The organism is Nitrosomonas mobilis, from assembly GCF_900103035.1.
Classification (GTDB): Bacteria; Pseudomonadota; Gammaproteobacteria; order Burkholderiales; family Nitrosomonadaceae; genus Nitrosomonas; species Nitrosomonas mobilis.
The window spans coordinates 1-115,343 of sequence record NZ_FMWO01000056.1 but is presented as its reverse complement, the minus strand read 5'-3'; the positions used below and the strand labels follow the sequence as shown (position 1 = coordinate 115,343).

Genomic DNA, 115,343 nt, shown 5'->3' with positions numbered 1-115,343 from the left:
TTAAGGAGATTCATCAGCGTATTCCTAATACACATTTGGTTATGCACGGTTCAAGCTCGGTTCCTCAGGAATGGCTGGAAATTATCCGTGAGTATGGCGGAGAGATGAAAGAAACCTATGGTGTGCCGGTCGAAGAAATCCAGGAAGGTATCAAATATGGCGTCCGTAAGGTGAATATCGATACCGATATCCGCTTGGCAATGACGGGTGCAGTCCGCCGCCATCTGGCCAAAAATAAGAGCGAATTTGATCCGCGTAAATTCCTAAAAGATGCGACAGCAGCTGCCAAAGATATCTGTAAGGCGCGTTTTGAAGCATTTGGATGCGCAGGACAGGCGAGTAAGATCAAGCCTATTATGCTGGAAGAGATGGCTAATCGCTACCTGCGTGGAGAATTAAAAGCCATTATTAAATAATCGCTAATTTACGCAGATAAAATCTGTATTCCTGATTTGGAAATACCGGGATATGTTTCAAGATGGTATCCGGTATTTCCAAATAAGCTAAACTCCGCTACACGACAGACACGTCGCTACGTCATTTTTTCCCAGAAAGACTTTAGAAAAATAAATTGGTTTCAGCAGATCGCCTGATTTGAGTTCGATTTCGATGATTATCTCTTGCACCGGCCAGCGATAATTTTGTCATGATCCAGGCAAAACTCAATGGTGCATCTTTGACTGGCCGCAATAATTGTATTTGGCGCGTGAACTGAGTAACAAATACAGGTTGCAGCATGGTACGCAGATCAGAGTTTCTGAATAAATCAGAATGAGCATGTTTCAGTAGAATTTCCCATTCGTCATGCTGATGCAGTTCGACCGTGATCTACCCGCCGCTTTTGATTGTCTACAACCTGCTTCAGGCAGTGACGGCGCAGCACAAACTTCAGCTCCAGTTCCTGCGCCATCCGTTTATTTTATAGAGACTCCTGCTTGACTGCCGCCAGCTTTTCCAGCAAGGCATCCTGAGCGCTAAATTGGCGGTTACGCCTTGAGATTTTACGTTTGTAGTAGCCCTCCCCATTCATTTCCCATGCTTGAGTATTATCTCGCAAGTAGGGTTTCAAACCTTCCGTGATGACTCGTTTTTTCAGACGCGGATCGAGTATTGGGAAGCAGACTTCTACCCGGCGAAAGAAATTGCGGTCCATCCAGTCAGCACTGGCAAGATAAATGTGATGCCGGTTGATATTCAGGAAGTAAAAAATACGGGAGTGTTCCAGAAAACGACCAATAATCGAACGCACGCGTATATTGTCGGACAAGCCAGGAACATTGGGACGTAGTGCGCAGGCACCACGCACGATCAGATTGATTTTGACGCCGGCGCCGGATGCGGCATACAGTGCTTGAATGACTGCCGGTTCCAGCAATGCATTCATTTTAGCGATGATGGCAGCAGGTTTTCCATTGCGCGCATTTTCCGCTTCTTGGTTGATGTGATGAAGAATTTGATTATGTAGGCTGAAAGGAGATTGCCAGAGATGTTTCAACTTGCTCGCTTTCCCCAATCCGGTCAGTTGGAGAAAAACCTCATTAATATCCGCACAGATTTCTTCGTGACTCGTTAGCAACCCAAAGTCAGTATAAAGGCGGGCGGTGCCGGGGTGATAATTGCCGGTACCAAGATGTGCATAGCGTTTCAGCTGACCGGATTCACGCCGGATAACCATGGCCATCTTGCAGTGAGTCTTATAACCAACAATGCCATAGACGACATGAGCTCCGGCTTCTTCGAGTCGTCCAGCCCAGTTGATGTTGGCTTCTTCATCGAATCGTGCTAATAGTTCTACTATTACGGTGACTTCCTTGCCGACGCTGGCAGCGGAGATCAAAGCTTCCATCAGCGTGGAATCGGGACCGGTGCGATATACGGTCTGCTTGATTGCCACAACGTCTGGGTCAATCGATGCCTGCTTGATGAATTCAATAACGGGTTGAAAGCTCTGAAAGGGGTGATGCAGCAGAATATCGCTCTTGCGTACCATCTGCAAAAAATCGAGGTTCTTTTTTTTCTGGGTCGAGAAAGGAAGTCCGGGAATGAAGCGGGGGAATTTCAGATTAGGACGATCGATGATATCGAAAATCTGAGTAAGCCGCACTAAGTTGACCGGACCATGCACCTGATATAGATCTTCCTTTTTCAGGCAGAACTGGTTGAGCAGAAATTCTGTCATGGCTGGCGAGCAATTATCTGCGATTTCCAGTCTTACCGCGTTACCGAGATGGCGTTGTGGAAGCTCGCCTTGCAACGCAATGCGCAAATTCTTGATTTCTTCTTCATCGACAAACAGATTGCTGTTGCGGGTTACTCGAAATTGATAGCAGCCGACCACTTGCATGCCAGAAAAAAGTTCATCTACATGCGCATGGATAATGGATGACAGAAATACAAAGCTGTATTCGTCTCGTCCAATTTCTTTAGGCAACCGGATGACACGAGGTAAAATACGAGGCGCCTGCACAATTGCCGTCCCCGAATTACGGCCAAAGGCATCCTTGCCCTCCAATGCCACAGCAAAATTCAGACTCTTATTTAAGATACGCGGAAAGGGATGAGATGGATCCAAGCCGATAGGAGTCAGCATCGGCATCAGCTCTCGCTGAAAAAACTGTTTGATCCATTCGCGCTGGTTTTCATTCCAGGTGGTGCGGCGAAGAAAATGGATGCCATGGCTGGCCAGCTCCGGCAGAATGGCCTTATTGAGAATTTTGTATTGATGTGCGACCACTTCTCTCGCACGCGCAGCAGCATGTTCAAGAGCTTGCCGAGGAGGGAGGCCATCCGGGCCGAATCCTGGTGTGTCGAGCTTGATCTGCTCTTTCAGTCCTGCGATCCGAACTTCAAAGAATTCATCAAAATTGCTGCTGATGATACAGATAAAGCGTAAGCGTTCCAGTAACGGTACATGGCTGCCTTCTGCCTGAGCGAGAACGCGGCGATTGAATTCCACCTGGCTCAGCTCTCGGTTTAAAAATAGATTGTCCGCACAAAGAGTGGGTGTGCCAGCACTGATTACACTGGATTCATTCTCGGTCATAGCGTGTTAGTTTGGCTCAAGATAGACCGATATTATTAAATTCAAATACAGCTTTATGAATTTGGTGGAACGTAACCTGTGAGTTGATCCCCCCCTTCGCCAAAAAAGTAGGCTTCCATCTGTTCGGCGAGATATTTTCGTGCCTTGATGTCCGCCAGGCTCAAATGCATTTCATTGACCAGCATGGTTTGATGCTTTATCCATTGGCTCCAAGCCTGCTTTGAGACATTATCATAAATCCGTTTGCCCAGCTCGCCCGGATAGGTCGGAAAATCCAGTCCCTCTGCTTCAATTCCTAGTTTGATACATTTAACCAGTCTGGCCATCGTGAATTCCTGAAAAAGTAGATTATTTGAGAAGGATCGGCTGAGTGCCGATTGAATCGAGTAGCACGGATGCAATTTGCCTGGCAGATTTCTCATCGGTGAAAGGACCGATTAATACCCTGTATAACCCGTTGGTTTCACGAATACGTGATAAACGGGCAATGTCCTGAAATTCCGCCTGTAATTGAGACTGAAACCGGTCGAAATAATTCTGAGCATTTTCTGATGCGCTGAATGCTGCAACCTGTAGATAAGTTGTTTCGTTATCGTCAGAATGCATTACAGTAGATGCGGGTAGCGTCTGTGGTGGGGTGACACGATTAGCGGAAGATTGGTGAGGAAGAATAATTTCAACTTCAACCGGTGCGCTGCCATCTGCCAGCATATCGAGTTTATGCGCGGCAACATAAGATAAATCGATCAATCGATTATCTATAAATGGTCCGCGATCATTAACACGTACGATGATGGATTTTCCGTTCTGTAAATGGGTAACCCTTACATAGCTTGGTATGGGCAAAGTAGGGTGAGCGGCTGTCATGGCGTACATATTGTAAATTTCTCCTGAAGCTGTATTTTTACCGTGAAAGCGCTTGCCATACCAGGATGCGGTACCACGTGTCCGGTATGGTACCAGCTTCGTCATGGGAACATAGGTTTTGCCCAAAGCGCTATAGCGTTTCATATTGGCGCTGCGCAATGGTTCTGCCTTGGGAATCGCATTGACAACTGCATCAAGATGGATGGGCGGATTGGTTTCCGGGCCATCATCAAGATAATACCCTCCTCCTCGCTTGTTGGTGTGCGATGGTTGGCTTGTGGAGGCGCCCGGCTGTTTGGAGGATTTCCCGACGATCGTGCCAGTGTTGCTGCAGCCAGTTAGATAGAAAGCGATCAGCCACAGGATAAACCAGGATGAAACAAGTCGTGGGTTATTTGAGTAAATTTTTGCGGTAGCCATATTTTCTCCTAAGTTCTAACCAGTTTGGGGTGCGTGTGAATACTCATCAAAATACCAAATCCAAACAGGATGGTGACCATTGATGTGCCTCCATAACTGATGAGTGGCAGCGGCACGCCCACTACAGGAAGAATGCCGCTAACCATACCAATATTGACAAAAATATAAGTAAAGAAGGTAAGTGTGATCGATCCTGCAACTAGACGGGTAAAGCGGGTAGGTGCTTTGGCTGTGATGACAAAACAACGCCCGATAACTACTAAGTAGAGTAATAATAACAGACCGTTACCAATCAACCCAAATTCCTCTGAAAATACCGAGAATATGAAATCTGTGCTCGGCTCTGGCAGGAAATCCAGTTGTGACTGAGTTCCTTTTTGCCATCCCTTGCCGGAAATTCCACCCGAACCGATGGCTATGCTGGACTGAATCGTGTGATAGCCCGCGCCGAGCGCATCTTGTGAGGGATCGAGCAACGTCAGTACTCTTTTTTGCTGGTAGTCATGCATGCCGAACGTCCAAAGCAAGGGCAGGCTTATGGCCAGCGTGACTGCGAGTGTCGCCATAATCCGCCAGGAAATGCCTGCCAGGAACAAGATATAGAAACCACTTGCGAGAATGAGTATGGATGTTCCCAAGTCTGGTTGACGGGCAATCAACAGTACCGGCAGCAGTAGAATGAGTGTGGCTACACCGTGATTGCGCCAGCGCAGAATCAGGCCTGTTTTATCCAGATACCATGCCATCATTAGCGGTACCGCTATTTTCAGTAGCTCTGAAGGTTGAATACGCGTGATACCCAGGTTTAGCCAGCGACGCGCACCATTATGGATTTCACCAAACAGGGCGACGCTGATTAGCAGGGCGATGCCGAGCAGATATAATGGCAGCGCAATCCGCAGGATGGTCTGTAGTGGAATATTGGCAACCATCCACATGACGGTGAGTGCGACCGCCATATTGACCAGTTGACTGGTCATCTTGGTTGTGTCGCCACCCGTTGCGCTATGGAGCACAATTAGACCGGTCAGCATCAGTAGAAAAATACCCGCCAGCAGAAAATCATCGATATAGCGGGTCAGGAAACGCCATATTTTGGATAGGTCAAAAGTAATCATGTCGTGATGTGACAGGAGGGCAATCGTTTATCTTCATTTGGCCAAAATTTCCATCGGTTCCGGCGAGATGCCGAGAAAGAAATAATCCAACACCTTGCGCGCAATGGGCGCGGCAGTGGATCCGCCGGATCCGCCGTTCTCAACCAGCACAGTCAGAACGATGCGAGGGTCTTCAGCAGGAGCGTAGGCAGTGAAAAGCGCATGGTCGCGATGGCGTTCATCCAGTTTACTGGCGACATAGCGTTCACCCTGTTTGATATTGACTACCTGAGAAGTACCAGTCTTGCCTGCAAAGCTGTAGGTGGCGCCGGCAGCCGCACGAGCACCGGTGCCGCCGGGTAGCGTCACATCCCGTAATGCCTGCTTGACAATATCCAGATACGCTTGTTTGATATTCAATTGATACCGGGTATCGACAAAATTATCCTTAATCTGGTTGTGCTGATGATCTTTGATCTGTTTGACAAAATGCGGCCGAAATGCCTTGCCATCATTGGTGATCAGCATTGTTGCAAACGTCAGTTGCAGTGGAGTGGCCAGATTGAATCCCTGGCCAATGCCGACCGAAATGGTGTCACCGGGAAACCAGCTCTGATTGAAACGTCTTCTTTTCCATTCAATGGAAGGTAATAATCCGCCAAGTTCTCCAGGAATATCGATACCGGTCAGCTGGCCAAATCCGAACTGTTTGACGAATTCGTGTATGGCAGTGATACCCAGATCGTTTGCTAGCATGTAATAGTAAGTGTCACAGGAAACAACTAACGATTTGTGCAGATCAACGTAACCATGCCCCCCGGGTTTCCAGTCACGAAAACGGTGAGAGCTACCGGGCAGGTTGAAAAATCCCTGATCCCGTATTGCGTAGCTTGGGGTGCGTTTGCCAAGCTCCAGCCCCGCCAGTGCCATGAAAGGCTTGAAAGTAGAGCCAGGTGGATATACTCCACGTAAGGCACGGTTGATCAGAGGTTTGTCAATTGATTCATTGAGCAGGCGCCAGTTGTGATGATCGATGCCATCGGTGAACAGATTGGGATCAAACCCCGGTTTACTGACAAATGCGAGTACTTCGCCATTGGTTGGATCCATGGCGATTAATGCGCCACGAAAATCTCCAAATGCCTGGATGGCAGCTTGCTGCAGACCGAGGTCGATTGTGAGAGTAAGGTCGCTGCCGGCAATAGGGGGAATACGCGACAAGGTACGAACCGGACGGCCAACGGCATCGGTTTCAACCTGCTCCACCCCGGTCATACCATGCAAGTCATTCTCATAGCTTTTCTCGATACCGGTACGTCCGATATGTAACGTTCCTCGATAGTTGTCCAGCCGACTGTTTTCACTCAGCTGTTTTAAATCCGTATCATTGATGCGGTTAATGTAACCAATGAAATGAGAGACAGATTCCCCTTTAGGATAATGTCTCAACAGGCGTGCCTTGACTTCGACACCAGAAAAACGAAAACGGTTTTCTGCAAAGCGGGCAACTTCGATATCAGTTAAACGGGATCGTATCGGGATACTCTTGAAACGGGTATTTTCCCGTCTAAGCTTTTTGAAGCGACTGTAGTCTTCCGGAGTGATGTCGATCAACGTGGCGAGCTGGCTGATGGTCGCTTCAAGGTTCTCGACCTGATCAGGAACAATCTCCAGCGTGTAGGCCGTGTAGTTTTGCGCCAATACAACGCCATTACGATCGAATATCAGCCCGCGATTTGGCGTGATTGGCGAGATACTGATGCGGTTGGCTTCGGCAAGGGTGGTGTAATGTTCACTGCGCACAACTTGCAAATAGTAGAAGCGTCCAAATAGTATGCTAAATAGCAGCAACACGAAAAACACACAGATAGCTAATCTGACATAGAAATTTCGTAACTCATGCAAACGGTTATGTAATTCAACCGGTTCATTCATAACTCATCCGGATCGATTTCCTGCTTTCTGAGACTGGTCAGCATGATGGCAACGAAAGACCATAACAACCCTCCGGACACACTTGTAAGTAGGATGCGCCAATCCGGTGAATAGGTGCCCGTCAGTGTGCCAATAAGTAGCTGTATTATTTGTGCCAGCAACAATATCCACAAGATAGCTGGAATTTGCCTGAATACGCTAAACATGCGTAGCCGTCGATAAAATAGTAGTGCAAAAAAAGTGATCAAGCAGTAGACAAGCGCATGTTGCCCCATGATACTGGTATTCACGGCGTCCATAATGATTCCGCTAACGAATGCGAGGCTCATGCCGGACTGGCGCGGTTGGTGAATGCTCCAGTAAAGTATCGTCAGCGCAACAAAATCCGGGCGGACCAGTAGGATGATATTGTCCGATACCATCAGGTTCAGCATCAGTGCTGCAACCAGACTCAGATAAATCAGTGGTCTGCTGGCAGAAAGCTGTAGTTCCTGCTCGAGCAAATCACCGTGATGGAATGTTTTGTTGCTGGTTGGTTTGATTGGCATGTGAGTCAGATATTTCAGCGGGCTGAGTAATCCCTGGCGGTAAGTCTACCAGTACCAACACATATCTATGACGGTCTACTCCCGCAACTGGTGTACAAATGATATGCGCAAATTGCATGGATTTATCATGTTCGATAAGCGTGACCCGCCCAACGGGCAGTCCAGAAGGATAAACCCCACCAATACCCGATGTTACCAGCAGATCTCCCAGTTGAATATCCGTGTTGACCGAAAAGAACTGTAATTCCAGTTCATTGTTGCGTCCGGCCCCGCTGATCACTGTGTTGATGGCATTGCGCGCAATTCGCACCGGGACCGTGTGGCCTTTGTCAGTAATTAGTGTGACTTCGGCTGTCAGGGGATAAACCTTGGTGACCTGTCCGATCACGCCGAGATTGTCAATAACGATATGTCCCTCGCGAATATCACTGGAACTACCCTTGTTCAAGATGATTTTGCGGTTGAACGGGTTGCGGGGTGTGGACATGATTTCAGCCAGGACCGTCCTGAACTGAGACTGTTCAGTGGCGCCCAGTAATGCGTGGAGATGCTGGTTCTCGACTGTCAGGGCATGCAATTGATAAAGTTTGTAACGGTTTCTGAGATGCGTCTGTCTGAGCTGTGCTATTTCTTCAATGAGACTAAGGTTTGCGAAATATTGTTCCAGTTCGTCATAAAGCTGAAAGGGAGCATAAGCTAATTTCTGTAACGGGGAAACAACCAGGCCAATAACACGTCTGAGCTCGGATACGTGATCGGTGTGCTTGTCTGCAATCATCAAAAAAACAGATAGCAGCGCATAAAGAAAGAGCCGCGCGAGCGGGCTTGGGCCGGACGCAAAAAACCGTGGCGAAGTAGACATGCAGCTAAAGCGGACTAATCATTGCTAAGGGCGTCTCTAAAGAATCGGAGTTCCAGGCAACACAGCGTTGCGACGAATATGGGTTTTTAGAGGTAACCTTAATAAGCAAATAGCCTGACCAATAGGGCGATTAATAATCCCTGGCAAATATTCCAATAGAACGATCCATGTTTTCCAAAGCAATCCCCGCACCGCGTACTACGCAGGTGAGCGGGTCATCAGCGACAATTACCGATAATCCGGTTTCTTCCATCAACAGCCGATCAATATCACGTAACAGGGCGCCGCCACCGGTCATGACCATCCCCATTTGAGCAATATCCGAGCCAAGTTCTGGCGGGGTCTGTTCGAGCGCAGTCTTGACCGCATCAACAATATTATTTAACGGTTCAGCCAATGCTTCTAGAATTTCATTGCTGGAGATCGTGAAACTTCTGGGGATTCCCTCAGCCAGATTACGCCCGTTGACCTCGATTTCTCGAACCTCGGAGCCAGGATAGGCCGAACCAATGCTTGCCTTGATGGTTTCCGCAGTGACTTCACCGATCATCATGCCGTAGTTGCGTCGGATGTAATTAACGATTGCCTCATCAAACTTGTCTCCTCCCATACGCACGGAACTGGAATAGACGATTCCTCCCAAGGATATGACCGCAACTTCAGTCGTACCGCCACCAATATCCACCACCATTGACCCGGTAGGAGATTCCACTGGCAATTCGGCGCCCAGGGCTGCGGCCATGGGTTCCTCGATCAGCTCAACCTTGCGCGCACCTGCACCATAGGCTGCTTCACGGATCGCACGCCGCTCCACCTGAGTGGAACCACAGGGTACCGAAATGACAATACGCGGATTAGCAGAAAACAGGCGCTGTGGGCGTGCCTTGCGAATGAACTGCTTGAGCATCTGCTCGGTTACGGTAAAATCAGCAATCACACCGTCTTTCATTGGCCTGATCGCTGTGATATTGCCCGGCGTCCGCCCCAGCATCTGTTTCGCAGCCAGTCCTACCTGTTGGATCATGCGCTTGCCACCTGGGCCGCCTTCCTGGCGGATGGCCACGACGGATGGCTCATTGAGCACAATGCCATGGCCGCGCAAATGAATCAGCGTGTTGGCTGTTCCAAGATCGATGGCCATATCAGCCGAAAAATAATTACCCAGGAAATTGTTATTTAGGAAATTAAGCATGGTGGCAGTATTTAAGAATAGAGCTATTTAGAATAACTTCTGGACCTTAGCTATTTTGCGCGGATAAACTGAAAAGAACATGGACTGGTCAATGTCGAAGACAGGAGTGATTGATATTTGAATTAATTATAGCACTTTGCCATATGAAGCTGGGAAGATGCTGAGTTGCCGTTGCTCGTTTTCCCCTGAAAATACACATCATGGTGATAATGATCGCGGCCTGCAATATCAGATCCGTATCCTCGTCGCAAACAGCTACAAAGCCAGTGCCCCCAGCAACGGAAAAAGGGAAGGAGACGAAAAGGGGGCACTACTCTTTCTTATTGGATTTAGTTGCAATCCATGAATGCCAAGACTAAGCGGAACTGTATTTGCTAGGAGCCAATAGGGGGGGGTCAGGTCGCGAACGAAGAAAGCAAGTGTATGCTGCAAGCAAGTAGTGCCAGTGCCCGGTTAACGCTCATTAGGGTGCACTGATAATGTGTCAGTGCTATTTTGGATGATTTGCTGTCAGTGTTTTCTGAAATACTTTGGAACGTCGCTGATAGTTATAAAGCTGTTGTCTGGGATGCGGAAGCTGATCGAGTGCGGCAGGATAAAATCCACGTTCCAGAAACCAGTGAGCAGTACGGGTCGTCAGAACGAATAACCGGTTAAACCCCTGTTGCCTGGCATGCTGTTCAAGGTAATCGATCAACGTGCGTCCGATGCCAGCTTCGCGTTGATCGGGGTGTACCGCCAGACAGGCGAGTTCGCAGGCGGATTCATCAGGAAAAGGGTAAAGTGCGGCGCAGGCAATAATCATCTGATCATGCTCCAGCACCATGAAGTGGCCAATTTCCATTTCTAGTAATTCACGACTACGCCTTACCAGAATGCCGCTATTTTCCAGTGGTTCGATCAGTTGCAGAATAGCGCCGATGTCTTCAATTTTTGCCTGCCGGATAACTTGTAGTGGATCGCGCGTGATCATGCTGCCTACGCCTTCGTGGCTGAAAAGTTCGAGCAGCAGGGCGCCATCGATATGATGGCTGATGAGGTGTGCGCGTGCCACACCACGTTCACAGGCTTGTAACGCCCAAGGTAGATAGAGCAACGTATCTTCATCCGGATAACCGGATTCTGTTGCATGTTTTAGCCAGGTCTTACCCTGCTTGACGGTCAATTCACGTAGCAGGGTTTCTTCCGCTTTCAATAATTGACAGACACCTGGTTTGCTCATCAAAAAGACAAGTTTGTTTGCCTGCAAGGCAATAGCAACTTCTGCGGCGATATTTTCCAAGGTTAGATTGAAAGTCTCGCCAGTCGGTGAATAGCCAAGCGACGAGAGCAGTACCACATTGCCCTGCGCCAACTGCTCATGGATTGCACTGGCATTGATGCGACGAACCTCGCCGGTATATTGCAAATCGATGCCGTCAACTACCCCGATAGGACGAGCAGTGACAAAATTTCCGCTGACCACTTTGATGGCAGCATTAGCCATTGGGGAGTTGGGCAGGCCCATGGACAGCCGCGCTTCGATCTCGCTACGCACACGGCCAACTGCTTCCTTGACGTACTGAAGTGCATTTGCATCGGTGACGCGCATCCCCTGCACATAAGAAATTTCGTGTGCATCAGCCTGCAGACGGGATTCAATCTGGGGGCGTGCGCCGTGCACCAGCACGAGGCGGATGCCAAGGCTGGCGAGCAAATTGAAATCATGCACCAGTGACACAAATTTTTCATCAGCCACGACATCGCCGCCAAAGGCGATCACAAAGATCTTGTTCCGGAAGAGTTGGATGTAAGGTGTGACGGCGCGAAACCAAGTAATGAAGTTCGTATCCGGTTGCATGTCAGTTATTATGAAGTTTGATCAATAATCGCCCCAGTGGGATTGCATGGCAGCAATGGTGGCCAGAGCTGCGGTTTCGGTGCGCAGAATTCTTTTACCAAGCTGAATGGCGAAAAATTTGGCAAGGCTTGCCGCTTCACTTTCTTCGGCGGTAAATCCGCCTTCCGGGCCGACCAAGATTGCTGTGTATTCGCCGTCTTTGGGAGCAGGTAGCTGCGCCAGGCGCAAGCTGGCGCCAGGAGACAAAATCAAGTCATGGCTATCTGATGGCTTTGGTTCTTTGATTTTTTTTTCCAGCCATCCGGTCAGCGTTAGCAAGGGGAATAGCTGCGGAACAGTGTTGCGGCCGCATTGCTCACAGGCCGAAATAATAACGCGTTTCCAGTGTTGCTGCCGTTTCTCCGCACGCTCACCGCTTAAACGTACGACGCTACGTTGAGTCAGTAGCGGTTGAATCTGCGTGACACCCAGTTCAACCGCTTTCTGGATAATCCAGTCCATCTTTTCATTGGCACATACTGCCTGTGCCAGTTGAATTGACAGGGATGACTCGCGTTCTATATTGTGAAAACAGCTGATCTGTACCTGACACTGCGATTTTCTGATTTGCGTAAGCTTGCCTGAAAATTCGCCGCCCGCACCATTGAACAACGTAACCTGATCTCCGGTTTTCAGACGTAATACCTGAGCGGCATGATGGCTGTTGCCATGATCAAGCACAACTGTTTCGCCAACCGATATGAATTCTTGATGATAGAAGCGCGCTAGCAAGGGTAACAACTGCTTTTTGTCGTGCGGGCCAAAAAGATCGGTAACATTTTCATGCTACCATTATATATAGGGCGCAAGGTTTTTTTGGTGATCTGCTTGAGTTTTGTGCATATCGAAAATTGCATGCCGGCTTCGATGAAGCTTAAACTGGCAGCATTTAACGAAAAAGGAGCAATAAATAAGATGGCAAGTCTGGAAACGCCGATTTGTGATTTTGGCTGGAAGGCAGTGGATTTTGATCTTCCTGGTGTTGATGGCAAACGTTATAGCTTGGCATCAGCGCAAGGAAAAAATGGATTGCTGGTGATGTTCATCTGCAATCATTGTCCTTATGTGAAGGCCATCCGTGACCGGATTATTCGTGATACCAAGGAGTTGGCGGAACACGGGATTGGCAGTATAGCGATCATGTCCAATGACCCCGCCGACTATCCGGAAGACTCATTCGACAACATGACTAGAATCGCCAGAGAACACGCCTATCCGTTTCCTTATGTTTGGGACGAGACGCAAGCCACCGCCAAGGCATATGGTGCCGTATGTACTCCCGATTTTTTTGGATTCAATAATCAGCAGGAGCTGCAATATCGCGGTCGCCTGGACGCCTCCCGCAAGGAAGCTGGACCGGCAGACCTGCGTCGCGATTTGTTCGAGGCAATGGTGCAGGTTGCCCAAACGGGTCATGGACCACAGGACCAGATACCCAGCATTGGCTGCTCTATCAAGTGGCGGGCTGATTGAACTTGCTGGAGCAAGTGATCGCTGCCGTAAAAATGGTGGCGCATGAGGAAATCATGCCGCGCTATTTACAGGTGGAGCGTATCTATAAAAGTGACGGCAGCTTCTATACTGCTGCAGATATGGCAGCACAGAACAGTCTGGTAGGAAAGTTGCGTACGATTTCTCCCGCTGCGGTAATGGGAGAGGAAATGACTGATGCCGAGCAGCTTGAGCAATGGGAGAAAGGCCATTCAGGATTGTGGTGTATCGATCCGATCGATGGAACATCCAATTTTATGAATGGCTTGCCTTATTTTGCGGTTTCTGTTGCGCTCATGCGTAATGGCAGAAGTGTGCTTGGCGTGGTGTATAACCCAGCGACCAATGAGTGTTTCTATGCCGAGCAGGGTAAAGGTGCGTATCTTAATGGCCAGCTCTTGCCTTTATCCAGACGCGAGACTTCACTGCAACGTGCAATTGCCAATGTCGATCTCAAACGATTAAAGCGACAACTGGCCGGTGCAATTGCTGCTTCCCCACCATACGCCTCACAACGTAATTATGGCGCTTGCACGCTGGAGTGGTGCTATACCGCTGCAGGCTATTTGGATTTATACCTACATGGCGGTCAGAAGCCCTGGGACTATGCTGCCGGTTGCCTGATTCTCGAAGAAGCCGGTGGTCAACGGTGTACACTAGAAAATGACGATTACTGGTCCGAGCCTCCCTGGCGTCGTTCCGTCATTGCTGCACTGGATGAGACGTTATTTGAGCAATGGCGCGATTGGGTAAGATCACATACCAGTTGATTTCGCTGGTGCTTCTTTTTTCGGTTTCTTTGGTTCCTTGTTTTTGCGTTGTTGCCCTTTAGCCATGATCGTTCTCCTTGTGTAAAGGCGCACCTTATCATAATCCCCTGAGTGAAAAGTAAGACTCTTTGGGTTTGGTGCGGCATAGTGTGTGGAGTTAGTGGGCGTTAACTAGCAAGCTACTGGAAACATGAAAAAAATATACACGGCCAACGATTTGATCGAGGCCCATATCGTTCTGGATTTACTGGAAAATGCCTATATTCCGGCGAGGTTGTTCAATGTTTACGCACAAGGTGGTGCTGGTGAAATTCCTTTCACCCAAACTTACCCGGAAGTCTGGGTTATCCGTGATCTGGATTTTGAGCGTGGCCAAAAACTTATTACGGCTTATGAGCAGACACCAGTGGAAACTGCCACTTGTATCTGCCCAAACTGCCACGAAGAAAATCCATATCACTTCCAGTTATGTTGGCAGTGTAACCATGGGTTGGAAGTCGTCAAGGAAAACTTGTAACGTGAACCATTATTCTTTATCCGCATGGCAGGCAGGCTTTTCAGAAGTAAATTTTTACGTATTTCTGGATCTGTTAGAATCTGAAATTGAACTAATTCACTAAAAAGTTTTCTTATCATTTCAGAATTTAATTAAGGGGGCGATCCGGCTTCGACGTGGGTTACGAAGCAGTGCAGGGCATACCGAGGGTCAGTAACCTCGTAAAACAACTGAAAAAAAATAGTCGCAAACGACGAAAACTACGCTTTAGCCGCTTAATCCGGCTAAACTCCACACCGGTGGGCCTCAACGCCGGGTCTGGTAACAGACAGTGGAGTCATTAACGAGGATCGTATTTTGCAGGGTTACTTTGCAGAATATTAAACGATAGGTAACTCGCTTGCCACCAGCCTGCCGGTTGGCGTGTGACAAGTCAAACTAAATAATCAGGCTAAGTATGTAGAACTGTCTGTAGAGGACTTGCGGACGCGGGTTCAATTCCCGCCGCCTCCACCAATAACAAAACCCCAACCGTTCTCGGTCGGGGTTTTTTTTGCCTGTTCCCCTGTGTTGGCGCGGGTTTTCGGGCCATCGGTTTGCTTCTTCGCTTGCTCTAGCGGGCGCGACCGAGACAGCGAAAGACGCAAAAAAACCGCCTTGCGGCGGCGTGTCAGCGCGAGCCTGCCACCAGTGCCTCGCGTTGCGCCAGCCAGGACGTCGACAACTTGCCGCGTAGCAACTGGCCGACACCTACCTCGAGGCATCCCAGGGCGATGCTCTCGATCAGGTCGGGAGCCAGTTGCGCCAGTCGGCTCATCTTGCTGGCTTGGCCGAGATCGATGCTTTCGGCCGCCGCGATCTCGGTCATGGAACTGAACCGTCCCTCGTCCAGCAGACGCTGCCAGTGGTGCGCGAGGCCGAGTGCCCGCATCAAGAGAGTGTCCTGCGCCATCTCGCGCACCTGCCGCTCACGGCGTGCCTCGTCCAGGAACTCCTGCGGCGCGTCGAACGGCGTGATGACCTGCTTCTTCAGACCCCGGCGCACCAGCGTCCAGGGCAGGAAGGTCTCCATCTGCACACCGCCAGCAGGCAGCGGCGTCTGATATGTCACTGGGTCACCCTTGGCGTGGCCACGTTCGTGAGCGAAGTGCCGAAAACGGCCATCGAGCTGGCCAAGCGCTTCGAGGGGTTCCATCGCGTGCCGAAGACCGATCCTGGACACGCGCATCCCTACATCTGCCCAGCGGGCTACTGGACGATTGGCTACGGCCATCTGTGCGAGCCGACGCACACGCCGATCACGGAGACCGAAGCCGAGGCCTATCTGGCGCACGACCTGCAAACGGCGCTCGCGACAACGCTGCGCTACTGCCCGGTGCTTGCCGCCGAACCCGACGGGCGACTATCGGCCATCGTGGACTTCACGTTCAACCTTGGGGCTGGGCGGCTACAGACGTCAACGCTGCGGCGGCGAGTCAATCAACGCGACTGGGTTGCGGCCGGGCAGGAATTGCGCCGATGGGTCTATGGCGGCGGCAAGGTGCTGCCGGGACTCGTCACAAGGCGGGTTGCCGAGGCCGCTTGGCTGCTTCGCAACGCCTGATCCCGAACCGCGCGGAAGAGCTTGGCTTTGCCGCCGAACAGCGCGTTCATGTCACCCATATCAACACGGAGCAGGAGCAATGAGCAATCGATTCAAAAAGGCAGTCATCGACGACGTCTTGCAGGCGAGTCTGTTGGATTTATTCGAATCCGCCATGAAAACGGTGGCCACGACGCTGGTGCGCGAGGCCAAATTCGACACCACCGACTTTGCTACCGCCAAGGGGCGTGGCTGCGAGGGATTTGCGCTGCTGGTGAGCCGCACCCGCGCCGACTCACTCGACGGCTGGTTCGGCGCGTTTCAGCGTGGCGACGAACGCCTCGACGTCATCGGCCACCTGGAATAGCCCATCAGGCGTCCACCTCGGGAACATCCCAGTCCGCCGCGCGCGCCTCGCCGGTCTGGTAGAACTGCTTCACCAGCTTCACGTACTCCAGAAAATCCCGGTTCTCCGTAGCCAGCCGGTTGGCCATGTCCCAATCGATCTCGTCGCGCTCGCGTGCCGGAATCAGCACTTGACTGTCGGCAGGGTTGTCCACGTCCAGCTTGATGAAGCCGATGCCGTGGGCCGCGAACAGGATCCGCAGTTCCTTCAGGGTGTCGGTACCGCCGATTTCCGCCGCGACTAGATAGCCGAAGTTGGCCCACGACGAATTCGATACCGCCTGAAAAAAGCACTCGCGCACATTCGAGCGGTTGATCAGCAGCTTGGCCTCGAACGACCACAGCTTGGTGCGCTTGTCGGAATACTGCGTCACGCAATCACGCACTTCGCGGTGCCATTCCTTGCTCAAGTCCTCCATGCCGACCACGTCCGGGTACAGCCAGCGGTTGCCGTTCGGGCCGCGCTTGTTCGATGAGCGCTTCTCGTCGACGCGCTTGGAGAACACGCCGAACTCCTCCCACAGATAGTGCGACAGCAACGGGTACAGCGCGTGCTCGTCCATCTTCGATGCGTTCGCATCCGCCGACGCCGCCGCTCCTTCGCTTTCGACCGCTGCCACCTCGGCGCTGTCCGAGCGCTCCGAGTAGTAGTACTTGCGCGGCCGTCCTTCAGTCGTTTTGAGTTCTGGATGCTTCGTTTGCATGCGCGGGCGCTGCGAGCTGATTTCTGCGACGAGCTGCTGCACCAAATCCGCATCAGACTTGATGTAATCGCCGCGGCTATTGGCCCGCTTTTCCTGGCATTCATCCGGATAAGTGGCGAACACCCACTCGGCAATCTGCCGTGCGCTGAATTTTTCTTCGGGCCGATCTTTCAGATAGCCGATGACGACCTTTGCCAGATTCAGTGCCATATCACTCCTTCCAGACCTCTGCAGCCAGCGGCAATTCGTTGAGCTCAGCGCGGGCCTCACGCCAGCTGGGGTAATGCTCTTCAAGGATGGCGATGAAGCGATCACTGTGCGTGGGCTCAATCAAATGAGCCATTTCATGCACGACGACGTACTCCAGCAAATCCTTAGGCTTTTTCACCAGCTCCGTATTGAGGCGGATGTTTCCCTCTGCGTGATTGCAACTACCCCACTTGGTTTTCATCCGTTGCAGGAAATAGCCTGAGACTCTCACCTTGAGCTTTTGCTCCCACTTTTGGATCAGTGGCGGTACAACCTCGTGCAGCAACGACTTGTGCCATTCATGCATCACCTCCGCGCGTTTTTCTGCGCAGCTGCCCGGACGAACAATCAGGGTGATCCGTTTGTTGCTGAGGACAACACTGGGCTTTACATCCTGGTAGTCCACCGTCATTAGGTAGCGCCGCCCCCAAACGTGGTGGCTCTCACGCTCAACGAACTGGCGTGGTGTTTCCCGTGCCTGACACTCCAGTTTTCTCTGCTGGTCACGAATCCAGACCAACTTGGAGATCGCGTAGGCACGCGCTACTTCTAGGCGAGTGTTGGTTGGGGCGGCGAGAGTCACACGTCCATCAGGCGGATGAACGGTGAGGTGGACATTCTTGATGTCCTTCCTGGTCACCGCTATTGAAATCTCGCCCAGTTGGATCGTCTCGTTCATCAGTACCCCGATTGGTTCTTGATGATTTCAAAAATAGCCTGCGTTGCCACCCGATCCCGCGACATGATGGGAAACAGAGCATTGAGCACCTGCTTCTCACGGGTGTCATCCCCTTTCCAGCCTGCCGGTGCCTGCTCTCGCATAGCCTGATCGAGTTCGAGTTCGAGCGCGAGCGTCGCCTTGCCATCGTCGTCAGTCGGACAAACGAAAGTTGCGGCCGGAATGCTGGCCAGATTGTTGAAAAGAGCGATCGCTTCCGGGTGACCGTTGAGCACGTGCGGATGGCTGCCCGTATTCTTTGCCGCCATCTTTTTTACCAACTCTTCAGCCTTCTGGAGGAATTTCTCGTAGGCAGCGGTGTCGTCGCGCTTTTGCTTGATGAGGTCTTCGAGGAGCATGGAGATCTCGTCGTAAAACTTCGGATCAGTCAGTTGATCCCGAATGATCGTCTTGCGGACGTTGTTGATGATGCCTTCAGCAATCGCATTTCTCGACAGCTTACCCTTCTGGTTGAGCTTCTTGGCAATGGCGTCGTGAATGCCGGTTTCGATGATCAGATCGGTCAGTGAGAGCGAGCTGAGATTTCCCAAATCTTCAGCTGGGTCTGCTTGGATGTAGGTGTTGATGAGGTGGCGCATATCCGCCTCATAAGGCTTAATGTCCAGCTCTTCGCCTGAATGCTTCTTGATCGCTGTGCGAGTATCGCTGTAGAACTCGATCTCCTTTTCGAGTGCAGCAATATCAGCCGCTGAATACCCTGCGTCCTCAAGGTTCTGGGCAATTGCCGCATAGGCTCGCAGGAATGCGGCTGCTGACTTGTAGAACGAGATGCGCAGCGGCTCGGTGTTCAACAACGCTTCTGGATCGTTGGCATCACCGCAGAAGTAGTGGAGGTACTGCTCCATCTCGCGGGGCATTGCCACCGGCTCACACAAGTAACGCAGTGCTTCCCGGGCAGCATCGAGCTGCGCCTTGCCTTCCTTCAGCCAGTTCTTCACGGTGACGTTGCCGTCATCGCCACCTTCGTCGATGTCCAGCTCGTCCGAGGTGTAAACGGCGATGGAGTCCTGCACTTTCTCGAACAGCTCTTTGTAGTCGACGATATGGCCGTAGTCCTTGTCGTCTCCGTCGAGCCGGTTTGTGCGGCAGATAGCCTGGAACAGGTTGTGATCGCGCAGCTCGTTGTCAAGGTAGATGTAGGTGCAGGAAGGCGCATCGAAACCGGTCAGCAGTTTGCTCACCACGATTAGCAGCTTCAGATTGGCAGGCTCGTCGATGAAGCGCTGCTTGGTCTTGTCCTCGTAGTCCTTGGTGGTCTGATCTTTCTGCAGGACGTGCTGGGTGTAGGTGTCAAACTTATAGCGCTCGTCGCTGTCCTTGGGCTCGCGTGAAATCGCGTTGTGGTTGGGCTCGTAGGACGTAATGATTCCGCAGTACTTGCCAAACGACGTGTTCTGGAACAAACGAAAGTAGTGGCAGGCGTCGTAGATGGAGGCTGCCACCAGAATGGCCGTGCCCCGGTCATTGTTCAGACGCGGCTGGACTCCGAAATCGTGGATGATGTCGGTGATGATGCGCTGCTTGCGCTCACCGGCACTCATCAGCTCTTCCATCGTCGCCCAGCGCTTACGCAGAACCGAACGCTGAAAGTTGTTCAGCCCCTTGGTTTTCTGATCAAACCACGCATCGATAGCTTTTTTTGAAGTCAGGCGCTGAGGCACATCGCGCGCTTCGTACTTCAGGTCAAGCACAACCTTGTCGGCCACCGCTTCATCAAACTTGTAGGTGTGGATGTAGGTGCCGAAAACCTCGCGGGTGGTCTGCTTGTCTTTGCGCAGCAGAGGCGTGCCGGTGAAACCGATGAAGATGGCGTTCTCCAGCCACCGCTTCATCTGCTTGTTCATGTCGCCGCCTTGCGTGCGATGACATTCATCGACGAAGACGTAAACACTGCCCACCACCCTCGGAGGCTCGCCTTTCAGGTCGGTCGTATCAAACTTGTGGATCAGCGCACACATCAGGCGTGGCGTGGCTGCCCCTAGCTTTTCAACCAATTCCGCGCGAGAGGTGATGCGCGGCGATGCCGCATCCTCGCCAATCACGCCAGCATTCTTCATCACACCCACGATCTGCTTGTCCAATTCATCGCGGTCGGTGATGACCAGGATGCGGGCGTGCGGGTCAAACTCCAGCAGCCACTTGGCAATCAGCACCATCAGAATACTCTTGCCGCTGCCTTGGGTGTGCCAGATCACACCGCCTTCTTGCTGCTTTACCCGCTCCTGGGCCGCTTTCACACCGTGGTATTGATGGACGCGAGGTACCTTCTTTTGCCCGCCATCGAAGATGATGAAGTTGCGGATCAGATCCAGCAGGCGCACCTTGTCAAACATCTGCGCCAATGGAATATCCAGCAGCGCACCCTCTGCGAGTGGCTCTGATGTGGTCGCGCCTTTATCCTTGCGCTCCTTCCACTCGACGAAAAACTTCTCCGGGGTGCCCGTGGTGCCGTAGCGCAAACCCTGCGAGTCGCTTCCCGCCAGCAACAACTGCACCGTGCTGAAAAATCCCTTGTTGAAAATCTCTTCCTGGTTGGTGATGAGCTGACGAACACCGCCATGAATGCACCGAAGGTCATGCCAACGGCCCGCTCGTCGATAAGAGCGGACTTGCCAATCAGATCGCGACTGCCGTTTTGCACGCAGACAAGAATGTCTCCCGGCCTGACCATGATGCGGTCAGGAATATCGGCGTCGACAAAGACGTTGTCGTCAAAGCAAAGCGTCCCGTTTTGGACGTTGGATGAGCGCAGCACCAGCGTTCCATACTTGCGAACTTCGGAAGGGCGATAGGTCAATCCAATGAGGCTGTCGCCAATCTCGCCCAGCGGCTTGGCATCCCAGTCGTCCGGGATCACGCCGACATCGCTGCGCTTGTAGCCAGGCATCAGTTCCATACCGCCCCCATCTTTTTCAGGTGCTCATCCACCCGCGCTGAGAGTGTGGCGAGCTCTTTGGTCAGTGTCGGCAGCGGCGTGGCATAGCGTTCCGCAAGCTGGCGGATGCGACTGGTGAGGGTTTGAGAAACCCGATCCAGCTCGCCTTGCACGGCATCGGCCAAGGTCGCCAACCATTTGTCGTCCACTACAAGCTGCTTGATCTCTTCCTCGGTCAGCTTGGGGTACTTGGCATCCAGCTTGGCCTCAAGGTCATCCTGCGCCGCTTTCAGCTTGCCTTTGATATCGGTCTGCTTGTCGAGCAAGGCGGCGTAGTCCTGCAGCGCCTTGCGCTCGTCGGCGTAGTCAGGATCTTTGCCGATCTCCTTCAGGCGGGCTTTGACAGCCTTAGCCGTGATCTTCTGCTTGTCGCCTTCGCCTTCAATGACCTCGGCCAGCAGCCCCTCTTCGCCGCTGTTCTCTTCCATCATCTCCTGAAGTTGCTGCTCGACATCTGCCAGCTTGCCCTCAAACGCTTCAATGGCGTCGCGCTCCGCGACGAAGTAACGGGCTATCAGAATTGGCGCAGGAATCAGATCGGATTTGAAGCGCCGCTTGCCTTTCTTGTAGTCATGCGCTTCGGGCCACGCCAGCTTGCCGTCCTTGTTCTTGACTTGAAGAATTTCACGCGGCTGCGCTCCAGCCTGCCAGCCTGCGTCTGATATCAGGTAGCAGTCGTCTTGCATCGTCTCGGCCCAGTAGTCCATGAGGTGTTGGTACACGTCATAGGCATTGGCGAGCGGCGTCGGCTTGAATCGGGCAAGCAAATCCTCGGACAGTGCCTCGATCAGTTGCTTTGGGTGGCCGTTTTTCGCAAAGCCCTTCAGTAGCGGGGTGTGGGCCTGCTTCCAATCAGCAAAGACCTTGGTGGCCGCCTGATTGAATGCAGTGAATTCAGGATGCGCAAAGATGGTGGTCTTCACCTCGGCGATGGGCAGTTTCAACTGTGCATAACCAGCGCGCCCGGCTGACTCGAACAGGGTATTGCGCACACCGGGGATCACCTTCCAATAGTCGCTCAACGCATCCAGGTCACGCTCTGGAATCCCGCCACGCAAGTGGCCATCGATGTCCTGGATGTCTTCAGGTTCGGTGCTGTCGATGTAGCGTGGCAGGTTGAGGTTGTAGTCGTTCTTGGGATCTGCGATCTCGGTCAGCGGCACCATGCGCGAGTAGCGTGGCAACTCTGCCAACTTGGTGAAGGCATCGACGATCTTGTGAATGTCCTGCTCACGCAGGCGGTTCTTGGCACCGTCCTTGATGAAGCCCTTGGAGGCGTCGATCATGAAGATGCCTTTGCGTGCAGAAGCGTTTTCCTTGTCCAGCACCAGGATGCAGGCGGGGATGCCCGTGCCGTAGAACAGGTTGCCCGGCAGGCCAATGATCCCTTTGAGGATGCCCGACCGCACCAGCTTCTCGCGGATGACAGCCTCGGCATTGCCCCGGAAAAGAACACCGTGAGGGAGAATGCAGGCGCCTTTGGCGGTGCTCTTCATTGAGCGAATGATGTGCAGCAGGTAAGCGTAGTCGCCTTGCTTTTTCGGCGGTTCGCCCCAAGCAAAACGCTGGTGCGCATCGCTGGCAGGGGTCAGGCCGGTGCTCCAGGTCTTGTCTGAAAACGGCGGATTGGCGACGACGTAGTCATAGGTACGCAGCACTTCTGTTCCGTCTTTTTGGCCATCCTTGAACTTCGGCGAGGCCAGCGTGTTGCCCTGCAGGATGTTGGCGGTTGGAAAGTCGTGCAGGATCATGTTCATACGGGCGAGACCAGCAGTGGTCACGTCCATTTCCTGCCCTTCCAATGTGATGTGCTTGCCAGCCTCGGCGGCCACCTTGAGCAGCAAGGAGCCAGAACCGCAGGTGGGGTCATACGCGGTGGTCGAGGCCACTGCATTGGCAGGGGAGATGCCCACGACCTTGGCCATGATGCGACTGACTTCGGATGGCGTATAGAACTGGCCTTTGCTCTTGCCGCTCTGCGAGGCAAAGTGCCGCATCAGGTATTCGTAGGCGTCACCCAGGATGTCGTCGTTCTCGGCTCGGTTCTTCGAGAAATCCAACTCGGGCTTTTGGAAGATGCCGATCAGGTTGCTGAGGCGATCCACCATCGCCTGACCCTCACCGAGCTTGTTCGGGTCGTTGAAATCAGGAAAGTCACTGCGTGCCAGGCGGTTGTTGGCTTCGATCAGGGGCTGAATGACCTGTGTGTTGATCTTGTCGCCGATATCGCTTTTGCCCTTGAGGGCAACCATGTCCTTGAAGCTGGCTCCGGGCGGGATAGTGACTGGCGGGGCAAAGTCATCAGAGTCACCGTATTTGTCCGAGACGTACTTGATGAACAGCATGAACAGGACGTAGTCCTTGTATTGGCTGGCATCCATGCCGCCGCGCAGTTCATCGCAAGACGCCCAGAGGGATGAGTAAAGGTCTGATTTTTTGATGGCCATTTGTGATCCTATTTCCGTGTTGTGCTTGTCGCCGGGGCGCGGTAGCCGGGCGCGAGCTTTGCGTTTTCGACGCCATACAAGGCCAGCGGATCGCTGAGCCAAAGGCGGTACTGTTCTTCTGTGAGGCTGTGATTTGGTGAAGCATCCACGCTCCAGCGCAGCAGCATGTAGCCCGCCACCGCCGCGCGAACGCGCATCCGGATCGAGCCGTTAGTCATCCCGTAGTCCATCTTGATGATCTCGGGGCGGGCGAGACGCGGGTGCGGCACCAAGTCCAACTCCACGATCCGCGTCCACTGGATGTCGTTGTCCGGCCGTTCGTTGGCCTGTGGCTCCTCGTCGAGCAGCGTCGGCGCTTCGATGCGGGTGACGACGAAGTCGCGGAATTCGCCGGACTTGCGGTCAAACGCCCGAACGTGCCAGCGCAGGCCGGTGTCCACCAAGGCAAAGGGCACGATGACGCGCTCGGACTCGCCGCTGCTCATCGAGTGGTAGCGGATCGCCACCGGGCGCTTGGCGCGGATTGCGCGGCAAATCGGGGCCAGCACATCCATCTTCGGACTGCTTAAGACGGATGGCGATTCGCAGGGCAGCAACGGCAGCGTCGCGCCGTTCACACCATCACCGAAGCCCAGAGCAAGCGCCGACAGCACGCGCTGCGGGGCGTGCTCGAACAGCGGAGCAAACGCCTGCCCGATGCGGTAAATCTTGTGGCTGCCGTCGAAGGTGATGTTCTGCGGCGCGGTCTCGCGGTACAGCGCCAAGTCGCGCGTCGCCCCCGCCGGAGCCACGCCGAAGCGCTCGATCAGGTCGGGGCGGCCGATCTCGCCGAAGAAGAAGAGCCGGAAGTCGACGTAGGCCAGCCGCTCGCGCTGGGCGTGGCTCAGGCTCTCGACGCGCTGGGGTTGAGTCACCGACGGCTCCTCATCCAAGACGGACGACCGAAAGACTGTGATTGGTTTTATGTTTGTTCATTGCTAGGCGATTCACATCATCAAACTGATGACATTATGCGCGACAAACTGGCATCCAACAACACAAACGTGCCCCTGCCGCTGGAGGTTAGTGCGATTCCGTGTTTGGGGATTGAACCGGCGTCCGCAAAGGTGGGCGGACGCGGCAGCGAGGATCAAAAGGCGGCGATCAGCGTAAAATCACCGCTCAAAGGTGCTCGTTGCAACCCATTGCATCCTTGATAGGCCGCGTGGCGTCGCCTCAGCACCACCAATACCCAAAATCTCAACCCTCATCGGTTGGGATTTTTTTTTGCCCATTCCCCAGTGTTGGCGCGGTTTCGTGCCTTGATCTCTTGAGTACGTACCTCCCGAAGTCGTCATTCCGGGCGCGCGTTTCTCCGTTTTTCTCTCTCTGTTCTCTGTTGTCCTCTTGAGCATTCAAGGCCAGAAGTCGGGATCGGCGCGGGTTTGCAGGCTATCGGTTTGCTTCTTCGCTTGGTTGGGCGCGTGCGAAAGAAATACCGCAGCCCAAAATTGATCAGGCGTTGATTAATCGGCTCAAGGGGATCCTTCAGCCTAACCGCCGCAATGCGTACCAGGAAGTTCAGATTCTTCCGCGCATGGACGAACTCAAATTAAGTGGGCCTCGCGTCTTAATCGTGATTAAGCCAGATGATAAAGTACCGCGCAGCATCACTTTGTTTGACCTTGCGGTGGACCCGCCACGGCTGTGGTCGAAGCAGCGGTCAAACTCTATTTGATTCGAAAGTCCTCGTGTAAATTACTCCAATGGTCCTTCAGTTTCTGCTTGTGCGCCTCATTCATTGGGAGATCTTTGATTGCCTCTCGCCAAAGATTTCGAGCCTTGTCCATAACATCATCCAGGTGAGGTTTAATTACGCTCCATGGAATCTCGGCATGATCAGCCCATGACTGAAAATTTGCCAAAGAGACGTCATACCACTCTTTAGTCTTTCCTAAATTAAGCGCGAAATACCGTTCACCGTCGATATATACGCTCGTGGTAAGAATATCGTATGCTGGTGAAAGCCTTGGCGTGATTTTATCTGAATAAATCAAACTCCAATTCTTTAGATGCGCATCACCATTGGCGAGAAGAATGTTAACTAGCAATCTCCTGGCGAATTGTTGTGCATCGGCCAAACCATTACCAGAATAACCGTAAATAATACGGCCGATTTGCTTGTAGCTTGCCGAGTTGTATTTTTCATGGGCATACTTAACCAGTACCTGGGCAAAGTCTTCCATATGGATACGCACATCATCATTGCGATCAAAGCGTTTGATTGCGAAGGCTAGCTTTTCATCGGGCAAGTTTATCTGAGGAAGATTGTCGAGTTTATTCAACTCAACCAGCTTAATTTCTGGAATCTCGACTCCAACTAATTCCGCAAGTTTCATTGCGGTGTATTCGTTTACCGGCACATCTTTATGCTTGGTGGAAGGGGTTTTTACAATCCAATCGCCCAAGACATCACCTTTAGAAAGATTGTAGCGTCCGTCCTTTTCCTTCATAGAAAATTTCATCTGAACGCCGGCCAACGAAAATTTGTTTTCCGGTGATACTTTGTCAAACTTTATTGCTCGAGCTTTGCCGTGAGTATTAAGAACACTATCTGGAACATCGTCTGGTTCCATCGGCTCAACCACCAAGGCGCCAGGTAGGTCAGCACCTAAATATGAGAGAATATGGAACTCGTTGTCGACATGAACTTTAAGCCCTTGCGCAATCAACTCCCGCAAGGATCCCTCCGGAAGTAAATTGGACAATGCAGGGTGCAATCTCTGGTTTCTTGCCCACGGTTCCGCCATTATTTTTTTAGAACGAGGGAATGCTGGGTGAGTAATCAAACTAAAGGTAGGGCGGCTTGCATCACTCTTAAATTCCTCGGCAAAGTTCAGCACATTTCTACCGCCTTGATAGCCAGCCAAATAGCCGACCAGCCTGTCGTGCAGGCTCAACTTGAGTACGTTTATTTCATCGACACGGTTATCGCTCATGATTCATCCCCCAGCAAACCCTGCCATGGATCATCTGAGAGACTTTTCTTTGTATCTTCCTTTGAAGGTTTTTTCGCCTGAGACACATGAATCGTGCCTGGCTCGGAACTCTCCTGTTCAAGCAGCGCCATAACAGCGCCAAGCTTTTCCTTTGGTATGAGCATAAGTTCGCTATTCAAGCCCTTCGCGATCAACTCCAAGGTGCCTAGCCTGGGGTTTCCTTTGGATTCCAGGCGCTGATATTGCTGACGAGATACGCCTACACGCAACATCATGTCGTTCTGCTTGAGGCCGAGTGTCAGTCGCCGCTGTTTTATCTGGTGGAGTAAAGAATTCATCATAGTAAACATATATGTTGCTTTTACAGTTTAAAGCAATATATTAGTTTCTTTTATTTCCAGAGGCAACTTATTAGTTGCTTTTAAGGGGTTCGCCACACCGTAAGTATAAAAAGCAACGTATATGTTGCCTTTGTTGACTGCTTAGCTCTCTTTGTTGATCAGTCAATCAACCAGCGAAGCCTTGCTGCCTAGCCCCGGTGCGCCCCTACACGGAGGACACAGAACCGGATCTGCCGCTGGCCTTCGGGGCTGCTGGTAGACTGCCTGAGACAGCGTTCCTCAAAGGCTTCAATGACGACTTGACGATACAGTACTCGGCCGCGAAGTTTCAGGAATTGAGGGCCAACACCCTCAGACCGCCAGCGCTCGAGGCAAGCCTCACTGGCTCCTTATCGGTTGGCCAGCTGCCGCTGGTTCATATGCAATACTTCCATTTCGTTGTTGTTTGTGGGAGGCCATGAACGCTCGTCATTGGAATTGTTGCAAGCTATTTAGGACGTTTTCGAGCAAGGGTTTGGCGCGGGTTTCCGGCTGTTTATTCGCCAGGAAAACTGCCTTTACTCAGGCGACCCGCCCTTGAAGCGGGCTACCCGTTCACGATGAGCCGGACATCCCGGGTGAGTGGCATCTCGGGTCTGCAGGATTGCCGCAAGTTTTGGGAAATCCCGGTCGAAGGCAATGTCGGTATGGATCAAGACCCCGGCAAGCCTTTCAGTGGCGACAGCATCCTGGTCAAAGGTGTTGTGCGTGTCTGCCTCATGAACGACATGGAGCTCGACATTGGCGCTGGTATCGACGATAGCTACTACGACCTTGACGAAGCCGAAGCGTAACGCGTTCGATTCAGAGCAAACCAGAAAATCACCCATTAACACCCATTCCAGGGCCACTCGGCTTCAAAATGGGTGTTAATGGGTGTAGTATTGGTTGCATGCTACGTTCAGACACCCTCCAGATCACACCCGAGATCCTGAGCCTGATTGCCAGGATCGACGAATTCAAAGGCGCATGGCGGGCCTTGGGAACGCTCGCGCCTGAGCGTCTTTCGGCGCTGAGGCGGATGGCGACCATCGAAAGCATCGGCTCGTCCACCCGCATCGAGGGCAGCAAGCTGACTGACCGCGAGGTGGAGCGCCTGCTCTCCAACCTTGCCATCCAGTCCTTCGACACCCGCGACGAGCAGGAAGTGGCCGGTTACGCTGGGCTGATGGATCTGGTGTTCAGCTTGTGGCAGGACATCCCGTTCAGCGAGAACTACATCAAGCAACTGCACCAGATCCTGCTGCGCCACAGCGAAAAGGACGCGCGCCACCGGGGACAGTACAAGACTAATTCAAACAACGTCGCCGCCTTCGATGAAAGCGGGACTCAGATCGGCATCGTCTTTGAGACCGCCACGCCGTTTGACACGCCACGGCTGATGACCGAATTGGCGTCGTGGGTGAACGATGAGCGAGAGAAGGGGCACCTGCACCCCTTGTTGATCATCGCGATCTTCGTCGTGGTGTTTCTGGAAATTCACCCCTTTCAGGATGGCAACGGGCGTTTGAGCCGGGCTCTGACGACCTTACTGCTGATCCAGGCCGGTTACGCCTATGTGCCGTACAGCTCGCTGGAAAGTGTGATCGAGCTGAACAAGGAAGCCTATTACCTGGCCCTGCGTCAGACGCAAGGCACCATCCGCACGGAGGCGCCCAACTGGCAGCCATGGCTGGTGTTCTTCTTGCGCTCGCTGGCCGAGCAGGTTCGACGTCTGGAGAAGAAGGTCGAACGTGAAAAGATCGTGCTGGCCGCGCTGCCGGAATTGTCACTGCAGATCGTGGAATTCGCACGAGAGCACGGGCGCGTCACGATGATGGATGCCATCAAACTGACCGGAGCCAGCCGCAATACCCTCAAGCAGCACTTCCGCAACCTGACCGAACGCAATCACCTGGAGCAGCACGGCAGCGGACGCGGTGTGTGGTACGGGCTGAAGTAACGTAGTCAGTTCAATTCCGGTTTTGGGAATTGAACCGGCGTCCGCACCGCGCGGCCTGAACGATCTGGAAGCCAAGCTATCGGGCTAACCGCCGTCAAGAATGAGGTGGTGAAGCCAGCACTTACTCTGATCACCCTGCTGCGCGAAGGCCGTTTCGTTCAATTTCGATCAGGCAATCCCGGGTATTTCAAGGTGGCTGCAGATGCGGCCGTCTGGTAGACTGATGACGACTTAAAACGATTTTGAGACCTCCTTGAGCGCCAATGCCATGAGTGCCGAACCTTGGGTTACTGCAATCGATGTCGCCCGGCATCTGGGTGTCGTGAAGGACACCGTTTACCGCTGGCGCGAACGCAAGGGCCTGCCCGCGCACAAGATCGGTCGGCTATGGAAATTTCAGTTGTCTGAGGTCGATGAATGGGTGCGCGCGGGCGGTGCCGATGAAGAACAACGTAGCGATGGCCAGACGCCATCGCACAAAGCTTGAGGGGATGGGCGTCAATGCCAACACTGAACTGGATCGGCAAAGAAGCCGTCGTCAAGCACCACAAGGAAGTGCCGTTCCGCCTGCTGGAGCCGGTGCCGGAGCTGTCCTGCGGCCCGGCGCAAGGCAAGGACAGCGGCAACCTCATCGTGCAGGGCGACAACCTGCACGCGCTCAAGGCGCTGCTGCCGCGCTATGCGGGCCAGGTGAAGTGCATCTACATTGACCCGCCCTACAACACCGGCAACGAGGGCTGGGTCTACAACGACAACGTCAACAGCCCGGAGATTCGCCGCTGGCTGGGCGAGGTGGTCGGCAAGGAAGGCGAGACGCTGGACCGGCACGACCGCTGGCTGTCGATGATGTACCCGCGCCTGGTACTGCTGAAGCAGTTTCTGCGCGAGGATGGCGCGATCTTCGTTTCCATCGACGACAACGAAGTAGCGACGTTACGGTTGCTGATGGACGAGATATTTGGGGTGAAGAATTTCGTGGCGACCGTGCTGTGGCAGAAGATTTTCTCGCCGAAGAACTCAGCGCGTCATCTCTCCGAGGACCACGATTACGTAGTGGTTTACGCGTCGAACGCAGATAAGTGGAAGCCAAATCTCTTGCCAAGGGGGGACGATGCGAAGGCGCGTTACAAAAACGACGATAACGATCCGCGCGGCCCATGGACCTCGGGGGACTTACAGGCGCGCAATTACTACTCTGAAGGGACCTACCCCGTTACATGTCCGTCTGGGCGAGTCATACCCGGCCCAGGAAAAGGAATGTACTGGCGAGTATCAAAAGCCAATTTCGACCGACTGAATCAAGAGGGGCGCATTCGGTGGGGTGAGTCTGGGAACAATATGCCTCGCCTCAAACGCTATCTTTCGGACGTGAAGGATGGTGTGGTGCCGCAGACGATGTGGTTCTACAAAGATGTCGGGCACACTCAGGAGGCGAAAAAAGAACTGCTCGAGTTGGTCGACTTTGATACCTCCGACGACGTTTTTATCACGCCGAAGCCTACCCGTCTCATTCAGCGCATCCTGCAGATTGCTACCGACAAGGATTCCATCGTCCTCGACAGCTTTGCCGGTTCGGGCACGACCGGGCATGCCGTGCTCAAGCAGAACATCGAGGATGGCGGCAATCGCCGGTTCATCCAGGTCGAAATGATCCCCGAAGTGGCAAGCGCCATCACGGCGGGACGCGCCAAGCGCGCCATTACCGGCTACATCAACGCTAAAGGGCAAACTGTCGAAGGCCTTGGCGGCAGCTTCCAGTTCTGCCGTCTGTCTGCTGAGCCGCTGTTTACAGCCAAGGGACAGATTCGCTCTGATGTCACATTTGCTCAACTGGCCGAGTTCGTCTGGTTTGCCGAAACCGGTACGGGCTTTACCGGTACGACCGACTCTCCCCTGCTGGGCATCCACGAAGGCCGCGCTATCTACCTGCTCTACAACGGCATCCTCAAGGACAAGTCCGTGGGTGGTGGCAATGTGCTCACCGGCCCGGTGTTCGATGTGCTGCCCAAGTTCGCTGGCCCGAAAGTGATTTACGCCGCTGCCAACCGCATGGGCGCCCGCGCCGCACGCGAGGGCATCACCTTCAAGCAAACGCCTTACGCGCTGGAGGTGTGAGTGAAGAACTCTTTTGAGCTTTGCCGTGACAAAGATTTGCGTGGTTCGTGGAATGCACTGGTGTGGCTGACCGAAGGGCGCGTAGTTTGTTGGCGACTGCGTGTAGTAATAATCTGGAGTTGATTGATAAAAGAGGTGCACAAATGGATACAAAGACACTGATTGATTCGGCTATGGAGCTAGACCCTGCCGAACGATTTGAGCTGATTGACGAGCTTTTGCATAGTCTCGACCGTCCGGATCCGGAGCTTGACCGCGTCTGGATCGAGGAGGCAGAGCGACGACTTGCGGCCTATCGCACTGGCCGAATGCAGGGTATTCCGGCCAGCGACGTGGTCGGCGAATTGTAATGCGCGAGGTGATGCGCATCGATTTTTCCCCGCAGGCCAAGGCGGAATTCGAGGACGGCGAAGCGTATTACGAAAGGCAGGTTCCCGGCTTGGGGGCACGTTTTCGCACGGAAGTACGCCAGGCCTTGCAGCGCATGCGCCACTGGCCGTTAGCGGCACCGGTCGAGCGCGGGGATATCCGGCGCATGATTCTGAGCCGATTTCCGTACAAGCTGCTGTATTCGGTTGAGCCGGATTGTCTTTTCATTATTGCCGTGGCCCACATGCACCGCGCCCCGGATTACTGGATTGATCGGGAACCATCGTGACGAGCTTCACCCCCAAAACCTACCAGTCGCAAGTGCTCGACAGTGTGGAAGTCTACTTCAAGGCTTGCCACGAACTGCCATCACCTTCGATTGCCTTCACCGCCACCACGGAACGTCTGTGGGGGCGCGGCAACCCGTACAACCCGCTGTCGAGCTTCCCGGCCGATATGCCGTACTTTTGCCTGCGCGTGCCCACCGGCGGTGGCAAGACCTGGCTGGCGGCAAAAAGCATCCAGCTCGCCAACACCTACCTGCTGCGATGCGAACACAGCGTGATTCTGTGGCTGGTGCCGAGCAAGCCAATCCGTGAGCAGACGATGAAGGCGCTGAAGGATCGCAGCCACCCCTACCACGCCGCACTGCGCGAGTCGGGCCCCATCACGGTGTTGGATCTTGAAGAAGCCAAGAGTGTGACCCGCGCCACGCTGGATACCTCGACCACGGTGATTGTCGCCACACGGCAGGCGTTCCAGGTGGAAGAGGAAGAGTGCCGCAAGGTGTATCAGTCCAGCGGCGCACTGATGCACCACTTTGACAATCTATCGCCAACGCAGCGCGACGAGTTGCTGACCGATGGTGAGGAAAGCGAGCGCACCATGCCGTATTCGCTGGCCAACGTGCTGCGCCTGCGCCGCCCGTTCGTGGTTGTCGATGAAGCGCACAACAGCCGCACCGAACTGGCCTTCGACATGCTGGCGCGTTTCCGCCCCAGCGGCGTAATGGAGCTGACCGCCACGCCCGACTTGGAGCGTACGCCGAGCAACGTGCTGCACAGCGTATCCGCCTCCGAGTTGAAGGCGGAAGAGATGATCAAGCTGCCAGTGGTGTTGCAAACTGAACCCAACTGGCAGCAGTGCTTGGCCGACGCCATTGGCCGACGCGATGCTCTGCACAAGCTGGCCGATGAGGATCGCCGGGCGGGGGCTGCGTACCTGCGTCCACTGGTGCTGATTCAGTCGGAACCGCGCCGCGCAGGCGTCGATACGCTGGACTTCGAGCGCGTAAAGAACGAGCTGATTACCAACCACGGCATTCCCGCCAGCGAAATCGTGGTGGCCACGGGCGAGGAAAAGGGGCTAGAGCAGATTGATGCCGACTACAAGCTGAGCATTGCCGACCCGGTCTGCCCGGTGAAGTTCGTCATCACCCAGAGGGCGCTGGCCGAGGGCTGGGACTGCCCGTTTGCTTACATTCTGGTCAGCATGGCCTCGTTGTCATCGGCCACGGCGGTGGAGCAGTTGCTCGGGCGTGTGTTACGGCAGCCTGGCGCCAGCCATCGCAGTGCCCGCGCATTGAATCAATCCTATGCCTTTGTGGTGTCGCGCAATTTTGCCGAAACGGCAGGCGCACTGCGGGACCGCTTAGTGGCCGGAGCCGGATTTGAGCGGCGCGAAGTCACGGAGTTCGTTACTGCCGCGCTGCCTGAGCAGGCACGGCTGGACCTCGAAGGTCACGCCGGGCGCGTGGTCGTTCGGCCCGTAGCGATTACGTTATCCGAAAAGCCCGACCTGAAGAGTGTGCCGAAACCGGTGCGTGACAAGGTCAGTTGGGATGGCAAGCTCAATACGCTGACGATCAGCACGCCGCTCACGGAAGAGGAAGCCGAAGTGCTCAAGGCATCGGTCACCTCAGAAATTGCTGCGGCGGCGATTGTGGAAGCGGCCGAAGTTAGCCGCACCACGGCGATTGAATTCTTCCAGACGCCCGCCGAACTGGGTGAGCGGTTCCGCGTGCCGCAGTTGGCATTGCGTGTGCAGGGCCAACAAGGTGACTTGGTGCTGTTTGATGACCCGGAGGTGCTGGAATATCCGTGGGACCTCTCGTCCTACGATGCCGCGCCAACGGCCGATGATCTGACGACGTTGGGTGCAGCACTTAAGGTGTCGGAGGGTGGCGAGATCGACATCGACGAGGGCGGTCACGTGGTGTCGCGCTTCCTGCCCGATCTGCAACGGGATTTGGGGCTAGTGTATCAACCGGAAAACTGGGACGAGATTCGCCTCGTCACCTGGCTGTGTCGCAACCTTCCCGAGCAGTCGTTGGCCCACGCCAGCAAACAGGCATTTGTTGCCGCGTGGCTTACCGACTTGCTGCGCCGGGAAGGATTCACGCTGGCGCGCGCCAACCTGCAGAAGTTTCTGATCCGCAATCTGGTCGAGGCACGCATTCGTGAACTGCGCAAGCAGGCGGTCGGTAAGGCGTTCCAGCAGGCGCTATTCGGTGACGATGCGGCCACGCGCGTGGCGGTGACCGATCAATACGCCTTCGAGTTTCACGCCCAGGCCTATGCGCCGAGCCGTGATTACGACGGGCGCTTCGGACACTTCGATTTCCGCAAGCACTTCTATGGGCGCATGGGCGACCTCGACAGCAACGAAGAGTTCGAATGCGCCTGCCAGTTGGATATGTGGGCGCAGCAGGGCCGCATCCAGTTCTGGGTGCGCAACCTGGTTCGGCGGGAGGGCAGTTCGTTCTTCCTGCAGAAGGCCGATGGCCGCTTCTACCCGGACTTCCTTTGCCGGTTGCCCGGTTCGGCAGGCCAGCCGGGGCCGATTCTCGCGGTTGAGTACAAGGGCGCAGATCGCTGGAGCGGAGCTGAGGATGACCGCCTGATCGGTGGCCTGTGGGCCAACCTGTCGGATGGCCGCTGCCGGTTCGTGATGGTCAAGGACAAGCGTTGGGATTGGGTTGAGGAGAAGCTGAAGTGAAACCGAATACCAGTACCCCAAAAATCCAAATTTAGAGCGTCTGATGAAATTACGCCGCCTGCATGTCCACAATTTTCGCTCGATCATTGATGCCGATATCGAGGTGCACGATTACACCATGATTGTTGGCGCCAATAACGCGGGCAAAAGCAATGTACTGGCGGCGCTGCGGTCATTTTACGAGGACGTGAAATGGTCCGCCGAGGACGCGCCCAAGGTGGGCAAGAGTTCTGACGAGACTTGGGTCGAGTTGGCATTTGTGTTGACCGATGCAGAATGGGCAAGCTTGGCAGACAAGTACAAGGAAGGCGTGACCGACCAGACCCTGATCGTGCGGCGCTACTTTGTCTCCAAGGATCGCGTCAAGGCTAATCAGAGCAATATCTACGGTCTGGTCAAAGGTGAGCCCGAAGACACCTATTTTTACGGCGCCAAGAACATCAGCACCGCCAAGGTCGGACGCGTAATCTACATCCCCGCGCAAACGACTGCTGCCGACCAAATGAAAACCTCAGGCCCGTCACCACTGCGCGACATGCTTAATTTCATGCTCAAGCGTGTGGTGTCGGAAAGCGTCGCCTACAAGGCTGTGGAGGACGCGTTCGGCAAGCTCAATGATGAAGCCCGTGGCGACGATGGTTTTCTGGCAAAAATATCTAAACCGATCAACGAAGCCATTGGCCACTGGGGTGTGCGCTTTGATATGTCGGTCAATGCAGTATCGCCGGATGACATCACCAAAAATCTGGTCAAGCACACCTTTGCCGATGCCATGTTGGGCGATGCCGCATTTGCACTTGATCGCTACGGCCATGGGTTCCAGCGCTCATTTTTGTACGAACTAATCAAACTCGCCCCCTCGTTTGCGGACATCAAGACGAGTGACAAGAAGGAGTTTGATCCTGACTTCACGCTGATTCTGTTTGAGGAGCCAGAAGCCTTTTTGCATCCAGCCCAGCAGGAAAACATGGCTTTTCACCTGCGCCGCCTAGGTGCGGGAGCTGGGCAGCAGGTTGTCATCACCAGTCACTCGCCGATTTTTGTTGGCAAGGTGGCCGATGATCTTTGCCAAATTGTTCGGGCGCGGCGCGAAGGCGGAATCACAGCCTTGGGGCAGATCGGCAAGGCAGTCGCCAAGGATGTTTTTGCGGAAGGATTGGCGTTCAAGAAGTGTCTTGAAGGCTTTGTGAATGACCCCGCAATTCGGGATGAGCAAAAGAAAGATGCTCGCTACCTCCTGAAAGCGGCGCAACCCGATGCGGAAATCGCCACGCAGGAAGAACGCTTTCGTTATCAGTTATGGTTGGATTCTGAACGCGCCGCGATGTTCTTTGCCGATCGCGTGCTGCTGGTCGAGGGAGCCACGGAAAAAGCGCTGTTCGGCTGGCTACTGGCACGGGACTGGCACGAACTCACCTGCCATCGTATTGCCGTGGTCGATGTGATGGGCAAGTTCAACTTCCATCGCTACACCGCGCTGCTAGAGCAGTTCGGCATCCCCTATGGTCTGATGCTTGACGACGATCAGGACAAACAGCACCACAAGGCGGTCAACACGATGCTGCGCAATCAGACTGGGCAGCATCGCGTTGCGCCAGCAGTGTTCATCCCGACACATATGGAGTCCTTTCTTGGTAAGGCATTGCCAGGACGCAATGACCAAAAGCCAGTGCAAGTCCTCCGTGAGCTTGAATCAGGTGGTCTGGCAGCCGACAAACTCACGGCGCTGAAGGCCAAATTCTGCGAGGCACTGGCGCTGAGCAGCAATATTGAAGCTAATGATGTGCTCGTAGGCAGTCCACTTCCCGCTTTCCTGAATCAAGGGAGGGCGGGTTGATGGTTTTCAGTGCCACTTGGTTTCTTTTAAAGGAAGAGGGGCTTCTGGCCCAAGCCTGCCAGTGCAATGGCCTGACTGCGCTGCGGCGTGCCAACCTAGGCGACAAGAAAGGGCTTTTCTATTCGGCTTTCTTCGAGTTATCGATTGGTTTCGAGCGGACGCTGAAACTGGTCTTGATCCTCGATTACATGGCGCGGAACCAACTGGCTCCACCAGACAGCAAGACCGTTGAGGATTACGGCCACAAACTCCGCGCACTCTTCGATAGCGCCAAGGCGATTTGCGCCACGCGCGGTGTGACCGCGCTGGATGCGTTTCAGCCGGATTCATTGCCAATCGCCATCCTGGAATTTCTCGATGATTTCGCACATCCGGGCGGGCGCTATTCCAACATCAACAAACTGACAGGCCACAAGCACCAGGCGATGGCTGACCCCGTCGTGAAGTGGGGCGAGATTGCCAATCGGATTATGAGCGAGCACGCCACGCCGAGTCAGCGCAAACGTGCTGAGTTGAACGGACAGCTGGTATCCGAAGCTTTCGGTAACGCCGCTGCCAGCCTGATCAGTGATATGAATCAACAGCAGATGGGTGTCGCTCGCTTGTTCACTCGCGCGTCGGAACTGGATTCGGCGGCTCGGCACGCCATCTATGCGCTGGTGACATTGGTCTCTGCACTGCGCGAAGTGATCGATTCACTGTGTGACAGTGCCTGGAAAGCTAGCCCAGCTGGCCGGTCAGGTATGCCCGATGTGCCAGATATGAAGGATTTCTTCCAGTTTGCTTGGGCTAACAAGCAATACGTCATGCGTAAGCGTAGGTGGCCCTGATATGACCAAACTCCCCATCAACCTCAACGATCTGCTACGTTAGCGCACTGTCGAAGGTGAACGCATCGAATACAAAACCGGTTGGAACCCCGATGTCATCATCCGTACCCTGTGCGCTTTCGCCAACGATTTTGAAAACCTCGGCGGCGGTTATGTGGTGATCGAGCAGGATTGCGACGTGAATGGCCAGCCCGTGTTTCCGCCCGTGGGGCTGGCTGACAACCAGTTCGACAAGATTCAACAGAAATTACTGGCCGCCTGCCAGTTGATCCGGCCGCCGTATTTCCCGGTATTGAGCCTTGAGGAAGTCGAGGGTCGCAAGCTGACCGTGCTATGGGCGCCGAATGGTCAGAACCGGCCCTACAAAGCACCGGAAGCGGTTACCGCCAACAAGAAAACGTGGCGTTACTACATCCGGCGTTACAGCAGCACGGTCGAGGCCAAGGGCGAGACCGAGCAGGAGTTACTGAGCCTGGCGGCCAGGGTGCCGTTCGATGATCGATACAACCAGTCGGCACGGATCGATGATCTATCCAAGCCGTTGATGCAGGCCTTTTTGCAGGAGGTGTACAGTGCGCTGGCGGCAGATGAATGTTGCGAGCGGCCCCACCGAATCTCCGTGGCCCAAGAACGTGGGGCTGTTTTTTTTTCAATGAAGCACCGGAGCGGTTCTTCCCGGGCATGCAGATTGATGTGGTCTGGTTTCCCGAAGGCGCGAGCGGTGATCGTTTCGAAGAAAATATTTTCAAGGGCCCGCTGGCACGGATGACGCGTGAGACCTTGAGCTACATCCAGCGCAACTACCTGCGCGAGACAGTCATTAAGCACCCGGACCGCGCCGAAGCGACGCGGGTCTGGAACTTCCCCTACGCCGCCATCGAAGAAGCCTTGGTCAACGCGGTCTATCACCGCTCCTACGAAGAGCGCGAGCCCATTGAGGTGCGCATCAGCAACGAAAAACTGGTCATCTTGAGCTTTCCCGGCCCGGATCGATCCCTCCGGCTGGAAGACCTTCAGGCTGGGCGTGCGGTCAGCCGTCGCTACCGCAACCGACGGATTGGCGAGTTCCTGAAGGAGTTGGATCTGACGGAAGGTCGTTCGACGAGCATGCCGAAAATCCACAAGGTGATGGCTGCCAACGGCTCGCCCGCGCCGTTGTTTGAATCGGATGATGACCAGCTTTCGTTCGTGATCCGCTTACCCTGCCATCTGCAGGCTGGAGGAGAAATTACACCTACCGCGCAAGTCCAACAGCTTGCTGGGCGCCTTGGTCGGGGAGATGTTACGCCAGCAGTTGTTTGACGCCATGGAAATGGTCCTTCCCGACAAGCCCAACAGCAGTAATCAGCGCTATCGTCGGACTGCCCTCGGACAACGCTGGTTGGAGACCCATCCTGGCATCAGTGCGGGTTGAAATTGTCGGAGGCTACTCTCAACCCGCAGCAATCCGCGCCAGTACTCATAAGCTCGGGAGGGCAGTTGGCACGTGGTCAACTGACCGCCACCAATATCGAAACCTCAACCGTTCCCGGTTGGAGTTTTTCTTGCCCGATCGCGCTGGTTCCCGCGAACGCCTGCAGACTTCTCCAGTCACTCAAAGTGGTCGTTCCGGGCCACGTTCCATTCTCTCTTGGCCATTCCGCGCTCTCTGAAACAGGTTCGAAGTCCGCAAGGTGCGCGATTGTACTATTACATATCAATGGGTTATGCTCGAGCGAATCAAGCGGTTGGATTGCAGCATCGGGTGGCAAAGGAAACGGCCTGCGTTGTGTTTTGTTGGTAGATATTGACAACTACCGACGTAGTGCAAGATCATGGGGCATGGAAAGTTCTCATCAAACCATTCTGGATCACGCCATGCAGGCACCGTTCGAGGTCTGGCTCGCCATCTCCAACAAAGCCCGTGCGCCGAGGATGGATTACTCGCCGCCGCGCATCGCGCGCTTCTCAGCTACCGCGCTGATCGATGGGATTGAAGCGCACCAGATTGATGGCGTGACCGTGCGAGTAACCAACGTCGCCACATACCGTGGCTGACTGCTTCAAGTGTATGAAGGATTATTTTGATCTGTGGATACTGGCGCAGTGGCAGGCGTTCCTGAGAAAGAACCGACTGGAAGCGCGCGGCTTGTTGGTCATGATTGTCACCCGGTTCTCGTCGGTAGCCTGGTGCAGATCTTGAAACGGCGCCACTACAAGCCCGGCGCGTCAGCGGCGATTGGTGACGACGGTGCGTGAAGGTGCTGACCGCGTCGAATTGGTCTTGCCTGATGGGCGAATCATCGACTACGCGATCCAGATTTCACTCAAGTCACGTTCGCTGCGTCTGAAGCTCAGTGCCCGTGACGGCATGGTGGTCGTGGTGCCCCCGAACCTGGATCGCCAGAAGTTGCTTGCCTTGGTGGCGGCGAAGGCAGATTGGATCGGAAAGCGAATTGCCGGCTTCGATGCCGTGCGCCATTTGATCACCACCGAGTCTGCCGCTCGACCCCAGGCATTCGACCTGGCGGCGCTAGCCGAATCCTGGCGAGTGGAATACAAGCCAACGCGCAGCCGTACAGTGGGTGCGCGAGTCGATCAGCCAGGCCGCATCGTTGTGGCGGGCGCGGTCGACGATGTCGACGCCTGTCACGCTGCATTGCGGCGCTGGCTGGCCAGCCACGCCACCATGACTTTGTCACCGTGGCTGGCAAATCTTGCCGAACCTGCTGGCCTGCGTTATACGGACGTTGTCATCAAAAACCAGCGCACGCGCTGGGGGAGTTGTTCGACCACAGGGCGTATCAGCCTCAATTGCAAGCTGCTGTTTCTTCCTCGTGATCTGGTGCAGTACGTGATCTGGCACGAGCTTTGCCATCTGCTTGAGCTCAATCACTCGAAGCGGTTCTGGATGCATTTGCGGCATTTCGAGCCTGCAGCAGATTCGCTGCGCGGCCGGATGCGCGATGCTGGGAAGGCCGTGCCCACTTGGGCACAACGCGGGGTAGGTTTGGTGCGGTGATTTCCGGTGACGATCATGATGGTCCGCGTCCGGAGATTGCCGCCCTCCGGGCCGAAAACGCCCGTCTGATTGCGCTGCTCGAAGCCCACAATATCGAGTGGCAGCCGCCGCAGCCAACCGTACTTGTGGCGCGAGAGCCGGAATCTTCTCGATTGTCCACCGCTGAAAAGGTGGTCCTGTTCCGGCGACTGTTTCGCGGGCGCACGGATGTTTATCCAGTCCGCTGGGAAGGCAAAACTTCGGGCAAGTCGGGTTACGCCCCAGCCTGCGCCAACGAGTGGCGTGCCGGCGTCTGCGAGAAGCCGCGCATCAAGTGCGGCGATTGCAGCAATCGTCTGCTGATCCCGCTGTCGGATGCGGTGATCTACGGCCATCTGGCCGGTGAGCACACAGTTGGCGTCTATCCGCTACTGGAGGATGATACCTGCTATTTTCTGGCTGTCGATTTTGACGAGGCCGACTGGTGTGACGACGCGCGAGCCTTCATGCAGTCCTGCGAAGAACTGGGTGTTCCGGCGGCATTGGAAATCTCTCGGTCCGGGAATGGCGCGCATGCATGGGTGTTCTTCGCCAGACGCGTTGCCGCCCGCGATGCCCGTCGCTTGGGCACGGCGATCATCAGCCATACCTGCTCGCGCACCCGGCAACTGAAGCTGGAATCCTACGACCGGCTGTTCCCGAACCAGGACACGATGTCCAAGGGCGGCTTCGGCAACCTGATCGCCTTGCCGCTGCAGAAGTGGCCGCGCGAAAGCGGCTGCAGCGTGTTCGTTGATGCTGAACTGCGACCGTATCCAGATCAGTGGGGATTCCTCGCGTCCATCCAGCCAATGGCAGCATACGATATCGAGCCGACCATCCTGCGGGCCACGGGCGGCGTGCATCCGCTGGATGTTAACTTCATTGACGATGAGGACCTGGTCACCCCCTGGAAGCGGGAGAGCACGTCGGTCAAGAAGCTGGCCGAACCTTGTCCCGAATCGCTGACCGTGACACTGGCAAACCAGATCTACTTCGAAAAGGCACAGCTACCGCAGGCTCTGGCCAACCGTCTTATTCGCCTGGCTGCCTTTCAGAACCCCGAGTTTTACAAGGCGCAGGCGATGCGGATGTCCGTTTGGGACAAGCCGCGCGTCATCGGCAATGCGGAGAACTTTCCGCAGCACATCGCCTTGCCTCGCGGTTGCCTCGATGCCGCACTGGATCTACTGCGGGACAACGACATCGCCTGTGATCTGCGCGACGAGCGCTTCGGCGGTGAACCCATCGATGCCTCCTTCGTCGGCACTTTGCGTCTGGATCAGGAGGCCGCAGTTGCCGGAATGCTGCATCACGACACCGGCGTGCTGTGCGCGCCGACGGCCTTTGGCAAAACGGTCACTGCCGCCGCAATGATCGCGCGCCGGGGAGTGAACACCCTGGTGCTGGTGCACCGCACCGAACTACTCAAGCAATGGCAGGAACGCTTGCAGGCATTTCTGAGCGTGGGCAAAGGTGTGGTCGGTACCATCGGCGGTGGCAAGGCCAAACCCACCGGCAAGATTGACGTTGCAGTGATGCAGTCCGTCTCCCGGCAGGGTGAGGTCAATCCGCTGGTCGAGAATTATGGTCAGGTGATCGTGGACGAGTGCCACCACGTTGGCGCTGTGTCGTTTGATGCCATCCTGAAGCGGACCAAGGCCAAGTATGTACTGGGCCTGACGGCTACGCCCATCCGTCGCGATGGTCAGCAGCCGATCATCTTCATGCAGTGCGGGGCGATTCGGCACACGGCAACCAAGCCTGCCGGTGCGCCTCACGATCTGGAGGTAGTACCGCGATCACGCTCCAACCGGATCGATCTGTCGACCGATGCAAGCATACAGGACGTGTTTCGGCATCTCGCCAATGATCAGGCCAGAACGCAAGCCATTGCCGCCGAGGTGTGTGACGCATTCGAGCAGGGACGCAAGGTGCTGGTCCTGACCGAACGCACGGAACACCTCGATGCAATCAAGGTGGAGCTCGACAGCTTGCGACCGGCACCGTTCGTATTGCACGGTCGAATGCCCAGGAAGCAGCGAGCGGCGCTGGTGGCTGACCTGGATACGCTGCCGCCCGATGCGCCGCGCGTCCTGCTGTCGACCGGCAAGCTGGTCGGCGAGGGTTTCGATCACCCGCCGCTCGACACGCTGGTGCTGGCCATGCCAGTTTCGTGGAAGGGCACCCTGCAGCAGTACGCCGGACGCTTGCACCGGGAACACGTCAGCAAGACCGACGTCCGGATCATCGATTTCGTGGACACCGGCCACCCGGCACTGCTTCGGATGTGGGACAGGCGGCAGCGTGGCTATCGGGCGATGGGGTACAGGGTCGGTTCCGATGGTCCTGCGAAATGACGACAAATTCTCCAGAGACCGTCTGGAGTTTCGCCATTACCCACAACAGCCCGCGCCACGCGAGGTTCCGACCTTCAGTGCTCTCGGAGTTCGTTCTGTCCTTACTTAACGCGAATTGAGCCTAAAGTTAATCGGCAATTTGTAGCGACCTGGGCGGGATTTGTTTATGTGGCTTTTATTGTCGATGTTTTTGCACGGTGTATTGTTGGCTAACGTGTCAACCGGTCATTGCATACAGATCTGGTACTCAATGCACTGGAACAGGCATTATGGGCGCGGCGGGAAAGCAACGGGTTAATCCATCACAGGCGATCATAGCAGTCAATATCCGTCGATTCGCTATACAGAACACCAGGCAGAAGCCGATATTGAAGCTTCTGTTGGCAGTATTGGCGATTCTTACGATAATGCGCTGACTGAGACAATTAATGGATTATACAAAACAGTGGTTATTTGGCATCGCGGCCCATGGCGCAGTATTAGTGAAGTGGAATTTGTTACCTTGGAGTAGGTTGGCTGGTTCAACAATTGCCGGCTACTGGAACCAGTTGGAAATATTCCGTCGCCTGAATTTGAGATGACATATTATTTCCAGCTGGAGAAGTTAGCTGATGCGGTCTGACTCAAACGAAAAAGTCTCCGGGAAAACCGGGGCGATTCAGTTTTTTGGAAGATACTAAGTAGTTCCGATACTACCTCAGCTTGCCTGTAAGCTTCCTGGCAAAGGCTGCACTACAAAGTTGAATCTGTCTATCTAAATATAATCAAGTAAATTTCCGGGGTGATTGATTATGCCATCTGCACCCCATGTATCTGGTTGGCTGTGACTGCCAGAGTAACCATAACCGGCAATAATTGGCATAATGCCTGCGGCGCGGCTTGCTTCTACATCACGTAAATCATCGCCAAGATAAAGGCAGTTTTGGGGTGAGATATTGATCTTGCGGCATGCGGTCAGAAGCGGCTCCGGGTGAGGTTTGCTGTAATTAGTATCGTCACCACTTACAATGACGGCGGCACGTTGTTTCAGCCCGAGCATTTGCAAAAGAGGCAAGGTAAATCGTGATGGTTTGTTGGTTACGATTCCCCAGCAAATTGTTCTTGCTTCCAGCTCAGATAGGATTTCTGTTATGCCGGGAAAAAGTTGTGTTTCTTTGCATAAATTTTCGGCGTAAATAGCAAGGAATTCTTCGCGCATTGTTTCATATTTTCTATCAGTATGTGTAACCCCAAAACCGAGCTTGAGTAATCCTCTTGCGCCATTTGATGCTTCAACGCGTATTTGCTCCAGTGAAATAGGCTGCTTCCCATGCAACGCAAGTTGCTGGTTTAACGCATAACCAAGATCGGGAGCTGTGTCAGCAAGGGTTCCATCCAGATCGAATAAAACGGCGTGAATCATTGATCAGGCACGAAATGCCATAATGTAGTTGACGCTGGTATCATTTTCCAAGGCATAAATTTTGGTAATAGGATTGTAGGTCATGCCAATTATTTTTGCGTCGGTCAGTCCGGCGTTGCGTGCCATGCGAGCCAACTCGGCTGGTTTGATGAATCTTGCGTATTCATGTGTGCCACGTGGCAGTAGGTTGAGGATGTATTCTGCGCCGATGATTGCGTACAGGTAAGACTTGGGGTTGCGGTTTAGCGTAGAAAAGAATACCCACCCGTTGGGTTTGGCAAGCCGTGCGCAGGATTGAATTATACTGGCCGGGTTAGGAACATGCTCCAACATTTCCATGCAGGTGACGACATCGTACTGGTGTGGATTTTCGATTGCCATCGATTCCACAGTTATTTTTCGATAATCTACATGATGACCACTTTCGAGCAAATGTAGTTCTGCTACCTTTAGTGCTTTATCGCTGAGATCGATTCCCGTTACGATGGCACCTCTGGCTGCCATCGCTTCAGACAGAATGCCGCCGCCGCATCCGACATCTATGGTTATTTTTCCTTTGATGTGCGCGATTTCGTCAATATAGTCCAAACGAAGGGGATTGATTTCATGCAGCGGTTTAAATTCGCTTTGTGGATCCCACCAGCGGTGAGCCAGCTGGCTGAATTTTTCCAATTCCATTGGATCTGCGTTAATTTCATTATTTTCTTTCATATGTTTTACTTTTCCTGAAAATTCAACTGACGAGCCGGTGTTGCCAGCGCCTGGCCTGTTGCATGATATCCGCTTCGTCGAGCGTAACAAGTTCTCCTTCATTGAGCAACAGTCGCCCATTAACCCAAACATGGCTGACCTGTTCACGTCCTGCCACATAGACGAGATGAGAGATTGGATCAAAGCAGGGGGACAGTGATGATGACGAAAAATCAACCGCAGTAATGTCAGCAGCTTTGCCAGGCGAGAGGCTGCCTGTGATCTGATCCAGGCCCATTGCCCTGGCGCCATTTAATGTCGCCATGCGTAAGGCCTGACGGGCAGGAACTGCCTCGGCGTTGTCGCTATATCCTTTCGCCAGGAGAGCAGTCAAGCGCATTTCTGCAAACATATCGAGACGATTGTTGCTAGCCGCACTATCGGTTCCAATGCCAATGTTTATTCCCTTTTGCAGTAATTTTTCAACAGGCGCGATACCACTGGCGAGCTTGAGATTGGATGTTGGGCAATGTGCTATATGCCCGCCATATTCATGGAATAGTTCTATTTCGGTGTCGGTCAGATGGATCATGTGTGCTGCGATCAAGTTGGGACTGACAAGGCCAAGTTTATGCAGTCGCATTAATGGGCGAACGCCATTTTCTGCCAGGCTATTTTTAATTTCATCCTTAGTTTCATGTAGATGTATGTGAACAGGTAGCTGCAACTGCTCTGCCAGGATCATGATTTTTGTAAGCGTCTGATCATTAACGGAATAGGGTGCATGTGGCGCTAGGCAAAAGGTGAGTAAGGGTTGTTGCAGGCAATGATCCCGAATCGCCAACCCTTTGTCTATATAGTCATCGACATCACTCGCATAAGCGCTGGGCATATCGATGACGACTACCCCGATCCCTGCCCTGATACCACATTCCAGAACAACATCAGCGGCTGCCTGTGGAAAAAAATACATATCGTTAAAACAGGTGATACCACCCTTGAGCATTTCCGCACAGGCCAACATGGTTCCATCTCGCACAAAACAAGTATCGACATGCCTGGATTCTGCTGGCCAGATATAGTTTTTGAGCCAGGCCATCAGCGGCAGATCATCTGCCACTCCACGCATGAGTGTCATGGCGGCATGGGTATGCAAGTTTATCAGGCCGGGTATGATGGCATGGTTATCGAGTTTTATATGATTAGATGAGTAATATCGAGAATTAGCCTCGCTGATCGGCAAGATAGCTTCAATCAGGCCATTATTGATTGCTATGGCATGTTCTGCCAGAGTGCCTTCTACTTCTACTGGAATGATCCAGCGCGCTTCGAGCAACGTGTCAACGTTACGTTTATCCATAAAACTATCGTACCCAAAACTAAAAAGCCCCACACAAAGGCAGGGCTCTTTAGTTTAGCTATTGAAGTATCAAATGTATTATCTGGTTCCGGCCACTTCTATTTCAACACGGCGATCAGGTGCTAAACAATTGATCAGATCACGAGTTGCACGGGTACCTTTGCAGGTGTCTCCAGTAACAGGGTTTGCCTCACCCTTTCCATCAGTAAATATTTGGTCAGGGTTGATTCCGCGCGAAACCAAGTAGCTTTTGACTGCTTCGGCACGTCTGACGGAAAGCTTTTTATTGTAGGTTTCGGAACCAATGCGGTCTGTATAACCAACCGCAATGATCAGATCGTAATTGACACCCTGGAGATTACTGGCAAAACTATCCAAGGCTTGTTGACCTTCTGATTTTAGTACTGCTTTATCAAAATCAAACAAAGCGTCGGCAGAGAAAGAGACTTTTTCTGGTTCGGTTACTGGTATTGGTGCGGGCGCTTCTACAATTTTTTCAGGCAATTTAACGAGATCTGGATCACATTCATAAATTGCCATCGCTGGCGTCCAGTAACCGGTGCGCCAGCACAACCCTGTTGAATTTCTTGCAACGGCACCATTATCATCAACGGCGTATGCCTCCGTTTTTTCAGCTTGAGCAAAACCTTGTCTGTCAGTTACGCCAATATGAGAGTGCGCCAGTGCCACACTGGAAAACAGTACTGGAATGACGGTAGCGCTGATCAGATATTTCTTTGTTAACATAATATTTTTCATGCTATTGTTCCTTTATGAATAAAAACCTTTCTTCAACCATCATATCTTCACCCTGAAGCTGGGGGTTGACATGATTCGTCCCTTAATCGTATCTGTATCTGCAAAACATTTTTATAAGCATCACTGGTGCGGATTATGGTTTGATCCATTCATTTTTGTCAAACGCAAGTGTTGTGTTTTTGGCACACTGTGGCATATTTCAGGTTGGAAAAAATTGATTGTTACATTGTGCTATTTTACGCAGATAAAAGAGTATTGATGTTGTGAAGCAGAATAATCTTAATCCAGCAGTTTCCGCAAGTAATCTGAGTTATTCATTTGGCGCGAGTGTCGCTGTCAGTGATGTTTATCTGCAATTGAACCGAGGGGACATTCTGGGTTTTCTTGGGCCAAATGGCGCAGGTAAAAGTACGGTTCTACGCATGTTAACGGGTAACCTGCTTCCGGCTAATGGGGATATACAAATTTGCGGGATAGATTTACTGGCTGATCCGCTTGCTGCAAAACAGCACATTGGTTACCTGCCAGAAATTCCACCGCTATATAAAGAACTTACTGTGGATGAATATTTGCGATTTGCTGCAGAACTGCATGGTATTCCGCAAAGGTTGCTGGCAGAGGCGGTGGAAACCTCAAAAAATAACTGCGAGTTGGCGAGCGTTGGTAAAAAAATTATTGGTGTGTTATCGAAGGGCTTTCAGCAGCGTGTCGGGATTGCGCAGGCAATTATTCACCAGCCGGAAGTGATCATTCTGGATGAGCCAACTGCGGGGCTTGATCCAAATCAGATACAGAAAATACGTCAATTGTTACTGATGCTGCAACAAAATCACGCCATCATTTTCTCAACACATGTTTTGTCGGAAGTCGAGAATATCTGTAATCGCGTACATATACTGCATCAAGGTAAAACCATGCTGGATGCCAGGATCGATAGTCTCAGGCAGCAAGATCAGAAACTTGATAGTATCTTCCAGCAATTGACGCAATCAGACACAGCCGCCACGGGGTTGTCATGATGTTAGTGATGATCCGCAAGGAATTGCGATTGTTATTGGCTTCGTCCTTGGTATGGTCGTTTCTGGCATTAACACAATTAGTGTTAGCCTGGGTTTTTCTAGGACGGCTCGATACTTTTCTTGAAATTCAGCCGCAGTTGATGCAACTTGCCAATCCGCCTGGTATCACAGAGATAATTGTCGCGCCGGTTTTTTCAGTGGCATCGATTATTCTGCTGATGGTGACGCCTATCATGAGTATGCGCTTGCTGGCTGAGGAGAAACGCAATCAGACATTGGTGATGCTGTTGAGTGCTCCGGTTTCCGGATTTGCAATCGTGATGGCCAAGTTTTTTGCGCTACTGCTGTTTCTGCTCACAATACCGCTATTGATTGTTGTTCTGTCATTTTTCCTGCTGATGGGTGGCACGCTGGATTTTGGCTTGTTATTCAGTAATGTCATTGGACTGATTTTACTGGCAGGCTGTTTCGCTTCGCTCGGCCTGTATATATCCAGCCTGACCGCACATCCCGCCATTGCAGCGCTTGGCAGTTTCGGCGTGCTGCTTTGTTTCTGGATGATTGATATCGTATCGCTTGATGCTGAAAGCGTCATCCATGATTTTTCTCCATTCCGGCATTATGAGCACTTCAACTTGGGAATTATTGATTCTTTCAGCGTCATTTTCATGATATTTTTCATGGTTATTTTTCTGACATTGACAGTATCCAGGTTGGCAAACATACGCTAACGAGCGAGTTTGATATGAAACTGGACAACAACAGGCGGCGACAATGGCGTAAGGGCTGGCAGCTGGTTTTATTGCTTGTCTTTATCGGTTTGGCCGGCTATTGGGCGACTCAGCAACGCATTCATTGGGATATTAGCCAAAATGGTCGTAATAGCCTTAGTCAAGCCAGTATCGATACCCTGCAAGCACTCGGCGGACCGGTTGAGGTCACCGTTTATGCCACTAGGCAGGATCCCAGGCTTGGAGACATTCGCAGCATCATCAGCGGATTTATCAGTAATTATCAACGTTTCAAGCCGGATATCAATGTGTCTTTCGTCGATCCGACAGAGTATCCCCAGCAAGCGCAGGCCGCGGGTGTCAAGCTGAATGGCGAGCTGGTCGTGCATTATGAGGGGCGAGAGGCGCGACTCACATCGATCAACGAACAGGCATTCACCAATCTGCTGATGCGCCTGGCTCGCCCGCAGATCAAGCAATTAAGCATGCTATCCGGTCATGGCGAGCGCAAGCTCGATGGCATTGCCAATCGTGATTTGGGTGATTTTGGCAGGAAACTTTCTGCTATCGGTTTTGCGGCAAGGCCTTATAGTCTGATGGATGACGGGTTAACGCAAGAGAATAGCGATATTCTGGTTATTGCGTCACCACAGATTGAGTTGCTTGCCGGTGAGGTCGACCAGTTGACCGATTATCTGGACAAAGGCGGAAATCTGCTGTGGTTGGTAGATGGCGGCGAAGAGTTATACGGTCTGCAGCCACTTGCCGAGGCATTGGGAATCGGTTTTGCCCCAGGCGTGATTGTCGATCCGCAGGCAAAACAGCTTAATGCCCCGCTTACATTTGCTCTTGGGGTTGGCTATCAGCCACATGCGGTGACCCGGCAGTTTGATTTTATTACCGTGTTTCCCTTTGCGCGTCCATTGATCTTGGAAGATAACTCTCAATGGCAACGTAGCGTGCTGGTCGAGGTTGCCTCAGAAGGATGGGCCGAGACCGGCATAATTACGGATGAGCCTACGTTCAATGCAGAAAAGGATGCCAAGGGGCCATTCAGTGTTGCTGTCGCCTTGAACCGCGTTGTGGATGACCGAGAGCAACGGGTAGTCGTGGTGGGCAGCGGCTATTTTTTGGCGAATACTTACCTGGGGAATGGTGGTAACCTTGATCTGGGTGTCAATATAGTTAACTGGCTGGCGGGTGATGAACGTCTGATTACTATTCAACCACGAGCCACCATTGATCATCGCCTGGTATTAAGTCAGTCTGAATTAAATTTCATTACAATCGTAGTGTTGGTCGGAGTGCCGCTGCTATTTCTGGTAAGTGGAATGCTGATCAACTGGCGACGCAAACGCCGGTAATACGGTATTTCTGAAGCATGCCCGAGTTACCTGAAGTCGAGATTACTCGACGTGGGATCGCCGCACATCTCACCGGACAACATATCAACGCGGTAACAGTACGTAATGCCGCACTGCGTTGGCCGATTGCACCTGAAATCTCATCGTCTCTGCCCGGGCAGCAAATCCAGTCAGTTACGCGGCGCGCTAAATATCTGTTACTCAATTGCAGTACCGGTACGTTGATCATTCACCTGGGCATGTCCGGCAGCTTGCGGGTTCTGTCGGTCGATCTGCCACCCCAGGTGCACGATCATTTCGAACTGCAACTTACCAACGGCAATATCCTGCGTCTGCGTGATCCACGTCGTTTTGGTGCGGTGCTATGGTGGCAGGAAGATATTTCGCAGCACCCGTTGCTCAAGCGGTTAGGTCCGGAGCCACTGAGTGATTATTTCAATACGGATGTGTTGTTCCATGGAACCCGCAAGCGCGGCATCAGCATCAAACAGGCGGTGATGAATCAGCATATTGTCGTTGGTGTCGGCAACATCTATGCCAATGAAGCCCTTTTTCAAGCTGGTGTATCCCCATTATGCGCCGCCGGTCAGCTTGACCGACAACAATGTAATCGATTGGCTGACGCCATTAAGCTGACGCTGACCAGCGCGATCACCGCTGGTGGTAGCAGTCTGCGTGATTTCACCGACAGCGCAGGCCGTCCCGGTTATTTTCAGCAATACTATCAGGTTTATGCCCGGACCAATCAACCCTGCCTGCGGTGTGGCGCAGGTATTCAAAAAATCGTACAAGGCCAGCGTGCAACCTATTTCTGTCCTGAATGTCAGCCCCAATCTGGCTGAATCGACATCCTTGGTCAATCATTTACCAGATCCGGATTGACGTCAACCATGATTCTCGCACCGGATTCATCCGCTTGCTTTGGGTATTAGCAGGGTTTCCGACAGGTACGATATAGCCTTAGGGAGTGATGTTGATGGTGATAGTGTCGGCAAAGTTACCATCAAATATTACATCTTGATTATCGTCAACCGCGAACGTTAACCTGTATTCTCCCAGCGGCAGTCCGTTTGCCAGGTTATTGAACACAGAAAAGCGGTCAAGTGAAACTAGCGATCCGCCGTAGGCACGAATCGACAGATCTGATCGAACAAATTCCAGTTGATCGTTTAGCCAATACCGTCCTACTGGCGTTTCGGCGCGTAACCAGTAATCGGCTGGAGTTTGTTCATGAACGCCTGGCAACAGCGAAATATCGATCAACAGCTGATCATTTTGCGATACCGATACGCTACCTCTGGCATTATTGGCGGTAATTGTGAGATTTGGTTGAGCATTGGATACCGTATTGAAAAACCATTTAATATTGTCATTGAAATAAATATTGGCTTTTCTGACGACAAAGTGGCCGGGCTTTGATTCGGTGGCGTTGATTTCACAAGAGGAAAAGCCAGTTGAATTGAAGCTGACGACAATATCGGCGGTATCGGTTACACCGGCAAATTCGAGTGCAAGTGTGTAATCATCATTTGTTCCAGCCTCTCTATCGAAACCGCTCATAGCCAAGCGCAGGGTCGTGGTGTCGTCCATGCTCAGCGCCCGGTGGGTTTCGCCCGCCGAGATACCTTGCTGCATGATGGCCTCTGAATTCTGGAAACCTAGCAGTCGAGCGGTTTCCAGGTTTGCATTGGCTGCAAATAAATGGCCGGGAGGCAGGTCGTGCAGATCCCGACTGTACGTGGTGCTATCTACCGTCGGCGGATTGGCGAAAGGATTGTTGCTTTCCCGATGGAACCAGAAGAGATTGACATCATCATTACGCTGATCATCATTGGATCCAATGACGCCATCGAGTCCGGGATGCAAATCAAGCATATTATTCGCACCCCGCATGGTTTTGGTGTAGTTCCGGTCGGGCCCGCTCAAGCCCGACTCTGAAGACAGAGTGGGGTGGTTAAGGCCAATGCAATGTCCTAATTCATGCAGTAACACCGATTCAAAGTCAAATTGATCATTCGGTACGTTATGGTTGGTCTTGATAATATTGCCAAGTATTGGCTTCAGGTTATTCCAGGTATTGATGGCATTGAGCGTAGGGATTGCCATTTCGGGTGAGACTACACCAACCGAGACGGAGAGCTCACCGCCTCTTCCACTGTAACCAGTCGGGTGAGTAATGATATTCGCAGACTGGTCGCTGAACATGAACACTCCAGCTTGTGCCGGAATCAAAGCTAACAGGCTTGCTGTCGCTACCAGCTTTCTTAAGAACGGTGTATGCACGCCTGTTACGGAATTTTCCTAAGCTGATTACTTCGCATGATGCTGTCAAATTGTTCACAAATCTCGTAAAGCAGCTGTATTTCCGCAACTCCTGTATAGCGCATTGCGTCGGTTCTCAGTCCGTACCAGGAGATTGTTTTTTTCTCGTCAAGCTTACCCAGTACGGACACTGGATGCACTTGCCAACGATCGGGATAAAATTCCACCACAGCGGTCACCTCGTCAGATTTACCTTGTCTCAGCGAAGGCCGTTCGTTTCTGCTGCGTTTCAGTAAACTGATTTCGCTGCGGATTTTCTGTGGATCGAATTGCAGCAGACGGGGATCCGTGAGTTCCTGCCAAAGGTTTTCCAGGCTGACTGGACTCAAGCGGGCAGCATAGATTCCCCCCTGTTTCATGTAAGAGGGGTAAAACACTCTAATATAACCATCCTGATAGATGGCCAGTGACGGATTGGTTATTCCTTCCTGCAGCCCGCTTAGTGCGTGTTCATAGCGCAGGAGTAGGGTAGATTCATCGGGCTCATTGGCTTCATTCACTGGCCATATTTCCAGCCGCGCGTCATTCGAGGCTGGAGCCGCCTGATCGGCGGCCAATACGGTTGGCGAGGGGATACTGAGAGACCATAACAGCAAACAAACCAGCCGGAAGGTAAAATACGGCAATATTTTTTTCATGGCAGGAGCATCCGTAGCCGAAGAATTGTGGATCAGATTGGACTGCGATCAATTTTCCCTGTATGAAAGACAGGCGCACCGGTGCGGCGTTCCAACAAAAAACGCTCAAGTGACGTTCGAATTACCTGAAAAGCGATCTCATTCCATGGAATATCGCGTTCTTCAAACAACTTGACTTCCAGGCTTTCGATTCCCGGAGAGAAATCCAGATCAAGCAGTTTAGCGCGAAACAGGAGATAAACCTGGCTGATGTGCGGCAGGCTATAGGCGGCATAGAGGTCGAGAATTTCCACGCGGGCGTTCGCCTCTTCCAGCGTTTCGCGCGCAGCACCTTGCGGCAGGGTTTCGTTGTTTTCCATGAAGCCCGCAGGTAGCGTCCATTTACCCCTGTGCGGTTCGATTGCGCGCCGGCACAGCAGGATGCGATCTTCCCATTCTGGTATGCAACCAACCACCATTTTGGGATTCTGGTAATGAATCAATTGACAATGTAGACAGACATAGCGGGGTAGTGTGTCGCCTTCCGGTATGCGTAGTGTGACTTCATTGCTGCAATGGCTGCAATATTTCACGGTGTCACCTCAAACAGAAATTCTGCCAGTAGGCTGTCGGATGAGTCTTGCGCAGTGACATGCCAGTTTCCCAGACGCCTGGCATTCAGCATCTTGCTGGAATAGGTTCGCCAATCATTGTTTCCGACCGGTAGCAGCACTTGTGCGACCGATCGGCCCTGAAAAAACCAGTTAACGCGGATGGTTTCACCGGTCAGATCATGCAAATGCAGGAATAAAAATATCGCTCGGCTGGGTCGGCCTGCCAGCGATATCTGTTTGATGTCGTCTACCGGCTCACGTTGGCTGATGGCAGAAGTCAGCTGCGCGCGGAAAACCGGGGTTGTGACTGGTTGTGAGCTGGATGTGCTGCTTGTCTCCGGGATTTCAGTATTGTTGGGAGAAGAGGCGGATTTTGCTGCGGGTATCGGCTGCGGTATGGGCGTGGGTGCGATGCCGGTTTCCAATGTGATCGGTGTCGCTTTCTGAGCTGGTGGTGCTATCTCAGCAACTTCAGTATCCGTTGTAGCATCGATTACATGAGTTGGCGCAGCTTCCTGCAGAGTAGTAGCCGACTCAGGCAACATAGTATCTTGTTCAATCTGCGCCAGGGTCGGCACCTCGGATAATGAGAGCAATTCCGGTGAAGATAATGGTGGTTCAATCTCGTCATCTCCCCACATAGTAGAAACAAGCCAGATCAATCCCGTGAGGATCAACAGCAATATACTCACAGCGAAGAAAAGTTTTCTTCGATCGTAAACCTGCTCATGGTCAACAGAAAGACCACTGTCAGCTTTCGATTCCGGATCAGAAGGATCTGATGCAGTTCGCTGGGTGGATGGGTCAAGCTGAATACGGATTTTAATCTGAGTATTGTTCATGGTTGATACATCCTGACGGTGTATTGACATGGGTAGGCGACAAGCAGACGATTACTTTCAGGGGCCTCTCACTAATTCAGTTTTGCGCGTGGATTGAATGCCATTTTTTGTTTCATTTCCTGATAGAAAGCCTTTGCCTGCTCACTTTCTGCCGGTGGCAGCACTATTTTCAATACGACATAGAGATCACCCGGTGTTGTTCCTGGAATACCGCGTTCCTTGAGTCTCAGCTTCTGGCCAGACTGGGAATTGGCTGGTATTTTGAGATCTACGTCGCCCTGTGGAGTAGGAACCTGAACGATTCCTCCCAGTGCAGCTTCCCACGGGGCGACGGGCAACTCCATCGAAATATCCTTGCCATCCACTTTATACAATGGGTGGGGTTTGAGCATCACTTCCAGGTAAAGATCGCCCGCCTTTCCCTGCCCTTGTCCAGCGCTTCCCTGACCGGCCAGACGAATATGTTGTCCCTGACGGATACCCTTGGGGATACGTACATTCAAGGTACGTTCCTTGATTTGCGGTCTGCCTTCCGGTCCCAGTTCAGTATGCTGCAGCATCAGACTGCGAACGGCACCCTGGAAAACATCCTCGAGATCAATGGAGATTTTGGCATGGGAATCCTGTCCCTTCAGATCAAAGCCGTGCGTTTGACCCGGGCCACCTGACTTATATCTTCTTCCAAAAAGACTCTCAAAGAAACTACTGAATTGTGAAGCGTCTGCCTGAGAAAACTGCCCGCCATGGAATTCAAATCCCTGATCCCATCCTGGTGGTGGCTGAAATTCCTGCCCATTTTTCCAGCGCTCCCCCAGCCGGTCGTAAGCAGCGCGTTTTTCCGGATCTTTGAGCACTTCATAGGCTTCGCCAATTTCCTTGAAACGTGCTTCCGCACTTGCTTCCTTGCTGACGTCCGGGTGATACTGACGCGCCAGTTTACGATAGGTCTGTTTGATCTCTGCTTGTGTGGCATTACGTGCCACACCCATGATCTGGTAATAATCCTTGTATTCCATCAGGTTCTATCCGGCAGGTTTCTGGTGATCATGAGGATGATAACGCGCTACCATCACAATAAATTTGTACTTGATCGCGTCCGGCTTTCTTGGCCTCATACAATGCCGCGTCTGCTCGCGCAATCAGATCATTGGGTATCATGTCACTATGCTGGCCTTGGGCAATACCAACGCTGAGGGTAATTTTGACCGGAGATTCTTCAAATTCCCGGCAAAGCGCGCTTGTTTGCATCCGTATCCGCTCAGCAGTTTTAATGGCGGCGCCTATATCGGTTTCCGTCAGAACGATCATGAATTCATCCCCGCCATAACGTGCAGCATAGTCAATTGCCCGTATAGATTTTAATAGTACGGTTGATACCGTTATAAGAATTTTATCCCCCATTATATGGCCAAGTTCGTCATTGATATGCTTGAAGTAATCAATATCGATCATCAACAGGCAAAATGGACGGTTATTACGTTTGAAACGCGCCAGCTGGTCAACCAGAATCGCATCAAGTTTGCTGCGGTTATATAGTCCGGTCAACCCGTCTGTTACTGATAATTTCTGCAACAACTGATTCTTTTCTCGTATATCTTCATTCACCGCCATGATTACGGCATGTTTGTGCCGTAATGCATCGGTCATTTGATTGAACATGGCAGCCAGCTGGCCAAGCTCATCACGCTGATGAACTTGCAGATGCACATCCAACTTGCCGTCAACAATACTTCGCGCGGCAGCAATCAGTTTTTCCAGCGGTGCGACTATGGCATGTCCCATGTATAGAGCAAATGCAGTTACCATGGCTATCAGAATGACAACCAAAGTCAAAAAGCGGTTACGCAGCTTGGTCCAGGCAATCTGTACGCCGGCATAATCCCGTTCTACCAGAATGAAGATAGGCAGCTTTTCATAAGCACTAACCAGGCCGATTGCAAGTGGATAAACAAGCCCATCGTAAACCAATGATCCTGCAGCCGGTTTACGCAATGCCGAAAAAATTTCCGGATCAAGAGCTGCTGTCTGATCGAGTTGCATGGCGCTGCTCAGAAAAACATGACCAGTTTTATCCAGCAGAATGATTTCCCCAAGCGAAAACTTGCGGGTTTCACGCAGTTGCCTGGCAAGAGCGTTAGAATCAAGTGCGGCAGCAAGATAACCCTTAAGTGTATTGTCATCTGACAGTACCGGAAAAATGATGTTGAATGTAGACTTAGCGTAATAGACCTCCCAGTCTGCGGGGGAGACAGGTAGATTGGCATCTGTGGGGGACATGAGCGCTGTCTGTGGCCAGTCTTGCAGGGCAGCGTCAGCCTTGGGCATCGTGACGCTACTGGCAATCATCTGCCGGTCAAGATCAAAAACAGCTAGCGCCACAATGTTATCCAGTTTGCCTATGACCGATAGCAAATAACTGGCCATGACACTTTGTGCCTGTTCAGTATCGCTGCTGTTTTTAGTCTGACCGGATATGGCCAGTCCTTCAATGACGGGATTGGCCGCTGCCAGTGCGCGGACAGCGAGAATATTCTCGTTTAACCAGGTTTCCAGTAGTTGCGAAACATTATTCGTCAATGCGTGTAACTCGCGTGTAGCTCCATCGTTGACCAGCGCTTCATTTTGCCAGAAAGTCAGCAACCCCAGTCCTGCCGAGGGTAGCAAGGTTGCAATCAATGCGAACAGGACAATTTTACTTTTTATGCTTTTCAAATACGGGCTTTCCAAGAGTAATGAGTAATTTTTCGGTAATGACTATTCCAGGCGCACCCGAGGATCAACTAGCGTATAGGACAGATCGGTCAACAGCAGACCTATGATGTACAGCAATGAACCCAAAAATACCATGGCACGCACCACAGCGAAGTCTTGCGACTGAATGGCGTCGATAGTATAGCTGCCCAGTCCCGGTATGCCAAAGAATGATTCAGTGATCAGACCACCAAGAAATAGTAGCGGTATAACCACAACCGCTCCGGTCAGAATTGGAATCATGGCATTTTTGAGGACATGCCTGAATAATACGATACGTTCCGGCAGCCCCTTGGCACGTGCCGTACGCACATATTCCCGGCTCATTTCTTCCAGGAAAATGGTGCGGTACCAGCGAGAATTGGCGCCAGCGCTGCTGACGACACCGACGAGAATCGGCAACAGTAGAAAACGCCAGGCATCGATACTGTTAGTGTAGCCGGAGATTGGCACCCAATGCCACAGCTTGCTGATCAGAAACTGGCCGCCAATGATGTAAAACAGGCTGGAAACAGACATCAGCGCGATACAAAGCACTACCCCCCAGAAATCGATATAGGTTGCCCGGAAAAAGGTCATCAGCAATGCGAACGTGATGTACGCCAACAGTCCCAGCAGAAATACCGGTAAAGCGATCGCCAGGCTTGGCCACATACGGCTCTGTATTTCTAGGGCAATGTCACGGCCATCATCAGCACGGCCAAAATCAAAGGCAAACATGGCGAGCGATTTTTCAAAAAAAATGGTATCGGTGAATTTTTGGAAGCCCGGTGCATCATCATGGTAGATCAACGGTTTGTCATAACCGCGCGCTTGCTTCCATTTGAAAATAGCCTCATCCGTGACGTGCTTGGTGCCAAGCTGCATGCGTGCCATGTCGTCTGGTGTGTTGACCACAAAAAAAAGCATGAACGTGACGAGATTCACCCCGATCAGGATCGGGATTGCATAGAGAATACGACGGATAATGTAATTCAGCATCTGTATGGATGGTTACGATCAACTGGATTGGGTAGTCAGACTGCGGCCCTGTTCACGACGGCGGTAAGCGAGCCATGCTGGTAGCAACCCACCCATCAATAAAAAAAATACTATTCCAAGCGGCCACAATACTGGCTCATTCCACTCTCGTTGCTTCTGCGCGCGCAAATTGTGATCAATACGCCAGTATTTCATGTTGTTGTTGGAGAGCCGGTTGGGTTTTACATTCTGATACCAGGCGTGATACAAGGCATAGTCCTTGGGATGATAGCCCCACAACCACGGAGCATCTTCACGCAGTATCGCCAGCATTTGATCGATGATTTGAGCACGCTGAGGGCCTGATTCCATATTGTTCATGCGCTCGAACAGGCGGTTGAATTCGGCATTATCATAATTGGCAGCGTTTTCGCCATTGTTTCCTACCTTGCGCTGCGGACCATAGAGCAGAAATAGGAAATTTTCCGGATCGGGGTAATCCGCATTCCAACCCCATTCGAAAATCTGGGCATTACCGCTACGGATTTTGTCCTGAAAGCGGTTGTAATCCGTGCTGCGCACTACCAGGTGAATGTTGATTTTGCGAAACTGCTTGCGCATCCAGTCGAGTATTGCCTTGTCGTCCGCGCTGCGTGTGGTAACGTCGAAATACAGAACTAATGGTTTGCCAGATTTCTTATCAATACCATCCGGATAGCCCGCTTCAGCTAGCAATCTTTTGGCCACTTTGATGGACCTGCGTCTAGGTCCGCCATTATGCCATTCATAAACAATGGAATTAATCCCTGCCTTGCCATCGCGATATCCTTCAATTCCGGGAGGGATGGGGCTTTGTGCCGCCAGTCCACGGCCGTTGGCGAAAATAGAAATAAATTCCTCATAATCGACCGCGATCGATATGGCCTGACGCAGCTTGCGAGCAGCCTGTTTTTCCTGCGTGGTACGCCCACCAACCACCGTATCCAGCATGTTGAAACCCATATAATAGGTCGAGGGCGCTACTGCAGTTTCCAGGCGGATACCCTGTTCCCCCATCCCTTCGGTGACGACCGTTTCACCTTGTCCGCTTATTTGCACGGCCTGGTCGAAACTGTCGGAACCAATGCCGGAGGCGTCATAGTATCCTTGCAGAAACTTATTCCAGCGCGGAATACTTTCTTTTTCCCGGCTGAAAATGATTTTGTCAATGAATGGCAGAGGCTGGTCCGCATCCTGTAACAGATTATTCTCGACATCTTCCGGCATGCCTTCCGCTGGATAATGTTCCCCTTGGAAATTTGGGTTGCGTTCCAGCACCATGACGCTGTTAGGGTCGTTCTCGGTCAACATGTAGGGGCCCGTGCCGACTGGATACCAGTCAAGCGTGATATTTTTATCCGCAAGCCCGGGCTGCGAAAAGAATCGGTCTGCTTCCCAGGGAATTGGTGCAAAAAAGGGCATCGCCAGCCAGTAAATAAACTGTGGGTATTTGCCCTTGATGCGAATACGGTAGGTATGATCGTCCACTTTTTCTACACCTGAGAGGGGAAACTGACGCAAATCCAGATAAACGTCGTCAGGATTGGCGGTTGCATGCTTACTCAGGGTTTCAGCGTATTCGCGCAATCCTACGATGTAATCCGCCATCAGTCCAAAAATTGGAGAGTGGAGTTTGGGGTGTGCTAGCCGTTTGATCTGGTACAGGTAGTCGTCAGCCAGCAGCTCGCGCGTGTCGTCATGCTCGAAATCCGCAATTTTCTGTATTTGCTTGAGATCCGATGCCGTCTGGGTATGATAAAGAAAATCACCCAGTACATCTCTAGCAAATGCTGGATGAGGTTGGTAGTGAATCTCAGGTTTGATATGTATTTCGTAAACTGAAAAGGCGACTTCTTCCGCATCGGCAGGTAAAGCCACATCATTGGCATCATAATACCGAACCGTTGGCAAGGTGGTTGCTGTTTGTGGAATAAGTTCGAATGGCCTTTTTAGGTAATGATATTGCAACGGCGGCTGATAAATCTGCGCAGTAAAAAGAATCTCGTTCGTGCTGTAGGATTGCACTGGATCGAGGTGTTTGGGTCGCTCGGCAAAAGCGTTGTAGAGAATGTTCTCGCCTGACTGCGCGGCAGGGTAAGGATTATTCCACGGTTCTGCACAGCCGGCCAGCAGTAGGAACACACAGCATCCCCAATACCGGAGGCCATGAGCGCTATGGAGTGAAGCAATGATCCCTGCCGGAATGAAACTTGACATACGTTTGATAACCTGACTGATCGGCCGCGTTGAAAGCGCAAGCATATACAAAGATTCGAAGTGTGGCCACAAGTGTGAGAAAATAAAGACCTATGACAAACTTGTGTGCTGGTTATGTCAAGACAGTTTTTGTAGGACAATTCCCGGGTTTTTTATTCTTTCCAAACAGATTTTAATTGTTGGCAGGCGCTTATCATAATGCAAAATCCTATTCCCGAACCTAACCTCTCACTGTATAGTGAGGAAGAAATTTCAAGACTGGTGCATGATTTCTATGCCAAGGCCAGAAAAGATCCAGATCTTGGCCCCATTTTCGAAGAGCATGTCATCGATTGGGATGCTCATTTTGTGCAGATGACCAATTTCTGGTCGGCTCAGTTGCGCGGTACCAGCCGTTTCCGGGGCGCGCCCATGCCCAAGCATATCGCTTTGCCTGAACTGAACGCCGATTTGTTCAGACGCTGGCTGCACCTGTTTCGCGAGACGACACAGGAAATAGGTAACCCTGGACTAAAACGCCACGCCGATACCGTTGCTGGATTTATTGCCGGCAGATTATGGATGGGTTATCAAATGAGCCATTTTCCGCAACAGCAGCCAATCGAACTCGATATCGAAACCGCATAGGCGGCGTACAAAATTGTGAGTTTAACCGCCAAATGCTTTGCCATCAATGTTAATTACAAGACGTGCTGCCAGCACTGCCAGTCAACCTCTGGCTCTGACAATCGGTAATTTTGATGGTGTGCATCTGGGGCACCAGGCGATGCTGGCACAAGTGAAGCAGGCAGCAGAACGACTGGGTTTGACTTCCTGCGCCATGACGTTTGAACCTCACCCGAGGGAGTTTCTCGCACCCGATCAGGCGCCGGTTAGATTGACCAGTCTGCGGGAGAAGCTGTCGTTACTTGCGAAGACAGGCATTGCGCGCGCGCAGCTTATTCATTTCAATTTAGCATTCGCCAGCATCCCGGCCAGTACGTTCATCTCGCGGATATTGCGTCGAGAACTTGATGTGCGCTGGCTGCTGATTGGTGATGATTTTCGTTTTGGTGCCAACCGCAGCGGTGACCGCATGTTATTACAGCAGTATGCGGCGCAAGCGGATAGCTTCGAGCTTGAAATCATGCCAAGTTTTTGCATAAACGGATTGCGTGTATCCAGCACCGCCATCCGGGAGGCGCTTGCGAGCGGCGATCTGCTATTGGCAAAAACTATGCTGGGGCGGGACTACTGCATCAGCGGACGTGTGGTTGATGGTGACAAGTTGGGCAAAAAAATCGGCTTTCCAACGGCCAACATCTGTCTGGAACATAATCATCCGCCCTTGAGTGGCATTTTCGTGGTGGAAGTTACTGATCAGGATAGCCAGCAACCGGATCGGCGTCTGCCGGGCGTGGCTAGTCTGGGAACACGCCCGACGATTCGCGACGCTGGCAAACCGGTGCTGGAAGTACATCTTTTTGATTTCGATAAGGAAATATATGGGCATCGGCTATGTGTGCATTTTCTGCATAAATTGCGTGATGAGGCAAAATTTGCCGACTTGGGTATTCTTACCCGGCAAATTGCCCAGGATGTTGTCGATGCTCAACAGTTTTTTCTGATAAAAAATATAAAGCGCAATATTCCGCTAGAGGTTTATTCTTTTCATCCATGACGATTAATTACAAAGACACGCTCAATCTACTCGATACCCCTTTTCCTATGCGCGGAGATCTGGCGAAACGCGAACCGGAGATGCTGAAAATCTGGCAGGAGAAAGAGCTTTACCGGAAAATTCGTGAGGCTTGCCAGGGGCGCCCGAAATTTGTGCTGCACGATGGCCCGCCTTATGCCAATGGTGATATTCATATAGGTCATGCCGTCAACAAGATTCTCAAGGACATCATTATCAAGGGCAAGACACTGGCCGGGTTTGATGCGCCTTATGTTCCCGGCTGGGATTGTCACGGGCTGCCGATCGAGCATCAGATCGAGAAAAAACACGGCAAACATCTGCCTGCCGATCAGCTCCGGAAATTGTGCCGGGAGTTTGCAAGTGAACAGGTGGCACGTCAGAAAGCTGATTTTATTCGCCTCGGGGTGCTTGGTGACTGGGAAAATCCTTATCTGACTATGAATTACGCCACCGAAGCTGGCATTATCCGTGCGCTCGGCAAAATTCGGCAGAATGGACATCTCTACCAAGGACAAAAGCCGGTCAACTGGTGTATCGACTGTGGCTCGGCCTTGGCGGAAGCGGAAGTCGAATACGAAAACAAACCTTCTCCCGCTATCGATGTCGGCTTTGATGTTATCGCTGCCGCAGAGGGTCAGGCACATCCATTGGCTTATGTTTTCGCGACCCCGATCTCGGCTGACGCTATCATTCAGGCTGTCATCTGGACCACCACCCCATGGACGTTGCCTGCCAACCAGGCTGTTTGCGTGCATCCTGAGCTTGACTACAGTCTGGTGAAAACCGACCAAGGTTGGTTGATTCTCGCGACCGAGCTGGTGCAAACCTGTCTTGCCCGTTACGGGCTTGCTGGCAGTGCGGTTGCTAGCTGCAAGGGGCAAGCGCTGGAACATCTTGTGCTGCAGCATCCCTTTGCATCCCGCGAAGTACCAATCATTTGTGGTAAGCACGTGACGCTGGAAGCGGGTACCGGGCTGGTGCATACCGCGCCTGCGCATGGGCTGGATGATTATTTTGTCGGGCAGCAATATGACCTGCCAGATGACAGCCCTGTGGGAGGCGATGGCAAGTTTGCCGATAGCACGCCGCTGGTTGGGGGGCAGTTTGTGTGGAAGGCCAATGATCACATCATCACGGCATTGCAAAATAGCGGTCATTTGCGTCATGTCGAAACCATCGAACATAGTTATCCGCATTGCTGGCGCCACAAAACCCCGATCATCTTTCGTGCCACACCGCAGTGGTTCATCGGTATGTGGCCAGTGGACGAATCGTCCACAAAAACACCACTACGCGAACTGGCACTGGCTGCGGTGGAGTCCACCCGCTTCTATCCTGCCTGGGGACGTGCCCGGTTGGAGGCGATGATCAGGAATCGACCGGACTGGTGTGTTTCCCGTCAGCGCAACTGGGGTGTGCCGATGCCATTTTTTGTGCATCAGCAAACCAATGTATTGCATCCATGCAGCGATGAGTTTCTGGAAAAAATCGCCCAGCTGGTCGAACAGGAGGGGATCGAAGCCTGGTTCAGCCTGGATGTAGCCAGCTTTCTCGGCGAGGATGCACGACATTATCGCAAACTGACTGATACGCTTGATGTCTGGTTCGATTCCGGCACCACGCACGCAACCGTCCTGAAAGGCAATCCACAGCTAGACTATCCAGCAGATCTCTATCTGGAAGGCTCTGACCAGCACCGCGGCTGGTTTCAGTCTTCACTGCTCACCGGCTGCGCCATCGATGGCAAGGCGCCTTACCGGGCGCTGCTGACGCATGGTTTTGTCGTCGATGGTCAAGGTTACAAGATGAGTAAATCAAAGGGTAATGTGATTGCTCCACAGAAGATTGTGGGCACCATGGGCGCCGATATCCTGCGGCTGTGGGTCGCCTCGACGGATTATTCCGGCGAGTTGTTCATCTCCGATGAAATTCTCAAGCGCACGGTTGAAACCTATCGCCGTATCCGTAATACCCTGCGTTTTCTACTGGCCAATCTGGCGGATTTCCATCCGGTTAACGATGCGCTGCCGATTGCATCCTGGCTGGAAATCGATCGTTACATGCTCGATTACACGGAAAAATTACAGAATGAACTCACTCGTCTTTATGATGCTTACGATTTTCATCAGATCGTTTCGCGGCTGCATAATTTCTGCTCGGAAGACCTGGGGGGGTTTTATCTGGATATTCTCAAGGATCGCCTTTACACCGCGGCGGCCAGCGGTATACCACGCCGCACCGCACAAAATGCGCTTCATCATATCGCGCATAGCCTGGTCAGGCTGTTTGCCCCCATTCTGAGTTTTACCGCCGAGGAAGTCTGGCAGCAGTTGTCCGGGAACAAGGATGACAGCGTGCTGCTGCATACCTGGCACTCGTTCCCGTCTTCATCCGACAATGCAGCGGCAGTTGAACAGCGCCTGTATCGCTGGCAGCAGTTACGTCAACTGCGCGCGTTGGTGCAGAAACAGCTGGAAGAAGCACGGGCACAGGGAGAAATTGGTTCCTCACTCGCTGCCATCGTAGAGATACATGCGGCAGGTGAAAATTATGCACTGCTCGATTCGTTGGGCGAAGATCTGCGCTTTGTCTTGATTACATCCGAGGTCATCCTGCATCCGGCTGCTACGATGGATTCAGAAACAATAATCGTCAGGCCGAGTCCTCACCGGAAATGTGAACGATGCTGGCATTACCGGCAGGATGTCGGCGCACATACCGATCATCCCTCACTATGCGGGCGTTGCATCAACAATCTCTCCGGTGCCGGAGAAATTCGGCACCATGCCTGATCCGATTTTTCCGGAAACCGCTACCATGAAATTACGCTACAGCCTGACACTTGCAACTCTGGTACTGCTGTTCGACTGGATGAGCAAACGCTGGGTAGAATCTATTCTGATTTTTGGTGATGTTATTGAAGTGACGGATTTTTTTAATCTTGTGCTCACTTATAACGCCGGCGCCGCTTTCAGTTTTCTGAGCGACGCCTCGGGTTGGCAGCGCTGGTTTCTCAGTGCCGTCGCACTACTGGCATCTATCCTGATTGTGTACCTGCTTTATAAACATGCCAGCAACCAACGCTTCTCCATTGCGCTCAGTCTGGTTCTGGGTGGCGCAATCGGGAATCTGCTAGACAGAATCATGCTGGGGCATGTAGTAGATTTTCTTGATTTCCACATAGCTGGCTATCACTGGCCAGCTTTTAATATCGCCGACTCCGCCATTTTTGTGGGAGCATTTTTGTTGATCGTCGATAGTTTCAAGACTGATCAGAATCAGGTGGTCGAGGAAAAACGGAAGTAAAGGGCGCTTTTAAAACCTCATATTTCATCACAATAGTTTGCTGGTGACATCACAAGACCTCGGCGTTTGCATTATCAGCCTATTCAACTACACGTATTCTATATCCGAACAGAGCGGCTGCTCATCGCAGCTACTCTGTTCATTACCCGTCTAGTCATTTCAGGTAACGACACAGTTTCTTCTACTGCACCGATCGCAATGGCTTCCCTGGGCATGCCAAAAACCACACAACTGGCCTCATCCTGCGCAAAGTTGTAAGCGCCTGCTTGACGCATTGCCAGCATGCCAGCGGCGCCGTCTTTGCCCATTCCGGTCAGAATGACACCAATTGCATTACTCCCCGCGTATTTGGCCGCAGAATGAAACAGCACGTCCACCGAGGGCCGGAAACGGTTGATGGGTTCGGCCTGGCTCAGTTCAGTTACATAGTTGGCACCATTTTTTTTCAAAAGCAGGTGAGAATGGCCTGGAGCAAGATAGGCGTGACCAGGCAGAATACGCTCGCCTCCTCGTGCTTCTGCCACACGGATTTTGCTGAGACGATCCAGACGTTCGGCAAAAGAACGCGTAAAGGCAGGCGGCATGTGTTGCGTGATTAGTATCCCTGGACAGTCAGATGGCAGCCCGATCAGAAAATCCTTGATGGCTTCTGTCCCCCCTGTCGAAGCACCGACGATAATCAGTTTCTCGGTTGATGAATTCTGTGGTTTGAATATGGTTGGCCGTGGCTGTGCGGGGTGAGCATGCCCATTGACCAGTGGTTCCAGACGGCGAACGCGTGCGGTGCTGGCCGCTCGTATCTTGTTTGTGATTTCATCTGTATAGCTTTCCATGCCATTGCGGATGTCCATTTTCGACTTGACAATATAATCCACCGCGCCAAGCTCCAGTGCACGAAGCCTGACATCTGAACCCTGATTAGTCAGGGTTGAAATCATCACTACTGGCATCGGGTGCAGCCGCATCAGTTTTTCGAGAAACGTCAATCCGTCCATTCTGGGCATTTCGATATCCAGTGTCAGTACATCCGGATTGGTGGCGCGTATCATTTCTCTCGCCGCCAGCGGATCGGAGGCAGCACCGATGACCTCCATATCCGGCTGGCTGTTAATGATCTGAGTCAGTAAATTCCGGATCAGGGCGGAATCATCTATTACAAACACACGAGTTTTTTTCATGGTTCTAAGATAACTCTTTTCAGTAACCCATTAACCGGTTCTGAAGAAAAGGCAAATCAAATCTTCGATAAAGATAGAGCGTATATCCTGGAAAATATGAGTTCTTTTGATGTACACCCAAACCACTCACGAAATCATCTGAGCGATACGAATACATCGCTACGTCGCAGGCTATTTACAATATCGCTGGCAGGCTGTGGCTTATAAAATAGATATCCCTGGTAGAAATCACAATTTTTCTCTGACAGAAAATCCAGCTGTTCCGGTGTTTCCACGCCTTCGGCAACAACCCGCATCCCAAGACCGTGCGCCATGGCGATGATGGCGATGACAATTGCCGCATCATTCTTATCAGCGCAAATATTCCTGACAAACGTCTGATCTATTTTGAGTAAATCAATCGGATAATTTTTCAACAGCGCCATGCAGGAATAACCGGTTCCAAAATCATCGACTGCTATGTGAAAACCCAGTGAAGACAGTTGATGCAATTTCTGCGCAACATCAGTCGTGTTTTCCGCGAGCATGCTCTCGGTCACTTCAAGCGTGATACAGTCTGCACGCACTCCTGTTTCCCGCAAAATAGTGATCACATCATGCACAAACTGTTTCGTACCTAATTGCTTCATCGATAAATTAACCGTTAGTCTGGGGACTTCGATTCCTTGGCGCCGCCAGGATTCTATTTGTTGACAGGCTGCCCGCAAAACCCATGCTCCGATCGGAATAATCAACCCGGATTCTTCCGCAAGTGGAATAAATTTACCTGGCGATACCAGCTCATTGCCTGCACGACGCCAGCGCAATAAAACCTCCATTGAAACAATTCTCTGGCTGGAATGATCCATAATTGGCTGAAAATAAAGCTCAAATTCATGACGATTCAGCGCTTCATGCAAAGCCACCTTCATTCGGTGTCCCTCGACCACCAGTCTATTCATTTCGCTGGAGAAAAACTGATAACTGTTGCGGCCTGCCTGCTTAACCTCGTACATAGCGAGATCACTACTGCGCAGCAAAGTATCCACCGTTTCCCCATCGTCGGGGAACATTGCAATGCCGATACTGGCGCCGATATACAGCACACTATTGTTGATAGTGAAAGGGAGCTTGATCTGTTCAACAATTTTTTGCGCCACCGTTTCAACATCACCATAGGAATTAACATTGCATATCAGCACAATAAATTCGTCCCCGCCCTGACGCGCAACGATGTCTTCCTTGCGGACGCAGGATGTCAGCTTTTTGGCCACTTCCTTCAGTAACAGATCGCCCGTTTCATGCCCGAGTGAATCGTTAATAATTTTGAAATGATCCAGATCAATAAACAAGACTGCAAAACGGCCAATGTTATGGCGGCGTTCTCCGATCAACCTGTCCAGTATGCGCTTCATATGACACCGGTTGGGTAGTTGCGTTAGTCCATCATGATTAGCCTGATAGCGCACATACTCCTCGGTTTCATTCCGCTCTAGCCACAGTGCGAAGTCTTCAGACGCAGACTGAATGACATCCTGCTCTTCCGGCAACAGAAATGGCCTTGGTTCTCGATACTGCACTTTGATCCAGCCGCGTACCTTATGCTTGGAACGAATCTCGCCCTGTAACGTGGGCAAGTGCTGTGTATCTGGCGACATTGTCGTATCTGAGCTGTAGTACTTGCCATCGATGAGCATGCTGCTGACCGCCAGATGTGAAAATTGCATGGCGCCGACCAGCTTCTCCAGAATCAGGTTGCGCAAAGTGCCTACCTGACTTGCCTGTAATATCTCGCGACGCATCTCAAACAGGCACATTCTCGCATTGAGCCGCTTTTGCAGATGGCCTTCTCTTTCCATATTTGCGGTAATGTCAACCCTCACGGATAAGTAACGATCAATTTGGCCGTCAGTATTCCTCAATGGCACAATGGTCGAATCGACCCAATAAAGTGAACCATTTTTGGAACGGTTGCATATCTCCTCGTGCCAGAGACGGCCATGCGTGATTTCATGCCACATATTGACAAAGAATGCTTTGGGATGATGCCCTGAATTCAGGACACGATGGTTTTGCCCCAAGAGCTCATCCTGCGAATAGCCGCTGACCTCGCAAAAAACTTCATTAGCGTATATGATCTTTCCACTTTTATCCGTAACAGAAACCAGGGCAACTTGCTCGATCGCCTGGATATAAGCAGTCAGCTTTGTATTGACTTGATTGATTTGTTCCCATAGCGCAGTATCACAGGCAGGTATTGGAGCCTCATTCCGTACATTCAGCGCAGCACGTCGTTTTTTTCGCTTTCGCGAAACGGGTTGGTCCATTTTTCGATTCCTGTTTTTTACTGTCTTTTTAGAGCTATATCAGAATAGCTTCTGCATAGTCTATTGGAAAACAGTATTTCTGCTTCCTCTTCACCATTCTGTGTCGCCTGTATTTTTAGGGACACCCTTGAGATGTCAACAGGATAAATTACGCTACGGTTTTCGCGGCCATTAACAGCATTCGATTGTAGCGCTGTTCACGCTGCACGATGGTATCGTTATGCAATACATATAATTTTTTCATCAGCACCTTACCACTTCTTGGAAAAAAATGAATCTTGCGTGGATTGAACCCAACCAAGTCGGCGGCAAGAATGCGGATTTGATGTCTGGCGAGGTACTCCTTGACGAACTTTGCGTTCTGGAAGCCAATATGGGTAGTGACCATTGTCCGCTGCACATTTCCACCGCCAAACACTTTGGCGACCAGATTGGCGCGGCGCGCGCCACGTTTGAGAATTTCCCGCAGCAGTATCTCCATGGCGGAATCCCCAAAACGTGCGCTCGGCAACTGTGCACCGTGGTTATCCTTACCTGCTGGCAGCATAAAGTGATTCATTCCGCCGATCCCGCTCTGGAAATCATAGATACAGGCGGAAACGCACGATCCCAGCACCGTTGACAGCACCATATCCCTGGTAGTGACGTAGTATTCTCCTGGCAACAGCTTGACTGCTTCGAGTTTGAGATACTGATCGTAGTAAAAATTGCTGGCCTGATCGGGGCCGCCAGCTTTGACGATCCGCTTACCGTTCCCGCTTTGCATCTTGCTCAACCTTTTTATAAACCGTACGGCCACACAGCCTGATCAGATCAGCCGCATGCGCAAAAATTTCCGAGTGGCCCATAAACAGTAGTCCTTCCTGACCCAAGAGTGGCGTAAATCGTTGCAGAATCCGGTATTGTGTTGGTTTATCAAAATAAATCATGACGTTACGACAAAATATTGCCTCAAATTTTCCATATAACGGCCAGTTGGTATCCAACAGATTGAGCTGTCGGAAAGTAATCATGTCACGCAATTCCTGTTTTATCTGTACAAACCCTGCCTGGCGACCATTTCCTTTGAGAAAGAAACGTTTGATCCGTGCAGGTGGCATATTTTCCAGCCGCTCGGTTGTATAAATCCCCCGTCTGGCCGTCGCCAGTACATTCGTATCTATATCGGTTGCCAGAATACGTACAGGGGGCTTGATTGAGCCAAAGGCCTCTACCATGGTCATTGCCATCGAATAAGCCTCCTCACCGGTGGAGGCCGCGCTGGACCAGAGTTTCATTGTCTGCCCGTTTCTCCTGCTCTTGATGTGCTCAGCCAGTATTGGAAAATGATGCTCTTCTCGAAAGAATGCGGTCAGATTGGTTGTCAGCGCATTGACGAATGCTTCCCATTCCTGGTCTTCAGCATTTTTATCCAGACGGTTCAAATACTCGCTAAAATCCGGTGAACCGGTTGCACGCAATCGTTTGGTCAAACGCGTATACACCATCTCCTGTCGATTACCGGCCAACGCAATGCCGGCACGCGCGTAAATCATGCGCTTGACCAATTCGAAATCACGTGGCGCAAACGCGTATTCCCGCAATGTTTTTTCAGCCAACGGTTCTGTACACATAAAGGATTGATGCCCTCGTATTATCAACCATTACCGGCGCGAGATAGTACTTTTAACTCCGCATCGCTTGTGAATCAAAACTCTTCCCACTCACCATCAGAGTCTGTTTTGGACAAGACTGCCGGGGCTGACTTTGCCGTATTTCCCTGGCTGGCCTTGCTCTGTGACAGGCGTGTGACGTTAGTTGCCCGATTGGGGCTGCGCCGTTCTGCAAACGGCTGGGCTGCTTCGGGAGCCTGTTCCAGCTTGAATGTTGCTATCGCTTGTGCCAGATGTTCCGCCTGTTCACGCATGGATTCCGAAGCGGCGGCGGCCTGTTCGACCAGTGCCGCATTTTGCTGCGTGATTTCATCCATTTGGGTGATTGCCTGGTTAACCTGCGTTATTTCGAGGCTTTGTTCCTGGGAAGCCGCCGATATTTCATTCATGATTTTGGTCACACGTTTAACCGATAGCACGATTTCCTGCATGGTTTTTCCTGCTTCATCAACCAATTGTGTACCGTCCTCGACCTTGTGCACCGAGTTGCCGATCAATTCTTTGATTTCTTTGGCGGCAGCTGCCGAGCGTTGTGCCAGTGTGCGTACCTCGGTTGCCACCACCGCGAACCCTCGTCCCTGCTCACCGGCCCGTGCTGCCTCCACGGCGGCGTTGAGTGCCAGAATATTGGTCTGGAAAGCAATGCCATCGATCACGCTGATGATGTCGACCACTTTTTTGGAGCTCTCGTTGATTGCGCTCATGGTATTGATTACCTGGCCGACCACTTCCCCTCCCTTGACTGCCACCTCCGAGGCAGAAGACGCCAGTTGATTTGCCTGGCGGGCGTTGTCCGCATTCTGCTTGACGGTAGAAGTCAGTTGTTCCATGCTGGCGGCGGTTTCTTCCAGATTGGCGGCCTGTTCCTCGGTGCGCTGCGACAGGTCGACATTGCCATCCGCGATTTCTTTTGAGGCCGCGCCGATCAATTCTGCGGCTTCCTTGATCTGTCCGATGATGTCGGTGAGTTGTGTCACGGTCTGATTGGCATCCTCCTTTAGCTGACCAAACATACCCTGATATTGTCTGGTAATAGTCTGTGTCAGGTCTCCCCTGGCAAGCGCATCCAGCGCACCTGCAAGATCATTCAATCCTTGCGTGGTGGTTTCCATCAGCCGGTTGATGTCCTCGGCCAGCTGCCTGAAAAACCCCTCCTTGCCAGCAAGCGGCAAGCGTTTGCTGAAATCGCCCGCGATAGCCGCCTGCACAATTTCGACCACTTCTTTTTCTACAGTCAGTTCCTGGGTGCGATCCAGCCACTCGACTGTCGCACCGGCACGCGAACCGTCCGCATTCATTACCGGCGTCAGTTTGAGTGAGTACACGCGCCCATTGACTTTGATGTTATCCATTTCTTGCGGCTGATCGAGGCTGGCAAGGTGGTCCTTTAGCGCTTGCCGCATGGCGGCTTCATCCTTTTCACCTGTCAATATCTCGCGTACTTTCTGATTCAAAAAAATGACCATGCCCGTCGCATCCGCGATCATGATGGCAGATGAGGCAATATCGAGTGCATTGCGGATACGCAGATTCTCGACATTCATACGCTTGGTCTCGGTAAAATCGACACCCGCGCGTATCTGCATGGATTTGAGTGCTTCGGCCAACCTGCCAATTTCATCGTGGCGCACCACATTGATCTGGCTGGTGTAATCGCCCTGCGCCATTTTTTCAAGATGACCAATCATCATGTTGACTGGTAGAGAGATATTGCGACATAGCATTGCTCCGATTGCAACCGAGAGCACGGCGCCAGCAATCACGCTGCCGTAAACCAGCCACGACTGTTGTTCCGCCAACCAGAGTGATGTCGTCACTGCAATCGAAGGTAAGGTAACGAGTAAGACGATCTGTGTCTTTAAGCACAGTTGCTGTATTTTGTGACGGATAGTGCCCAACACACCTTCACGGATAATTTCTCCGTTTACAATACGCACTTTTGCCCGCCCTTCACGCATGTCCCGGTAGAGTGCATCCGCTGTCTGTATCTGCTCACGTGATGGTTTGCTGCGTATCGACATATGCCCGATGATGCGGCCTTGTTCCTTGATCGGCGTGGCATTGGCAAACACCCAATAAAATCCGCCATCCTTGTTGCGATTCTTGATCAGCCCGCTCCACGGACGCTCTTGTTTCAGAGTTACCCAAAAATCCTCGAATGCCTCAGGTGGCATGTCCGGATGCCTGATCAGATTATGTGCTTGTCCAATCAACTCTGCTTCGGTGTAACCACTCATTGCAATAAACGGTTTATTTATATAGGAAATCACCCCTTTTGGGGTGGTCTTGGAGACGAGAAATTCTCCATCCTGCATTTCCCGTTCAATGTTGGTGACCGGCATATTGATGCGCACGTTACTTTCCCTGTTTATTAAATATTCTTAAATACCATTGTTCCGGTAAAAGCTGGAACTCGGGTGGAACCGCGAGCTGGACAACCGCTCTCGAGGATATGTTCGATTAGCTAGGCGCTTCCCTCAATGTTAATTATTTTCGACTAAAACTCTTCCCAGTCGCCATCGGTGCCTGTGTTGGCCGGGGTATACTTGGGTGAAGCTACTGTCTTTTGGGGTGTGTGGTTATCTTTGGTTAGTGAGAGACGCTTGACATTGGTCGCCCGATTGGGGCTGCGCCGTTCTGCAAACGGCTGGGCTGCTTCGGGAGCCTGTTCCAGCTTGAATGTTGCTATCGCTTGTGCCAGATGTTCCGCCTGTTCGCGCATGGATTCCGAAGTGGCGGCGGCCTGCTCGACCAGTGCCGCATTTTGCTGCGTGATTTCATCCATTTGGGTAATTGCCTGGTTAACCTGCGTTATTTCGAGGCTTTGTTCCTGGGAAGCCGCCGATATTTCATTCATGATTTTGGTCACACGTTTAACCGATAGCACGATTTCCTGCATGGTTTTTCCTGCTTCATCAACCAATTGTGTACCGTCCTCGACCTTGTGCACCGAGTTACCGATCAATTCTTTGATTTCTTTGGCGGCAGCTGCCGAGCGTTGTGCCAGTGTGCGTACCTCGGTTGCCACCACCGCGAACCCTCGTCCCTGCTCACCGGCCCGTGCTGCCTCCACGGCGGCGTTGAGTGCCAGAATATTGGTCTGGAAAGCAATGCCATCGATCACGCTGATGATGTCGACCACTTTTTTGGAGCTCTCGTTGATTGCGCTCATGGTATTGATTACCTGGCCGACCACTTCCCCTCCCTTGACTGCCACCTCCGAGGCAGAAGACGCCAGTTGATTTGCCTGGCGGGCGTTGTCCGCATTCTGCTTGACGGTAGAAGTCAGTTGTTCCATGCTGGCGGCGGTTTCTTCCAGATTGGCGGCCTGTTCCTCGGTGCGCTGCGACAGGTCGACATTGCCATCTGCGATTTCTTTTGAGGCCGCGCCGATCAATTCTGCGGCTTCCTTGATCTGTCCAATAATCTCGTTCAGTTGCGCTACAGTTATGTTCGAGTCGTCTTTCAATTGACTGAACATGCCCTGATAGTCATTGGAGATGGTTTGGGTCAAATCTCCATGAGCCAACGCACCCAATACCCGTATGGTGTCCTTCAACGCCCCTTCGCAAACCAGCATCAATTGATTGAGGTTGTCCACCATCTTGCGAAATTCGTGTTGATAATTATCCGCTTTTCCGCGACGGGAAAAATCACCTGCGGCTACTCCTTCAGCCAGATAATTGATCTCACCGCTGATTCCTTGCAGGCTTGCCTTGACTTTTCTCATTGCCTCGGTGATTTTGGCTTTCTCACCTGGCAACTTGTCCATATCCACCGACAGATCACCTTGTGCATAGCGCGAAATTGTATCCACCACCTGCATCTTGACAGCGATATGTGCGGCGATCAAATCATTGGTCATTGCCGCTATTTCGCCATAACTGCCTGGAAACTGCTCGACCGGAATACGATAAGAAATGATCCCGGCATCATGCTGCTGTTTCATTTGTCGTTGTGCATTGGCAAAGCCTGTCAGCATTTCTGTCATTTTGCGCATCGCCTGCAGCAACACGCTTATTTCATTGCGACCTGTTAACTCGGTACGCTGGTCAAAACGGCCAGCCGCAATTCCATTGGCAATATTGACCACCTGTCCAATCGAGCTGCTGATCATGCGGAGGATGATGTTACCCAGAATGACGCCGAACAATACGCCGGCAATAATGGCGGCGATGGTCATCGCCAGTGCGCTGGAGAATTCTGCTTGTGCCTGCGTGTATTTCTCTGCAGCTACCCGATTCTGCAACTGTATTAGCTCAAACAGAGTGTTGCGCACCACATCAAATTTACCACCGGCATCACGCACGGCATTTTCCAGCGCGGCGGTAAAATTGCCATTGACGGCCTGATTCAAGGTCTGATTACGCGAAGCCTGGTAAGTTTTCCACTGTTCGGCAAAGCGGCTAGCCAGTATCTGTTCTTCTGGCGTCAAAAAGGTTGCCGTGTATTTCCACCATTTATCATTGATCAACGTATCCAGCACCACAACCTGATTTGCCCGCTGCCGCGCATTTTCAACATTTTGCAGATTGGCTGCCATGACCGCGTGCAGGCGGGCCTGTTGCAGACCGTCCAGCACACTTGCCAGATCTGCCAGCGGCACAGTGCGATCCTGGTAAACCGTTTCCAGTTTCTGGTTCGCCTGATGCAGATTTATCAATCCCAGTGTACCGATACTTATTGTCAGCAGCGATAAAACTCCAATGATGAGCATCAACTGTGATTTGATTGTCATGTTCCGCAGCATGCTTATTCCTCGAAAGATAAAAAATTTTTATTTAAAAATATTGCTGCTCGAATTTATTTAACTGTCCGTTTCCAGCAGTCCCATGTCCTGACGGCTCATCAGTTTTTCGATGTCTATCAGAACCAGCATGCGATCCTCCACGGTCCCCAGCCCCATGATGTATTCGGTATCAACTGCTGCGCCAAATTCCGGGGTGGCGTGTACCTGTTCCATTTCGAGATTGATGACATCGGAGACGCTATCCACGACAATGCCCACCACCCGACCGGACAAGTTCAGAATGATGACGACTGTGAACTGATCATAGTGAACTTCGCCAAGATTGAACTTGATCCGCATGTCGACGATTGGCACAATTACTCCACGCAAATTGACCATACCTTTGATGAATTCGGGTGCGTTAGCAATCTTGGTAATGGCGTCGTAACCACGGATTTCCTGAACCTTTAAAATATCGATGCCGTATTCTTCCTTGCCGAGACGGAAGGCCAGAAATTCGCTGTTAGCGGAATCCTGAATCGAACTCAATGAATCGCTTCCCGCTGCATGGGTTTGCGTTTGCTGCATGGCACTTGCTCCTCTTTCCTTTTATAAGCATGTTTCGGAAAAGTTCTAAACGGCATATTGCCTCAGGAATTTGATCTTTTTGAGGTGTCTCTTAAAATCAGGCGGCATCAACCAGTGTTCGCTTGACCATGCTGACCAGTGCGGCTGCATCCAGTATCAACGCAACGCGGCCATCACCCATGATGGTTGCGCCAGATACGCCTTGTACCCGGCGATAGTTACTCTCCAGACTTTTGATAACAAACTGATGTTGCCCGGCCAGCGTATCGACAAGCATGGCTACTTTGCTACCCTCGGCATCAAGAATGATCAGAATGCCGTCATGAATCTGTGTCATGGCTGGCTGTAAACCCAGCACTTCATGCAGCGCAATGACAGGAAGATATTCCCCGCGCACCTGCACCACGCGGCCCAGGCCTCTGACGGTACGAATATCCGCTGCCTGTGGCTTGAGCGACTCGGTAATATAGGTGAGTGGTACGACGAATAATTGATCTCCAACAGCGACGGATAGCCCATCCAGGATCGCCAGCGTCAACGGCAGACGAATGGAAATCTTCGTACCCTGTCCGAGAGAAGAATCAATCTCAACACGCCCTCCCAAGGCATGAATATTTCGTTTGACCACATCCATGCCGACACCACGACCGGAGACATCGGTCACGATCTCTGTAGTTGAAAATCCTGCTTCAAAAATCAGCATCCATACTTCCTGATCGGACATGGTTTCGCTGACAGGCAAACCCCGTTCACATGCCTTGCTCAGGATTCTTTCCCGATTGAGCCCGGCGCCATCATCGGATACTTCAATAACGATGCTTCCACCCTGATGGGAGGCGCGCAGCGTAATCGTTCCCTGAGCAGGTTTACCTAGGGCCACTCTTTTTTCCGGTGATTCGATACCATGGTCGAGACTGTTACGGATCAGATGGGTTAACGGATCGGTAATTTTTTCGATTAAACCCTTATCCAATTCGGTGCCTTCTCCAACTGTTTTTAGTTCGACCTTCTTGCCCAGTTTGGCGGCGACATCACGCACCACCCTGGGAAAACGGCTGAAGACAAAACTGATGGGCATCATGCGGATTGACATTACGGATTTTTGCAGATCGCGGGTATTGCGCTCAAGCTGGTTCAAGCCATTCAGTAGTCTTTCATGAATGACGGGGGTAATCTGTGAGGCGGTTTGCGCCAGCATTGCCTGTGTGATGACGAGCTCACCGACGAGATTGATCATCTGGTCGACTTTCTCAATACTGACGCGAATGGAAGAAGATTCGCTGCTGGCCGCCGCCTTGGGCCTGGCTGGCTCTGGTGTCGTTTTAATTGATGAGTTTGAGTGACCATTCTTAATGGTTTCAGTAGTCGTTCCGTTTGGCGGCACATCCATCATTACAGCCGGTTTGTCAGCCGCGGGCGCGATATTGTCAGCGGGTTCTTGAGCAATTGCTTCGGCTTCGATAGCCAGAGTGACAGGGTCAACAATAAAAGCCAATGTTTCCCAGATGTCTTCCTCACTCTCCATCGTGGTAAGTTTCAGGCAGCAGCTATCCTGCTGCTGCGGGTTATTCAAATTTTCAAGACTGCCTTGACGTGCCAGGTTAGTCAGTAGTTTCGTCATTACCGCCTCGCTCAAGTCCTGGCAGGAAAAATTGATGCGATATGTGACCGGTATTTTTGTGGAAATTTCTTTGGTTGTACTGCTCCTGGTTGATGAAACCGGTTGTTCGTCTGGCGCTTTGCTCAGAACAGATCCGGCCATTCTATTCAATTCTGCTGCAGCAGATGTGGCTGCCAGCGCAGTGGGGATGGCTTCCTCCGTAGCAGTCGTGGTCATCAACTCCTTCAATTTTTGAGAAGCAAGCCTTGCCTCATCTGCATTGACCTGCCCTTTACCACTATGGTCATTCAATTGCTGTTTCAGAACATCACTCGCTTGTAAAAAAGCATCAACCATTTCGCTGCACAGCGTCAATTCACCCTTGCGTAACTTGTCCAGTAGTGATTCCAGCATGTGAGTCATCTCGGCCATGTCCGTAAAACCAAACGTGTCGGCACCGCCTTTGATGGAATGTGCTACCCTAAAAATGGCATTCAGGTTTTCTGGCTCAGGGGAGTGCATGTCCAGCTCAAGCAGACGGGTGTCCATCTCCGTCAGCAGTTCGCTGGCTTCCTCAAAAAATATCTGGTAAAACTGCTCAAGATCAGCACTCATTGTGGTTCCTTTCAGAAAATTTCTGATAAGTTACTCCATGAACCGCGCTATCGATCATATGAATAAAACCGTGATCACAACTTATTTCTTATCCACTTGAAAAAAATTGTGACAAATAGCAACACAGTCAAAGGACCTGGCATTGCATTCAAGCGAGATTCCCTTGTAATATCGGACTGTAGTTGTTCACTACAGTCCATAAATAAAAATGGAGATTCTAAAAATGAGGGTAGGCCGATATATCATCCGGCGGCAGGATCGACATGCTGCTATTACTTTTGTCGAACAGAAACTCAATCAGGAGTCTCAATGGATTGAGGGTGATAAGAAACAACAGTTGACTGCGAAACAGGAATATCTGGATAGCTTGATCGACCCGGAAGGAATGAATGCCTGGTGCGAAAAATGGCTGAATGATGTGCAATGGGAGCAGCTCAGGCAAGCGATCTCAGACGCACGTGACATGCAGGAGAAAATCCAGCAGTCACAATCGCTTAAAACGATCAGTCTAAGCTATCAGGCATGGGAAATTCTGGCGGATCTGGCTCAACAGAATAATACGACGTTATCGAATATCATCATCACGCATCTAGGCAATATGAACTTTGCTGCCTGCATCCAAACTGAAACAGATTACAATCGTAACAGTCTTAATCAGGATAGCTCCACGACGAATGCCCGAATCTGAATATATGATGATGCGTCCGACCATGCGATAAGCAGGTTCGTTTGCGATATTCAAGGGGATTTCTGGGTATCTCTAAAAATTCAGAGCTCTAAGTAAGACCAGGTGCGAATAAAAAATATTGACGTGGCATATAATTGATATGCAAGGAAATATTTTTGCAAAATAACATAGCATTGTGACGAAATGTGGATTTTTAGAGGTGCCTTTCTGTTTATTCATGTGATTGTTATCGAAAAATAAGTTTTTAAATAACTCTTGATCTGCTGTTTGAACCAGGCCAATACTCATGCGTTTTTTCCGACTGTTTAGAATCATCCTGATTGCCTTACGCTTTGGCCTGGATGAGGTAGTGCTTTGTCAATTACGTGTGCGCATACTCTGCAAAATAAGCAGATTGTTGCCATTCCGTGATGGGCTGAAATTGTCGCATGCAGTAAGATTGCGTCTGGCGCTGGAAGCGTTGGGGCCAATTTTTATCAAGTTCGGGCAAATGCTTTCCACTCGTCGGGACCTGCTTGCCACGGATTTCGCTGACGAGCTGGCTTTTCTACAGGATCGAGTTCCGCCGTTTCCGTCAGAACAGGCAGTCAACCTTCTGGAAACTGTTTACGGCCGTTCAGTTCACGAAGTTTTTCTCGAATTTAATGAAACACCGGTTGCCAGTGCATCGGTTGCGCAGGTGCATTATGCGATTTTGCAGAATGGGTCACTGGCTGCGGTCAAAATTCTTCGCCCTGGCATTGCGCCCGTGATTGCGCATGATGTTGCCCTGATGGAAACCGCTGCATGGTTGCTGGAAGCGATCTGGCCTGATGGCAAACGGTTGAAACTACGCGAAGTAGTTTCGGAATTTGCACGGCATCTGGAAGATGAGCTCGATCTGATTCGCGAGGCGGCCAATTGCAGTCAACTGCGCCGTAATTTTCTCGATTCCCCTTTGCTGCTGGTGCCCGAAGTCTACTGGGATTACTGTCATCCGGAAGTCATGGTCATGGAGCGTGTGATCGGCACGCCTATCAGTCATGTTGACCAGCTGCGCAAACAGGATATCGACATTCCTCAGCTCGCACGCATCGGTGTTGAAATATTTTTTACCCAAGTATTCCGTGATGGTTATTTTCATGCCGATATGCATCCGGGTAATATTTTTGTGGGTAGTGATGGTCGCTATATCGCAGTGGATTTCGGCATTATGGGTTCACTCAGCGATGAAGACAAAAATTATCTCGCACAGAATTTTCTGGCTTTCTTTCGCCGGGATTATCGGCGTGTTGCCCAGGCGCATGTTGATGCAGGCTGGGCGCCAAGAGATACCCGCGTAGATGATTTTGAGGCGGCGATTCGCGCTGTCTGTGAGCCAATTTTTGATCGACCACTCAAGGAAATCTATTTTGGCCGTATCCTGCTACGCTTATTTCAAGCATCGCGCCAGTTCAATGTGGAGATTCAGCCGCAACTGGTTTTGCTCCAGAAAACCTTACTTAATATTGAAGGACTGGGGCGTGATCTGGATCCGGATCTGGATCTGTGGAAAACCGCTAAACCTTTTCTCGAGAACTGGATGGCAGAGCAAGTCGGGTTTCGCGGATTGATCGGCCAGTTACAGAAAGAAGCGCCAAACTGGGCAACGATCCTGCCGCAGTTTCCACGGTTACTGCACTATAATCTGAGCCAGGAGCGCGCACAAAGCTTGGAAGATAAGCTCGGAGAACTCGTCAAGCAGGAAAAGCGGCAAAGCCGTTTACTCGCGTTACTGGTGGCACTCCTGGCAGCTCTGTTGCTTGCCAGTATTTATTTGTAGCCCGCGAAAACCTGATTTTGCTAGAATCCGCCTTTTTGATTCAGTTTGGCTATGTCGTTATTGGAACTGCGTAACCTCACCCGACGCTTTGATGACTTTGTTGCGGTCGATGATATTAGTCTGACCATCGTCAAAGGTGAGTTTTTTACCCTGCTGGGACCATCTGGTTGTGGAAAAACAACCTTGCTGCGCATGATCGCGGGGTTTGACACGCCGGATTCTGGTCAGATCCTGCTCGATGGCAACGATATCACGCAACTTGCACCTGAAAAACGTCCGATTCATACCGTTTTCCAGAGTTATGCACTGTTTCCGCACATGACCGTGGCGCAGAATATTGCATTCCCGTTGCAAATGGCCAGAGTTGCGCCAGCTGAAATAACTGGTCGAGTTAGCCGCGCCATTGAAGAGGTACGTTTATCTGCTTTTGCGCAGCGCTATCCGCATGAGTTATCCGGTGGTCAAAAGCAGCGCGTCGCACTCGCGCGCGGGCTGATCAATCGTCCTCGTCTGCTATTGCTGGATGAACCGTTAGGCGCGCTGGATGCGAAACTGCGTGAGGATTTGCAGCGTGAACTGATCAATCTGCAAAAAGAAGTCGGCATTACCTTCATTTTTGTCACGCACTCCCAGGATGAGGCGCTCGCGCTGTCGCAACGCGTCGCTGTCATGAACAAGGGGCGAGTGGAACAGCTGGATGAGCCCAGTATCATCTACAGCCGGCCAGCCAGCCGTTTTGTGGCGGATTTCATCGGCAAGATCAATCTGTTGGACGCACAGGTGACGCAACTAACCGAAGCTTCCATGAAGCTGCAGGTTGCGTCGCTTGGAATGATCACCTTGCCAGCAATAAAAGGCGTAGCAATGGGTGACCGGGGTGTGATCGCAATTCGACCTGAACAAATCAGCGTGCGCAATACAACTGAACCATTAGAAACGATTTATTCGTTTGCGGGCAAGGTGCTTGATTTTCTCTATGTGGGAGATGTTACTACTTATGTAATTGAGCTGACGAATGGTGCTCGCATGGAAGCTCTGCTGGCAAACGCAACCCCTGGTGTGGCGCGGTTCTTTGAAGTGGGCGATACGGTGACTGTCACTTGGCCGGAAGCCGCCGTACAATTTATGAAGGATTGAACATGCAGCGACGGAATATGATGAAATGGCTCATCAGTCTGCCACCAATGTTGTTTCTACTGGTGTTTTTTGCTGCGCCGAGTCTGATCATGATCGTCACGTCATTTCGCTATCCTGGAGAATTTAGCGGACTTGCTCCGCTGAGTGCTTCCGACATCGTTTCAGGAGCGCCATCGGATTTGTATGGGCTGACACTGGAAACCTACCAGTTCTTTTTCAGCGATACCCTCTACGCCGAGATATTTCTGAAATCCTTTGCTGTTGCCACTGCGAGTACCCTGATCTGCCTACTGCTTGCCTATCCGCTGGCATTGCTCATTGCCCGTAGCGACAAGCGTCATCGTAATCTGATGATTCTGCTGGTGATCCTGCCGTTTGCCAGCAACTTCCTGATTCGTATTTATGCTTGGATGATTATCCTCGGGCCGGAATCTGCGCTTAATCATGCCGTCAACAGCCTGCTGGCGTTGATGGGATTGCCACCGGTGATGCTCCTGTTTTCACCGTTCGCGGTACTGGTCGGGATGGTCTATGTTCATCTGCCCTTCATGATCCTGCCGCTTTACACCAATCTGGAAAAACATGATCCGGTGTTGCTCGATGCAGCTCAGGATCTGGGCGCTAACCGCTGGCAACGTTTCTGGCGCGTCACCTGGCCGCAATCGTTGCCCGGTGTGTTCTCAGGTACGGCGCTGGTATTCATTCCGGTGCTTGGCATGTTTGCTGTGCCAGACATTCTCGGTGGAACCAGCGATATCTTGATTGGTAATCTGATCAAGGATCAGTTTCTCGGCACGCGTGACTGGCCGTTTGGCTCAACCCTCTCTATTATGCTGATGCTGGCAGTCATCGTCACCGCCGGGCTTGCTGCATGGCTTGCCCGTCCACGTGCTGCAGCATCCTCCACATCGACATGAAACATCCGAATTTTGTGTTGTGGTTGATGGCCATACTTGTGTATGCCTTTCTCTACATTCCGCTGATCGTCGTGGTTGTCTACTCGTTCAACGATTCGCGTCTTAACGCGGAATGGGTTGGATTTACCCTCGACTGGTATGGCAAGCTGTTCCGTAATGAAGAAATGCTGATTGCCGCACGAAATTCGCTCATCATCGCCGTGAGTGCCAGCGTGCTGGCGACCACGCTTGGCACTATGGCGGGGCTGGCGATTCATCGCTACCGTCTCAAGGTCCTGCCAATTCTTGCCTTCACACCAGTTGCGATGCCGGAAATCCTGCTTGGGGTATCCCTGTTGCTGTTTTTTCTGCAGGTGCTGAATATGACGCTGGGGTTGGTTTCCGTCATCATCGCCCACACCACGTTCAGCATCGGGTTTGTCGCCATTGTTGTGCGGGCGCGACTGCAAGGCATGGATGAAAGTATTTTTGAGGCGGCGCGCGATCTTGGCGCTACGCCGTGGCAGACTTTCCGGCTGGTTACCTTGCCGCTCATTATGCCAGCTATCATTGCCGGTGCATTAATGTCATTTACACTGTCGATCGACGATTTTGTGATCACGTTCTTTACCAAGGGCGTTGGGGAACCGATCCTGCCCATTCAGATTTACACCATGATCAAGATTGCGGTCACACCGGAAGTTAATGCCGTATCCACATTGTTGATGCTGCTGACACTCGCCTTGGTTATGCTCGCTACACGTTTCGACAAAACCATCCTGCACGGGAGGTAGGTGCGTGAACCGAAGCATAATTTTGTATGGATTGATATGGCTCTTGCTCGGGTTACTTGCTGGTTGCTCACAGCAACCAGCAGCTGACAGTAACCAGATCAGCCGTGCAGACGGCGTGCTACGCCTGTTCAACTGGAACAATTACATCAATCCTAAAACGCTACGCCGTTTCGAGCAGCAATGTCGCTGTCAAGTCACCCAGGATTACTATTCCGACAATGAGGAACTGCTGGCAAAGCTTGCTGCAGGTGCTACCGGCTACGATCTGCTGGTGCCAACCGGTAATGCCATGGATACCCTGATCCGCCAGGGTGCGCTCAGACCACTGGATAAAACGCTGCTACCTAATCTGAAGAATATTAATGAATCTTACCTGAATACGGCGTTCGATCCTGGCAACCAGTATTCGGTCCCCTATGCTACTACCATCACGCTCATTGGTTTCAACCGTGAGAAGATGCAGGAGCTGGATCTGCCAACAGATAGCTGGGCGCTCATATTTGAGCCGATCCATTTGCAGAAAATCAGAGGTCGGGTAACGGTGCTCGACAGCCAGCGTGAATTGATGGCGGCCGCACTCAGCTACCTGGGTTACAGCGTCAACGATACCGATCCCTCACACTGGCAGCAGGCTAAGGAACTGATCATTCGCGCCAAACCCTACTGGGCAGCGTTCAACAATACCAGCTACATTCGTGAGCTTGCCGTTGGCAACTTGTGGGTAGCGCATGGCTACTCGAACGATATGTTCCAGGCGGCACAGGATGCGCGGAATTCCGGGCGATCGTTCATGGTGGATTTTGTGATTCCCCGGGAAGGGGCTACGCTCTCACTGGACAGTATGGTGCTGCATCACAGCGGCCGTCGTCCGGATATCGCGCACCAGTTCATCAATTTCATGCTCGAAGGGGAAAACTCGGCTGAATTGACCAATCTGATAGGCTCCGGCAATCCCAATCGAGCTGCGAAGGAGTATATTCGGGCCGATATCTCCAGTAACCCCGTCATTTTCCCGGATACTGCCGAGCTTGCCCGGCTGGAAATGCTCAAAGAGCTCGACCACAAGCAGCGGCGTCTGTTAAGCCGTACCTGGACAGAAGTTAAACTAAGGTAATCGATATGAGCTACTATCAGCACCACGTTTTTTTCTGTGTTAATCAGCGTGACAACGGTGAGCGCTGTTGCAATGATTGTGGCGCACAAGCCATGCGAGACTATGCCAAAGCAAAAATCAAGGCGCTTAAACTCAACGGCAGGGAGAAAATCAGAATCAATAACGCCGGCTGCCTGGATCGCTGCGCAGAAGGGCCCGTCATCGTCGTCTATCCGGAAGCGGTCTGGTATACCTATGTTGATGAAGAAGATATTGATGAAATTATTGAATCACACTTGCAGAATGGACATATCGTCGAGCGCTTGAGGATATGATGCTGTTGTTTTTATTGAGAAATTTAATGCGAGAAAAAGTTCTTTCTACTGACCATGGCGACTATCGCTTACCTGAACCCGCCCCTGAGCAGCTGTAGGCCAAGCATCTTGGCGCGCACGACCATGAGGGAATTATACGGATGCTCATAGAGGGGTTTCTATTTTGCGCTGACAATGTTGGCGCTATTCCTTGACAATTATGGTGGTGGCTTTATAATCTCACGACTACCAGCCGGTAACCATGAAAGAATTGGTAATTACGGAATAAAGTTTCATAAATCAGCGGGAATAGCTCAGTGGTAGAGCACAACCTTGCCAAGGTTGGGGTCGCGAGTTCGAGTCTCGTTTCCCGCTCCAGTTTGAAATGCCTTGGAAAATCGCCTGGTGGGCGCTCCTGAATTCGGCGGGGTGGCAGAGTGGTCATGCAGCGGCCTGCAAAGCCGTCTACGCCGGTTCGATTCCGACCCCCGCCTCCATATAAAATACCTCTCGATTGCCCGGGTGGTGAAATTGGTAGACACAAGGGACTTAAAATCCCTCGGACCTAAACGTCCGTGCCGGTTCGATTCCGGCTCCGGGCACCATTTCATAGTTTCAAGCAGTGTTACCCAGTACCAAATCCCAAGAATTCACTAGATTCCAGCGAGATTGACGGGTCCAGGTAATATCATGCAGAGTAAATTTTTCCTCCTGTAAATTCTTAAAGGATTAAGTAGTCGTTTATCTGGGCATACAGGATTATTTTAGGCTACGTCCAGATAAACGCTGAAACTGATTTTCTCGTCCAAAAGCGGCTGGAGTCCAGCGATTGGCGAGTTAGTTGTGCTCGCCCCGGCGTTCCAACCATCTACGCCAGCCCAGATAATTTTCCAGGTACTTGGTTGTGACTCCATGAAGCCTTCTCATCTACTGTTTGAGTCGGTTGTCACGTACTACCAGCACAGGCAAAGACAGGTGCCTGTGCCACGTTTGCGTGGTGGACGATCCAAGTGAGTTGACCTTTGCAGGAAAGGGGAAAGAAAGTTTCATCCACTTCGATGATTCCTTGCAGGCGATTGGCTGCAGTAGCCGCCGGCAAAGCCAGGAACCGGTGATGCCAACGAAAACTGGTATTTTTGTCTATTCCGTATTGTCTGGCGCCCGTTCGCATGGTCAAGCCTTCAATCAACGCCGCCCTGTAATTCAACTATTGATCCTTATACCGCAGACGAGCCAAAGGCGTTCCCGACACGGTCGTGAATGTATGCTTGCACGCGCGACAGCTAAAACGTTGCAATCCCGCTTGGTGTCCTCAACGATAAGGGCGATCTGCATGGCAGACCGGACAATGTAGTTCAAAAATTTTATGTGTACAGCATGAATGCAAGTCAATTTAAACGCGCTGTGCGAACACCCCAGGCTCAAGAATGAAGAGACGCGTTACCGGAAACAGACAGCAGCTCACTACCTGAGTGATCTACCCAAGATCTGTTATGCGATTTATTGGGTTCGTCCAATAAGCGATCCGGCCCTGTTCGTTATAGCGTTTTTCAGGGAGCGCGACTTGCTAAATGGTTTTATTCGTAGCCGTTTTCACGATTGATCCTGTTATGCGTACCATCGCAATAAGGAGCCTTATCCGTTTTTTTGCAGACGCACAACCAGGCGGATTTACTCTCATCAGTCATAAACGCTAACGGAGTAATACCAGTGTTTTTATGTGAGCCATCGCAGAAGGGTTGATTTTTGCTCAGGCCGCATCTGCACCAGTAATATTGCTTACCTGCTTCGAGCTGAACCTGGATGGGTGCGAATTTTGGGGGTTTATCGGACTCACTCATCATTTCTTCCTTATTGAATGGTTGCGATGCTATTGCGTTAATCAAATAATTTCAATGCGATCTGGCTGCCGGCGGGAATATTGTTTTCCGCCATTGCCGCTTGAAGGTCGCGTAACTGTTTTTTGCTTCTTTTAATACCATTTTCACTGAGCGGCACCCGGTTATCGTCTACCAGAATGCCATTCAGGGTCGAGGCAAACAGTCTGGCAATATGCGCCATTTGTTCAAAAACACGCTCTCCATTGGCCACCCTGGGTACATCCAGCAGAAAAGTAACGCCATGAGTTGTCAGGGTGCGCATATTAGATGGCAGAAACAGGGTGGATTCAAAATTACCGAGTGAAAACAGCACGGCATTGGTTTCGCTATCCCGGTATCTGAACACTCCTTCCGATTCAAGCACGAATCCTGAAGCTTCAGCCAATGCGCGGATCTTGGTGCCGATAAATGCGCCACCATCTTTGCTGATGATATTGATTCCCATGATGACATCAACATTTGCACAGAATTTGTCCAGTTCGAGTGCAATCGCATAGGCATTTGCAATATCAGGGCAATCCGTTTCCGCTGCGATTTGAATGGCAAATTCGTCTACCATGTCACGAAATCGCGACAGATTGATTTCACTGACCGGGCCGGATCGATCTGCCAATTGCAAACAACCTCTGAGCCGCACATGGCTTTTTCCGGCATGTGCAGTTTCCAGTGTGATTTCTTCCCATGACGATTCCTCTACGCCCATACCGTACCAGCGTACTGGTTTCCCGAAATCAAATTTTTGCTGCAACAGATCCCTCAACCGCTCATGTGGAATTTTTGAGTGAGAGTGAATCTCTGCAATGTAGTTGATTACACTTTCGAAATCGGCAGTTTCGTGCTTTTCGGTTGAATCAAGCGAATTCTGATCGGCCGGTGGTTGCTGCTCAACCGCCGTCGGCGGATAGGATTGTTCGTCGGGAGTCGGAAATAACACATCCTCACCAAATCCAGGTTCGACTCGTGCTGCTGGTGGCGTCGATTTTTTCCAGCCAAACAGGGCATCGTCGTGCTCATGTTTAAATGTTTCACCTGCTCTACGGCGATAACGAGCCTCCTGCAAATAGTTGAACAACAAGACTCCGGCTATTATTATGATTCCAATTACAATAAGACTAAGTTGCAGATCACTCATAAAATTTTCTCCCTTCCGACGGAATTATAATCTTTCTGGGCAGCTATATTAAATAACCTTTTGTGCTAATGGTCTGGTCTGTCAAACAGGGACAGCATCATTTTCAGCCAATATCATTTTTTCTATGTCCACGGTCACTACACGGGAAACACCTTGTTCATGCATGGTCACACCGATCAACTGCTGCGCCATTTGCATAGTGGTCTTGTTATGACTGATAAATAAGAATTGTGTGTCCTGCGCCATGCGCTTGACCAGCTCGCAGAATCGGGTTGCATTGCTGTCATCCAGCGGCGCATCAACTTCATCCAGCAAGCAGAACGGAGCCGGATTGAGTTTGAATAGCGAAAACACCAGTGCCAACGCAGTCAACGCCTTCTCTCCACCCGACAACAATTGGATCGAGCTGTTTTTTTTTCCGGGTGGATGCGCGGTTAGCTGCACTCCTGCCTGCAGAATGTCGTCACCGCTAAGGTGCAGTTCGGCCTGCCCGCCACCAAAAACAGAAACGAATAATTCAGTCAGATTGCGATTAACTTCGGTAAAAGTAGTTGCAAGACGTTCTCTGGTTTCCCCGTCAATCTGGCGAATTGCCTGCTCAAGCGCCTGTATTGCTTGCTGTAGATCTTGTAATTGTGCCGCAAGCATTTCTTCACGTCCTCGCAACGCTTCGAGCTCGGCCAGTGCCGCCAGATTGACCGCACCCAGTGCGGCAATATCCTCAGTCAGTTGATTGACCCGTGCCTGTAGTTTTGCTGGTGATTCCTTGCTGGCGTATTGCGCAATCGATGGCGCATCCTCCAGCCCCAATTCCATTAATTTATCGCTAAATTGCTTTTCGTTCAGACTGGCTTCCCGCTCCTTGAGCCGCGCCTGATTGAGCATTTCACCGGCGACATGATGTTCCTGCTCCGCCTGGATGCGCACCTGCTCCGTCTTCCCGATCAGGTTCTCAACTGCCGTGATTGCTTCACGAACGGCTGCCAGCGATTGCTCATGCTGCAGCCGTTTCGCCTGCCATTGTGTCAGACCGGCAAGCAGCGAGGACGGGTCAAACCCGGTCTGAGTCTGCTCCAGTTGCTGGCGGTTTTGTGTCAACTCCGCCATATCGTGCTCAATTTGTTCAATTTGTCGCTCGCAATCGGTGAGTTTGTCCTGAAAGTGCTTTTCATTGAAAGCAGCTTCACGTAATTGATTGGTTATTTGTTGGATCAGTGCGCGCTGCGCAGTCAGTGCCTGACTGGATTTCTGGAAAACCGATTGTGCCAGTCTCACCTGCTCGTCGAGTGTAGATTGTTCGATCAGGCAGGCAGCAAGGCTGGATTCAGCCTGTTCCTTGTGTGGTAATTCTTGTGCCATCTGCTGTGCCAGTTCCACCAGTTCCTTTTCAATTTGCTGCGTTCGCAGTGTAATGCGGTCCTGCTGCTGTGCCAATTGCATAATTTGTAATTGCTGTTCATGGTGTTTCACCCGATTCTGGTCGATTTCATTGCGGGTCTGCACAATTCTGGCTGTCAGATCGCGGCAATGCGCCTGTGCCCGAGACAAAGTTTGTTGTGAAATGAGATGGGCCGCTTCGATTTCGGCATGCCTGGTGGAGAGGTGTTCGATCTCCTGTTGTCGGGCAAGTACCCCATACCGTGCCGAGTCTGGTGCGAAAAAACTGATACTGTGGCGACTGAAAATATGCCCCTGCGCCGTCACTAAACATTCTCCCGGCATAAGATGTTCCCTGTCCATCAGGCCGGATTTGATATCTTGCGTCGTAAATACACCAGTTAGCCAGGTTTCCAGCACTGATTGCAAGGTGGGATTATGATAGTGCAATCGTTTTGCCAGCGGCAGCCAGTCAGGTTGGTCGGTATGATGCGTTTGAGTGTTGCTGCGTTTGCGATCAATCAAGTCGGCTGCTTCACATACCGTCCATTTACCGGGGGGGGGGGGCTGCCACGTCAACACTTGTTCAAGCTGATCAATATTCACGGCTTCAATGCGCGCATGCAGCACGGATTCCAGCGCGGTTTCCCACCCGGCTTCAACCCGAATCTGTTGCCATAGACGTGGCAATGTATCCAGCTGATGCTGGCTCACCCAGGCATCCATTTCCTGATCATGGTGGGTCTGGTGCTGCAAACGCTGTAACGCATCGTGCTGTGCTTTAACCTGGGTTATTTCCTGCAGGCAGACTTGTGTTTGGCCTTCAATCGCGGTTTTTTCCTGCTGCGCCACATCCAGCTGTGCTCCCAGCACGGCCAGCGCTTGTTGCTGTTGCGTCAGCAGTGCTGATAGCTTATCAGCCAGCTGTTGTATGCCAGCGAGCGCGCCATGGTCAACCACCGGCTGTTGTCGCTGTTCATTCTGCAATCGTTGTTGTTTCAGCAGCAGTTGCTGCAAGTTTTTCTCCGCATTTGCCAGTTGGTGTCGCTGCAATTTTTCATCGTGTCGCACAGCCAGCAGTTTTTCCCGTGCTGCGGTCAATTGCATCTCATCGGTTTTTGCCGTAGTTTCTAGTAACGGTAGCTGCTGGTTTTCCAACAGGAGCTGTTGCTGCAATTCATTATGTAATTCGCTCGCCTGTTGAAATTGATCCTGGAAAGACACTCTGTCGGCCTGCACATTTCCCAAACGTGCCTCGTAATTCTGGAGACGGTTGGCGATGTCGGCAAGCTGTTGTGATAAACGCGCCTGGTTATCGCGCATGTGCTGGAGTTGCTGGTTGATGCGTGCAATTTCACCATCAGCTTCGTACAATTTCCCCTGCAGTTCGAGCTGCTGATTACCGACAGCCTTGTGACGGACACGCAGTGCTTCCAACTCCTGCTCTGCTGCCTGTTGACTGTCCTGAATATTTTCCAGATGGACAGTGTGGTGCTCGATCTCAGTCTGCGCTCTGGCACGCGCGCTGGCTGCTTGCTGTTGCTGCTGCGCATGCAGCATACGTTGTGCAGTCAGACGCTGCGTCTGCAACTCATGATAGCGTGCAGCTACTTGCGCCTGCGCCTGCAGGTGTTGTACCTGCTTCCCAAATTCCGCCAGAATATCGTCGAGACGTAGCAGGTTGCCGCGTGCGTCGGACAAACGCAATTCACTCTCGTGTCGTCGCTCGCGGTAGCGGGAAATACCTGCTGCCTCCTCAAGAAATGCCCGCAGTTCCTGAGGTTTAGCCTCGATTACACGGGAAATCATGCCCTGTTCAATGATGGCGTAACCGCGTCCGCTGACGCCGGTCCCCAGAAAAATATCCGCGACATCACGCCGACGCACATGAATATTGTTGATGTAATAGGTGGATTCCCCCGCTTTCTGGATGATGCGTTTGATGGCAATCTGACCGTATTTCCCCCATTGCCCGGCGAGTTTACCGGCGCTATTATCAAATACCAGTTCAACGCTGGCACGGCCTACCGACGCACGCTTGGCCGAACCATTGAAGATCACGTCCTGCAGCGATTCGCCGCGTAATGCGGATGCGCGTGACTCGCCGAGTACCCAGCGTACCGCGTCGATCACATTGGATTTACCGCAGCCATTCGGCCCTACAATCCCGACCAGATTTCCGGGCAGAGGGATGACAGTGGGATCAACAAAGGATTTGAAACCAGCGAGTTTTATTTCAGAGAGGCGCAATATGGACAGACAGGAGGTTATAATAATGCGGATTTTAAACGAAAAATGTGCAATTAGACCAGAAAGCCCGGAAGTAACTATGTCTACTCAACCTGACAAGCATCTTGAAACCTTTGATAATCCGGTGAAGACGCGCGATTATCGTATCCATATGGAAATACCGGAATTCACCTGTTTATGCCCTAAAACCGGTCAGCCTGATTTTGCACGACTGACACTCGACTATATTCCGGATAAAAAATGCATCGAACTCAAGAGTCTTAAGCTCTACATCTGGTCGTATCGCGAGCAGGGCGCTTTTCATGAAGCGGTGACCAACCAGATTCTGGATGATCTGGTCACGACGATGAAACCACGCTTTATCCGTCTGACAGCCAATTTTTATGTGCGCGGGGGGATTTTTACCAATGTGGTTGCCGAGCACCGCAAGAAGGGCTGGCAACCGTTACCGCCGATTTTTCTCGAAGGCTTCGATCCACAAATGAATTTCCGTGGCTGATGCCTCCCTCGATTTTACCAACTATTTTTATCAGATTGCCATGAATCAATATCGCGAAGAAACGGATGCCATGGGGGCGGTGCAAGTACCCACTGCAGCACTCTGGGGAGCTCAGACACAGCGTTCCCTTCAAAATTTCCGCATCTCGAACGAGCACATGCCACCTGCCTTCATTCACGCTCTGGCATGGATCAAACGTGCTGCAGCCAGCGTCAATCTTGACCTGGGACTATTGGATGAGGAGATTGCTACTGCAATTATCGCGGCAGCCGATGAAATTCTGGCAGGTGAGCATGCAGATTCATTTCCGTTGGTCATCTGGCAAACCGGCTCTGGCACCCAAACCAACATGAATATGAACGAAGTACTTGCCAATCGTGCTTCTGAAATTCTCGGCGGAGAGCGTGGTATCGGACGTCTGGTTCATCCCAACGATCATGTCAACAATGGGCAATCCTCCAATGATGTTTTTCCCACCGCCATGCATGTTGCGGCCGTGCGGGAGCTCCAGGAACAGCTGATTCCTGCGCTCAAGGCACTAGGTAAAACGTTTGCGAGCAAATCTGCACAGTTTGCTGCTATTGTCAAAATCGGTCGCACCCATTTGCAGGATGCTACGCCATTGACCATGGGACAGGAATTTTCGGGTTATGTCTCACAGTTGGACCACAGTCTGCAGCATATTGAATCTGCGTTACCTCATCTGCTGGAATTGGCTGCGGGCGGCACGGCCGTTGGCACCGGACTGAATACTCATGTGGAATTTGGCCAGCGGGTTGCCAATGAGCTTGCTAAGTGTACCGGTTATCCGTTTGTCAGTGCCCCCAACAAATTTGAAGCGCTGGCTGCACACGATGCCTTGGTAAACGCTCATGGCGCACTCAAAACACTCGCTGCCGCCCTGATGAAGATTGCAAATGACATTCGCTGGCTGGCGTCGGGTCCCCGTTGCGGTATTGGTGAGATTCAGATACCGGAAAACGAACCTGGCAGTTCGATCATGCCAGGCAAGGTCAATCCAACACAGTCGGAAGCAGTCATCATGCTTGCCAGTCAGGTAATGGGAAATGATGTCGCCATCAATTTTGGCGGTGCCATGGGCAACTTTGAGCTCAACACCATGAAGCCTCTGATCATGCATAACTTTTTGCAAAGTGTGCGCTTGTTGGCCGATGGCATGAATAGTTTTAATCAGAACTGCGCTGTAGGGGTCACCATCAATCAGGCACGTATTGAGCAGTTTTTGCAGGATTCATTAATGCTGGTTACCGCGCTTAATCCGCATATTGGCTATGACAAGGCATCACAAATCGCCAAGTTGGCCTATCACGGCAATCTGACGCTCAAGCAGGCAGCAATGCAACTTGGATTTGTATCCGCCGAGCAATTTGAGAGCTGGGTCAACCCAAGCAACATGATTGGCAACAAATAAAAAGAGAAAGAATACGAAAAAAAGAGGGTGAGAATAAGGAAGGCAGAAACAAAGAGGCGGTCGCCATTCCTGAAATTACCGGGAACGCCGACCGCCGAATATAAAACAAGATCGGGGTTTGTTATGTTTTAATATTTGCTACCAAAATTAAAGCCCCAGATGATCGCGCCCAACACGATGAAAAGTACTGTTGAACCAATGGCAACCATCCAGCCACTTTTCTCTTTGGCAACTTCTCTTTCAGAAGTTTGTGCATCATAACCCATATCACCCATACCCATTTTATATCCTCCTAAAAATAATTACGTTTTAAAAAATATTTCATTGCCCCGTGCGGACTGGAAATATCCAGCACTAACCGTTGACAATGAAGAATCTTTTATATCCGCAAGTAAGTCTTTTCAGGATAAAAAAGATTCGATGGTTAGTATTTACCGCCCATTCCGCTGCTCCAGACAATAACGCCAATTACGATGAACGCTACAGTCGCACCTATTGCAACCATCCAAGCTTCTTTCTCTTTAGATATTTCTCTTTGTGTGGTTTCTGCATCGTATCCCATGCTTTATTCTCCCTATTTAATTTTATTATCCTGTTATGGATAAATGTCTGATTACACTAAACAACTACACACTTACCCGGGAAGCAGATTATCTCGGCATTGATACCCGGCAAAACACACTTTATACGTTTTATTTTTTGCAAAACCCATAAAGATGAAAAGGATTCTAACCCAGATTTTTTTACAATGGAAGCAAATCAAACATTGTCAGTCAAAAAAATTAATTTTATTCCTTGTCGATTATTGATTTTAGCGTTACAGGGGGAAATTACCTTACTGATCTATTTGACCAGCCCACTCCAAAGCGGACAATTCCGCATGCGTCAGAGCGGAGGTATCCAGAAATCCCAGATCAACAATGATCTTATCCACCTGGATAAGATCATTGTTTTCGCTTGCCTCCACAAGCAATAGCTGCTGCCCGAGTCGGCCTTCGCGCTTCAGCAGTGCTCGCGTCATTTCCTCGGGCATTTCGAGCTTATCTACTACCTCTTGAATATTCATACCTAACAACGCATCCAGTAAAGACATGATGCCCGTCATAAAAGCGCGGTCCTGGTAGCTTTTATCATGCGGACGATCCATGGCGGCAATCAATTCCATCAGACGGCCTCGAATAGCTGCTGTCTGCATCAATGCATTAGTATTATTTTCACCACTTGAATTGACTGCATATAGCAACAGCTGCACCCAACGCTGTAATTGCTGATAACCCAGCACCATGACGGCCTGTTTGATGGAGCCGACCTTTTGCGGCAGTCCACCTGCAACCGAATTCACCATGCGCAGCAGGTTATAGCTTAAGCCGGGCTGATGCTTGAGCAACTGCTCGATTTTCTCGATTTCGCCGTCCTGCATGACCAGAGATAACAATTGCAGCATTGATAGATTCGACGGTTCGATCTGTTTGCCGGATACAATCTCGGGTTTGGCAAAGAAAAATCCCTGGAACAGCTCAAACCCCAAATCCATACATAACCTGGCTCGCACCGGATTCTCGACTTTCTCGGCAAGCAGAACCACCGGCCAGCGCTTCAGTCGAGTGATCAATTGCTCAATAGCCGCGTCAGTCAGTGCGAGTACATCCACCTTTACCACGTTAACAATCGGTAACAGCGACTCCAGTCTTTCGTCGATGGTAGTCACATCATCCAGTGCCAGATGATAACCCTTTTGCTTCAAATCAAGACAACGCTGCACGATCTCGGGCGTAATAACAATGGATTCCAGCAACTCCAGTACCACATGCTGATGCGGTAACAGCAGAATGGCGTCACTCAACAGCAACTCCTGGTTAACATTGATAAAGCCGCGCTGATTTCCTAATACCCGCTGAATGCCCAGCTGACCATAAGCATTGACCAGGACATTAGCGGAGGCGTTGACGTTGTCCGCCACATGAACCGAATCCACCTGTCCGGGACGGAAAAGTAGTTCATACGCGACCAGATTCTGCTGGCGATCCAGTATTGGTTGTCTGCCAAGAAAAATATTATCCATGCTGACTTACTGGCTATCTGTTGCCACTACTACACGATCTTTGCCAGATATTTTTGCCTGATAGAGTGCTTCATCCGCGCGTTTAATCAGGGAATTCTGATTTTCCTGCAGCCGCCGCATGGCCAATCCACCACTGAATGTAATACTTACTGGCTGGTTACCCGCGCCCTGGAGATTGATTTTAGAGAAATTATTCTGCAAACGCTGCATCACCCAGACAGCAGATTCGGTTGGGGTGTCCGGCAGCAGAATGACGAATTCTTCGCCACCAAAGCGAGCAATCACATCGCTGGGACGCAGAGTCTGTTTGGCGGTTTTAGCAAACTGGATCAGCACTTCATCACCAAACTGGTGACCATAAGTATCATTAATGTGTTTGAAATTATCGAGATCGATCACCACTGCGCATAATATGTTTTCATTGCGGTCAGCGCGCGCCGCTTCACGCAGATAGACCGTATCCAGACCACGCCGGTTAAACACACCAGTCATTGGATCGGTATGCACCAGCTCACGCAACTGTTCGAGCTCCAGCTTCAGAGTTTCAATTTTCTGTTCCGCTAAACGCACCTGTTCCTGCGCACTGTACACCTCGTTATTGAGGCGCAGATCGCGCGTTTCACTCAATACCGTATCGAGAATTCCTATAATCTCGCTAACATCCTCGGTACCGCGGATTTTCTGCGCATATTGCTCAACATGCTTGTAGTAATCGATAGTACTCGTATCGGGCTGAGGCGATTTCCGCCTGGTGTTCCCAGGTTTTTTTCTACCTTCAGTTGCTGATCTGACAAGCTGGAGCGGTTTATCTTCTTTCGTGCGTCGTATCATTTTTTACCCCGCTTAAAATGTATCCAAAAAATTAGGCTTTTCACTACTGTGGAGATTAGCAGAGTCAGACTGGTGTGGAGACTGGAAATAAGCTGGAATTACACGATTACTAATCGTTTTATCTCCAGGGTGCTTCTAAAAATCCATGGTTCTAAACAGGGTTAGGCACGAACAAAAACATTGATGTGACGTATACTGATATGTAAGGAAACATTTTTTGTGAGTAACAAAGTATTGTAACGAAACATGGATTTTTAAAAGTGCCCACCAGTCAATCGACCAGATTGTGTTTGATGGCATAGCGAATCAGTTCGCTGTTATTGGCCAGTTTGAGTTTTTCCATCAAGCGTGCGCGATAAACACTGACGGTTTTAGGGCTTAGACACATGGCGGCGGAAATTTCGGAAAGCGCCTTGCCTGCGGCAATCATGCAGAGGGTTTGGTATTCTCGATCAGACAGGGTGGTATGCAACGGCTGATCTGAGCCAGCAGTAATGGTATTGGCCAGCTCTTCAGCCAGGATAGGTGTAATGTATTTATGGCCACTGGCCACCGTGCGAATGGCAGTGACTAACTGTGCCGGTGCGCTTTGCTTGCTCAGATAGCCGGAGGCGCCGCCCTTGAGCGCGCGCAGCGCAAATTCACTCTCATTATGCATGCTCAGCATCAGTACTGCCATGGATGGACATTCTTTCTTGACCTGCTTGAGTATCTCGATGCCATTGCGGTCTGGCAACGAAATGTCCAGCAGAATGACATCAAACCCATACTGGCGAACCAGCTTGAGCGCTTGAAAGCCGTTTTCGGCCTCGCCCGTCACGCTGATATCATCGGTTTCGCTCAGAATCTGCTTCAGCCCCTGACGCACAATCGCGTGATCATCAGTAATCATCACCCTAATCATGCACATACCTTTTTATCATTCATAATCAAAAGTATGCCACAGACTTCAATACTTTAGGAAGTTAGTTGCGACTATCCGCCAGCTGGACTCCCATTCAACGGAATCTCGATTCTAACGCAGGTACCTGTTCCTGCCTGTGCTTCGCCTTCGATATGGAAGTAACCGCCGAGCTGTTGACAGCGCTCACGCATTCCTCTGATACCGAATGAATGGAGCTTGCCCATATCGCTATCCGCCAGGCCGCACCCATCATCGACAACCCGCATCAGAAACCAGTCCCCTGTTTCGCCCAAACCGACCTGCACCATTGTTGCCTGCGCATGTTTGGTGATATTGGTCAATGCTTCCTGAAACATACGGAAAACCGCGACGGCCAGATCGCCATTGAGCGCAATATCCTCATCTGAGCAATCGACCTCACAGGCAATACCGGTGCGTTTGCTGAATTCACGCGCCTGCCAGTGTACGGCCGCCACGATGCCGCAATCGAGAATACCGGGACGCAGATCGAGCGCAATACGGCGCGTGCTGTCGATCAGTACATCTGCCAGCATCTCGATCGCCGCCGCCTTGTTGCGATAAAATGCAGGTGCACGAGGTTGATCATCCAGACAGGGCAGCAACTCACATTTGATCGCCGTCAGCGTGCCGCCGATATCGTCATGGATTTCCCGGGCAATGCGCGCACGTTCCTGCTCCTTGGCTTTCTGTGAATAGGCGGCAAGCTCCGCCAGTTGCGCGCGCGAGTGGGCAATCTCGATCTCGATCTGTTTGTTGCGCGTAATATTAAGCATGATACCGTCCCATAACACTGCGCCCTGCTGCGTAAAACGAGGTGTCGCGCGGACGCTGATCCATTTGATATCATCCTCTCCCTTGATCTGCACCCGTCCTTCCCAGTTCCACGCCGTCAGGTGCACACAGGAATCCCGCATCGAACAATCATAGCTGGCGAGATCTTCTGTCACGATCAGCGCACTGAAATGCTGAGGATGGGCTTGCAACTCGCCCGGTGAAAGCCCCAATAATGCCTTAGCACCCTCGCTGACATATGGGAAGAAAATGCGCTCATCCGGCTCCAGCACAAACTGAAACACCAGCCCGGGCAAATTGGCCGCCAGCGCACGGAAGCGCGTCTCACTTTTTTCCAGCGCCAGCCGCGTCTGCTGAAAATCCCGCCAATGCGAATTTTGACGCAAACAGCGGCGCACCACCGCGAGCAGTACGGCATCAATTTCGCCTAGTACATCCTGCGCACCGGTTTCAATCAACCGTGTCGTTGTTTGCACATCGAGCACCGTATTGGCCAGCACGATCAACGGCAATCCCGGCGTATTAACCGCTGCGAGCGCCAACACCTCTCCAGCATCCAGATCCGGCCGATGATCCGTCAACAATAGATCCCATGACCGGGATATCAGCTGTTCGGCCAGCAGAATCTGGCTCGCAACCGGTTCGATTGCCATGGCCATGTCTGCTTGAGCAAACAATGCATGAATATCACGTAACGTTTGCTCATCATGCCCAACTACCAGCATGGTCAGTGGTTCAGTCATCATTTCCTCCTGTCGATAATGGCTGCACGTAACCCGTCAGTTCCAGGTAACCGCGACCAGCTGGCTGATTGTCACGCCTGAGCGTGACTGCGCCTTCCCAGTAGACCGCGCCGATGGACGCGCGCGAATCCAGCTCCTGATCATCCATGAGCGGAATGAGTTGCCAGGTGGTTTCGCCTGTCTTAATTGTCATGGCAACCGGATATTCAGCCTGGGTATGCGGAGAGCGCCAGCGGCGCTGCGGCTGGAAATGTACGTCTTCCGGTGCAAAGGCAGTCATGCGTCCGTTGGCATCGCGCCATACCGCATGCGCCCAGACTTTCGCGCCATCCTTACTACGTATCTGAAAAGCCATCAAGGCGCCGCCATCATCCAGATTGGCGCCTACCCAGTCCCATCCTGCCGCGTTGGGATCGAGCAGCTCACTTGACCATTCATGATCGAGCCAGGCAGTGCCAGTAACGGCGATTGGCTTGCCGTTCCGGGTGATCGTTCCCGTCACCTGCAGGTGCGGCTCGCTGTAATAATAACTGGCCTGCTCCATTTTGGGCCCCTTGCGCGAGAACCCCTGCTCACCCTGTAACAGCAGGGGTTGAGTCGGTGAGAACGCCAGTTCCAAGGCAAAATCCGTCGCCTGAACGAATGTTTGATAACGTCCGTCCGTTTCGCGCTTGAGAAGCCAGTCATCGAGTTTGACATCGGTGTTGCCGGTGCGGGCATACACCAGATCGAATCCTTCACGCCGGATCCGCTGGTCGTGCAGTAGGCTGTCCAGCGCGGGATCGGAGAGTGCCGCGTGTGCGATGATCAATTGCCCGGGCGCAAAACGACTGGGATTACTTTTTTCCGCATTGGTAGCAATCCGGAAAAAAGTGATCTGAAAACCAAGTTGCTGGCCTTCTGTCGTTTGCAGCCAGCCGGTGGCGTACCACCATTCGATCCGGAAGTCGGGATGTGCACCGAAATCCTGCGGAAAAACCATTTCATATCCCGGCGTTACGGTCTCAAACGAACGTTCGGCAGCCAGCAGCAGATTGCCAGTCAGCAAGAAAACCAGCAACATCAATAATCGCATCACCAATCCTCCTTGACGGCACGCACGGCATCGCGGGAGATGGCCGGTTTGCTTGCTTGATAGACGCTGAGTATGGCTGCCGTCAGCATGGCGAATGCCATGATCGCGAGCCACGACCAGGGCAGGTGCAGCTGCATTGTCCAGCGGAAAGACTGCGGGTTGATCACGAACACCAGAATCAGACTGATGGCGACCCCGAGCACAAACCCTATGATGATTCCAAAGCCGGTCAGTAAGCCACCCTCCACAATCAGCATGCGACGAATCTGCTGCCGGGTGAGACCAATATGACATAACATGCCAAACTCCTTGATTCTGGTCAGCGCCTGAGCGGAAAAACTGGCGGCCACTCCCAGCAGTCCAACACCCACGGCGATCAGTTCCAGCAGATAGGTGACGGCAAAGCTGCGGTCAAACAGGGCCAGGCTGATCTCGCGAATTTCATTCCGGGGCGAAATTTTCAGGTTTTCCCCAAATGGCAGCGCACGCAGATTTTTGACGATTTCATTGACATCCACGCCGTCTTTCACCCAGATTGCGGCATCGCCAATATGCCTGTCGCCTGTTAGCCTGCGGTAATCAGCAAGCTGCATCTGGATGGCGCCAAACTGGCGTCCATAGTCACGCCACACGCCGGCAACCATGAAGATTTGCGTGGAATCGCCAAGCGGCAACCTGACCTCTCGCCCCACGGTGAACTGATACAAGTCCACCATCGCTTCCGACACCCAGATTGGCATGGCATTTTTCGGCAGCGCTTGCGGTGGCAGTACGGCATCGGTCATCGGCAGCGTATTGGCGGGCTGGTGCGCATCAATCGGGCGAGCAATCAGCGTAATCATCGGTCTATCCGGGTCCAGCAGGACTGACTGGGAACGCATCAGATCGATACGTTCGATCCCGGCGACCGATGTGATCAGCTGTTGCTCTTCTGGCGTAAAGCCGCGCGCATCCTGGCGAATGACTGTGCGCACATAAATATCTGCCGGCAGCACATGGGTCAGCCAATCCTCGACAGACAGGCGGAAACTCATCACCATGATCGCCATGGCCACCATCAGACTGAAGCTCGCCAGTATTCCACCCAGCGCAATCGCAGCCAGACCGGAAGCATTGGATAGCCGTGCCAGCACCAGCGTACGCACGGCACCTTTCGGATGGCGTTCATACCGCTTCGACAATCGTCCAAAAAAAGCACCTGCCAGCCAGGGCAGCAGAGCCACCCCGCCGATCAACAGGAGCGCCACCGCCAGATAGCCAAATATCGGTAATTCACCAACGGGCGGCAAGCGCACAAATATTGCTGCCAGCAGCAGGCATCCCCCTGCCAGCCACGGAAAACGCAGCACGGCCAGCGCTTCGTGCTCACTGCCCGATTTCAGTGCAACCGCCGGTTGCGTTCGTGTCGCTTCCCATGCCGGCAGGAGACTGCCGAGCAGGGTGACACCGACGCCGGCCACAAAATAAAATCCGGCAGCCATCGGACTGAAATGCAGGCTTGGCGTCAGACCAGCAAAGAATCCCGCGCCTAGATCCGCACCATAGAAGTGCAACCCGATTGCGGCGAGCGCGTAGCCGAGTATCAGCCCCAACAACGCCCCAATTGTGCCAAGCAGCCCGCCTTCCAGCAACAACTGACGCAACACCTGCTGCCGTGTCATACCCAATACCCGCAGCAGTGCAATCTGTGCGCGCCGCCGCACGGTGGCCAGCACCTGGCTGGCAAATACCAGAAACGCACCGGTAAATAACGCGACCAACGCCAGTATGTTGAGGTTGACGCGATAGGCGCGCGACAGGTTATGAACGCGGGCATCCTGATTGGTGCCTTCGACCAGCAAGAAACCATCCCCCAGCTGGCTTGCCAGTTTCGCCTTGAAAGTAGCGAGATTGGCGCCAGAATGCAGCTTGAGCTCGATGCGCGACAGCCATCCGACATGGTCGAAATGCCACTGTGCCGCCCCGATATCCATTACGCCGACACGCTGCCCGCTGGGTGCGCGCACCAGTCCACCCGCCACCCGCAGCGTGACCTGTTTTGCACCCAGCGTCAGCGTCAGCTGATCTCCCTGTTGTACCGCCAGCCATTCCATCGCAGCCGGTGACAGGAAAATGCCATCTTCAGACAACGTATCGAACTGGCTATCCTCCGCCGGTATTCCCAGCAGATCCGGCGTAATGGCCGCCGCCCGAAAAACGTCCAGACCGATGATTTTCAGTTCCGGGTTGCGCAGTGTTTCCTGAAAGCCCAAAACCCCGGCCATGATCTCCAGCATGGGGCTTGCCTGCGCCACTTCCGGCTGCTGCAGGATTTCGGGAAAGCGCCGCTCATCAAAGGTGGGTTGCGCGGCAACCACCGTCAGATCGGACATGCCCGTGAGGCTTTTGCTGGCAGCAGAAAATTCGTTGACCGCCGCAGTATTGATCAGGTGAATGGAAAACCCCAGAGCTACTCCCAGCATGATGGCGATGATCGCAACCAGCAGTTGTAACCGGCGCGCACGCCATTCACCCAGCAATAACCAGCGCGATAACAGTTGACCGCTCATCGCCGCGTTTCCGTCAGACCATTGCCCGTCAACGTCAATACCTTGTCCGCCGTCGCTGCCGCCGCATGGGAATGCGTCACGAGAATGGCAGAAGCACCATTCGCTTTAACCTCTGCCCGAATCAATTGTAGAATTTCCTGCGCAGTGTCGGGATCCAGATTACCGGTTGGCTCATCGGCCAGGATCAGACGCGGACGATGCACCAGTGCGCGTGCAATGGCTACTCGTTGCAATTCCCCACCGGATAACTGATAGGGAAAGGCATGACCCCTGTCTCCCAGCCCGACTGCGGCCAGCATGGCAGCAGTTCGATCGAGCGGCATGTCATTCAACAGCAGCGGCAACGAGACGTTCTGCAATAGCGTCAAATGTGGCAGGATATGGAACGCCTGAAAAATGAAGCCAAAATATTTGCGTCGTAATTCAGTGGCAGCAACTTCATCGCCAGCAGCCAGAATCTGACCATTCACGAAAATTTTACCGCTATCGGCCTCATCCAGTCCGGCAATCAGATTAAGCAACGTAGATTTGCCAACCCCCGAATCGCCCATGACTGCGACATATTCACCGGCTGCAAGCGTAAAAGACAGATCCGACAACACTTTGCGGCTGGCATAAGCCTTGCTGATGTTACATAATTCTAGAATAGGTATAGTGTTCATGGTAAGGATTGTAGCGTAACAACGGTCATAAATTCAGTATGGTATGAATTGAAAAAGGAGTGCTTGATATGGAAATCGATATCCGGCGTGCCTATGACCCCGTCCAATCTGGGAGCGATGACTATCGCGTTCTGGTGGATCGTCCGCGGCTGGTCATGGCTATCCTGCTGCCATTCCTTCTGGCAAGCATGTTTGTTCGCATGACCGATGGCGACTTACGGATTTGAACTAACCGCTATGGTTTCTGCTAACCGCCCCGAGCAGGCAATTACACGTTACCTGCAGCAAAACCGGCAGACTGCGTAGGGTGGGCGCCGTTTTTGTTCGAATGCACCTATGAAAAATTCGCTACGTACAAAGTGATCCACGTCGTCCCTGGCTGCTTCTCAACCACGATCTGCTCATCTTCCAGCCGATAGGTCAGCTGGCTGTTGTGCCTGGGATTGGACAGCACGGCTGAATTGAAGATGGCCAGGTTCTCGCCATCGGATCGGCGAACCGATTGGATTAGCAGACCTGGGTGGCCCTCGCGGTGAATCCTGGCCCCCACTGATTGGCAAAACGTATAGTCGGAAGGGTGCAACAGGTCAGGGTATTCATCGGTTACTTTACGCAAATCCAGCAGGGCTGCATTGCAAGCGACCCAGTAAACCTTGCGCTCGGCAATTACTGTCATCCGTTCAAATCCTGCGTCGCTGAGCAAGCCCCGATACCAGTGATATGCGGACTCATGAACTGTGGTCTCGACCGATTCTGACCCATACCAAACGCCGAAAGTGCCATCAGAAAACCGACTGGACTGCCAATGTTTGAACGGCCAAACGATGGCGCTGAACCATTCGGCGTCTTCAAAGGGGCGTTCAATAATCGGCGTTTTGGATTGGTACGGTGGTGGTTTGACCTCGTCCTCTACCTTTTGCGCCAGCAACCACTCGGCTGGTTCATTCGTCAGATCATCGAACAGATCCTGCGATTCATGCAAGGACACAATGTTTCGAGCGACATCCTGGTGAACGTCAGCAAGCGTGATGTGAGCAAACAGGGAATTCATTCCAGACGCTGCTCAAACGCCCCGTGCGCGGTCCAGGTAGGCACGCACCATCAGCAGACCTGCAAATCCCCACTCTTTGACCGCTTCAACGGGGGTCAGGTTGTCGAAGGCTTTGTTGCGGGTGGTCATCCAGCGGTAGGCCAAATCCCTGTTCTGAGGGAAGAGCAGACGCAGATTCTTGTGTATGCCCAACAAGTGGCCAACTCGCTCGTACTGGTCACGGCTGGTGCCGATGGGCTTGCCACTGCGGTAGTTCGACAAGGCTGCCCTGTTGCTGGCGGCGATGCCCAGCAGCGCTGCCTGATCCTCGGTGCTCAACTTCCAGTGGTCGAACAAGGTCATGACCATCTTGGCCAGGGCGCCACGGTCTTGTGACGCGGTCACTTCACGCTCAGCTGCGGCTCTCATGTTTGACTCCTTATGTCGACTTGATCAGTGACTTCAGTGTAACGCAAAGTTATTTTTCACACAAATTTTGTTTTAAACAAAACAAACCTCGCTCCATAGATCTGAACACCATGTCAAGTTTACGCGTGGGCACGTGGTGCCCACCCTACGGGGTTTTTCCTATCGGCACGTTGTAGGGTGGGCACCGCTCCTGTACCCACGCGGTTTGCGTGTCAATCCGTCCTCTGCCGGGTGTGTTGGTCAAGCTCGTGCAGGTGGGCTTTTGTTTTAAACAAAACGAACCTCGCTCCATAGACCTGAACACGATGTCAAGTTTACGCGTGGGCACGTGGTGCCCACCCTACGGGGTTTTTCCTACTGGCACGTTGTAGGGTGGGCACCGCTCCTGTGCCCACGCGGTTTGCGTGTCAATCCTTCCTCTGCCGGGTGTGTTGGTCAAGCTCGTGCAGGTGGCTTTTGTTTTAAACAAAACAAACCTTACTCCATAGACCTGAACACCATGTCAAGTTTACGCGTGGGCACGTGATGCCCACCCTGCGGGGTTTTTCCTGCCGACACGTTGTAGTTTGTGTTTCAATCCTTCCTCTGCCGGGCGTGTTGGTCAAGCTCGCACAGGTGGGATTTTGTTTTAAACAAAACAAATCTCGCTCCATAGACCTGAACACGATGTCAAGTTTACGCGTGGGCACGTGGTGCCCACCCTACGGGGTTTTTCCTGCCGGCACGCTGTAGGGTGGGCACCGCTCCTGTGCCCACGCAGTTTGTGTTTCAATCCTTCTTCTGCCGGGCGCGTTGGTCAAGCTCGCGCAGGTGGGCAAGTTTCTCAGTTATTTTTGCTTCCAGTCCATGCTGGGTGGGCTGATAAAACTGCACGGGTGGCATGCCATCCGGCAGGTAATGTTCACCCGCTGCGTAGCCTTCGGGTTCGTCATGCGCGTAGCGGTAGCTTTTTCCGTGCCCCATGTCGCGCATCAGTTTGGTCGGGGCGTTGCGTAAATGCAGGGGAACCGGGCGGGAAGTGTCCTGTGCAATCAGGCTGCGTGCTTTCTGGTAGGCAAGGTAAGCCGCATTGCTTTTGGGGGCGCTGGCAAGGTAGAGCGTGACCTGGGCAAGCGCCAGTTCGCCTTCGGGACTGCCGAGCCGTTCGTAGACCGCACTGGCATCAAGCGCCATCGGCAGGGCGCGCGGATCGGCCAGCCCGATGTCCTCAATAGCGGTGCGGATCAAGCGGCGGGCAAGGTAGCGTGGATCGGCGCCCGCATCGAGCATGCGGCACAGCCAGTACAATGCGGCATCCGGGGATGAACCACGAATGGATTTATGCAGCGCGGAAATCTGATCATAGAATGCGTCCCCACCTTTATCAAACGCACGGGAATGGCGTGCCAGCACACTTTGCAGAAAATCAGCATCGATTTGTGCGATGTTCTCGGTATCCGCTGCATTGATAGCCTGTTCGAGCAGGTTCAACAGACGACGCGCATCACCATCGGCGAACTCGACCAGTAACCCGCTGGCGGCCTCGGTAAAGGCTTTATCCTCGGCACAAGTTTGTTGCGCGCGCACCAGTAATTGCCCGAGTTCCTCGCTGGACAAAGCCGTCAGCGCATAGACCTGTGCACGTGACAGCAATGCCCGGTTGACTTCGAACGAGGGGTTTTCGGTGGTGGCGCCGATGAAAGTGATCAGCCCCTGTTCAACGTGCGGCAGAAAGGCATCCTGCTGCGCCTTATTGAAACGGTGCACTTCATCGACGAACAGGACGGTTGGCCGGTCTGACTGCTGTCGAATCAGGCGGGCATGCTCAATGGCTTCGCGGATTTCCTTGACACCAGACAGCACCGCCGAAATCGCAATGAACTCGGCCGTAAACGCCTGCGCCATCAGTCGTGCCAGCGTGGTTTTGCCGGTACCGGGCGGGCCCCACAGGATCATCGAATAGGGCTTGCCCGACTTGAATGCAAGCCATAACGGTTTGCCGGGTGCGAGCAGGTGCGATTGGCCGATGACGGCTTCCAGGGATGGCGGGCGCAGCCGCTCCGCCAGCGGAACGGTTGAATGTTGTCCGCTGGCTGGCTCAGTCACGGATAATATCTACCCCGGCAGGGGGGGTGAACTGGAACAAGGTATCCGGCAGCTCCGGGTTCTGTTCGGCCTGCGAGAATATCAGCCAGGTGAATTGCCCCAGATTGTCGCGCAATATCATTTCGCGCAGCTCCCCCGCGTGAGAAAATCCCAGGCGGATCAGCTCGAATGATGTTTCCTCGCTTTTGGGGATGGCTTCCAGCCATTCAAGTTCTCCCTGTACCTCAATTTCCTGCAGATCAAAATCCTGTTCGATCGTTCCTTCCCCCGCCAGCAGTGCCGCCGGCGTGCTGCCGAGCGTGAGATCGAGCTTGCGCACCGTGACCTGTTCGAGGTCCTGATCATAAAACCAGACGTACTCGCCATCACCGACGATCAGTTGCTGATAGGGAGTTTCATAGCTCCAACGAAATTTACCGGGGCGCGCAAACAACATGCTGCCGCTGGTTTTCTGCATAATCTGGAAGTTTTGATCCAACAGGGTTTGTGAAAATTCGGTACGGAAAGTCCGCACCTTGTCCACGAAATTTTTGAGGCTGGTAACTGCTGCGGCAGGGGCGTGCGATGAAAACAGGCTAAGCAGAAAGGTAACGATAAGCAGTAATGAGCGGGACATAATGGTTTGATATGGTTTGAGGTATCAGTTCAAGGAATTAATCGTCTCGTTTGGGCGCCAATACCTCGCGGTTGCCATTGCTTTCCATGCCGGAAACGATACCGGTCCGTTCCATTTCCTCGATCAGCCTGGCGGCACGATTATAGCCAATGCGCAACTGGCGCTGTACCAGCGAGATCGAAGCGCGGCGGGTCTTGATGACGATGCTGACCGCCTCATCATAGAGGGGATCGGCTTCCCCCCCGCTGGATTGGCTACCGCCGCTGCTGCTCTCGCCAGCATCTTCTTCCACATCGGCCGCCTGCAGGATGTCATCGAGGTAACAGGCTTCACCGTGTTCCTTGAGATATTCCACCACTTTGTGCACTTCGCCGTCGGCAACGAATGCGCCGTGAATACGCTGCGGATGACCGCTGCCGGGTGGCAGATACAGCATATCCCCCTGTCCTAGCAAGGCTTCCGCCCCCATCTGATCGAGAATGGTGCGCGAGTCGATCTTGCTGGAAACCTGAAAGGCGATGCGGGTCGGAATATTCGCCTTGATCAGACCGGTGATAACATCCACCGACGGGCGTTGCGTGGCCAGCAGCAAATGAATACCTGCCGCACGCGCCTTCTGTGCCAGCCGGGCAATCAGTTTCTCGACTTTCTTGCCGACGATCATCATCAGATCGGCCAGTTCATCAATCACCACCACGATCAGCGGCATTTCTTCCAGCAATTCGGGTGATTCCGGCGTGATGCTCAACGGATTGGTCAGTGCCGCTTCCTGTTTGATGGCATCCCGTATTTTCTGGTTATAGCCCGCGAGATTGCGCACACCCAGCGCCGACATCAGCTTGTAGCGGCGCTCCATCTCACCGACACACCAGTTGAGCGCGTTGGCGGCATCGCGCATGTCAGTGACTACTGGGGTCAGCAGATGCGGAATGCCGTCATAGACCGACAGCTCCAGCATTTTGGGGTCGATCAGAATGAGACGAACCTCCTCCGGCGTCGCCTTGTAGAGCAGACTCAGAATGACAGCATTGATGGCAACCGATTTCCCCGAGCCGGTCGTACCTGCCACCAGCGCATGCGGCATTCTGGCAAGATCGGACACCACGGGCTTGCCGCTGATATCCTTGCCCAGCGCAATGGTCAACGGTGAAGCATGATCCGCGTAAACTTTCGAGGCCAGAATTTCATGCAGACGAACCATCTGACGCTTGGGATTGGGGATTTCCATGCCCATCGTCGATTTGCCGGGAATGGTCTCGACCACGCGAATGCTGGCCACGGTAAACGCACGCGCCAGATCTCTGACCAGATTGACGATCTGGCTCCCCTTGACACCGACCGCCGGTTCAATCTCATAACGAGTGATCACCGGGCCGGGATAGGCCGCCACTACTTTCACCTCCACGCCAAATTCCTTCAGCTTGCGCTCAATCAGGCGCGAGTTGAATTCCAGCATATCGCTTGACAGCAATATCACCTGTTTTTCAGGCTCATCCAGCAGCGAAAGCGGGGGCAGGGGAGAGTCGGCAGCGTCAAAAAATAACGATCTGGTTTTCTCTTTGACGCTGCGCGATGATTTTTGAATCTCCGTTTCCGGCAGCTCGATGCGCAGCATCGGCTGAGACAGTGGTTGATCTTTAACCGCCTCCAGCAGGATGTCAGGTTTGTCCGCCGCTGCCGCATTCATGCGCCGGTCACGCCAGCGATCCCAACGATCCAGAATCGACGTACCAGCCAGCTCAATCACCGCGCCAATGCGTTCAGACAGCTTCACCCATGAAAGTCCGGAAAACAGGCTCAACCCGATGGCAAACAAAATCACCAGTCCAAGCGTGGCGCCGGTGAATCCCAGCAGCATGGAGGCATAACGGCTAAGCACCTCACCGAGTATGCCGCCAGGCGCCAGTGGCAGGGATGCCTGCAGCGTATGAAAGCGCAGCGACTCGATCCCGCTGCTGGCCACGAGCAAGGTGAGAAATCCGGTAAAAGCCACCGCGAGCGTGCGCGGATCGAGCACGTTGGCAATATCGATGCGGCGGTAACTCCACCAGACCGCCGCCATAAAAAACGCCACCCACCACCAGGCAGATACGCCAAACAGATAAAACAGCAAATCCGACAGCCACGCACCCGCCGCTCCGCCCGCATTGCCGATCTGCGCGCCTACCGCGCTGCGCGACCACCCCGGATCGGTCAGGTCGAAACTGATGAAAATCAACGCCAGATAAAGCGCCACTCCACCCAACACCAGCGCAACAGCTTCGCGCAATAAGCGGCTGATTTTGGCCGGAAGCGGCTGACCGGCGGGTTTCTTCGCCATCGATTTATTAATGAAACTCATGGGAAACAGCTAAAAAGCATGATGGATGAACAACGCAGGCAGCGCCCTGGTTCAGGACAAGAGTTTAGCGGAAACAGAGACATCTGCTGACAGAGAACCGAAAAACACCAGTGTAACCGATTTTTCTGCTGATCAGGCTCCGCATGGATACGGAAGATAAGATGGTAATCGCATAACCCGTAGGGTGGGCAACGATTTTTTGCCCACGCGGTTGGTGTGAATGTGATGCACAGGGATGGGGAACGAGGTGGTAACGCGTGCGTCACGCGTGGGCACGGGGTGCCCACCGTACAAGGTAGTGATCGCGTAATCCGTAGGGTGGGCAAGGATTTTTGCCCACGCGGTCGATGCGAAGGTGATGCACGGGAATGGGGGATGAGGTGGTAACGCGTGCGTTCACGCGTGGGCACGGGGTGCCCACCCTACAGGGTGGTGATCGCGTAATCCGTAGGGTGGGCAACGATTTTTTGCCCACGCGGTTGGTGTGAATGTGATGCACGGGGATGAGCAAAAGCATGGTTATTGTCGTGCATCGAAGCGCTTCAGCGTAGTGTTCCATTGTAATATCGATAGATCAGCAGTCAGAAGCGTCGCATCAATGAGCTGCGCGGTTGCAACAATAAGACGGTCTGCTGGATCACCATGTAAATCGAGCTGAGCAGCCGCAATGCCGATGTCTCCATCAATTCCAATTTCAACCAGACCAAGTTCCAGAAAATCACGTCGCCAGAGCGGAAGTGGAAGAGTCATGGTGATTCGCCCTTTGGCAGCTAGCATGGCTGTCTCCCAGAAGGTAATTGCTGAAACTGCCAGTTTGCCATGTTGTCATGCTGTGTTGGCAAGATCCCGCGCTCCTGTTCCCAGAGAAGGATCATCCTGGTCAAGCCAGATCAGGGCATGGGTGTCTAGCAGGAGGAGCATTCGGCATCCCATAATTCGTCAAGGGATGCCACTATATCTCCAACAATACGAATTTCCCCTTTATGGCGTCCGACAAGGGTTGCTGATTGCTTTGAGGCAATCGGGCAGAGCCGGGCGATGGGCTGGCCGTCTCTGGTAATGACGATACTGTCGCCAGATTTTACTACGTCATCCATGAGCTGCAGGCATTGGGTCTTGAATTCAGAGGTATTGACAGTTTTCATGATGACCTATCCATGTGATTTTGAACATGACTATAGTTCCAGCAGGCATAAAAATCAAATACAAGTACGTCACGCGTGGGCACAGGCCACGCTACGCGCTGATCAGCTCCGCGTGGACACGGAGGATAAGATGGTAATCGTATAACCCGTAGGGTGGGCAACGATTTTTTGCCCACGCGGTCGGTGCAGGGATGATGCATGGGAACGGGGAATGAGGTGGTAACGCGTGCGTTCGCGCGTGGGCACGGGGTGCCCACCCTACGTGCTGTATCCAAAAAACGACATATTTTTATCATGACAAAAGATTGTCTTGTATGCTGTTTTTCTGCCGGTTTGCCATGTTGTCATGCTGTGTTGGCAAGCAGGGTAGGGTGGGCAACGATTTTTTGCCCACGCAGTCGGTGCAGGGATGATGCATGGGAACGCGGAATGAGGTAGTAACGCGTACGTCACGCGTGGGCACGGGGTGCCCACCCTACATGCTGGCCGTCATTCGACATGTTTTTTATGCAGTACAAGGTAGTAATCGCGTAATCCGTAGGGTGGGCACGTTGTTGTGCCCACGCGGTCGGCGCGAAGGCGATGCACGGGGATCTTTTTACCCACGCCAAATCTGTATCCAAAAAGCGACATTTTTTCACTATGACGAAAGATTATCTTGTATGCTGTTTTTTCCGGGTGCAGAATGTGCAGGTCTGATAGAAAAACTTCAGTTTCTGATTCAGATGCCCGTTATCAATTCTGGCTCGTTATTTTTTATGTATTCATATTGATTTTTGTCATTGCTATGCTAAAGTCATTATGGCAAACTGAACCAGTAAAAGTGCTTTATTCCATCAATTACCAGTAATTCAATGTTCTACACTTGCCAGTCGCTGCATGGGGATGTCGCTGACGGGCATGTGTGCAATGGCGTTACACTCGTTTTTTTAACGTTAATTTTAAAGGAAATATAAAATGGCTCTTACCGCAAACGAAAGTAACATTTTTAAATTAGTGGCAGGTTTGTTCAACGGCGCGCCTGGCAAAAATATCCAGACGGATCTCTCGAGCATCGTAGCAGCGGGCACTAGCTTGTCGGAGCTGGCCAATATCTTGGTCGGAACGCTGGAGTTCCAAAGCATCGTGCCGACAGGCCAAGCTGCACAGGCAGATTTTCTGCTGACCAACTTCGGCTTTGATCCTGCTGCCACCGACGACGCCACCACGGTGGCCAAAGCATTTGTCAACGACAATTTTGGACTGGGTCTCGGTCAGCTCGCTTATCTTGCTGTCGAATTCCTGAATACCACCACTGATCCCGTCTTTGCCGATGCTGCTGCGCTGCTGAATAACAAAGCGCTGGTTGCAGGGGTGCATGCTGATAATGTGGACGCCATCGCCGGCGTGGCTGCCGGCCAAGCCGCCTTCGTTGGCGTGACCGCCAGCGGCCCGACCACAGCAGAAGCCGCCCTGGCGCTGCTGGAAGACAACGGTGTGGTCGTTCCTGATCCGGGACAACCGGGGCAGACGTTTACGTTGACAACGGGAACCGATAACCTCGTTGGCACGGCTGATAACGACACGTTTATCGCAGGTGAATCTGCGGGTGCAACCACCTTCACCGTGGGTGACCAGATCGATGGCGGAGCAGGTAATGATACGCTCAACTGGGTACAAACTGCAGCGATTACTGCTGTGCCGGTTGGTAGCAAAGTCACCAGCGTTGAAACCGTCAACGTGACTTCTGGTAGTGACATCACACTGGATACCACGTCAAGTTTTGCTGATACGACCGCGCTGAACACCAACACTTCTGGCGCAAATCAAACCATCACAGCAGCCGCCACGCAAAATGTTACCGCAACGGTTGCGGCACAAGCTGCGAAACTTGTTGCAGTGAATGGCGGCGACAATGTCACCATCAACGCAACCGGCGTCACCACTGGTACCACTACCGTTGGTGCTACGACTGCTGCTGCGGGTGATGTGACTGTAAATGTGACCAGTTCCACCGCTGGTACTACGGGTGCTATCGCTGTGACGGGAGGGGATACGGTTACGGTGACCTCCAAGGCTGCTAACGCTGTTAATACGACTGTTACTCAATCAGCTGTTACTGTGACGGGTGACGCTAATACCGCTTCTGTAACCGTTAACCAGGATGCAGCGGCTACTGCAGCGGCTACTGTTGCTGGTAAGATCGCTGGCGCAGTGGGCATCACCGACGCCAATGCAACGTCCGCTACGGCTGCGGGCACCATTGAAACCGTCACACTGAACAACTTTGCTGCAGCGACGATCGACTCTAGCGCAATCAGCACGGTTAACCTGTCGGGTACGGCTACCTCCTTGGGTATTGGGCGTGGTGGTCTGACTGCTACTCCGACAGCAAATACCTTGGCTGTCAACGTCAATGATCTGACCATGACTGGCGCCCTGGCTGATTCCGAGGCTGCTGCCGACGATGGCTTTACCACTGTCAATATTACCTCTAGCACAGCAGCTTCGTCTGTTGGTTCCATGGCCTTTGCTGATGCCACTACCCTGAATATTTCGGGCGATGCGAAATTTACCTCTGCTGGTGAAACCCTGACGGCCGTTACGGCCATCAATGTTACCAACACGGCAGGTGCATCTCTGGGTAGCGCGATTGCTGCTGGAGTTTCATTCACCGGCGGTGCTGGCGATGACTCTGTGAGTCTCTCCAGCGGCTTCACCAAGGCCATCACTATGGGTGCAGGTAACGACACCGTGATCTACGGTGGAGCTGCGGGTACCGGTGGTTCCGTTGCGGCTGGTGACGGGGTCGATACCATCGTGATGACATCCGCTCAAGCTGCTGTCGCTGATAATGATGCAACCTTCAACAGCAAATTTACTGGTTTCGAGGTGCTTGAGCTGTCGGACGCTCTCGCTGCCGGGGCAACGCTGGATTTGGCCGGTATCAACAATGTTTCGACCGTGGTGCTGAATGCGGGCGGTGCAAATGCTACCAGCTCCGTCATCTCCAATCTCGCTAGCGGCGGTACCATCAAACAAACTGGCGACGGTACGGGTGTTGTTGTTCAAGTCAAAGATGCAACGTTCAATGCTGGGGATGTGCTGAATCTCGAACTGAGCAAATCCGGAGGAGTTTTAGCTGCTGGCCAAATCACCGCAGCAGGTGTTGAGACCATCAACATCAATGTGGCTGATGCCAACACCACAGACACGAGCGCTGCTGCTATCCACTCCGCAAGTCTGGTTGCAACTGGTGCAACGACGGTCAATGTATCCGGTAACAATGGTTTGAATCTGACTAATGATGCTGGCAATACGGCGATCACCACGTTTGATGCCAGCGGTGTCGTGGCTAACTCGACTGCTACCGTGATTGATACAGCTGCTAATCTGGCTGTTACATTCGCTTCAGCGAATACTGACGCTTCCGCCACAGTGGCCATCACGGGTGGTGAAGGTAATGACACGCTGACTGGTAATGCGGGAATTGACGTTATCAACGGCGGTTCGGGTGCTGACGTGATTACTGGTGGTCTGGGAGCAGATGTTCTGACAGGTGGTGCGGGAGCGGATACTTTTGCTTTTGCCACAAACGGTTCCATTGTTGGCACATCCCTCGATAAAATTGCCGACTTTAATACTGGTGGTAGCGATATTCTTACCTTCGGTGCAAACACTGTATTACAGGCAGCTGATACTACGGCATTGGTTGCAGGCAGTAACGTACAGCAATCCGCTGGCGGCTTGGTAACTTTCCACGCGAATGACAACACCTTTGCGCTGAAAGTGGCTGCAATCCAGGCTGATACACAATTGGATGCAGCAAATTCAACTGCATTTTTTGAGGATGCTGGTAACACGTATGTTTACAATGCTGGTGCTGCAACAGGTAATATTGATGATCAAATCGTCGAATTAACTGGTGTAACAGGTTTGGCAACGATTACTGCGGGTGCGGCGACAACAATCGCTTAACCAGCCGTGTAGGGTGGGCACCGCTTTTGTGCCCACGCGGTCGGTGCGGGGATAACGTGTGAATCACGCGCGGGCAAAAAAACATTGCCCGCCAACGTGACCCACGCGGAACTCCCCGGATAAACCGCAACCCAACCAAAAAACCGCCCTCGGGAAACCTGGGGCGGTTTTTTTTGGGTACGCGTGGTATGGGGATGGTTATGCATACGTCACGCGTGGGCACGGGGGCGGGGTGGTTATGCATATGTTACGCGTGGGCACGGGGTGCCCACCCTACGGTGGTTTTTTTTGGCGCGGATGGGTGCGGGGATGGGGTGGTGTTGCGCGTGGGCACAACCAGTGCCCACCCTACGGGTGATGATTGCGTAACCCGGTCGGGGGTGTTTTTTATCAATATGCCATGATTTGATGCCATGTCGCGTTATCGGCGTGCCGCGATTTGCGGTGGGACTTATTTTTTTACGGCGGTGACGTATCGCCGCCGCCCGGTTCTGTGCGATGCGCCGGTGCGGGCGGCGTTGCGTTCGGCGGTTAAATCCGTGCAATCACGGCAACCCTTTACCATCAATGCCTGGGTGCTGTTGCCGGATCATCTGCATTGCATTTGGACGCTGCCGCCGGGCGATCACGACTTCTCCAACCGTTGGCGGGTGATTAAACGTTCCGTATCGCTTGCCTGTGCCGCCGCGTATCACCGCCCTGAATGGATGACCGCATCCAAAACCAAACACCGCGAATCGACATTATGGCAACGCCGCTATTGGGAATACGCCATTCGTGACGAAACCGATTTTTCCCGCTGCGTTGATTATATTTACATCAACCCGGTGAAACACGGCCAGGTTGCGCGTACCGTTGACTGGCCGTATTCAACCTTCCACCGCGACGTTGCCCGTGGGCTTTATGCCACCGATTGGAGCGGCGACCCGGATTTGCAGCTGAATATTGGGGAGGTGGAATGAACAGGTGGGGTATGTG

Annotated in this window: 99 protein-coding genes, 3 tRNA genes, 1 other RNA gene and 2 pseudogenes (1 of these 105 running past the window's edge); 46 read left to right on the top strand and 59 right to left on the bottom strand. The window is 52.2% G+C overall.

Translation table 11 applies throughout. The annotated features are described in order from the left end of the window. Positions 1 to 416, top strand: partial view of a class II fructose-bisphosphate aldolase gene (gene fba, locus NSMM_RS09555; RefSeq protein WP_090286913.1) — the end only. Its footprint begins 649 nt before the window's first position; the window shows 416 of its 1,065 coding nt (coding positions 650-1,065); its start codon lies off the left edge, out of view; its stop codon occupies positions 414 to 416. Between the two features lie 503 nt (positions 417 to 919). On the opposite strand, the gene ppk1 is transcribed toward fba, so the two are convergent. The 10 genes from ppk1 to NSMM_RS09500 form a co-directional block, all read right to left on the bottom strand. Continuing rightward, on the bottom strand, positions 920 to 3,043 hold the full coding sequence (ppk1, locus tag NSMM_RS09545; protein ID WP_090286909.1) for a polyphosphate kinase 1: 2,124 nt from the start codon (positions 3,041 to 3,043) through the stop codon (positions 920 to 922). A gap of 53 nt (positions 3,044 to 3,096) precedes the next feature. Next, entirely contained in the window at positions 3,097 to 3,369 is a 273-nt protein-coding gene (locus tag NSMM_RS09540) for an oxidative damage protection protein (RefSeq protein WP_090286908.1), read from the bottom strand. Between the two features lie 22 nt (positions 3,370 to 3,391). Further along, positions 3,392 to 4,330, bottom strand: coding sequence for a septal ring lytic transglycosylase RlpA family protein (locus NSMM_RS09535; RefSeq protein ID WP_090286906.1), 939 nt, complete (start codon positions 4,328 to 4,330; stop codon positions 3,392 to 3,394). 8 nt (positions 4,331 to 4,338) lie between these two features. Continuing rightward, complete coding sequence (gene rodA, locus NSMM_RS09530; protein ID WP_090286905.1) at positions 4,339 to 5,448, bottom strand: rod shape-determining protein RodA; 1,110 nt, start codon at positions 5,446 to 5,448, stop codon at positions 4,339 to 4,341. A 33-nt stretch (positions 5,449 to 5,481) separates the two neighbouring features. Next, the gene (gene mrdA, locus NSMM_RS09525; RefSeq protein ID WP_090286904.1) at positions 5,482 to 7,362 is read right to left on the bottom strand and encodes a penicillin-binding protein 2; all 1,881 of its coding nucleotides are present in this window, start codon (positions 7,360 to 7,362) and stop codon (positions 5,482 to 5,484) included. After that, positions 7,359 to 7,910 carry a rod shape-determining protein MreD gene (mreD, locus tag NSMM_RS09520; protein ID WP_090286903.1) on the bottom strand — a complete coding sequence of 184 codons (552 nt, stop codon included), beginning with the start codon at positions 7,908 to 7,910 and terminating at the stop codon, positions 7,359 to 7,361. Before mreD ends, mrdA begins: the two co-directional genes overlap by 4 nt. Beyond that, a complete protein-coding gene (mreC, locus tag NSMM_RS09515) occupies positions 7,867 to 8,772 on the bottom strand; it encodes a rod shape-determining protein MreC (RefSeq protein ID WP_090286901.1) in 906 nt (301 codons plus the stop codon). Before mreC ends, mreD begins: the two co-directional genes overlap by 44 nt. 130 nt (positions 8,773 to 8,902) lie before the next feature. Next, positions 8,903 to 9,964 carry a rod shape-determining protein gene (locus tag NSMM_RS09510; RefSeq protein WP_090286899.1) on the bottom strand — a complete coding sequence of 354 codons (1,062 nt, stop codon included), beginning with the start codon at positions 9,962 to 9,964 and terminating at the stop codon, positions 8,903 to 8,905. Positions 9,965 to 10,454: 490 nt separating this feature from the next. Then, positions 10,455 to 11,804, bottom strand: a complete 1,350-nt coding sequence (argA, locus tag NSMM_RS09505; RefSeq protein WP_090286898.1) for an amino-acid N-acetyltransferase — start codon at positions 11,802 to 11,804, stop codon at positions 10,455 to 10,457. 21 nt (positions 11,805 to 11,825) lie between these two features. Continuing rightward, on the bottom strand, positions 11,826 to 12,575 hold the full coding sequence (locus tag NSMM_RS09500; RefSeq protein ID WP_090286896.1) for a 16S rRNA (uracil(1498)-N(3))-methyltransferase: 750 nt from the start codon (positions 12,573 to 12,575) through the stop codon (positions 11,826 to 11,828). A gap of 183 nt (positions 12,576 to 12,758) precedes the next feature. Here NSMM_RS09500 and NSMM_RS09495 point away from each other — a divergent pair, with 183 nt between their 5' ends. From NSMM_RS09495 to ssrA, 4 genes are all read left to right on the top strand, one after another. After that, on the top strand, positions 12,759 to 13,316 hold the full coding sequence (locus NSMM_RS09495; RefSeq protein ID WP_090286949.1) for a thioredoxin family protein: 558 nt from the start codon (positions 12,759 to 12,761) through the stop codon (positions 13,314 to 13,316). 2 nt (positions 13,317 to 13,318) lie between these two features. Then, complete coding sequence (locus NSMM_RS09490) at positions 13,319 to 14,104, top strand: inositol monophosphatase family protein (RefSeq protein ID WP_090286952.1); 786 nt, start codon at positions 13,319 to 13,321, stop codon at positions 14,102 to 14,104. A 190-nt stretch (positions 14,105 to 14,294) separates the two neighbouring features. Continuing rightward, positions 14,295 to 14,621 carry a putative signal transducing protein gene (locus NSMM_RS09485; protein WP_090286895.1) on the top strand — a complete coding sequence of 109 codons (327 nt, stop codon included), beginning with the start codon at positions 14,295 to 14,297 and terminating at the stop codon, positions 14,619 to 14,621. Between the two features lie 135 nt (positions 14,622 to 14,756). Beyond that, positions 14,757 to 15,116: a transfer-messenger RNA gene (gene ssrA, locus NSMM_RS09480) on the top strand. 154 nt (positions 15,117 to 15,270) lie between these two features. Here the strand turns inward: ssrA and NSMM_RS09475 are convergent. After that, on the bottom strand, positions 15,271 to 15,711 hold the full coding sequence (locus NSMM_RS09475) for a LacI family transcriptional regulator (RefSeq protein ID WP_245654759.1): 441 nt from the start codon (positions 15,709 to 15,711) through the stop codon (positions 15,271 to 15,273). 27 nt (positions 15,712 to 15,738) lie between these two features. Here NSMM_RS09475 and NSMM_RS09470 point away from each other — a divergent pair, with 27 nt between their 5' ends. Both NSMM_RS09470 and NSMM_RS09465 read left to right on the top strand, forming a co-directional pair. Next, on the top strand, positions 15,739 to 16,203 hold the full coding sequence (locus NSMM_RS09470; protein WP_090286891.1) for a lysozyme: 465 nt from the start codon (positions 15,739 to 15,741) through the stop codon (positions 16,201 to 16,203). A 79-nt stretch (positions 16,204 to 16,282) separates the two neighbouring features. Further along, entirely contained in the window at positions 16,283 to 16,549 is a 267-nt protein-coding gene (locus tag NSMM_RS09465) for a hypothetical protein (protein WP_090286889.1), read from the top strand. A 4-nt stretch (positions 16,550 to 16,553) separates the two neighbouring features. Here the strand turns inward: NSMM_RS09465 and NSMM_RS16490 are convergent, their stop codons facing one another. From NSMM_RS16490 to NSMM_RS09440, 5 genes are all read right to left on the bottom strand, one after another. Next, complete coding sequence (locus NSMM_RS16490; RefSeq protein WP_090286887.1) at positions 16,554 to 17,501, bottom strand: COG2958 family protein; 948 nt, start codon at positions 17,499 to 17,501, stop codon at positions 16,554 to 16,556. A 1-nt stretch (position 17,502) separates the two neighbouring features. Continuing rightward, positions 17,503 to 18,219 carry a M48 family metallopeptidase gene (locus NSMM_RS09455; RefSeq protein ID WP_090286885.1) on the bottom strand — a complete coding sequence of 239 codons (717 nt, stop codon included), beginning with the start codon at positions 18,217 to 18,219 and terminating at the stop codon, positions 17,503 to 17,505. Next, positions 18,219 to 20,843 carry a type I restriction endonuclease subunit R gene (locus tag NSMM_RS09450; protein WP_281200906.1) on the bottom strand — a complete coding sequence of 875 codons (2,625 nt, stop codon included), beginning with the start codon at positions 20,841 to 20,843 and terminating at the stop codon, positions 18,219 to 18,221. The genes NSMM_RS09455 and NSMM_RS09450 overlap by 1 nt, the downstream gene beginning before the upstream one ends. Positions 20,844 to 21,165: 322 nt before the next feature. Continuing rightward, positions 21,166 to 23,661 (bottom strand): type I restriction-modification system subunit M, encoded by a 2,496-nt coding sequence (locus NSMM_RS09445; protein ID WP_090286884.1) that lies wholly within the window; start codon positions 23,659 to 23,661, stop codon positions 21,166 to 21,168. A gap of 8 nt (positions 23,662 to 23,669) precedes the next feature. Next, positions 23,670 to 24,593 (bottom strand): WYL domain-containing protein, encoded by a 924-nt coding sequence (locus NSMM_RS09440; RefSeq protein WP_245654757.1) that lies wholly within the window; start codon positions 24,591 to 24,593, stop codon positions 23,670 to 23,672. Between the two features lie 78 nt (positions 24,594 to 24,671). Between NSMM_RS09440 and NSMM_RS15685 the strand changes: the two genes are divergently transcribed. Further along, complete coding sequence (locus tag NSMM_RS15685; RefSeq protein ID WP_090286882.1) at positions 24,672 to 24,857, top strand: hypothetical protein; 186 nt, start codon at positions 24,672 to 24,674, stop codon at positions 24,855 to 24,857. Between the two features lie 513 nt (positions 24,858 to 25,370). Here NSMM_RS15685 and NSMM_RS09425 read toward each other — a convergent pair. Next, positions 25,371 to 26,639 (bottom strand): type II toxin-antitoxin system HipA family toxin, encoded by a 1,269-nt coding sequence (locus NSMM_RS09425; RefSeq protein WP_090286878.1) that lies wholly within the window; start codon positions 26,637 to 26,639, stop codon positions 25,371 to 25,373. Continuing rightward, positions 26,636 to 26,977 (bottom strand): helix-turn-helix domain-containing protein, encoded by a 342-nt coding sequence (locus tag NSMM_RS09420; protein ID WP_176753925.1) that lies wholly within the window; start codon positions 26,975 to 26,977, stop codon positions 26,636 to 26,638. Before NSMM_RS09420 ends, NSMM_RS09425 begins: the two co-directional genes overlap by 4 nt. 620 nt (positions 26,978 to 27,597) lie before the next feature. On the opposite strand from NSMM_RS09420, the gene NSMM_RS15680 reads away from it, so the two are divergent. The 15 genes and pseudogenes from NSMM_RS15680 to NSMM_RS16485 all read left to right on the top strand — a co-directional run. Then, complete coding sequence (locus NSMM_RS15680) at positions 27,598 to 27,813, top strand: hypothetical protein (protein WP_176753924.1); 216 nt, start codon at positions 27,598 to 27,600, stop codon at positions 27,811 to 27,813. Positions 27,814 to 27,911: 98 nt separating this feature from the next. Beyond that, the gene (locus tag NSMM_RS09405; protein WP_090286872.1) at positions 27,912 to 28,961 is read left to right on the top strand and encodes a Fic family protein; all 1,050 of its coding nucleotides are present in this window, start codon (positions 27,912 to 27,914) and stop codon (positions 28,959 to 28,961) included. A 268-nt stretch (positions 28,962 to 29,229) separates the two neighbouring features. Further along, positions 29,230 to 29,448: a helix-turn-helix domain-containing protein gene (locus NSMM_RS09400; protein WP_090286870.1), complete on the top strand. Its 219-nt coding sequence runs from the start codon at positions 29,230 to 29,232 to the stop codon at positions 29,446 to 29,448. A 14-nt stretch (positions 29,449 to 29,462) separates the two neighbouring features. After that, a complete protein-coding gene (locus NSMM_RS09395) occupies positions 29,463 to 31,076 on the top strand; it encodes a site-specific DNA-methyltransferase (RefSeq protein WP_090286868.1) in 1,614 nt (537 codons plus the stop codon). 143 nt (positions 31,077 to 31,219) lie between these two features. Then, a complete protein-coding gene (locus NSMM_RS09390; RefSeq protein ID WP_090286866.1) occupies positions 31,220 to 31,426 on the top strand; it encodes an addiction module protein in 207 nt (68 codons plus the stop codon). Then, entirely contained in the window at positions 31,426 to 31,734 is a 309-nt protein-coding gene (locus NSMM_RS09385; protein ID WP_218121067.1) for a type II toxin-antitoxin system RelE/ParE family toxin, read from the top strand. Before NSMM_RS09390 ends, NSMM_RS09385 begins: the two co-directional genes overlap by 1 nt. After that, positions 31,731 to 34,442 (top strand): DEAD/DEAH box helicase, encoded by a 2,712-nt coding sequence (locus NSMM_RS09380; RefSeq protein ID WP_090286864.1) that lies wholly within the window; start codon positions 31,731 to 31,733, stop codon positions 34,440 to 34,442. The genes NSMM_RS09385 and NSMM_RS09380 overlap by 4 nt, the downstream gene beginning before the upstream one ends. A 43-nt stretch (positions 34,443 to 34,485) precedes the next feature. Next, positions 34,486 to 36,279: an ATP-dependent nuclease gene (locus tag NSMM_RS09375; protein WP_090286862.1), complete on the top strand. Its 1,794-nt coding sequence runs from the start codon at positions 34,486 to 34,488 to the stop codon at positions 36,277 to 36,279. Then, on the top strand, positions 36,279 to 37,109 hold the full coding sequence (locus NSMM_RS09370; RefSeq protein WP_090286860.1) for a hypothetical protein: 831 nt from the start codon (positions 36,279 to 36,281) through the stop codon (positions 37,107 to 37,109). Before NSMM_RS09375 ends, NSMM_RS09370 begins: the two co-directional genes overlap by 1 nt. Before the next feature lie 64 nt (positions 37,110 to 37,173). Beyond that, positions 37,174 to 37,878 carry an AlbA family DNA-binding domain-containing protein gene (locus NSMM_RS16100; protein ID WP_218121069.1) on the top strand — a complete coding sequence of 235 codons (705 nt, stop codon included), beginning with the start codon at positions 37,174 to 37,176 and terminating at the stop codon, positions 37,876 to 37,878. Continuing rightward, the gene (locus NSMM_RS16095; protein WP_218121066.1) at positions 37,791 to 38,411 is read left to right on the top strand and encodes an ATP-binding protein; all 621 of its coding nucleotides are present in this window, start codon (positions 37,791 to 37,793) and stop codon (positions 38,409 to 38,411) included. Before NSMM_RS16100 ends, NSMM_RS16095 begins: the two co-directional genes overlap by 88 nt. Positions 38,412 to 38,588: 177 nt before the next feature. Further along, positions 38,589 to 39,146, top strand: coding sequence for a hypothetical protein (locus NSMM_RS16090; protein WP_218121065.1), 558 nt, complete (start codon positions 38,589 to 38,591; stop codon positions 39,144 to 39,146). 184 nt (positions 39,147 to 39,330) lie between these two features. Beyond that, positions 39,331 to 40,110: a M48 family metallopeptidase gene (locus tag NSMM_RS09355; protein WP_218121064.1), complete on the top strand. Its 780-nt coding sequence runs from the start codon at positions 39,331 to 39,333 to the stop codon at positions 40,108 to 40,110. Continuing rightward, positions 40,107 to 42,488, top strand: coding sequence for a TOTE conflict system archaeo-eukaryotic primase domain-containing protein (locus NSMM_RS09350; RefSeq protein ID WP_218121063.1), 2,382 nt, complete (start codon positions 40,107 to 40,109; stop codon positions 42,486 to 42,488). Before NSMM_RS09355 ends, NSMM_RS09350 begins: the two co-directional genes overlap by 4 nt. Positions 42,489 to 42,626: 138 nt before the next feature. Then, positions 42,627 to 43,110: pseudogene (locus tag NSMM_RS16485) on the top strand (DDE-type integrase/transposase/recombinase); the annotation flags it as partial. 132 nt (positions 43,111 to 43,242) lie between these two features. On the opposite strand, the gene gph reads toward NSMM_RS16485, so the two are convergent. The 4 genes from gph to NSMM_RS09330 form a co-directional block, all read right to left on the bottom strand. After that, on the bottom strand, positions 43,243 to 43,890 hold the full coding sequence (gene gph / locus NSMM_RS09345; protein ID WP_090286855.1) for a phosphoglycolate phosphatase: 648 nt from the start codon (positions 43,888 to 43,890) through the stop codon (positions 43,243 to 43,245). Positions 43,891 to 43,893: 3 nt separating this feature from the next. Beyond that, positions 43,894 to 44,601 carry a bifunctional 2-polyprenyl-6-hydroxyphenol methylase/3-demethylubiquinol 3-O-methyltransferase UbiG gene (gene ubiG / locus NSMM_RS09340; protein ID WP_090286854.1) on the bottom strand — a complete coding sequence of 236 codons (708 nt, stop codon included), beginning with the start codon at positions 44,599 to 44,601 and terminating at the stop codon, positions 43,894 to 43,896. Positions 44,602 to 44,623: 22 nt separating this feature from the next. Then, entirely contained in the window at positions 44,624 to 45,940 is a 1,317-nt protein-coding gene (locus NSMM_RS09335) for a TRZ/ATZ family hydrolase (protein ID WP_090286852.1), read from the bottom strand. Between the two features lie 78 nt (positions 45,941 to 46,018). After that, positions 46,019 to 46,699, bottom strand: a complete 681-nt coding sequence (locus NSMM_RS09330) for an OmpA family protein (RefSeq protein ID WP_090286850.1) — start codon at positions 46,697 to 46,699, stop codon at positions 46,019 to 46,021. 263 nt (positions 46,700 to 46,962) lie between these two features. Between NSMM_RS09330 and NSMM_RS09320 the strand changes: the two genes are divergently transcribed. From NSMM_RS09320 to mutM, 4 genes are read left to right on the top strand one after another with little or no spacing between them, the layout of a single operon-like run. After that, positions 46,963 to 47,718, top strand: coding sequence for an ABC transporter ATP-binding protein (locus tag NSMM_RS09320; protein WP_176753922.1), 756 nt, complete (start codon positions 46,963 to 46,965; stop codon positions 47,716 to 47,718). Beyond that, complete coding sequence (locus NSMM_RS09315) at positions 47,715 to 48,449, top strand: ABC transporter permease (protein ID WP_090286844.1); 735 nt, start codon at positions 47,715 to 47,717, stop codon at positions 48,447 to 48,449. Before NSMM_RS09320 ends, NSMM_RS09315 begins: the two co-directional genes overlap by 4 nt. Before the next feature lie 14 nt (positions 48,450 to 48,463). Continuing rightward, positions 48,464 to 49,813 (top strand): GldG family protein, encoded by a 1,350-nt coding sequence (locus tag NSMM_RS09310; RefSeq protein ID WP_090286842.1) that lies wholly within the window; start codon positions 48,464 to 48,466, stop codon positions 49,811 to 49,813. A gap of 17 nt (positions 49,814 to 49,830) precedes the next feature. Next, positions 49,831 to 50,655: a bifunctional DNA-formamidopyrimidine glycosylase/DNA-(apurinic or apyrimidinic site) lyase gene (gene mutM, locus NSMM_RS09305; RefSeq protein ID WP_090286840.1), complete on the top strand. Its 825-nt coding sequence runs from the start codon at positions 49,831 to 49,833 to the stop codon at positions 50,653 to 50,655. Positions 50,656 to 50,773: 118 nt separating this feature from the next. Here the strand turns inward: mutM and NSMM_RS09300 are convergent, their stop codons facing one another. From NSMM_RS09300 to NSMM_RS09265, 8 genes are all read right to left on the bottom strand, one after another. Next, a complete protein-coding gene (locus NSMM_RS09300) occupies positions 50,774 to 52,096 on the bottom strand; it encodes a hypothetical protein (protein ID WP_143001907.1) in 1,323 nt (440 codons plus the stop codon). Between the two features lie 5 nt (positions 52,097 to 52,101). Then, positions 52,102 to 52,773, bottom strand: coding sequence for a hypothetical protein (locus NSMM_RS09295; RefSeq protein WP_090286836.1), 672 nt, complete (start codon positions 52,771 to 52,773; stop codon positions 52,102 to 52,104). 32 nt (positions 52,774 to 52,805) lie between these two features. Beyond that, the gene (locus tag NSMM_RS09290) at positions 52,806 to 53,345 is read right to left on the bottom strand and encodes an NUDIX hydrolase (RefSeq protein ID WP_090286834.1); all 540 of its coding nucleotides are present in this window, start codon (positions 53,343 to 53,345) and stop codon (positions 52,806 to 52,808) included. After that, entirely contained in the window at positions 53,342 to 54,208 is an 867-nt protein-coding gene (locus NSMM_RS09285; protein ID WP_176753921.1) for a DUF2914 domain-containing protein, read from the bottom strand. The genes NSMM_RS09290 and NSMM_RS09285 overlap by 4 nt, the downstream gene beginning before the upstream one ends. Before the next feature lie 71 nt (positions 54,209 to 54,279). After that, a complete protein-coding gene (locus NSMM_RS09280) occupies positions 54,280 to 55,224 on the bottom strand; it encodes a DnaJ C-terminal domain-containing protein (RefSeq protein WP_090286830.1) in 945 nt (314 codons plus the stop codon). 28 nt (positions 55,225 to 55,252) lie between these two features. Continuing rightward, the gene (locus NSMM_RS09275) at positions 55,253 to 56,920 is read right to left on the bottom strand and encodes a diguanylate cyclase (RefSeq protein ID WP_245654756.1); all 1,668 of its coding nucleotides are present in this window, start codon (positions 56,918 to 56,920) and stop codon (positions 55,253 to 55,255) included. Between the two features lie 42 nt (positions 56,921 to 56,962). Beyond that, complete coding sequence (locus NSMM_RS09270) at positions 56,963 to 57,940, bottom strand: ABC transporter permease (RefSeq protein WP_090286826.1); 978 nt, start codon at positions 57,938 to 57,940, stop codon at positions 56,963 to 56,965. Positions 57,941 to 57,958: 18 nt separating this feature from the next. Further along, the gene (locus tag NSMM_RS09265; protein WP_090286939.1) at positions 57,959 to 60,175 is read right to left on the bottom strand and encodes an ABC transporter substrate-binding protein; all 2,217 of its coding nucleotides are present in this window, start codon (positions 60,173 to 60,175) and stop codon (positions 57,959 to 57,961) included. A gap of 198 nt (positions 60,176 to 60,373) precedes the next feature. Between NSMM_RS09265 and NSMM_RS09260 the strand changes: the two genes are divergently transcribed. From NSMM_RS09260 to lspA, 4 genes are read left to right on the top strand one after another with little or no spacing between them, the layout of a single operon-like run. Beyond that, entirely contained in the window at positions 60,374 to 60,802 is a 429-nt protein-coding gene (locus NSMM_RS09260) for a group III truncated hemoglobin (RefSeq protein ID WP_218121062.1), read from the top strand. A 46-nt stretch (positions 60,803 to 60,848) separates the two neighbouring features. After that, the gene (locus NSMM_RS09255; RefSeq protein ID WP_090286822.1) at positions 60,849 to 61,835 is read left to right on the top strand and encodes a bifunctional riboflavin kinase/FAD synthetase; all 987 of its coding nucleotides are present in this window, start codon (positions 60,849 to 60,851) and stop codon (positions 61,833 to 61,835) included. After that, positions 61,832 to 64,648: an isoleucine--tRNA ligase gene (gene ileS, locus NSMM_RS09250; RefSeq protein WP_090286820.1), complete on the top strand. Its 2,817-nt coding sequence runs from the start codon at positions 61,832 to 61,834 to the stop codon at positions 64,646 to 64,648. The genes NSMM_RS09255 and ileS overlap by 4 nt, the downstream gene beginning before the upstream one ends. A gap of 25 nt (positions 64,649 to 64,673) precedes the next feature. Next, a complete protein-coding gene (gene lspA / locus NSMM_RS09245) occupies positions 64,674 to 65,162 on the top strand; it encodes a signal peptidase II (RefSeq protein ID WP_090286937.1) in 489 nt (162 codons plus the stop codon). Positions 65,163 to 65,260: 98 nt separating this feature from the next. Here lspA and NSMM_RS09240 read toward each other — a convergent pair whose 3' ends face one another. From NSMM_RS09240 to NSMM_RS09205, 8 genes are all read right to left on the bottom strand, one after another. Then, positions 65,261 to 66,340, bottom strand: coding sequence for a protein-glutamate methylesterase/protein-glutamine glutaminase (locus tag NSMM_RS09240; protein ID WP_090286818.1), 1,080 nt, complete (start codon positions 66,338 to 66,340; stop codon positions 65,261 to 65,263). 134 nt (positions 66,341 to 66,474) lie between these two features. Next, positions 66,475 to 68,646 (bottom strand): sensor domain-containing protein, encoded by a 2,172-nt coding sequence (locus tag NSMM_RS09235; RefSeq protein WP_090286816.1) that lies wholly within the window; start codon positions 68,644 to 68,646, stop codon positions 66,475 to 66,477. Positions 68,647 to 68,794: 148 nt separating this feature from the next. Beyond that, a complete protein-coding gene (gene cheD / locus NSMM_RS09230) occupies positions 68,795 to 69,412 on the bottom strand; it encodes a chemoreceptor glutamine deamidase CheD (protein ID WP_090286814.1) in 618 nt (205 codons plus the stop codon). Beyond that, positions 69,393 to 70,259: a CheR family methyltransferase gene (locus NSMM_RS09225; protein WP_090286812.1), complete on the bottom strand. Its 867-nt coding sequence runs from the start codon at positions 70,257 to 70,259 to the stop codon at positions 69,393 to 69,395. The genes cheD and NSMM_RS09225 overlap by 20 nt, the downstream gene beginning before the upstream one ends. 74 nt (positions 70,260 to 70,333) lie before the next feature. Further along, complete coding sequence (locus NSMM_RS09220) at positions 70,334 to 72,652, bottom strand: methyl-accepting chemotaxis protein (RefSeq protein WP_090286809.1); 2,319 nt, start codon at positions 72,650 to 72,652, stop codon at positions 70,334 to 70,336. Between the two features lie 143 nt (positions 72,653 to 72,795). Further along, the gene (locus NSMM_RS16770; protein ID WP_090286807.1) at positions 72,796 to 75,048 is read right to left on the bottom strand and encodes a methyl-accepting chemotaxis protein; all 2,253 of its coding nucleotides are present in this window, start codon (positions 75,046 to 75,048) and stop codon (positions 72,796 to 72,798) included. Between the two features lie 57 nt (positions 75,049 to 75,105). Next, on the bottom strand, positions 75,106 to 75,615 hold the full coding sequence (locus NSMM_RS09210) for a chemotaxis protein CheW (RefSeq protein WP_090286805.1): 510 nt from the start codon (positions 75,613 to 75,615) through the stop codon (positions 75,106 to 75,108). A 97-nt stretch (positions 75,616 to 75,712) separates the two neighbouring features. Then, positions 75,713 to 77,830, bottom strand: coding sequence for a chemotaxis protein CheW (locus NSMM_RS09205; RefSeq protein ID WP_090286803.1), 2,118 nt, complete (start codon positions 77,828 to 77,830; stop codon positions 75,713 to 75,715). 223 nt (positions 77,831 to 78,053) lie between these two features. Here NSMM_RS09205 and NSMM_RS09200 point away from each other — a divergent pair, with 223 nt between their 5' ends. From NSMM_RS09200 to NSMM_RS09150, 10 genes are all read left to right on the top strand, one after another. Beyond that, the gene (locus NSMM_RS09200; RefSeq protein WP_176753920.1) at positions 78,054 to 78,518 is read left to right on the top strand and encodes a hypothetical protein; all 465 of its coding nucleotides are present in this window, start codon (positions 78,054 to 78,056) and stop codon (positions 78,516 to 78,518) included. Between the two features lie 286 nt (positions 78,519 to 78,804). Then, on the top strand, positions 78,805 to 80,319 hold the full coding sequence (gene ubiB / locus NSMM_RS09190) for a ubiquinone biosynthesis regulatory protein kinase UbiB (protein WP_090286798.1): 1,515 nt from the start codon (positions 78,805 to 78,807) through the stop codon (positions 80,317 to 80,319). Between the two features lie 51 nt (positions 80,320 to 80,370). Then, the gene (locus tag NSMM_RS09185; protein WP_090286796.1) at positions 80,371 to 81,456 is read left to right on the top strand and encodes an ABC transporter ATP-binding protein; all 1,086 of its coding nucleotides are present in this window, start codon (positions 80,371 to 80,373) and stop codon (positions 81,454 to 81,456) included. Between the two features lie 2 nt (positions 81,457 to 81,458). Then, the gene (locus tag NSMM_RS09180; protein ID WP_090286794.1) at positions 81,459 to 82,373 is read left to right on the top strand and encodes an ABC transporter permease; all 915 of its coding nucleotides are present in this window, start codon (positions 81,459 to 81,461) and stop codon (positions 82,371 to 82,373) included. Next, positions 82,370 to 83,146, top strand: a complete 777-nt coding sequence (locus NSMM_RS09175; RefSeq protein WP_090286792.1) for an ABC transporter permease — start codon at positions 82,370 to 82,372, stop codon at positions 83,144 to 83,146. Before NSMM_RS09180 ends, NSMM_RS09175 begins: the two co-directional genes overlap by 4 nt. Positions 83,147 to 83,150: 4 nt before the next feature. After that, positions 83,151 to 84,260 (top strand): polyamine ABC transporter substrate-binding protein, encoded by a 1,110-nt coding sequence (locus NSMM_RS09170; protein ID WP_090286790.1) that lies wholly within the window; start codon positions 83,151 to 83,153, stop codon positions 84,258 to 84,260. A gap of 5 nt (positions 84,261 to 84,265) precedes the next feature. Next, on the top strand, positions 84,266 to 84,574 hold the full coding sequence (locus NSMM_RS09165) for a (2Fe-2S) ferredoxin domain-containing protein (RefSeq protein ID WP_090286788.1): 309 nt from the start codon (positions 84,266 to 84,268) through the stop codon (positions 84,572 to 84,574). A gap of 282 nt (positions 84,575 to 84,856) precedes the next feature. Continuing rightward, positions 84,857 to 84,931, top strand: a tRNA-Gly gene (locus NSMM_RS09160). Positions 84,932 to 84,976: 45 nt separating this feature from the next. After that, positions 84,977 to 85,050: transfer RNA gene (locus NSMM_RS09155), tRNA-Cys, on the top strand. 19 nt (positions 85,051 to 85,069) lie between these two features. Then, positions 85,070 to 85,158 (top strand) — tRNA-Leu (locus tag NSMM_RS09150). A 154-nt stretch (positions 85,159 to 85,312) separates the two neighbouring features. Here NSMM_RS09150 and NSMM_RS16465 read toward each other — a convergent pair. The 4 genes and pseudogenes from NSMM_RS16465 to smc all read right to left on the bottom strand — a co-directional run. Next, positions 85,313 to 85,913: pseudogene (locus tag NSMM_RS16465) on the bottom strand (transposase); the annotation flags it as partial. Between the two features lie 217 nt (positions 85,914 to 86,130). Beyond that, a complete protein-coding gene (locus tag NSMM_RS09140) occupies positions 86,131 to 86,394 on the bottom strand; it encodes a CDGSH iron-sulfur domain-containing protein (RefSeq protein ID WP_090286783.1) in 264 nt (87 codons plus the stop codon). 37 nt (positions 86,395 to 86,431) lie between these two features. Beyond that, positions 86,432 to 87,565, bottom strand: a complete 1,134-nt coding sequence (locus NSMM_RS09135) for a cell division protein ZipA C-terminal FtsZ-binding domain-containing protein (RefSeq protein WP_090286781.1) — start codon at positions 87,563 to 87,565, stop codon at positions 86,432 to 86,434. Between the two features lie 81 nt (positions 87,566 to 87,646). Further along, positions 87,647 to 91,192, bottom strand: a complete 3,546-nt coding sequence (gene smc / locus NSMM_RS09130; protein ID WP_090286779.1) for a chromosome segregation protein SMC — start codon at positions 91,190 to 91,192, stop codon at positions 87,647 to 87,649. 79 nt (positions 91,193 to 91,271) lie between these two features. Between smc and queF the strand changes: the two genes are divergently transcribed. Together queF and fumC are read left to right on the top strand one after the other, a co-directional pair. Next, a complete protein-coding gene (gene queF / locus NSMM_RS09125; RefSeq protein WP_090286934.1) occupies positions 91,272 to 91,691 on the top strand; it encodes a preQ(1) synthase in 420 nt (139 codons plus the stop codon). Between the two features lie 40 nt (positions 91,692 to 91,731). Further along, positions 91,732 to 93,123 (top strand): class II fumarate hydratase, encoded by a 1,392-nt coding sequence (gene fumC / locus NSMM_RS09120; RefSeq protein ID WP_090286932.1) that lies wholly within the window; start codon positions 91,732 to 91,734, stop codon positions 93,121 to 93,123. A 128-nt stretch (positions 93,124 to 93,251) separates the two neighbouring features. Here fumC and NSMM_RS15660 read toward each other — a convergent pair whose 3' ends face one another. The 9 genes from NSMM_RS15660 to NSMM_RS09085 all read right to left on the bottom strand — a co-directional run bounded on the left by NSMM_RS15660 (position 93,252) and on the right by NSMM_RS09085 (position 102,762). Next, positions 93,252 to 93,404, bottom strand: coding sequence for a hypothetical protein (locus NSMM_RS15660; RefSeq protein ID WP_176753918.1), 153 nt, complete (start codon positions 93,402 to 93,404; stop codon positions 93,252 to 93,254). A 143-nt stretch (positions 93,405 to 93,547) separates the two neighbouring features. Continuing rightward, entirely contained in the window at positions 93,548 to 93,685 is a 138-nt protein-coding gene (locus NSMM_RS15655) for a hypothetical protein (RefSeq protein ID WP_176753917.1), read from the bottom strand. Positions 93,686 to 93,958: 273 nt separating this feature from the next. Next, positions 93,959 to 95,185: an EAL and HDOD domain-containing protein gene (locus NSMM_RS09115; RefSeq protein WP_090286777.1), complete on the bottom strand. Its 1,227-nt coding sequence runs from the start codon at positions 95,183 to 95,185 to the stop codon at positions 93,959 to 93,961. 6 nt (positions 95,186 to 95,191) lie between these two features. Continuing rightward, entirely contained in the window at positions 95,192 to 96,016 is an 825-nt protein-coding gene (locus NSMM_RS09110) for a GGDEF domain-containing protein (RefSeq protein WP_176753916.1), read from the bottom strand. A gap of 271 nt (positions 96,017 to 96,287) precedes the next feature. Then, a complete protein-coding gene (locus NSMM_RS09105) occupies positions 96,288 to 96,920 on the bottom strand; it encodes a response regulator (RefSeq protein WP_090286928.1) in 633 nt (210 codons plus the stop codon). Between the two features lie 71 nt (positions 96,921 to 96,991). Next, on the bottom strand, positions 96,992 to 98,476 hold the full coding sequence (locus NSMM_RS09100) for a hybrid sensor histidine kinase/response regulator (protein WP_090286775.1): 1,485 nt from the start codon (positions 98,474 to 98,476) through the stop codon (positions 96,992 to 96,994). Beyond that, positions 98,469 to 99,551 (bottom strand): lipocalin-like domain-containing protein, encoded by a 1,083-nt coding sequence (locus tag NSMM_RS09095; RefSeq protein ID WP_090286773.1) that lies wholly within the window; start codon positions 99,549 to 99,551, stop codon positions 98,469 to 98,471. Before NSMM_RS09095 ends, NSMM_RS09100 begins: the two co-directional genes overlap by 8 nt. Further along, entirely contained in the window at positions 99,551 to 102,100 is a 2,550-nt protein-coding gene (locus NSMM_RS09090; RefSeq protein WP_090286771.1) for an FtsX-like permease family protein, read from the bottom strand. Before NSMM_RS09090 ends, NSMM_RS09095 begins: the two co-directional genes overlap by 1 nt. Beyond that, positions 102,097 to 102,762, bottom strand: coding sequence for an ABC transporter ATP-binding protein (locus NSMM_RS09085; RefSeq protein ID WP_090286769.1), 666 nt, complete (start codon positions 102,760 to 102,762; stop codon positions 102,097 to 102,099). The genes NSMM_RS09090 and NSMM_RS09085 overlap by 4 nt, the downstream gene beginning before the upstream one ends. A gap of 68 nt (positions 102,763 to 102,830) precedes the next feature. Here NSMM_RS09085 and NSMM_RS15650 point away from each other — a divergent pair, with 68 nt between their 5' ends. Beyond that, a complete protein-coding gene (locus NSMM_RS15650) occupies positions 102,831 to 102,989 on the top strand; it encodes a DUF488 family protein (RefSeq protein ID WP_176753915.1) in 159 nt (52 codons plus the stop codon). Positions 102,990 to 103,096: 107 nt separating this feature from the next. Here the strand turns inward: NSMM_RS15650 and NSMM_RS09080 are convergent, their stop codons facing one another. The 8 genes from NSMM_RS09080 to NSMM_RS16080 form a co-directional block, all read right to left on the bottom strand. Continuing rightward, positions 103,097 to 103,813, bottom strand: a complete 717-nt coding sequence (locus tag NSMM_RS09080) for an RES family NAD+ phosphorylase (RefSeq protein WP_090286767.1) — start codon at positions 103,811 to 103,813, stop codon at positions 103,097 to 103,099. Between the two features lie 12 nt (positions 103,814 to 103,825). Next, positions 103,826 to 104,221 (bottom strand): MbcA/ParS/Xre antitoxin family protein, encoded by a 396-nt coding sequence (locus NSMM_RS09075; RefSeq protein WP_090286765.1) that lies wholly within the window; start codon positions 104,219 to 104,221, stop codon positions 103,826 to 103,828. Positions 104,222 to 104,989: 768 nt separating this feature from the next. Continuing rightward, a complete protein-coding gene (locus NSMM_RS09070) occupies positions 104,990 to 106,306 on the bottom strand; it encodes a replication-associated recombination protein A (protein WP_090286763.1) in 1,317 nt (438 codons plus the stop codon). Continuing rightward, a complete protein-coding gene (gene lolA, locus NSMM_RS09065; protein ID WP_090286761.1) occupies positions 106,299 to 106,922 on the bottom strand; it encodes an outer membrane lipoprotein periplasmic chaperone LolA in 624 nt (207 codons plus the stop codon). Before lolA ends, NSMM_RS09070 begins: the two co-directional genes overlap by 8 nt. Positions 106,923 to 106,959: 37 nt before the next feature. Beyond that, positions 106,960 to 109,263, bottom strand: coding sequence for a DNA translocase FtsK (locus NSMM_RS09060; protein WP_090286759.1), 2,304 nt, complete (start codon positions 109,261 to 109,263; stop codon positions 106,960 to 106,962). A gap of 519 nt (positions 109,264 to 109,782) precedes the next feature. After that, complete coding sequence (locus tag NSMM_RS16085) at positions 109,783 to 110,076, bottom strand: type II toxin-antitoxin system VapC family toxin (RefSeq protein ID WP_281200905.1); 294 nt, start codon at positions 110,074 to 110,076, stop codon at positions 109,783 to 109,785. A 92-nt stretch (positions 110,077 to 110,168) separates the two neighbouring features. Continuing rightward, complete coding sequence (locus tag NSMM_RS09050; RefSeq protein ID WP_090286757.1) at positions 110,169 to 110,408, bottom strand: type II toxin-antitoxin system Phd/YefM family antitoxin; 240 nt, start codon at positions 110,406 to 110,408, stop codon at positions 110,169 to 110,171. 292 nt (positions 110,409 to 110,700) lie between these two features. Beyond that, positions 110,701 to 110,871 (bottom strand): hypothetical protein, encoded by a 171-nt coding sequence (locus tag NSMM_RS16080; protein ID WP_218121060.1) that lies wholly within the window; start codon positions 110,869 to 110,871, stop codon positions 110,701 to 110,703. Positions 110,872 to 111,365: 494 nt separating this feature from the next. Here NSMM_RS16080 and NSMM_RS09040 point away from each other — a divergent pair, with 494 nt between their 5' ends. Together NSMM_RS09040 and NSMM_RS09035 are read left to right on the top strand one after the other, a co-directional pair. Beyond that, on the top strand, positions 111,366 to 114,365 hold the full coding sequence (locus tag NSMM_RS09040; protein WP_090286752.1) for a beta strand repeat-containing protein: 3,000 nt from the start codon (positions 111,366 to 111,368) through the stop codon (positions 114,363 to 114,365). Positions 114,366 to 114,778: 413 nt separating this feature from the next. Continuing rightward, positions 114,779 to 115,327: an REP-associated tyrosine transposase gene (locus NSMM_RS09035; RefSeq protein ID WP_090286750.1), complete on the top strand. Its 549-nt coding sequence runs from the start codon at positions 114,779 to 114,781 to the stop codon at positions 115,325 to 115,327. Positions 115,328 to 115,343 lie beyond the last annotated feature (16 nt).

Coding starts and splice junctions, on each gene's coding strand:
- ppk1 (WP_090286909.1), bottom strand. CDS start 3,043: ATGACCGAGAATGAATCCAGTGTAATCAGTGCTGGCACACCCACTCTT.
- NSMM_RS09540 (WP_090286908.1), bottom strand. CDS start 3,369: ATGGCCAGACTGGTTAAATGTATCAAACTAGGAATTGAAGCAGAGGGA.
- NSMM_RS09535 (WP_090286906.1), bottom strand. CDS start 4,330: ATGGCTACCGCAAAAATTTACTCAAATAACCCACGACTTGTTTCATCC.
- rodA (WP_090286905.1), bottom strand. CDS start 5,448: ATGATTACTTTTGACCTATCCAAAATATGGCGTTTCCTGACCCGCTAT.
- mrdA (WP_090286904.1), bottom strand. CDS start 7,362: ATGAATGAACCGGTTGAATTACATAACCGTTTGCATGAGTTACGAAAT.
- mreD (WP_090286903.1), bottom strand. CDS start 7,910: ATGCCAATCAAACCAACCAGCAACAAAACATTCCATCACGGTGATTTG.
- mreC (WP_090286901.1), bottom strand. CDS start 8,772: ATGTCTACTTCGCCACGGTTTTTTGCGTCCGGCCCAAGCCCGCTCGCG.
- NSMM_RS09510 (WP_090286899.1), bottom strand. CDS start 9,964: ATGCTTAATTTCCTAAATAACAATTTCCTGGGTAATTATTTTTCGGCT.
- argA (WP_090286898.1), bottom strand. CDS start 11,804: ATGCAACCGGATACGAACTTCATTACTTGGTTTCGCGCCGTCACACCT.
- NSMM_RS09495 (WP_090286949.1), top strand. CDS start 12,759: ATGGCAAGTCTGGAAACGCCGATTTGTGATTTTGGCTGGAAGGCAGTG.
- NSMM_RS09485 (WP_090286895.1), top strand. CDS start 14,295: ATGAAAAAAATATACACGGCCAACGATTTGATCGAGGCCCATATCGTT.
- NSMM_RS09465 (WP_090286889.1), top strand. CDS start 16,283: ATGAGCAATCGATTCAAAAAGGCAGTCATCGACGACGTCTTGCAGGCG.
- NSMM_RS16490 (WP_090286887.1), bottom strand. CDS start 17,501: ATGGCACTGAATCTGGCAAAGGTCGTCATCGGCTATCTGAAAGATCGG.
- NSMM_RS09455 (WP_090286885.1), bottom strand. CDS start 18,219: ATGAACGAGACGATCCAACTGGGCGAGATTTCAATAGCGGTGACCAGG.
- NSMM_RS09445 (WP_090286884.1), bottom strand. CDS start 23,661: ATGGCCATCAAAAAATCAGACCTTTACTCATCCCTCTGGGCGTCTTGC.
- NSMM_RS15685 (WP_090286882.1), top strand. CDS start 24,672: ATGCGCGACAAACTGGCATCCAACAACACAAACGTGCCCCTGCCGCTG.
- NSMM_RS09425 (WP_090286878.1), bottom strand. CDS start 26,639: ATGAGCGATAACCGTGTCGATGAAATAAACGTACTCAAGTTGAGCCTG.
- NSMM_RS09420 (WP_176753925.1), bottom strand. CDS start 26,977: ATGAATTCTTTACTCCACCAGATAAAACAGCGGCGACTGACACTCGGC.
- NSMM_RS09405 (WP_090286872.1), top strand. CDS start 27,912: ATGCTACGTTCAGACACCCTCCAGATCACACCCGAGATCCTGAGCCTG.
- NSMM_RS09400 (WP_090286870.1), top strand. CDS start 29,230: ATGAGTGCCGAACCTTGGGTTACTGCAATCGATGTCGCCCGGCATCTG.
- NSMM_RS09395 (WP_090286868.1), top strand. CDS start 29,463: ATGCCAACACTGAACTGGATCGGCAAAGAAGCCGTCGTCAAGCACCAC.
- NSMM_RS09390 (WP_090286866.1), top strand. CDS start 31,220: ATGGATACAAAGACACTGATTGATTCGGCTATGGAGCTAGACCCTGCC.
- NSMM_RS09385 (WP_218121067.1), top strand. CDS start 31,426: ATGCGCGAGGTGATGCGCATCGATTTTTCCCCGCAGGCCAAGGCGGAA.
- NSMM_RS09375 (WP_090286862.1), top strand. CDS start 34,486: ATGAAATTACGCCGCCTGCATGTCCACAATTTTCGCTCGATCATTGAT.
- NSMM_RS09370 (WP_090286860.1), top strand. CDS start 36,279: ATGGTTTTCAGTGCCACTTGGTTTCTTTTAAAGGAAGAGGGGCTTCTG.
- NSMM_RS16095 (WP_218121066.1), top strand. CDS start 37,791: ATGCAGATTGATGTGGTCTGGTTTCCCGAAGGCGCGAGCGGTGATCGT.
- gph (WP_090286855.1), bottom strand. CDS start 43,890: ATGATTCACGCCGTTTTATTCGATCTGGATGGAACCCTTGCTGACACA.
- ubiG (WP_090286854.1), bottom strand. CDS start 44,601: ATGAAAGAAAATAATGAAATTAACGCAGATCCAATGGAATTGGAAAAA.
- NSMM_RS09335 (WP_090286852.1), bottom strand. CDS start 45,940: ATGGATAAACGTAACGTTGACACGTTGCTCGAAGCGCGCTGGATCATT.
- NSMM_RS09330 (WP_090286850.1), bottom strand. CDS start 46,699: ATGAAAAATATTATGTTAACAAAGAAATATCTGATCAGCGCTACCGTC.
- NSMM_RS09315 (WP_090286844.1), top strand. CDS start 47,715: ATGATGTTAGTGATGATCCGCAAGGAATTGCGATTGTTATTGGCTTCG.
- NSMM_RS09310 (WP_090286842.1), top strand. CDS start 48,464: ATGAAACTGGACAACAACAGGCGGCGACAATGGCGTAAGGGCTGGCAG.
- mutM (WP_090286840.1), top strand. CDS start 49,831: ATGCCCGAGTTACCTGAAGTCGAGATTACTCGACGTGGGATCGCCGCA.
- NSMM_RS09295 (WP_090286836.1), bottom strand. CDS start 52,773: ATGAAAAAAATATTGCCGTATTTTACCTTCCGGCTGGTTTGTTTGCTG.
- NSMM_RS09285 (WP_176753921.1), bottom strand. CDS start 54,208: ATGAACAATACTCAGATTAAAATCCGTATTCAGCTTGACCCATCCACC.
- NSMM_RS09280 (WP_090286830.1), bottom strand. CDS start 55,224: ATGGAATACAAGGATTATTACCAGATCATGGGTGTGGCACGTAATGCC.
- NSMM_RS09270 (WP_090286826.1), bottom strand. CDS start 57,940: ATGCTGAATTACATTATCCGTCGTATTCTCTATGCAATCCCGATCCTG.
- NSMM_RS09265 (WP_090286939.1), bottom strand. CDS start 60,175: ATGTCAAGTTTCATTCCGGCAGGGATCATTGCTTCACTCCATAGCGCT.
- NSMM_RS09260 (WP_218121062.1), top strand. CDS start 60,374: ATGCAAAATCCTATTCCCGAACCTAACCTCTCACTGTATAGTGAGGAA.
- NSMM_RS09255 (WP_090286822.1), top strand. CDS start 60,849: ATGTTAATTACAAGACGTGCTGCCAGCACTGCCAGTCAACCTCTGGCT.
- ileS (WP_090286820.1), top strand. CDS start 61,832: ATGACGATTAATTACAAAGACACGCTCAATCTACTCGATACCCCTTTT.
- lspA (WP_090286937.1), top strand. CDS start 64,674: ATGAAATTACGCTACAGCCTGACACTTGCAACTCTGGTACTGCTGTTC.
- NSMM_RS09240 (WP_090286818.1), bottom strand. CDS start 66,340: ATGAAAAAAACTCGTGTGTTTGTAATAGATGATTCCGCCCTGATCCGG.
- NSMM_RS09235 (WP_090286816.1), bottom strand. CDS start 68,646: ATGGACCAACCCGTTTCGCGAAAGCGAAAAAAACGACGTGCTGCGCTG.
- cheD (WP_090286814.1), bottom strand. CDS start 69,412: ATGCAAAGCGGGAACGGTAAGCGGATCGTCAAAGCTGGCGGCCCCGAT.
- NSMM_RS09225 (WP_090286812.1), bottom strand. CDS start 70,259: ATGTGTACAGAACCGTTGGCTGAAAAAACATTGCGGGAATACGCGTTT.
- NSMM_RS16770 (WP_090286807.1), bottom strand. CDS start 75,048: ATGCTGCGGAACATGACAATCAAATCACAGTTGATGCTCATCATTGGA.
- NSMM_RS09210 (WP_090286805.1), bottom strand. CDS start 75,615: ATGCAGCAAACGCAAACCCATGCAGCGGGAAGCGATTCATTGAGTTCG.
- NSMM_RS09205 (WP_090286803.1), bottom strand. CDS start 77,830: ATGAGTGCTGATCTTGAGCAGTTTTACCAGATATTTTTTGAGGAAGCC.
- NSMM_RS09200 (WP_176753920.1), top strand. CDS start 78,054: ATGAGGGTAGGCCGATATATCATCCGGCGGCAGGATCGACATGCTGCT.
- ubiB (WP_090286798.1), top strand. CDS start 78,805: ATGCGTTTTTTCCGACTGTTTAGAATCATCCTGATTGCCTTACGCTTT.
- NSMM_RS09185 (WP_090286796.1), top strand. CDS start 80,371: ATGTCGTTATTGGAACTGCGTAACCTCACCCGACGCTTTGATGACTTT.
- NSMM_RS09180 (WP_090286794.1), top strand. CDS start 81,459: ATGCAGCGACGGAATATGATGAAATGGCTCATCAGTCTGCCACCAATG.
- NSMM_RS09175 (WP_090286792.1), top strand. CDS start 82,370: ATGAAACATCCGAATTTTGTGTTGTGGTTGATGGCCATACTTGTGTAT.
- NSMM_RS09165 (WP_090286788.1), top strand. CDS start 84,266: ATGAGCTACTATCAGCACCACGTTTTTTTCTGTGTTAATCAGCGTGAC.
- NSMM_RS09140 (WP_090286783.1), bottom strand. CDS start 86,394: ATGAGTGAGTCCGATAAACCCCCAAAATTCGCACCCATCCAGGTTCAG.
- NSMM_RS09135 (WP_090286781.1), bottom strand. CDS start 87,565: ATGAGTGATCTGCAACTTAGTCTTATTGTAATTGGAATCATAATAATA.
- queF (WP_090286934.1), top strand. CDS start 91,272: ATGTCTACTCAACCTGACAAGCATCTTGAAACCTTTGATAATCCGGTG.
- fumC (WP_090286932.1), top strand. CDS start 91,732: ATGAATCAATATCGCGAAGAAACGGATGCCATGGGGGCGGTGCAAGTA.
- NSMM_RS15660 (WP_176753918.1), bottom strand. CDS start 93,404: ATGGGTATGGGTGATATGGGTTATGATGCACAAACTTCTGAAAGAGAA.
- NSMM_RS15655 (WP_176753917.1), bottom strand. CDS start 93,685: ATGGGATACGATGCAGAAACCACACAAAGAGAAATATCTAAAGAGAAA.
- NSMM_RS09115 (WP_090286777.1), bottom strand. CDS start 95,185: ATGGATAATATTTTTCTTGGCAGACAACCAATACTGGATCGCCAGCAG.
- NSMM_RS09110 (WP_176753916.1), bottom strand. CDS start 96,016: ATGATACGACGCACGAAAGAAGATAAACCGCTCCAGCTTGTCAGATCA.
- NSMM_RS09105 (WP_090286928.1), bottom strand. CDS start 96,920: ATGATTAGGGTGATGATTACTGATGATCACGCGATTGTGCGTCAGGGG.
- NSMM_RS09100 (WP_090286775.1), bottom strand. CDS start 98,476: ATGACTGAACCACTGACCATGCTGGTAGTTGGGCATGATGAGCAAACG.
- NSMM_RS09095 (WP_090286773.1), bottom strand. CDS start 99,551: ATGCGATTATTGATGTTGCTGGTTTTCTTGCTGACTGGCAATCTGCTG.
- NSMM_RS09090 (WP_090286771.1), bottom strand. CDS start 102,100: ATGAGCGGTCAACTGTTATCGCGCTGGTTATTGCTGGGTGAATGGCGT.
- NSMM_RS09085 (WP_090286769.1), bottom strand. CDS start 102,762: ATGAACACTATACCTATTCTAGAATTATGTAACATCAGCAAGGCTTAT.
- NSMM_RS15650 (WP_176753915.1), top strand. CDS start 102,831: ATGGAAATCGATATCCGGCGTGCCTATGACCCCGTCCAATCTGGGAGC.
- NSMM_RS09080 (WP_090286767.1), bottom strand. CDS start 103,813: ATGAATTCCCTGTTTGCTCACATCACGCTTGCTGACGTTCACCAGGAT.
- NSMM_RS09075 (WP_090286765.1), bottom strand. CDS start 104,221: ATGAGAGCCGCAGCTGAGCGTGAAGTGACCGCGTCACAAGACCGTGGC.
- lolA (WP_090286761.1), bottom strand. CDS start 106,922: ATGTCCCGCTCATTACTGCTTATCGTTACCTTTCTGCTTAGCCTGTTT.
- NSMM_RS09060 (WP_090286759.1), bottom strand. CDS start 109,263: ATGAGTTTCATTAATAAATCGATGGCGAAGAAACCCGCCGGTCAGCCG.
- NSMM_RS09050 (WP_090286757.1), bottom strand. CDS start 110,408: ATGAAAACTGTCAATACCTCTGAATTCAAGACCCAATGCCTGCAGCTC.
- NSMM_RS09040 (WP_090286752.1), top strand. CDS start 111,366: ATGGCTCTTACCGCAAACGAAAGTAACATTTTTAAATTAGTGGCAGGT.
- NSMM_RS09035 (WP_090286750.1), top strand. CDS start 114,779: ATGTCGCGTTATCGGCGTGCCGCGATTTGCGGTGGGACTTATTTTTTT.